This window comes from Brevibacillus sp. HB1.3 (genome assembly GCF_013186635.1).
Taxonomy (GTDB): Bacteria; Bacillota; Bacilli; order Brevibacillales; family Brevibacillaceae; genus Brevibacillus; species Brevibacillus brevis_D.
Genome location: NZ_JABMIT010000001.1, coordinates 1 through 115343 on the forward strand (window position 1 = coordinate 1; position 115343 = coordinate 115343).

Annotated in this window: 116 protein-coding genes, 7 tRNA genes and 1 other RNA gene (1 of these 124 running past the window's edge); 84 read left to right on the plus strand and 40 right to left on the minus strand. The window is 47.2% G+C overall.

The genetic code is table 11. From position 1 onward, the window contains the following. Positions 1 to 48 precede the first annotated feature (48 nt). The 8 genes from HPY31_RS00005 (at position 49) to mnmL (ending at position 3724) form a co-directional block, all read left to right on the plus strand. Positions 49 to 139: transfer RNA gene (locus HPY31_RS00005), tRNA-Ser, on the plus strand. A 10-nt stretch (positions 140 to 149) separates the two neighbouring features. After that, positions 150 to 226: transfer RNA gene (locus tag HPY31_RS00010), tRNA-Met, on the plus strand. A gap of 18 nt (positions 227 to 244) precedes the next feature. Then, positions 245 to 320, plus strand: a tRNA-His gene (locus HPY31_RS00015). Positions 321 to 329: 9 nt separating this feature from the next. After that, positions 330 to 403 (plus strand) — tRNA-Cys (locus HPY31_RS00020). Between the two features lie 5 nt (positions 404 to 408). After that, positions 409 to 485: transfer RNA gene (locus HPY31_RS00025), tRNA-Arg, on the plus strand. A gap of 472 nt (positions 486 to 957) precedes the next feature. Further along, positions 958 to 1042, plus strand: a tRNA-Leu gene (locus HPY31_RS00030). A 298-nt stretch (positions 1043 to 1340) separates the two neighbouring features. Next, on the plus strand, positions 1341 to 2579 hold the full coding sequence (locus tag HPY31_RS00035) for a glycosyltransferase family 2 protein (protein ID WP_012685793.1): 1239 nt from the start codon (positions 1341 to 1343) through the stop codon (positions 2577 to 2579). A 176-nt stretch (positions 2580 to 2755) separates the two neighbouring features. Further along, positions 2756 to 3724: a tRNA modification radical SAM protein MnmL/YtqA gene (gene mnmL / locus HPY31_RS00040; protein WP_172137481.1), complete on the plus strand. Its 969-nt coding sequence runs from the start codon at positions 2756 to 2758 to the stop codon at positions 3722 to 3724. Between the two features lie 48 nt (positions 3725 to 3772). On the opposite strand, the gene HPY31_RS00045 is transcribed toward mnmL, so the two are convergent. Together HPY31_RS00045 and HPY31_RS29105 are read right to left on the minus strand one after the other, a co-directional pair. Then, a complete protein-coding gene (locus HPY31_RS00045; protein ID WP_172137483.1) occupies positions 3773 to 4501 on the minus strand; it encodes a glycerophosphodiester phosphodiesterase in 729 nt (242 codons plus the stop codon). Positions 4502 to 4597: 96 nt separating this feature from the next. Continuing rightward, positions 4598 to 4777, minus strand: a complete 180-nt coding sequence (locus tag HPY31_RS29105) for a YjcZ family sporulation protein (protein WP_172137494.1) — start codon at positions 4775 to 4777, stop codon at positions 4598 to 4600. Positions 4778 to 4860: 83 nt separating this feature from the next. Here HPY31_RS29105 and ablB point away from each other — a divergent pair, with 83 nt between their 5' ends. Further along, on the plus strand, positions 4861 to 5715 hold the full coding sequence (gene ablB, locus HPY31_RS00055; protein ID WP_172137496.1) for a putative beta-lysine N-acetyltransferase: 855 nt from the start codon (positions 4861 to 4863) through the stop codon (positions 5713 to 5715). Between the two features lie 4 nt (positions 5716 to 5719). On the opposite strand, the gene HPY31_RS00060 is transcribed toward ablB, so the two are convergent. Further along, positions 5720 to 7264, minus strand: coding sequence for a PucR family transcriptional regulator (locus HPY31_RS00060; protein ID WP_172137498.1), 1545 nt, complete (start codon positions 7262 to 7264; stop codon positions 5720 to 5722). 157 nt (positions 7265 to 7421) lie between these two features. On the opposite strand from HPY31_RS00060, the gene HPY31_RS00065 reads away from it, so the two are divergent. From HPY31_RS00065 to HPY31_RS00095, 7 genes are all read left to right on the plus strand, one after another. Further along, positions 7422 to 8774 (plus strand): aspartate aminotransferase family protein, encoded by a 1353-nt coding sequence (locus tag HPY31_RS00065; RefSeq protein ID WP_172137501.1) that lies wholly within the window; start codon positions 7422 to 7424, stop codon positions 8772 to 8774. Between the two features lie 16 nt (positions 8775 to 8790). After that, positions 8791 to 9483, plus strand: coding sequence for a 3-oxoacid CoA-transferase subunit A (locus HPY31_RS00070; protein ID WP_087351516.1), 693 nt, complete (start codon positions 8791 to 8793; stop codon positions 9481 to 9483). Then, entirely contained in the window at positions 9465 to 10142 is a 678-nt protein-coding gene (locus tag HPY31_RS00075) for a 3-oxoacid CoA-transferase subunit B (protein ID WP_012685801.1), read from the plus strand. The genes HPY31_RS00070 and HPY31_RS00075 overlap by 19 nt, the downstream gene beginning before the upstream one ends. 32 nt (positions 10143 to 10174) lie before the next feature. Further along, on the plus strand, positions 10175 to 11455 hold the full coding sequence (locus tag HPY31_RS00080; RefSeq protein ID WP_172137503.1) for a peptidase: 1281 nt from the start codon (positions 10175 to 10177) through the stop codon (positions 11453 to 11455). Between the two features lie 97 nt (positions 11456 to 11552). Continuing rightward, complete coding sequence (locus tag HPY31_RS00085) at positions 11553 to 12971, plus strand: aldehyde dehydrogenase family protein (protein WP_172137505.1); 1419 nt, start codon at positions 11553 to 11555, stop codon at positions 12969 to 12971. 67 nt (positions 12972 to 13038) lie between these two features. After that, positions 13039 to 13127, plus strand: a tRNA-Ser gene (locus tag HPY31_RS00090). A gap of 157 nt (positions 13128 to 13284) precedes the next feature. Continuing rightward, positions 13285 to 14850 (plus strand): acyl-CoA synthetase, encoded by a 1566-nt coding sequence (locus HPY31_RS00095; RefSeq protein WP_172137507.1) that lies wholly within the window; start codon positions 13285 to 13287, stop codon positions 14848 to 14850. Positions 14851 to 14915: 65 nt separating this feature from the next. Here HPY31_RS00095 and HPY31_RS00100 read toward each other — a convergent pair whose 3' ends face one another. Next, on the minus strand, positions 14916 to 16979 hold the full coding sequence (locus tag HPY31_RS00100; RefSeq protein ID WP_172138833.1) for an exo-beta-N-acetylmuramidase NamZ domain-containing protein: 2064 nt from the start codon (positions 16977 to 16979) through the stop codon (positions 14916 to 14918). 223 nt (positions 16980 to 17202) lie between these two features. On the opposite strand from HPY31_RS00100, the gene HPY31_RS00105 reads away from it, so the two are divergent. The 7 genes from HPY31_RS00105 (at position 17203) to HPY31_RS00135 (ending at position 25826) form a co-directional block, all read left to right on the plus strand. After that, complete coding sequence (locus HPY31_RS00105) at positions 17203 to 18033, plus strand: copper amine oxidase N-terminal domain-containing protein (protein WP_172137509.1); 831 nt, start codon at positions 17203 to 17205, stop codon at positions 18031 to 18033. Between the two features lie 66 nt (positions 18034 to 18099). After that, positions 18100 to 18723, plus strand: coding sequence for a YhcN/YlaJ family sporulation lipoprotein (locus tag HPY31_RS00110; RefSeq protein ID WP_172137511.1), 624 nt, complete (start codon positions 18100 to 18102; stop codon positions 18721 to 18723). A gap of 197 nt (positions 18724 to 18920) precedes the next feature. After that, a complete protein-coding gene (locus tag HPY31_RS00115) occupies positions 18921 to 22055 on the plus strand; it encodes an AfsR/SARP family transcriptional regulator (protein ID WP_483297057.1) in 3135 nt (1044 codons plus the stop codon). Between the two features lie 127 nt (positions 22056 to 22182). After that, positions 22183 to 22764: a TetR/AcrR family transcriptional regulator gene (locus HPY31_RS00120; RefSeq protein WP_172137515.1), complete on the plus strand. Its 582-nt coding sequence runs from the start codon at positions 22183 to 22185 to the stop codon at positions 22762 to 22764. A 28-nt stretch (positions 22765 to 22792) separates the two neighbouring features. After that, a complete protein-coding gene (locus HPY31_RS00125; RefSeq protein ID WP_172137517.1) occupies positions 22793 to 23983 on the plus strand; it encodes an HlyD family secretion protein in 1191 nt (396 codons plus the stop codon). Continuing rightward, the gene (locus HPY31_RS00130; RefSeq protein ID WP_172137519.1) at positions 23973 to 25151 is read left to right on the plus strand and encodes an ABC transporter permease; all 1179 of its coding nucleotides are present in this window, start codon (positions 23973 to 23975) and stop codon (positions 25149 to 25151) included. The genes HPY31_RS00125 and HPY31_RS00130 overlap by 11 nt, the downstream gene beginning before the upstream one ends. A gap of 162 nt (positions 25152 to 25313) precedes the next feature. Continuing rightward, entirely contained in the window at positions 25314 to 25826 is a 513-nt protein-coding gene (locus HPY31_RS00135) for a YpuI family protein (RefSeq protein ID WP_172137521.1), read from the plus strand. Positions 25827 to 25904: 78 nt separating this feature from the next. Here the strand turns inward: HPY31_RS00135 and HPY31_RS00140 are convergent, their stop codons facing one another. The 5 genes from HPY31_RS00140 to HPY31_RS00160 all read right to left on the minus strand — a co-directional run bounded on the left by HPY31_RS00140 (position 25905) and on the right by HPY31_RS00160 (position 31449). Then, positions 25905 to 27305 carry a S8 family peptidase gene (locus HPY31_RS00140; protein ID WP_172137523.1) on the minus strand — a complete coding sequence of 467 codons (1401 nt, stop codon included), beginning with the start codon at positions 27303 to 27305 and terminating at the stop codon, positions 25905 to 25907. 85 nt (positions 27306 to 27390) lie between these two features. Beyond that, a complete protein-coding gene (locus HPY31_RS00145; RefSeq protein ID WP_172137525.1) occupies positions 27391 to 28161 on the minus strand; it encodes a Cof-type HAD-IIB family hydrolase in 771 nt (256 codons plus the stop codon). Positions 28162 to 28274: 113 nt separating this feature from the next. Next, positions 28275 to 29390 carry an ABC transporter ATP-binding protein gene (locus tag HPY31_RS00150; protein ID WP_172137527.1) on the minus strand — a complete coding sequence of 372 codons (1116 nt, stop codon included), beginning with the start codon at positions 29388 to 29390 and terminating at the stop codon, positions 28275 to 28277. A 112-nt stretch (positions 29391 to 29502) separates the two neighbouring features. Continuing rightward, entirely contained in the window at positions 29503 to 30510 is a 1008-nt protein-coding gene (locus HPY31_RS00155; RefSeq protein ID WP_172137529.1) for a PucR family transcriptional regulator, read from the minus strand. A gap of 42 nt (positions 30511 to 30552) precedes the next feature. Further along, entirely contained in the window at positions 30553 to 31449 is an 897-nt protein-coding gene (locus tag HPY31_RS00160) for a metallophosphoesterase (RefSeq protein ID WP_172137531.1), read from the minus strand. A gap of 162 nt (positions 31450 to 31611) precedes the next feature. Here HPY31_RS00160 and acsA point away from each other — a divergent pair, with 162 nt between their 5' ends. After that, positions 31612 to 33327, plus strand: coding sequence for an acetate--CoA ligase (gene acsA / locus HPY31_RS00165; RefSeq protein ID WP_172137533.1), 1716 nt, complete (start codon positions 31612 to 31614; stop codon positions 33325 to 33327). A 47-nt stretch (positions 33328 to 33374) separates the two neighbouring features. On the opposite strand, the gene HPY31_RS00170 is transcribed toward acsA, so the two are convergent. The 3 genes from HPY31_RS00170 to HPY31_RS00180 form a co-directional block, all read right to left on the minus strand. Continuing rightward, a complete protein-coding gene (locus HPY31_RS00170) occupies positions 33375 to 34388 on the minus strand; it encodes a cation diffusion facilitator family transporter (RefSeq protein WP_172137535.1) in 1014 nt (337 codons plus the stop codon). A gap of 27 nt (positions 34389 to 34415) precedes the next feature. Then, positions 34416 to 35456 carry a flavin-containing monooxygenase gene (locus HPY31_RS00175; protein ID WP_172137537.1) on the minus strand — a complete coding sequence of 347 codons (1041 nt, stop codon included), beginning with the start codon at positions 35454 to 35456 and terminating at the stop codon, positions 34416 to 34418. 143 nt (positions 35457 to 35599) lie between these two features. Beyond that, positions 35600 to 35989 carry an ArsR/SmtB family transcription factor gene (locus HPY31_RS00180; protein WP_371811643.1) on the minus strand — a complete coding sequence of 130 codons (390 nt, stop codon included), beginning with the start codon at positions 35987 to 35989 and terminating at the stop codon, positions 35600 to 35602. A gap of 252 nt (positions 35990 to 36241) precedes the next feature. Between HPY31_RS00180 and HPY31_RS00185 the strand changes: the two genes are divergently transcribed. From HPY31_RS00185 to HPY31_RS00200, 4 genes are read left to right on the plus strand one after another with little or no spacing between them, the layout of a single operon-like run. Beyond that, positions 36242 to 37168, plus strand: coding sequence for a permease (locus HPY31_RS00185; RefSeq protein WP_483297058.1), 927 nt, complete (start codon positions 36242 to 36244; stop codon positions 37166 to 37168). Between the two features lie 10 nt (positions 37169 to 37178). Then, entirely contained in the window at positions 37179 to 38171 is a 993-nt protein-coding gene (locus HPY31_RS00190) for a TIGR03943 family putative permease subunit (protein ID WP_172137541.1), read from the plus strand. Positions 38172 to 38187: 16 nt separating this feature from the next. After that, complete coding sequence (locus tag HPY31_RS00195) at positions 38188 to 38640, plus strand: GNAT family N-acetyltransferase (protein ID WP_172137543.1); 453 nt, start codon at positions 38188 to 38190, stop codon at positions 38638 to 38640. Positions 38641 to 38664: 24 nt separating this feature from the next. Then, complete coding sequence (locus HPY31_RS00200; protein WP_253901626.1) at positions 38665 to 40119, plus strand: M1 family metallopeptidase; 1455 nt, start codon at positions 38665 to 38667, stop codon at positions 40117 to 40119. An 82-nt stretch (positions 40120 to 40201) separates the two neighbouring features. Here HPY31_RS00200 and HPY31_RS00205 read toward each other — a convergent pair whose 3' ends face one another. From HPY31_RS00205 to HPY31_RS00215, 3 genes are all read right to left on the minus strand, one after another. Next, the gene (locus HPY31_RS00205) at positions 40202 to 40606 is read right to left on the minus strand and encodes an SET domain-containing protein (RefSeq protein ID WP_012685826.1); all 405 of its coding nucleotides are present in this window, start codon (positions 40604 to 40606) and stop codon (positions 40202 to 40204) included. A gap of 81 nt (positions 40607 to 40687) precedes the next feature. After that, positions 40688 to 41335, minus strand: a complete 648-nt coding sequence (locus HPY31_RS00210) for a response regulator (protein ID WP_012685827.1) — start codon at positions 41333 to 41335, stop codon at positions 40688 to 40690. Then, complete coding sequence (locus tag HPY31_RS00215; protein WP_026133950.1) at positions 41332 to 42138, minus strand: sensor histidine kinase; 807 nt, start codon at positions 42136 to 42138, stop codon at positions 41332 to 41334. The genes HPY31_RS00210 and HPY31_RS00215 overlap by 4 nt, the downstream gene beginning before the upstream one ends. 112 nt (positions 42139 to 42250) lie before the next feature. On the opposite strand from HPY31_RS00215, the gene thiD reads away from it, so the two are divergent. After that, positions 42251 to 43045 (plus strand): bifunctional hydroxymethylpyrimidine kinase/phosphomethylpyrimidine kinase, encoded by a 795-nt coding sequence (gene thiD / locus HPY31_RS00220; RefSeq protein ID WP_172137545.1) that lies wholly within the window; start codon positions 42251 to 42253, stop codon positions 43043 to 43045. A gap of 66 nt (positions 43046 to 43111) precedes the next feature. On the opposite strand, the gene HPY31_RS00225 is transcribed toward thiD, so the two are convergent. Together HPY31_RS00225 and HPY31_RS00230 are read right to left on the minus strand one after the other, a co-directional pair. Continuing rightward, positions 43112 to 44443 (minus strand): DUF4179 domain-containing protein, encoded by a 1332-nt coding sequence (locus HPY31_RS00225; protein ID WP_172137547.1) that lies wholly within the window; start codon positions 44441 to 44443, stop codon positions 43112 to 43114. A 5-nt stretch (positions 44444 to 44448) separates the two neighbouring features. Continuing rightward, complete coding sequence (locus tag HPY31_RS00230; RefSeq protein WP_172137549.1) at positions 44449 to 44973, minus strand: sigma-70 family RNA polymerase sigma factor; 525 nt, start codon at positions 44971 to 44973, stop codon at positions 44449 to 44451. A gap of 127 nt (positions 44974 to 45100) precedes the next feature. On the opposite strand from HPY31_RS00230, the gene HPY31_RS00235 reads away from it, so the two are divergent. From HPY31_RS00235 to HPY31_RS00250, 4 genes are all read left to right on the plus strand, one after another. Further along, entirely contained in the window at positions 45101 to 45328 is a 228-nt protein-coding gene (locus HPY31_RS00235; RefSeq protein WP_016739723.1) for a hypothetical protein, read from the plus strand. A gap of 72 nt (positions 45329 to 45400) precedes the next feature. After that, positions 45401 to 46474: a spore photoproduct lyase gene (gene splB / locus HPY31_RS00240; RefSeq protein WP_172137551.1), complete on the plus strand. Its 1074-nt coding sequence runs from the start codon at positions 45401 to 45403 to the stop codon at positions 46472 to 46474. Positions 46475 to 46628: 154 nt separating this feature from the next. After that, a complete protein-coding gene (locus HPY31_RS00245) occupies positions 46629 to 47270 on the plus strand; it encodes a deoxynucleoside kinase (RefSeq protein ID WP_064200038.1) in 642 nt (213 codons plus the stop codon). A 42-nt stretch (positions 47271 to 47312) separates the two neighbouring features. Next, positions 47313 to 48008: a deoxynucleoside kinase gene (locus HPY31_RS00250; protein ID WP_172137553.1), complete on the plus strand. Its 696-nt coding sequence runs from the start codon at positions 47313 to 47315 to the stop codon at positions 48006 to 48008. A 68-nt stretch (positions 48009 to 48076) separates the two neighbouring features. Here the strand turns inward: HPY31_RS00250 and HPY31_RS00255 are convergent, their stop codons facing one another. Continuing rightward, complete coding sequence (locus tag HPY31_RS00255) at positions 48077 to 48457, minus strand: hypothetical protein (protein ID WP_371811644.1); 381 nt, start codon at positions 48455 to 48457, stop codon at positions 48077 to 48079. Between the two features lie 70 nt (positions 48458 to 48527). On the opposite strand from HPY31_RS00255, the gene HPY31_RS00260 reads away from it, so the two are divergent. From HPY31_RS00260 to HPY31_RS00285, 6 genes are all read left to right on the plus strand, one after another. Then, positions 48528 to 49265 carry a class I SAM-dependent methyltransferase gene (locus HPY31_RS00260; protein ID WP_172137555.1) on the plus strand — a complete coding sequence of 246 codons (738 nt, stop codon included), beginning with the start codon at positions 48528 to 48530 and terminating at the stop codon, positions 49263 to 49265. Positions 49266 to 49341: 76 nt separating this feature from the next. Beyond that, entirely contained in the window at positions 49342 to 49626 is a 285-nt protein-coding gene (locus HPY31_RS00265) for a 4a-hydroxytetrahydrobiopterin dehydratase (RefSeq protein WP_007724250.1), read from the plus strand. A 111-nt stretch (positions 49627 to 49737) separates the two neighbouring features. Further along, entirely contained in the window at positions 49738 to 50058 is a 321-nt protein-coding gene (locus HPY31_RS00270; protein ID WP_016739729.1) for a hypothetical protein, read from the plus strand. Beyond that, positions 50055 to 50819: a DUF3109 family protein gene (locus tag HPY31_RS00275; protein WP_172137557.1), complete on the plus strand. Its 765-nt coding sequence runs from the start codon at positions 50055 to 50057 to the stop codon at positions 50817 to 50819. The genes HPY31_RS00270 and HPY31_RS00275 overlap by 4 nt, the downstream gene beginning before the upstream one ends. A 56-nt stretch (positions 50820 to 50875) precedes the next feature. Further along, on the plus strand, positions 50876 to 51385 hold the full coding sequence (locus HPY31_RS00280; protein WP_012685841.1) for an acyl-CoA thioesterase: 510 nt from the start codon (positions 50876 to 50878) through the stop codon (positions 51383 to 51385). Between the two features lie 76 nt (positions 51386 to 51461). Continuing rightward, entirely contained in the window at positions 51462 to 52382 is a 921-nt protein-coding gene (locus HPY31_RS00285) for an aldo/keto reductase (RefSeq protein ID WP_172137559.1), read from the plus strand. A 154-nt stretch (positions 52383 to 52536) separates the two neighbouring features. Here HPY31_RS00285 and HPY31_RS00290 read toward each other — a convergent pair whose 3' ends face one another. The 4 genes from HPY31_RS00290 to HPY31_RS00305 form a co-directional block, all read right to left on the minus strand. Next, positions 52537 to 52977, minus strand: coding sequence for a thiol-disulfide oxidoreductase DCC family protein (locus tag HPY31_RS00290; RefSeq protein ID WP_172137561.1), 441 nt, complete (start codon positions 52975 to 52977; stop codon positions 52537 to 52539). A gap of 79 nt (positions 52978 to 53056) precedes the next feature. Then, complete coding sequence (gene hutH / locus HPY31_RS00295) at positions 53057 to 54571, minus strand: histidine ammonia-lyase (protein WP_172137563.1); 1515 nt, start codon at positions 54569 to 54571, stop codon at positions 53057 to 53059. 329 nt (positions 54572 to 54900) lie between these two features. Continuing rightward, complete coding sequence (locus tag HPY31_RS00300) at positions 54901 to 55092, minus strand: hypothetical protein (protein ID WP_016739734.1); 192 nt, start codon at positions 55090 to 55092, stop codon at positions 54901 to 54903. 6 nt (positions 55093 to 55098) lie between these two features. Then, a complete protein-coding gene (locus tag HPY31_RS00305; protein WP_172137565.1) occupies positions 55099 to 55641 on the minus strand; it encodes a hypothetical protein in 543 nt (180 codons plus the stop codon). Positions 55642 to 55727: 86 nt separating this feature from the next. Here HPY31_RS00305 and HPY31_RS00310 point away from each other — a divergent pair, with 86 nt between their 5' ends. Continuing rightward, positions 55728 to 56048, plus strand: coding sequence for a hypothetical protein (locus HPY31_RS00310; protein ID WP_172137567.1), 321 nt, complete (start codon positions 55728 to 55730; stop codon positions 56046 to 56048). On the opposite strand, the gene uvsE is transcribed toward HPY31_RS00310, so the two are convergent. Then, on the minus strand, positions 56007 to 56933 hold the full coding sequence (gene uvsE, locus HPY31_RS00315; protein WP_172137569.1) for a UV DNA damage repair endonuclease UvsE: 927 nt from the start codon (positions 56931 to 56933) through the stop codon (positions 56007 to 56009). The genes HPY31_RS00310 and uvsE overlap by 42 nt on opposite strands. An 89-nt stretch (positions 56934 to 57022) precedes the next feature. On the opposite strand from uvsE, the gene HPY31_RS28690 reads away from it, so the two are divergent. From HPY31_RS28690 to HPY31_RS00360, 11 genes are all read left to right on the plus strand, one after another. Next, positions 57023 to 57388 carry a diguanylate cyclase domain-containing protein gene (locus HPY31_RS28690; protein WP_371811669.1) on the plus strand — a complete coding sequence of 122 codons (366 nt, stop codon included), beginning with the start codon at positions 57023 to 57025 and terminating at the stop codon, positions 57386 to 57388. Then, positions 57315 to 57521 carry an EAL domain-containing protein gene (locus HPY31_RS28695; protein WP_253901628.1) on the plus strand — a complete coding sequence of 69 codons (207 nt, stop codon included), beginning with the start codon at positions 57315 to 57317 and terminating at the stop codon, positions 57519 to 57521. The genes HPY31_RS28690 and HPY31_RS28695 overlap by 74 nt, the downstream gene beginning before the upstream one ends. Next, the gene (locus HPY31_RS28700) at positions 57506 to 57664 is read left to right on the plus strand and encodes an EAL domain-containing protein (protein WP_253901629.1); all 159 of its coding nucleotides are present in this window, start codon (positions 57506 to 57508) and stop codon (positions 57662 to 57664) included. The genes HPY31_RS28695 and HPY31_RS28700 overlap by 16 nt, the downstream gene beginning before the upstream one ends. Before the next feature lie 145 nt (positions 57665 to 57809). Then, on the plus strand, positions 57810 to 57953 hold the full coding sequence (locus HPY31_RS00325) for a hypothetical protein (RefSeq protein WP_012685849.1): 144 nt from the start codon (positions 57810 to 57812) through the stop codon (positions 57951 to 57953). A 4-nt stretch (positions 57954 to 57957) separates the two neighbouring features. Next, the gene (locus HPY31_RS00330) at positions 57958 to 59490 is read left to right on the plus strand and encodes an amino acid permease (RefSeq protein ID WP_172137571.1); all 1533 of its coding nucleotides are present in this window, start codon (positions 57958 to 57960) and stop codon (positions 59488 to 59490) included. A 157-nt stretch (positions 59491 to 59647) separates the two neighbouring features. Next, positions 59648 to 60106 (plus strand): hypothetical protein, encoded by a 459-nt coding sequence (locus HPY31_RS00335; protein WP_172137573.1) that lies wholly within the window; start codon positions 59648 to 59650, stop codon positions 60104 to 60106. A 276-nt stretch (positions 60107 to 60382) separates the two neighbouring features. Continuing rightward, positions 60383 to 61558, plus strand: coding sequence for an amidohydrolase (locus HPY31_RS00340; RefSeq protein WP_172137575.1), 1176 nt, complete (start codon positions 60383 to 60385; stop codon positions 61556 to 61558). A 27-nt stretch (positions 61559 to 61585) separates the two neighbouring features. Further along, positions 61586 to 62416 (plus strand): DUF3100 domain-containing protein, encoded by an 831-nt coding sequence (locus HPY31_RS00345; RefSeq protein WP_172137577.1) that lies wholly within the window; start codon positions 61586 to 61588, stop codon positions 62414 to 62416. Next, positions 62413 to 62850, plus strand: coding sequence for a hypothetical protein (locus tag HPY31_RS00350; RefSeq protein WP_012685856.1), 438 nt, complete (start codon positions 62413 to 62415; stop codon positions 62848 to 62850). The genes HPY31_RS00345 and HPY31_RS00350 overlap by 4 nt, the downstream gene beginning before the upstream one ends. Positions 62851 to 62936: 86 nt before the next feature. Next, on the plus strand, positions 62937 to 63725 hold the full coding sequence (locus tag HPY31_RS00355; RefSeq protein WP_172137579.1) for an ABC transporter ATP-binding protein: 789 nt from the start codon (positions 62937 to 62939) through the stop codon (positions 63723 to 63725). Between the two features lie 106 nt (positions 63726 to 63831). After that, positions 63832 to 64521, plus strand: a complete 690-nt coding sequence (locus HPY31_RS00360; RefSeq protein ID WP_016739744.1) for an MBL fold metallo-hydrolase — start codon at positions 63832 to 63834, stop codon at positions 64519 to 64521. A 52-nt stretch (positions 64522 to 64573) separates the two neighbouring features. Here HPY31_RS00360 and HPY31_RS00365 read toward each other — a convergent pair whose 3' ends face one another. From HPY31_RS00365 to HPY31_RS00375, 3 genes are all read right to left on the minus strand, one after another. Beyond that, on the minus strand, positions 64574 to 65224 hold the full coding sequence (locus HPY31_RS00365; protein WP_253901630.1) for a SurA N-terminal domain-containing protein: 651 nt from the start codon (positions 65222 to 65224) through the stop codon (positions 64574 to 64576). A gap of 108 nt (positions 65225 to 65332) precedes the next feature. Continuing rightward, entirely contained in the window at positions 65333 to 66019 is a 687-nt protein-coding gene (locus tag HPY31_RS00370; protein ID WP_012685860.1) for a tetratricopeptide repeat protein, read from the minus strand. Between the two features lie 80 nt (positions 66020 to 66099). Continuing rightward, entirely contained in the window at positions 66100 to 68061 is a 1962-nt protein-coding gene (locus HPY31_RS00375; protein ID WP_172137582.1) for a beta-propeller domain-containing protein, read from the minus strand. Positions 68062 to 68243: 182 nt separating this feature from the next. Between HPY31_RS00375 and HPY31_RS00380 the strand changes: the two genes are divergently transcribed. The 5 genes from HPY31_RS00380 to HPY31_RS00400 all read left to right on the plus strand — a co-directional run bounded on the left by HPY31_RS00380 (position 68244) and on the right by HPY31_RS00400 (position 73532). After that, the gene (locus HPY31_RS00380; protein WP_016739747.1) at positions 68244 to 69779 is read left to right on the plus strand and encodes a fumarate hydratase; all 1536 of its coding nucleotides are present in this window, start codon (positions 68244 to 68246) and stop codon (positions 69777 to 69779) included. A 167-nt stretch (positions 69780 to 69946) separates the two neighbouring features. Continuing rightward, positions 69947 to 71164, plus strand: coding sequence for a metal-dependent hydrolase family protein (locus HPY31_RS00385; RefSeq protein ID WP_172137584.1), 1218 nt, complete (start codon positions 69947 to 69949; stop codon positions 71162 to 71164). A gap of 150 nt (positions 71165 to 71314) precedes the next feature. Continuing rightward, positions 71315 to 71656, plus strand: a complete 342-nt coding sequence (locus tag HPY31_RS00390; protein WP_172137586.1) for a LysM peptidoglycan-binding domain-containing protein — start codon at positions 71315 to 71317, stop codon at positions 71654 to 71656. 99 nt (positions 71657 to 71755) lie between these two features. After that, positions 71756 to 71944, plus strand: a complete 189-nt coding sequence (locus HPY31_RS00395) for a hypothetical protein (RefSeq protein WP_007724315.1) — start codon at positions 71756 to 71758, stop codon at positions 71942 to 71944. A 178-nt stretch (positions 71945 to 72122) separates the two neighbouring features. Then, a complete protein-coding gene (locus HPY31_RS00400) occupies positions 72123 to 73532 on the plus strand; it encodes an MDR family MFS transporter (protein ID WP_172137587.1) in 1410 nt (469 codons plus the stop codon). 2 nt (positions 73533 to 73534) lie between these two features. On the opposite strand, the gene HPY31_RS00405 is transcribed toward HPY31_RS00400, so the two are convergent. Both HPY31_RS00405 and yfkAB read right to left on the minus strand, forming a co-directional pair. Further along, positions 73535 to 73789, minus strand: coding sequence for an alpha/beta-type small acid-soluble spore protein (locus HPY31_RS00405; RefSeq protein ID WP_012685866.1), 255 nt, complete (start codon positions 73787 to 73789; stop codon positions 73535 to 73537). 31 nt (positions 73790 to 73820) lie between these two features. Beyond that, positions 73821 to 74936: a radical SAM/CxCxxxxC motif protein YfkAB gene (gene yfkAB, locus HPY31_RS00410; protein ID WP_172137589.1), complete on the minus strand. Its 1116-nt coding sequence runs from the start codon at positions 74934 to 74936 to the stop codon at positions 73821 to 73823. A 77-nt stretch (positions 74937 to 75013) separates the two neighbouring features. Here yfkAB and HPY31_RS00415 point away from each other — a divergent pair, with 77 nt between their 5' ends. After that, a complete protein-coding gene (locus HPY31_RS00415; RefSeq protein WP_172137591.1) occupies positions 75014 to 75697 on the plus strand; it encodes a DUF1385 domain-containing protein in 684 nt (227 codons plus the stop codon). A gap of 94 nt (positions 75698 to 75791) precedes the next feature. Here HPY31_RS00415 and HPY31_RS00420 read toward each other — a convergent pair whose 3' ends face one another. The 4 genes from HPY31_RS00420 to HPY31_RS00435 all read right to left on the minus strand — a co-directional run bounded on the left by HPY31_RS00420 (position 75792) and on the right by HPY31_RS00435 (position 78504). Next, complete coding sequence (locus tag HPY31_RS00420) at positions 75792 to 76325, minus strand: gamma carbonic anhydrase (protein ID WP_007724325.1); 534 nt, start codon at positions 76323 to 76325, stop codon at positions 75792 to 75794. Positions 76326 to 76338: 13 nt separating this feature from the next. Next, positions 76339 to 76647: an iron-sulfur cluster biosynthesis family protein gene (locus HPY31_RS00425; RefSeq protein WP_172137593.1), complete on the minus strand. Its 309-nt coding sequence runs from the start codon at positions 76645 to 76647 to the stop codon at positions 76339 to 76341. 217 nt (positions 76648 to 76864) lie between these two features. Beyond that, positions 76865 to 78049 carry an MFS transporter gene (locus tag HPY31_RS00430; RefSeq protein ID WP_172137595.1) on the minus strand — a complete coding sequence of 395 codons (1185 nt, stop codon included), beginning with the start codon at positions 78047 to 78049 and terminating at the stop codon, positions 76865 to 76867. Positions 78050 to 78201: 152 nt separating this feature from the next. Beyond that, positions 78202 to 78504, minus strand: coding sequence for an ArsR/SmtB family transcription factor (locus tag HPY31_RS00435; protein ID WP_172137597.1), 303 nt, complete (start codon positions 78502 to 78504; stop codon positions 78202 to 78204). 147 nt (positions 78505 to 78651) lie between these two features. Between HPY31_RS00435 and rnpB the strand changes: the two genes are divergently transcribed. From rnpB to HPY31_RS00455, 4 genes are all read left to right on the plus strand, one after another. Continuing rightward, positions 78652 to 79041: RNase P RNA component class B (gene rnpB, locus HPY31_RS00440), an RNA gene on the plus strand. A gap of 263 nt (positions 79042 to 79304) precedes the next feature. Further along, positions 79305 to 81656 carry an S-layer homology domain-containing protein gene (locus HPY31_RS00445; protein ID WP_253901631.1) on the plus strand — a complete coding sequence of 784 codons (2352 nt, stop codon included), beginning with the start codon at positions 79305 to 79307 and terminating at the stop codon, positions 81654 to 81656. A 163-nt stretch (positions 81657 to 81819) separates the two neighbouring features. Next, complete coding sequence (locus HPY31_RS00450; protein ID WP_172137599.1) at positions 81820 to 83331, plus strand: monooxygenase; 1512 nt, start codon at positions 81820 to 81822, stop codon at positions 83329 to 83331. A gap of 102 nt (positions 83332 to 83433) precedes the next feature. Continuing rightward, positions 83434 to 83919 (plus strand): MarR family transcriptional regulator, encoded by a 486-nt coding sequence (locus tag HPY31_RS00455; protein ID WP_172137601.1) that lies wholly within the window; start codon positions 83434 to 83436, stop codon positions 83917 to 83919. 154 nt (positions 83920 to 84073) lie between these two features. Here HPY31_RS00455 and HPY31_RS00460 read toward each other — a convergent pair whose 3' ends face one another. Beyond that, positions 84074 to 84277 carry a helix-turn-helix domain-containing protein gene (locus HPY31_RS00460; RefSeq protein WP_142496321.1) on the minus strand — a complete coding sequence of 68 codons (204 nt, stop codon included), beginning with the start codon at positions 84275 to 84277 and terminating at the stop codon, positions 84074 to 84076. A gap of 454 nt (positions 84278 to 84731) precedes the next feature. Here HPY31_RS00460 and HPY31_RS00465 point away from each other — a divergent pair, with 454 nt between their 5' ends. From HPY31_RS00465 to HPY31_RS00490, 6 genes are all read left to right on the plus strand, one after another. Continuing rightward, on the plus strand, positions 84732 to 85118 hold the full coding sequence (locus tag HPY31_RS00465; protein ID WP_253901632.1) for a hypothetical protein: 387 nt from the start codon (positions 84732 to 84734) through the stop codon (positions 85116 to 85118). A 534-nt stretch (positions 85119 to 85652) separates the two neighbouring features. Then, positions 85653 to 86138 (plus strand): hypothetical protein, encoded by a 486-nt coding sequence (locus HPY31_RS00470; RefSeq protein ID WP_172137607.1) that lies wholly within the window; start codon positions 85653 to 85655, stop codon positions 86136 to 86138. 402 nt (positions 86139 to 86540) lie between these two features. Next, the gene (locus tag HPY31_RS00475; protein ID WP_172137609.1) at positions 86541 to 86828 is read left to right on the plus strand and encodes a barstar family protein; all 288 of its coding nucleotides are present in this window, start codon (positions 86541 to 86543) and stop codon (positions 86826 to 86828) included. Positions 86829 to 87015: 187 nt separating this feature from the next. Further along, on the plus strand, positions 87016 to 87528 hold the full coding sequence (locus HPY31_RS00480; protein ID WP_172137611.1) for a hypothetical protein: 513 nt from the start codon (positions 87016 to 87018) through the stop codon (positions 87526 to 87528). Positions 87529 to 87849: 321 nt separating this feature from the next. Next, positions 87850 to 89892 carry a molybdopterin-containing oxidoreductase family protein gene (locus HPY31_RS00485; RefSeq protein ID WP_172137613.1) on the plus strand — a complete coding sequence of 681 codons (2043 nt, stop codon included), beginning with the start codon at positions 87850 to 87852 and terminating at the stop codon, positions 89890 to 89892. An 83-nt stretch (positions 89893 to 89975) separates the two neighbouring features. Beyond that, positions 89976 to 90287, plus strand: coding sequence for a hypothetical protein (locus HPY31_RS00490; protein ID WP_172137615.1), 312 nt, complete (start codon positions 89976 to 89978; stop codon positions 90285 to 90287). Between the two features lie 450 nt (positions 90288 to 90737). Here the strand turns inward: HPY31_RS00490 and HPY31_RS00495 are convergent, their stop codons facing one another. After that, the gene (locus HPY31_RS00495) at positions 90738 to 91919 is read right to left on the minus strand and encodes a NupC/NupG family nucleoside CNT transporter (protein WP_172137617.1); all 1182 of its coding nucleotides are present in this window, start codon (positions 91917 to 91919) and stop codon (positions 90738 to 90740) included. Positions 91920 to 92126: 207 nt separating this feature from the next. Here HPY31_RS00495 and HPY31_RS00500 point away from each other — a divergent pair, with 207 nt between their 5' ends. Next, entirely contained in the window at positions 92127 to 92663 is a 537-nt protein-coding gene (locus tag HPY31_RS00500; protein WP_012685879.1) for a DL-endopeptidase inhibitor IseA family protein, read from the plus strand. Between the two features lie 56 nt (positions 92664 to 92719). Here the strand turns inward: HPY31_RS00500 and asnB are convergent, their stop codons facing one another. Then, the gene (gene asnB, locus HPY31_RS00505) at positions 92720 to 94567 is read right to left on the minus strand and encodes an asparagine synthase (glutamine-hydrolyzing) (protein WP_172137619.1); all 1848 of its coding nucleotides are present in this window, start codon (positions 94565 to 94567) and stop codon (positions 92720 to 92722) included. 131 nt (positions 94568 to 94698) lie between these two features. Between asnB and HPY31_RS00510 the strand changes: the two genes are divergently transcribed. The 8 genes from HPY31_RS00510 to HPY31_RS00545 all read left to right on the plus strand — a co-directional run bounded on the left by HPY31_RS00510 (position 94699) and on the right by HPY31_RS00545 (position 104038). Next, positions 94699 to 96450: a LytS/YhcK type 5TM receptor domain-containing protein gene (locus HPY31_RS00510; RefSeq protein WP_172137621.1), complete on the plus strand. Its 1752-nt coding sequence runs from the start codon at positions 94699 to 94701 to the stop codon at positions 96448 to 96450. Then, positions 96450 to 97178, plus strand: a complete 729-nt coding sequence (locus tag HPY31_RS00515; protein ID WP_012685882.1) for a LytR/AlgR family response regulator transcription factor — start codon at positions 96450 to 96452, stop codon at positions 97176 to 97178. The genes HPY31_RS00510 and HPY31_RS00515 overlap by 1 nt, the downstream gene beginning before the upstream one ends. Positions 97179 to 97327: 149 nt before the next feature. Beyond that, a complete protein-coding gene (locus HPY31_RS00520; protein ID WP_172137623.1) occupies positions 97328 to 97678 on the plus strand; it encodes a DUF485 domain-containing protein in 351 nt (116 codons plus the stop codon). After that, positions 97675 to 99201 carry a solute symporter family protein gene (locus HPY31_RS00525; RefSeq protein ID WP_172137625.1) on the plus strand — a complete coding sequence of 509 codons (1527 nt, stop codon included), beginning with the start codon at positions 97675 to 97677 and terminating at the stop codon, positions 99199 to 99201. The genes HPY31_RS00520 and HPY31_RS00525 overlap by 4 nt, the downstream gene beginning before the upstream one ends. A gap of 89 nt (positions 99202 to 99290) precedes the next feature. Next, entirely contained in the window at positions 99291 to 100835 is a 1545-nt protein-coding gene (locus HPY31_RS00530; RefSeq protein ID WP_371811645.1) for a solute symporter family protein, read from the plus strand. A gap of 130 nt (positions 100836 to 100965) precedes the next feature. Next, the gene (locus tag HPY31_RS00535) at positions 100966 to 101823 is read left to right on the plus strand and encodes a patatin-like phospholipase family protein (protein WP_172137629.1); all 858 of its coding nucleotides are present in this window, start codon (positions 100966 to 100968) and stop codon (positions 101821 to 101823) included. 120 nt (positions 101824 to 101943) lie between these two features. Beyond that, on the plus strand, positions 101944 to 103005 hold the full coding sequence (locus HPY31_RS00540) for an HD-GYP domain-containing protein (protein ID WP_172137631.1): 1062 nt from the start codon (positions 101944 to 101946) through the stop codon (positions 103003 to 103005). A 166-nt stretch (positions 103006 to 103171) separates the two neighbouring features. After that, positions 103172 to 104038 carry a universal stress protein gene (locus tag HPY31_RS00545; RefSeq protein WP_172137633.1) on the plus strand — a complete coding sequence of 289 codons (867 nt, stop codon included), beginning with the start codon at positions 103172 to 103174 and terminating at the stop codon, positions 104036 to 104038. A gap of 59 nt (positions 104039 to 104097) precedes the next feature. Here the strand turns inward: HPY31_RS00545 and HPY31_RS00550 are convergent, their stop codons facing one another. Continuing rightward, a complete protein-coding gene (locus tag HPY31_RS00550; RefSeq protein ID WP_172137635.1) occupies positions 104098 to 105345 on the minus strand; it encodes an MFS transporter in 1248 nt (415 codons plus the stop codon). A 62-nt stretch (positions 105346 to 105407) separates the two neighbouring features. After that, positions 105408 to 106001 (minus strand): TetR/AcrR family transcriptional regulator, encoded by a 594-nt coding sequence (locus HPY31_RS00555; RefSeq protein ID WP_016739781.1) that lies wholly within the window; start codon positions 105999 to 106001, stop codon positions 105408 to 105410. Between the two features lie 138 nt (positions 106002 to 106139). On the opposite strand from HPY31_RS00555, the gene HPY31_RS00560 reads away from it, so the two are divergent. Further along, positions 106140 to 106982 (plus strand): deoxyribonuclease IV, encoded by an 843-nt coding sequence (locus HPY31_RS00560; RefSeq protein WP_172137637.1) that lies wholly within the window; start codon positions 106140 to 106142, stop codon positions 106980 to 106982. A gap of 51 nt (positions 106983 to 107033) precedes the next feature. Further along, on the plus strand, positions 107034 to 107435 hold the full coding sequence (locus HPY31_RS00565; protein ID WP_172137639.1) for a hypothetical protein: 402 nt from the start codon (positions 107034 to 107036) through the stop codon (positions 107433 to 107435). Between the two features lie 468 nt (positions 107436 to 107903). Here the strand turns inward: HPY31_RS00565 and HPY31_RS00570 are convergent, their stop codons facing one another. Beyond that, on the minus strand, positions 107904 to 109325 hold the full coding sequence (locus tag HPY31_RS00570; RefSeq protein WP_172137641.1) for a sigma-54 interaction domain-containing protein: 1422 nt from the start codon (positions 109323 to 109325) through the stop codon (positions 107904 to 107906). Positions 109326 to 109606: 281 nt separating this feature from the next. On the opposite strand from HPY31_RS00570, the gene HPY31_RS00575 reads away from it, so the two are divergent. From HPY31_RS00575 to HPY31_RS00600, 6 genes are read left to right on the plus strand one after another with little or no spacing between them, the layout of a single operon-like run. Next, on the plus strand, positions 109607 to 110272 hold the full coding sequence (locus HPY31_RS00575) for a CoA transferase subunit A (protein ID WP_081603428.1): 666 nt from the start codon (positions 109607 to 109609) through the stop codon (positions 110270 to 110272). After that, positions 110272 to 110934 carry a 3-oxoacid CoA-transferase subunit B gene (locus HPY31_RS00580; RefSeq protein WP_012685895.1) on the plus strand — a complete coding sequence of 221 codons (663 nt, stop codon included), beginning with the start codon at positions 110272 to 110274 and terminating at the stop codon, positions 110932 to 110934. The genes HPY31_RS00575 and HPY31_RS00580 overlap by 1 nt, the downstream gene beginning before the upstream one ends. A gap of 44 nt (positions 110935 to 110978) precedes the next feature. Further along, entirely contained in the window at positions 110979 to 111797 is an 819-nt protein-coding gene (locus tag HPY31_RS00585; RefSeq protein ID WP_172137643.1) for an ABC transporter substrate-binding protein, read from the plus strand. 49 nt (positions 111798 to 111846) lie between these two features. Then, positions 111847 to 112512 carry an amino acid ABC transporter permease gene (locus HPY31_RS00590; protein ID WP_016739797.1) on the plus strand — a complete coding sequence of 222 codons (666 nt, stop codon included), beginning with the start codon at positions 111847 to 111849 and terminating at the stop codon, positions 112510 to 112512. 17 nt (positions 112513 to 112529) lie between these two features. Beyond that, entirely contained in the window at positions 112530 to 113270 is a 741-nt protein-coding gene (locus HPY31_RS00595; RefSeq protein WP_305793565.1) for an amino acid ABC transporter ATP-binding protein, read from the plus strand. A gap of 28 nt (positions 113271 to 113298) precedes the next feature. Further along, entirely contained in the window at positions 113299 to 114480 is a 1182-nt protein-coding gene (locus tag HPY31_RS00600) for a thiolase family protein (protein ID WP_172137645.1), read from the plus strand. Between the two features lie 74 nt (positions 114481 to 114554). Here the strand turns inward: HPY31_RS00600 and HPY31_RS00605 are convergent, their stop codons facing one another. After that, complete coding sequence (locus HPY31_RS00605) at positions 114555 to 114926, minus strand: hypothetical protein (RefSeq protein WP_172137647.1); 372 nt, start codon at positions 114924 to 114926, stop codon at positions 114555 to 114557. Between the two features lie 124 nt (positions 114927 to 115050). Beyond that, positions 115051 to 115343 carry the final stretch of an arginine--tRNA ligase gene (gene argS / locus HPY31_RS00610; RefSeq protein ID WP_172137649.1) on the minus strand. Its footprint extends 1423 nt past the window's final position, so the window shows 293 of its 1716 coding nt (coding positions 1424-1716); its start codon lies beyond the right edge, outside the window — the gene reads right to left on this strand; it ends in the stop codon at positions 115051 to 115053.

Genomic DNA, 115343 nt, shown 5'->3' on the forward strand with positions numbered 1-115343 from the left:
CACTCTTAGCAATCATGCATATCTAGTTTTGAAGGTGCATATAATCACGGAGAGTTACCCAAGAGGCCGAAGGGGACGGTTTGCTAAACCGTTAGTATGCGCAAGCGTAGCGAGGGTTCGAATCCCTCACTCTCCGCCATTTTTATTTTGGCGGCGTAGCTCAGCTGGTTAGAGCGTTCGGTTCATACCCGAAAGGTCGGGGGTTCGATTCCCTCCACCGCTACCAAACTTCATAAAAATTATGGCGGTCGTGGCGAAGGGGTTAACGCACCGGATTGTGGCTCCGGCATTCGTGGGTTCAAGTCCCATCGATCGCCCCATAATAGCACGGGAGTATAGCCAAGTGGTAAGGCACGGGTCTGCAAAACCCTTATCCCCGGTTCAAATCCGGGTACTCCCTCCATTTAAGTCCCAGTAGCTCAGCAGGATAGAGCAACGGCCTTCTAAGCCGTCGGTCGGGAGTTCGAATCTCTCCTGGGACGCCACGCGTTTACAAAAGATAGCCTCCTTAGGACGTTGTGGCGTCCCAGGAGGTTTTTTTCGTAGAAGATAGTGCGCCTTTCAGGAGGAAATCAGAAGCAAGTAGTCAGTCAAAGGACCTAGTTCAAAAAAATAGTAAAAAAACTTCCATCCACGATTGGAAATATTTTGTCTAATTTGTCATAAATTATGTAAGAAAATCACAGAATATGGCTCCCTCACTACTCGGAAAATGTGACGAAACAATGATATTTTTGTAGAGAGGCACTTGTATTCTTTTAAAATTTTTGCGACATGTAACTTTCTTTTTCGACAAACGTATCTACTAGAGGACAGAGCCAAAAAATGATAGCTTGATAGGAAAAATATGGGCTCCATCCAAGTCGAAACCGATATTGACTTGCGAAAACTGATTGTGTATACTCAAACACGTACTTCGTGGCAACAGAAAAACACGTGTAAAATTAGCGTTTATAGGCGGTCGTGGTGGAATTGGCAGACACACCATCTTGAGGGGGTGGCGGGGCGACCCGTGCGAGTTCGAGTCTCGCCGACCGCACCAATCCCGGAAACAACCAGGAAGAAATGGAAACGAGTGTTTGTGTTTTTCTAAATAAACGGAGCCTTTTTCGACAAGGGCTTTTTTTTCTGCCAACTGCGAAGCACTGTCGAATAGAAAGAGAAAAAGGTGGGAAAGGTGATAGCAGTGCCTTATTTTTTCCCACTTTTGGGTCATTGCTTATGAAACGTATTTGATGTAAACTGCCAATTGAGAGAAAAACAATAGAGAAATGTTGGAAAAACAACACTACCTAAATTCAGATCAGACCCAATCTGGTTTAGGTCGAGGAGAAGAACCCATGAGTGTAATTAGAGAGATCATTGAGGGATTATTCATCGGATTTACTTCTGCGGTGGGCGTAATCGGCACATACCAAACACTGGTTTCTTGTGCAGGCCTGTTCCGCAAAAAAGAGCAAGTAACATCTGAGCCGCAAAAGACGTTTGCTGTGCTCGTGGCTGCTCACAATGAGAGCGCCGTAGTTGCTCCGCTTATTGAAAACCTGAAGAAACTCGACTATCCACGTGAAATGTACGACATCTTCGTCATTTGCGACAACTGTACAGATAACACGGCAGAAATTAGTCGGGCGCATGGTGCAATTGCATGTGAGCGTTTTGACACATCCAAGCGTGGGAAAGGCTACGGCATCGAATGGATGCTGGAGAACCTCTGGGCAAGACCTAAGCAGTACGACGCTGTCGTCATGTTTGATGCTGACAACTTGGTTGAGAAAAACTTCCTGAAGGTAATGAATGACCGTCTTTGCAAAGGGGCGCGTGTAATTCAAGGTTACCTCGACTCCAAGAACCCGTTTGATTCCTGGATTACACTGTCCTATGCGGTTACCTACTGGTTTACAAACCGTATGTGGCAGCTGGCTCGTCACAATTTGGGACTGCCGAATACTTTGGGCGGAACTGGTTTGTGCATTGAGAGCAACCTGCTCAAAGAAATGGGCTGGGGAGCAACCAGTCTCACGGAAGACCTGGAATTTGCAACACGTTGTATTGAACGCGGTATTTACCCGACTTGGGCTCATGACACCAAGGTCTGGGATGAAAAACCGATTGACTTAAAATCGTCTATGCGCCAGCGTTTGCGTTGGATGCAAGGGCACTACGATGTTGCAGGACGCTACATTCGAGCTGTATTGTTTAATGGATTGAAGTCAAGAAAGCTGGGAATGCTTGACGCAGCCTTCTACCTCTTCCAACCGATGTATGTGCTGATGGTGACGATGATGTCGGTATTGTTCTTGGCAAGATTTTTTGATATCGGTACGCTGACAACAGTATCCACGATTTTGCCTACATGGCTGGTATACGGTTCTACTGCTGTGTTCTACCTGTTGCCGCTTCTGGCTCTCTACCTGGATAAAGTACCGTGGAAGGGGTATTTCGGGCTCCTCTTGCTACCGTTCTTTTTCCTTACCTGGCTTCCGATTATGTTTTACGCGTTCTTTACGAAGAAAAACCAAGAGTGGAGTCACACCTCTCACACACGCGCGATTCGTATCGAGGAGATCCAGCAATAGTGATGTAAACAAGCAAAAACCACAGGGGGAAAATTCACCTGTGGTTTTCCTATTATCTTAAAGTAGCGAGACCGTTGCCGAATTTGGTATAATGACGTGATCAAGCAAGTAGCGTTCGCCAACGGGATTAAGGCACCAGCGCCAGACGTAGCGGTGCCCATAGGAGGAAAACAGCAATGAAGCTCGCGACAGATATTCACAGCAACGACGTCCCATTGTTGTGGGGCGATAAACGATATCATACATGGAATTATCATTTAAGAGGGACTTTTCACGAAAAGATTTTCAAGGTTCCATTGGATGGCGGTTTTAGTTGCCCGAATCGGGATGGGAAAGTAGCGACAGGCGGCTGCACGTTTTGCAGCGCGAGAGGATCTGGAGACTTTGCCGGTGACCGCAGAATGGATCTGGAAAAACAGTTCCATGAGGTGAAAAATCGCATGCACGAGAAGTGGCCACAAGCCAAGTATTTGGGCTTCTTCCAAGCGTACACAAATACGTATGCGCCTGTGGAGGAGCTGCGGGAGATGTACGAAGTCATCCTCCAACAAGAAGGCGTAGTCGGACTCTCCATTGCCACACGCCCTGACTGCCTGCCAGACGATGTCGTGGAGTATTTGGCTGAATTGAATGAGCGCACCTATTTGTGGGTGGAGCTCGGTCTCCAAACTGTCCATGAGCACACAGCCCAGTTAATTAATCGAGCGCACGATTATCAATGCTACGTGGACGCTGTAGAGAGGCTGCGCAAGCACAACATTCGTGTATGCTCTCATATCATCTATGGATTGCCAGGAGAGAGCCACGAAGAGATGATGCAGACGGCAGATGCTGTGGCACATCTGGATGTGCAGGGAATCAAAATACACTTGTTGCATCTGCTGCGCAAAACGCCAATGGTGAAGCAATATGAAGCAGGTCTCTTGGAATTCCTATCGCAGGAAGAGTACACGAAGCTCGTTGTAGATACATTGGAAATTTTACCTCCAGAAATGATTGTCCATCGAATCACAGGGGACGGACCACCTGATCTTTTGATTGGACCGATGTGGAGTCGTAAAAAGTGGGAAGTTCTGAATGGCATTGACGCAGAACTGAAAGCGCGGAATAGCTGGCAAGGAAAGTTATTCGTACCACGCACGTAAAAGTCATAGCAACAAGCAGGGAGCCTTTTTAAGGGCTCCCTTTCTTTTTTAAAGATTGCGAATCAGATTTCTCGCACGCTTCGGGTAATTGGTGATCAGACCATCTACCTCACAGTCAATGGCTCGCTGGATTTGCCGTCCAGTATTTACCGTCCAGCTCAAAACTTCAAAATGATGCTGCTTTGCTTGTTTGACCAAGTCTTCCGTCAATTGATCATAGGGGACGTGCAGTTGATCAGCACGATATCTGCTGGCTACTTCCCAAGGCTTGACGAGTGGTCCCACGTATAAAAGTCCTGTTGTTTGCCTGGCATCCAATTGCTTGATTCGTAAAAGGCTGTCGAAGTTGAATGTTGAAATGATGGTTCGCTCTGTTAGCTGATAACGTCTGATTTGTTCGATGACGAGCTCCTCTAAGTGAGGTTGATCGAGGAAAAAATTTTTCATCTCGATGATGAAGCGCAGTGGTGAGTCGACAAACGACTGGAATACCTCCTGCAGGGTTGGAATGTGTGCTTTTGGTAGTCGCATAGTCGAGTCTTTATCTGCTCGTAGCTGACGCAGTTCACGCAATGTGTAATGGCGAACCAAACCGGAACCATTGGTCGTGCGCTCCAGGTTATGGTCATGAATGACAACCAGCTTATTGTCACTGCTGAGCTGAACGTCTAATTCGATCCCATTGGCTTTTCGTCGGACGGCTCCTTGAAACGATTCCATCGTATTTTCCGGAAACAGGCCGGAAGCGCCACGATGGGCATAGATAAGTGGGGGCACGAGGGCTTCCTCCCTTCTCGAGCGTGTCATTACCTTCTACTATGATATGTAAAGGGCCCCTCGATACGACCTGACATGAGAGGCATCTCCAGAAGTCTATCCGATTACGACGAGTACGATGACCAAAAGGACAAAAAGGACAAGGATCAGGGCAAAATTGTTATTGCAGCTCACAAAAAACACCCTCCTTCCCGCACATGAAGCACCTACTCTCATGGTATGAAGAACAGGTAAATATGACCCACAAGAATGCCCACCTTCTGTTTTTTTGTGCATGAGGAACGCTTTTTTATACAGATTGGCAGATGACGTCCTTACTCGTTTTGCTACAATGAGAGGAGGAGCATTTGTAGGGGAGGATGAAGACCGTGATAAATGTTGTAGGCGCACAGGAGGCTGGCGACCTGATCATTGATCGACAAAATCGCCGCGTAAAGCTGCACGTGTATGAACCAACACAAATCGAGCAGTGGGATCGGGTCATGAAGGAGCTGGCTGAAGAGTCAGAGGCAACAAAAGTGATTGTGTACGGGAAGAAACAAGATATTCAACGATGGCAATCTCTGGGGTATGAGCTGGAGGGAACCATTGATGGTTTTTTTCAAGGGGAAAACGCACAGATGCTCACCTGCTATCTGACAAAAGAGCGGGCTACCTCTGGTGCAGAAAAACTTGCCGAGGAAATTCTTGCGTTGAGCCTGTCAAAAGCGGGGAGTACGATAGAGAAATCATTACCCGAGGGATACAACCTGCGTGAAGCAACGGAGGCAGACACGAAGGAATTGGCGTGTTTGTATGGACTGGTATTCGCGACGTATCCTACACCGATGAACGACCCTTCCTACATTCGCAAAACCATGCAGGAAGGTACCATCTACTATGTCGTTGAATTTGAAGGCAAGATTGCATGTGCTGCGTCAGCAGAAGTATCCGAACGATTTGGTTCAGCGGAAATGACGGATTGCGCGACCCATCCAGATCATGCGGGGAAAGGCCTCCTCCAACCACTGTTTATCGCGCTGGAACAAAGGATGGAGGAGACGGGGATTTACTTTTTGTACACCTTGACCCGGGCACAATCAGCAGGAATGAATGTGACAGCTGCCAAAATGGGCTACGCATACCGCGGACGGCTGATTAACAATTGTACGATCTTTTCAGGCTATGAAGACATGAATATTTGGGTAAAGCCACTTCGCCCGACGAGGGATTAACAGGCTATCTGTTTGTAGGATACAACTGCTGTTGCAGACGACGGGCCATCAAGGCCAATTGAAGCTGCCAGCGTTGATGAGCATCCTCCAGGCGGTAGCCTGTTTTTTCTTCAATTTGGGTCAACCGGTACTTGAGCGTATGTCGATGAATATACAAGGCTTGCGAGGTCTGTAGCCCGTTTCCATTTTGGGCCAAATACACCTCAAGTGTTTCGAGAAGCTGTTGATTGTATTTCGTATCATAGCGGATTAATGGTTCAAGCAATGGGTTCCACAGACGGAGCAAGCTTTCTTTTTCACGATGGTACGGAAACAAAAACTGATAGCCCTGCATATCCCGGTATCGCAAAATTTGCGGGGATTGGGCCAATAGCGGGTACGCTTGTAGAGCAAACATCGCTTCTTCGGAGGAACTGACGACGTTTGGCAATTGCTCGCAGGGATTGCTCAAGGCGATCTGTAGGGCAAGTTCAGGGTGCAGCCCTCTCCAGCGGGAAGTGAGCTGTTCCAACAGGCGTAGGCTTGTCTGATCATCCGGCAAAATAAACAAGAGGCAATGCGGGCGTTCGCGCAGCAAATAAGAGCGCTGATGACGGTCGCTAAGCCTCCGCATCAACGTAATGACACTTTGATGCATGTCTCCGAGCATAGTCTGATCAGCTACCTCTACACGAACAGCGACACAGAGATGAGGTCCAGCAAGCGGGTACCCCAGCATGCGACAACGGCTCTCCAGCTCCGTATGGGTCATCTGCTGCCCATTCAGCAACTCCTCCACAAAATCCCCTTTTAACCGCCATTCCGTTGCGGCTACCGCCCTTTCCTTTACATATTCGAGTGCACATAAGGTAGAGGCATGCTGTAGAGCGACGTCATCGAGCTCTTTCCAGGCGTGCTCGGGCTTCGTTAAGGTCAACGTGCCAAAATGCTCGCGATTGGCGCGAATCGGTACACGATGCGCGATTTCCTGAGACTGATCAAGCGGCAGTGCTTCCGAACTGCCATGCTGTGTGACTTCAAAGCCTAATGCATCGACGAGCGACACGACGCCTCCGGTAAGTGCTGCGAGCTCGCCAGCGATGGCGGGAAGACCTCCCTTGGACAGGGCAGCATCAATCATTCGGTTATGAATCGCTGAGGAATAGGCAAGCGTTTCAAATTGGCGATTCATGATCGGCTGCAAAATGGCTTTGGTTATGGTTGAAAAGTTGATCTCCGTGGGAATTTCAATCAAGGGAAGCTGATAGTGATCCGCCAAGGTCAAAAACGTCTCGGGAATTTCCCGTAAATAAAAGCCCGTATGAATCGCAACGCCACTCAGCTTTTGCTTCGCTAACGAAGGAATAAAAGAAGCGAGCTTTTCTGTATGCTCAGCCAGCCCAAAGCCGGTTGTTATCAAAAATTCGCCTTCCTGCAAACGACTCGTATCCTCCAGTACCTCGACAATTGTCACCCAACGAATCGGATTGTCGAGTCCGCCTGCTCCTGCGATCAGCCTGGTGTGAACCATATCCGGCAGTTGTAGTGCTTCTCTTATCGTGATGGTCATCAGGCATCTCCTCCAAAAGCTCTCGGTAAAGGTTCTCTTATACAAAATGTACAAAAGATTTTGTCTCTTTTCCATGTTTTTTTGCCAGCACGTCGGATGGTTCTTGTGTGCTGGTCAGCTAGGATAGAGGTAGAGAATAAGCGAGGTGGCGACAAAAATGACGAAAAGCTATGTAATCAAGCCTGAATTAGGCAAAGAGTATCCAGTTATTTCTCATGGAAAAGGCATCTATCTTTACGATAAAGAGGGGAATCGTTACATCGACGGTTCCAGTGGAGCGGTGACGGCAAGCATTGGTCACGGTGTAGAAGAGGTGGCTGAGGCGATGTATGCGCAAGCCAAGGAAGTTTCCTTTGTGTACCGCTCGCATTTCAGCAGCGATGCTGTGGAGAAGCTGGCTACAAAGCTGGCAGAGTGGGCACCAGGCTCTCTGAACTGGACGTTTTTTGTCAGTAGCGGTTCGGAAGCAACGGAGACAGCACAAAAAATTGCGATTCAATACTGGCAGGAAAAAGGAAGACCAACGAAAAATCGGATTATCTCTCGCTGGATGAGCTATCACGGGATTACAATGGGTGCACTTTCGATGTCTGGACACGTCTTGCGCAGAAAGCGTTTCACCCCGTTATTGGCTGACTATCCGGCGATCACAGGACCATATCCGTATCGCAAACCGGAAGACATGTCCCTCGAATCGTATGCGCTTGCGTGTGCAAACGAGCTGGAGACCGCAATTTTGCGCGTAGGACCTGAGCAGGTAGCGGCATTCATCGCAGAGCCTGTCATCGGGGCTTCTGGGGGAGCGGTCGTGCCGCCAGACGGTTACTTCCAACGTATTCGCGAGATTTGTGATAAGTATGAGGTTTTGTTTATCGCAGACGAAGTAATGACAGGAGTAGGGCGTACGGGGAAAGCGTTTGGGATCGACCATTGGGGCGTTGTACCTGACTTGATGACATTGGGCAAAGGCATGAGTGCCGGTTACACGCCTATGGCTGCTACGATTGTCTCGGACGAAATCATTGAGACGATTACAAAAGGCAGCGGCTCGATTATGGCAGGACATACGTATAGTGCCAATCCACAATCCGCTGCTGTTTCTCTGGCTGTCCTCGACTATGTAGAGAAGCATCAGCTCGTCGAAAAAGCGGCAGAACAAGGTGCCTATTTGCTTACCCGCCTAAAAGAACTGGCCGACGAGCTCCCGTTGATCGGAGAGGCACGTGGACTTGGTATGCTGTGCGCGCTGGAATTTGTGAAAAACAAGCAGACAAAAGAACCGTTTGCGCTTTCGGGGGGAGTAGGCGGGAAGGTCATTCAAAAAGCATTTGAAAAAGGCCTGCTTATTTATCCGGCAATAGGCGGAATCGAAGGAGTGGCAGGAGACGCGGTCATCATCTCACCTCCACTGACCATTACTACGGAGCAAATCGATGAACTGATATCTCTGCTGAAAGAAGCGGTGATAGCTGTTCAGCAGGAGCTCCAAGACAAAGCACTGATCGGATAGAGAAGGAGGAACGAGGATGACAAACCGATTTGAAAAGGTCGTCTCCCTGTCCGAAGCGCTCACCCATTTTCGCGATGGGATGACGCTGTTGGCAGGGGGATTCGGTGGGGTAGGCAATCCGCCTACATTGATTCAGGGAATTTTGGATAAAGGCGTGCGTGATCTGACGCTGATCAGCAATGATACTGCTTTCCCGCATATCGGAATAGGTAAGCTGGTGACCGAAAAGCGCGTCAAAAAAGTGATTGCTTCTCACATTGGCTCAAATCCGAACGCAGGGGCCCAAATGACGGCTGGAGAGCTGGAGGTAGAGTTCTGCCCGCAGGGGATACTTGCAGAGCGTGTACGGGCAGGTGGAGTCGGTCTGGGAGGCATTCTCTCGGATGTCGGCATCGGGACGATCGCGGAAAAAGGAAAGCAGAAGGTCGTTCTGGATGGAAAGGAATACTTGCTGGAGACACCGCTCACTGCCGAAGTGGCTATCGTACATGCGAAAAAAGCGGATCGCTTTGGCAATTTGGTGTTTGATACGAGTGCACGTAATTTCAATCCGTTAGTGGCGATGGCGGGCGACATTACCATCGTGGAAGCGGATGAGATAGTAGAGGTAGGCATGATCGACCCGGAAGAAATCGTCACCCCGGGCGTTTTCGTAAACTTAATCGTCCAAAGTGAAGGGGTGAATTGGCAATGGGCATGGGAGAAGTAAAAGAAACCGAGAGCTATCGTGAACGTATTGCCCGCCGCGCAGCATTGGAAGTGGAAGACGGCATGATTATTAACTTGGGAATCGGTATTCCAACATTAGTAGCGGATTTTATCCCAGCTGAGAAACGAGTCATGTTTCACGCGGAGAATGGCATCCTCGGTACAGGACCAAGCCCTGCGAAAGGCGAGGAGAACGCTATGCTATGCAATGCGGGCGGTTTTCCTGTCACGCTTGCCACAGGGGCATCCTTTTTTGACAGTGCGACTGCTTTTGCCATCATCCGCCGTGGACTATTGGATATGACGATTTTAGGAGTCCTGGAAGTAAGCCAAAATGGTGACATTGCCAACTGGATCGTTCCAGGCAAGCGTGTCCCTGGCATGGGTGGAGCTATGGAGCTGGCACAAAAGGCCAAGAAGGTCATGGTTGTGACCACGCATCTGGATAAAAACGGGCGTTCGAAAATCGTTCGGGAATGCTCACTGCCGTTAACCGCGACAAAGGCTGCGGATTTGATCATCACGGACATGGCTGTAATGGAGGTCATGCCAGATGGTTTGTACCTGCGAGAAGTTATGTATCCATACAGTGTCGCTGACGTGATTGGAGCAACGGAAGCCGAACTCAAGATGGACGGAGAGGTTGGCGTTTTCCGCTAAGCAAAGACAAATCCATGGAACGGGGGAAAAACATGGCAAACTGGCAGGTGCTTATACGGGAGCAATTGGAAAAAGATCGTGAGGCCGCTGTTCAACTGCTACAGCAATGGGTAAAAAGCCCGAGTGTACAAGGAGAAGAGCAATCCATTCAACAAAGCATTGCTGAGCTTTTGGAGCAGATGGGGCTGGCCGTTGACTTATGGGTCATGGAAGGCGATGAGCTGGTGTCACATCCGTATTTTGTCTCCCCGCGTACGACGTTTGAAAGCAGCCCGAATGTTGTCGGTGTGTGGAAGGGACAAGGAGAGGGCCGGTCCATCATTCTAAACGGACACGTGGATGTAGTGCCCGCGGGTGATCTGGCACAGTGGAGTGATGATCCGTTTAGCGGGAAGGTTGAGGACGGCAAGCTTTACGGGCGCGGAGCAACCGACATGAAGGGTGGAAACTTATCTTCCCTGTTGGCGATCCAGGTTCTACAGAAGTTGGGTGTGCAACTGAAAGGTGACGTCATTTTTCAAAGCGTCGTAGAAGAAGAAAGCGGTGGTGCAGGCACATTGGCGACGATCATTCGTGGTTACAAGGCGGATGCTGCCCTGATTCCAGAGCCGACCAATATGAAAATTTTCCCGAAGCAGCAAGGCTCCATGTGGTTCAGATTGACCGTCAAAGGCCGTTCTGCTCACGGAGGGACCCGCTACGAGGGAGTCAGTGCCATCGAAAAGAGCATGCTCGTCGTTCAAGCAATTGGCCAATTGGAAAAAGAGCGTAACGATCGACTCGACGACCCGCTTTACGCCAAGCTGCCCATTCCAATCCCGATTAACCTGGGGGTGATTGAGGGTGGCAAGTGGCCTTCGTCTGTAGCTGACCTCGTCAAGCTGGAAGGAAGGATGGGGGTTGCCCCTGGAGAGCAGATGGATGATGCCAAAGCGGAAATGGCGGCAGCACTCAAAAAGCTGGCAGAGGTCGACCCGTGGTTTGCAGAACACCCTGTTGAGCTGGAGTGGTTCGGAGCTCGTTGGGTTCCGGGAGCAGTGGAGCTCGATCATTCGTTAATGGATATTTTGCAAGCGCAGTTTGAAGCAGTGACAGGAGAGCGTGCCATTGTGGAAGCATCGCCTTGGGGAACAGACGGCGGTTTGTTGACTGCTTTGGCCAATACGCCAGCGATTGTTGTTGGACCTGGAGTCACACAAGTTGCACATTACCCGAATGAATACATCGTGTTGGATGAGGTGTTCCGTTGTGCCGAAATCTTTGCGCTGACGTTACTAGAATGGTGCGGTGTAGCTGAAAGTGTGAAAGAGTAGAAATATCCAAATATTTCAAATTGAAAACAGGAAGGCACGAGTATGAGGGAGAATGATTGCAAGGTGAACGCCAATCAATGAGAGTGGGGATATGCCGATGAAAAAAACGTGCTTTATCGGGGGAGAATGGGTGCCAGCTACTGTTCATGCACCCCTACTCTCTCCATGTACGGGTCAAGAGATTGCACAAATTTCGCAAGCAGACTCATCATTGGTTGAAAACGCAATTGCTGCGGCCCACGAAGCGACTGCCGTCATGAGGCGCCTTTCTGCCTATCAACGTGCCTTCCTGCTTGAAAAAATCTCGATTTTGATGAATGAGCGTTTGGAGGAAGCGGCGCGGATCATTGCAATAGAAGCGGGGAAACCAATCAAAACAGCCCGTGGTGAAGTGATTCGAACCATACAGACGTATAAGTTTGCGGCAGAGGAAGCCAAACGCCTCCACGGAGAAACCGTACCACTTGATGCAGCGATCGGGGGAGAGGGACGCTTGGCTTATACCGTGCGTGAACCACTGGGAGTCATCGGGGCCATTACACCCTTTCCTTTTCCGATGAATCTCGTCGCCCATAAGGTCGGACCTGCTCTCGCTGCTGGCAATACGGTTGTTCTCAAGCCAGCATCGCAGACACCGCTTAGCGCATTGTTTCTGGCAGAGCTCGCAGAGCAAGCTGGTGTGCCTGCTGGTGCCCTTAATGTAATCACGGGTAGTGGGACGAGCGTTGGCGATCAAATCGTATCTGATCCGAGAGTCAGGGCGGTGACCTTTACAGGGAGTCCAAGTGTTGGGCTAGATATACGCAATCGAGCGGGTATGAAAAGAGTCACGCTCGAGCTGGGATCGAATTCGGCAGTCATCGTTGATCGCGATGTGCAGCTAAATGAAGTGATTCCTCGATGCGTTTTTGGGGCCTTCGCCTACTCTGGGCAGGTATGTATCTCTGTGCAAAAAATTTTTGTGGTCAAAGAAATCTATCAGGATTTCGTTCAACGTTTTGTTGAACAAACACGAGCACTACGCGGTGGTGATTCGCTTTCTGAGGACGCTGACTATTCGGCTATGATCAATCCCCGGGAAACAGAACGTGCGATGGAGTGGATTCATGAGGCACTCCTACAAGGGGCGCGTTTGGAATGTGGGGGACAGATCGTGGATCGGATGCTCCAGCCTACGGTGTTGACGGGTGTTCCGGCAGATGCAAAAGTATCTTGTCAGGAAGTACTCGGCCCTGTCGTTCTCATCAATCCAGTGGAGTCGGTCGGGCATGGCATTACGTTGGTAAACGATTCCCGCTTTGGATTACAGGCTGGTGTCTATACCAACAATCTGTCGTTGGCTTTGGAAGCGGCCGAAGAGCTGCGCGTGGGCGGGGTGATGGTAAATGATATTCCGACATTTCGCGTGGACCATATGCCCTACGGTGGCGTAAAGGAGAGCGGACTTGGTCGGGAAGGGGTCAAATACGCGATAGAAGAAATGACGGAATTGAAGCTCGTTGCCATTAAGCGATAAAAGAAATAAGGAAAGAGCTCTTGCAAAAAATAGTAGAGCTGTGATATAGTTTATATTGTTGAAATACGGAGGGATACCGAAGTGGTCATAACGGGGCGGTCTTGAAAACCGTTAGAGTGCAAGCTCACGCGGGTTCGAATCCTGCTCCCTCCGCCATAAATACAAATGAACCTACTCCAGTTGAGAAGCTGGGGTCTTTTTTATGGTCGAGAGCTTTGAGAGGGAGTTGTCGGTTCTTTTTTGTAAAAATATCAGAAAATAAAGAAAACTATTATATAATGGAGAGGAGACTATAAGTGATGGGGGAATTTGCATGCTCGAAGCGCAAAGGGTTCGTAGAAATGCACTTGGCGATATTTTGCGAAGAAGTCGTGGACGAAATCCTGATAAGCCTGCCCTGTACTTTGAGGAAGAAGTATTGACGTACAAGCAGCTTGATCAGCTTGCAAACAAGACGGCTCATTCGCTTCTTTCAAAAGGCTTGCAAAAAGGGGAGCGGGTAGCAGTATTGTCACGCAACTCGATGGATTTTGCGATTCTAAACTTTGGGATAGCAAAAGCAGGGGCCATCATGGTGCCGATCAACTTCATGTTGAATAAAGAAGATGTCGCCTATATTTTCGGTCATGCGGAAGTGAGTGCGTGCTTCGCAGCTCCCGAATTCTTGCAGCTCGCCCAAGACGGACTCCAATTAGCTGGAATTTCCCCCAAGCTGCTTTCCCTCATGTCCAAACCAGCAGAACAAGCAGGGGAATGGTTGCCTTTTCGCACGATGATTGAAGCGGCAGACGACCACGAGCCTGAAGTAGACATAGTGGACGAAGATGTTGTGCAGATTTTATATACCAGCGGAACGGAATCAAAGCCAAAGGGCGTTATGCTCACTCATAAAAGCATTATTTCCGAATATGTCAGCACGATTATCGAAGGCGGGATGACGCAGGGTGATGTGGCGGTTCACGCACTTCCCTTGTTCCATAGTGCACAGCTTCACTGCTTTTTGGGACCGTATGTGTACTTAGGTGGAAGTGGAATTATTTTGGAACAGGCAACCCCTGCGTTGATGCTACAGACAGTAGAGACGTATAAGGCCACTCAGTTGTTTTGCCCGCCAACCGTATGGATTGCTTTACTGCGGTCTCCTGATTTTGCCGCGCGTAATGTGAGTTCTTTGCAAAAGTGCTACTATGGTGCAGCAATCATGCCCGTAGAAGTGTTAAAAGAGCTCGGTAAACGCCTCCCAAATGCTCAGTTTTACAATTTTTACGGACAGACGGAAGTGGCACCATTAGCAACTGTTTTACAACCGAAGGATCAGATGAGAAAAGCAGGCTCTGCAGGCAAGCCAGCATTAAATGTGGAAACGAAAATCGTCGATGATGACGGGAATGAAGTCCCTCGGGGTAGTGTTGGTGAAATTGTTCACAGGACCAGCCATGCGATGCTGGGGTATTTCCGAGATGACGAAAAGACACAGGCTGCCTTCCAAGGAGGGTGGTTTCACAGCGGGGATTTAGGCATCATGGATGACGAAGGCTATATCACGGTCGTTGACCGGAAAAAAGATATGATTAAATCGGGGGGAGAGAACGTAGCTAGCAGAGAGGTTGAGGAGCTTATTTATCAACATCCAAAAGTGTCAGAGGTCGCTGTGATCGGAGTTCCTCATCCGTTCTGGATCGAAGCAGTGACGGCTGTTGTTGTACCAAAAGCGGGTGAGTTACTGACTGCTGACGAGATGCTTGCTTTTTGCAAAGACCGTCTCTCCTCCTTCAAAGCACCCAAATATGTAGTGATTGCTGACAATCTTCCTCGAAACCCCAGCGGCAAAATCTTGAAAAGAGAGTTGCGCCTCCGATACGAAACACTGACGACTTAGCCATTCACAAGGTCTAAAGCACAGAAAAACCCGCTCTGTTATGGAGCGGGCTTTTGCTGCTGTGATTATTTGACGTTGGAAACAGTCGGGCGATCGGCTTGAATGACTTCAAAACGATAGCCTTTTTCTTTCAAGTACGAAATGATTTGGGGGAGAGCTTCAGCCGTTGGCGACTTGGTGCTGGAATCATGCATCAAGACAACGATTTCTTTTTGTGACTTTACTTGCTGCTTTACATTTGCCAGTGCCTGCGCGGCTGTGTACTTGTTGCTCCTTGCATCGCCGTTTGTTACATTCCAGTCGATAAACGTATAGCCACGTTGTTTTGCTTCCTCTTTGATCGCATGCATGACGGTCTGCTGCTTGTTATAACGTGTGGGATCTTGATATTTCAAACTAACGGTATTCGTACTGCCACCTGGATAGCGGAACACGGTTGGTTTTACGCCAATTGCCTTTTCAATCATTTGACTACCTTTTTCCACGTCTGCAAAAAAGCCATCCATATTTTTGTAAAGAAGCTGATAATTATGGGAATACGAATGTCCTCCCACCGCATGTCCTTCAGCTACGATCCGTTTGAGAATGGCCTCATGACCAGCTACCTCACGGCCCACAATAAAGAAAGTGGCTTTGACTTGATGCGCTTTCAGCGTATCCAAAATACGTGGAGTGACAGGTGAAGGTCCATCGTCAAAGGTTAAATAAGCGATCTTCTCAGAAGACTTCGGAGTCTGAGTGTTCGGTTTTGTAGCTGGTTCAGGCTTCTTCGTTTGATTAGTCGTTCCTTTTGGTTTGTCTGGCTGCGGTTGAGTCGGTGTCTCTGGTTTTGCTGGCTTAGATGGTTTTGGTTGTTCTGGTTTCGGGTGCTCCGGTTTCTTTGGTTGTTCTGGCTGCTTTGGTTGCTTTTGTTGAAGCGGCTGCATCGGGATAAACGGTTCATCGCCATAGATCAAATATTTTTGCCGCAGCTCAACAAATTTCTTAAGCTCCGCTTCATAGGAAGAAACAATCTCCTGCGGGGATTTGCCTTGTTCGAGAAGCAGACCGATTTTGTTGGTACCCATCACCTTGTCGAACATGGAGATTTGCATACTCGTACTTTTTGGTATAGGGAATGATTGTAATTGCTTGGCATAAGCCAGCGCGTAAATACCTGTTTTTGCCGGGTTAAACTGATGTGGATCGTTGATCTGAAGGCGTACGCCCCCGGCAGTTCCTTTAGTCTCAGGAATAAAGATGACGCCAGGCAGAAGACTTCCATTTAACAGATCAGCGTACTTGTGCGAATCTATACCCTCTGCCCCAATCCACGTGAAATGGTCGCCTTGTCGAAGGGGGGTACCCTCACCCAAACCAGTTGCCATATACCCGAAAACCGAGGTCAAGTTAGGGAGATGCGGAGAACTCGGAATCCAGGCTAATCCTGTCTGTTGATAAATCAAGCTACGTGTATACCCTTGCATCGGAATAACGGTTAGATCTACACCGATGGTACGGTTGAAATACAAGGCCAGCTCTCCGATGGTCATGCCATGTGCAAGCGGAAGGGTATCCACGCCGATAAAGGAGCGGTAAGGCAGTTCAACTACTGGCCCCTCGACAATCGTTCCACCGAGAGGATTCGGTCGATCCAGTACCATTACTTCTTTTCCTTGTTCTTTTGCTGCTGTCATGGCGTATTGCAACGTAGATATGTATGTGTAGGTTCTCGATCCAATATCTTGCAAATCGACGAGAAGAATATCAATGTCTTTGAGCATTTCCGGTGTCGGCTTGCGAGTTGATCCAGACAAGCCGTAGACCGGAATAGCGTAGACGGGATGAACAAAGCTCGTTACCTGTTTTCCTGCTACCGTTTTTCCGTCGAGGCCGTGTTCAGGTGCATAGAGAGCGGTTAAATGGACGGAGCGATCTCGTCGTAACATGTCGATCGTGCTGACCATTTGACTGTTCTGACCTGTTTGATTCGTAATTAATCCGACTTTTTTGCCTTCAATGAGATAGTGGAACTGATTGAACAGTACATCACTTCCCAATTGGATGGCAGTCGTATTGGCTGAGCTTCCTACTGGAGGAATTAAAGTTAAGATAAGTGCCAGGATGAGGAAAGGGAGAAATTTGTTCATCATTCATTGCCTCTTTCAAGATAAAATACTGTCGCTTCTTGTCTATTGTAACGCTTTTGGAAAGCAAGATGGTTGCATTTTTGTAACAATTTGAAATTAGGTCAAAAGGAGCAGAAAAAAGGAACAGAAAAGAGGAGGGGGATTAGGAAAAAATGTTCTTTTGAAAGGGAGTCTACAGGAAAATCTTGAAACAGCCTTCATCCTATAGTAGATTAAGAATCGTGTGAACCTTTTTGGAAATGGAGTGAATGTTTTGCTGAAAAAAGTAGCCTCATTACTGCTCGCGATTGCCTTGGTACCGATGGCAGCGTTTTCTGCAGCGGCAGCAACTGCACCTGTAGTGCCTAAAGCCGTACAGAATGCTGTTAAGGTGGAGTACAATAAAAAACAAATTGCGTTTCCTGACCAAGCACCTATTATAAACCAAGGGCGGACATTGGTTCCGATTCGTCCGATTGCAGAGAGTCTTGGATTTGAAGTGAAATGGAATGATCAAACTCGTACCGTTACCATCAATAAAGGGAAAGATAACATCAGATTGGTGGTTACTCAAAAAATTGCCAACAAAAATGGACAAACCATCAAACTCGACGTGCCTGCACAGATTGTGAACAAGCGTACTGTAGTGCCTGTTCGTTTCATCGCGGAAGCTCTGAGCTACAAGGTTGAATGGGATCCGAAGACACAAACGGTATTGATTGCGGACAATGTGAACCCTAATCAAGTCGGCCAACAGGAAAAGCCGAAAGATCCGACGAAACCGGCAACAGATGAGAAAAAGCCTGAGCAGGTAGCTTTGATCGACAAGGAAAGTATTGAAGGGAAATCTACCAAAATAGCTGTGATCGGACTGTATCGAGTTACTGGTAAGGTTGATCCGAAAGCGGATCTAACCGTTGTAATTGACGATGATACACATGAAGTAGATGTTAATGCAGATGGAACTTTTAAGTTGCAAATTAATGGCGATGAAGGTATTCGCAGCTTTACCGTAAAAGCTGAAAAAGACGGTAAACAAGATACTTTTGAGGGCGAATTTATTTCCATTGATTAAGCCATCTGATTTCTGAGTAAGAACACCTCCTGCACATCACACTAAGTGCAAGGAGGTGTTTTTGTTGTGAGACGAATAAGTAGGGGTATCGTTGCTGTACTCCTGTTTGCCGGCTTGCTGACAGGGTGTTCGCCTAACAAAGAACAGGGCACCGAAGATCAGAACGGAAATAAGGCCAAATTTGAATCTCTGGGAATTAACTTCCAGAACGATAACGTCGGTAGAGATAAAGGACCGGCAGCCATGATTAGCCAAAAGAGGGTTCATCAGCGAGAACCACAGCTGATGACGTACTTGGAAGGGCGTGCGGAAAAGCTGCCCGGTGTAGCCGATATCAAGGTGTTAGCGTACAAGGATAACTTGATTGTAGGTGTGCTGCCAGTTGATACACCAAAACCTGACGAAGTCAATCCGCGGACGTCGATCCCATATACGCCTGGAAAAATTGTGCGAGTCGATAATGGACATCCAGATTCGCTGCACAGACGTGTTGTGAACCGGATGAGGTCAAGCTTACAGGCAGAAACACGCTTTAACATTTTGTACGTGTCTACCAATCGGGCTGTTTATGACCGAATCGCAGATTTGCATTCACGAATTACGAACGGAGAGCACATCAGTGACGAGGAATTTCAAGTCCTGTTAAATGATATTGGATATACGGTTATTGGATATAATTTAGTGGATTGAAAGAGCACCACCTGGACTCCCGGGTGGGCTTTTTGTCGAATAAGGGTCAAATGGCAGGAGAAAAGTTAGAAATGGGGAAATAGTCAAAGAAGAGCAGGAGAACGGCAAGGAGTGCACATTATATGATTCCAATCCACATCCCTATATCCAAAATAACTCCTCCAGGACAGAAGCCATATGTCTTACGGCGGCCTGCAGTGGCAAAAAAATTACGTCTGTTGAAATATACGCAGATTTGTCTCATTCATGCAGGGGCAGGCTATGGCAAAACGACTTCTTTGGCTACATTTCTACATGATGAAGCACTGGCTGCGTCCTGGTATACCATTCAGGATGGTGACGATGCTCTTCTTGCATTTGTCATTTGTCTTGTCGAAAGTGTTCGGCAGGTTCATTCTGGTTTTGGACAGGTATTGAAAGAACAACTACTTAAACAGATCTCTGAGCAAAGTCCGGTGCCGTCCCTAGACAGTAAAGTTTTGGTCGACTGGTTTGTCGGAGAATGCGTACAGCTCCAGGTTGACCACATACTTGTTTTGGACCATTTTCAACGAATTGAGAATGGGAGTGAAGTCGATCAATTTGTTCAACGATTAGCCGAGGTGCTTCCACAAAAGGTCAAGCTGGTTATCTTAACGCGTTCCCGACCGAAATGGTCCAATCTCGACTTGTTGTCCGCAAGAGGAGAGTGTCTGGAGCTTACAACCAACGACCTTTCTTTTACGCTGGAGGAGAGCGAGGCCTTTTATTCTGATCAATACGACATCACGCTGTCCGAAGAAGATTGGGGTCGAGTCGAAGGGGTGGCGCTAGGCTGGGTGATGGCACTGCGAACTTTTGGTGAAATGGTAACGAGGGGGCAGACGGTGTCCGATAGTCTGCGTGAGTTATCCCGATTGCTACATTTGCTGGAAGTAGAAGTCTGGACACAGCTGGATGCAGGTATGCAGCGATTCTTGATGGAGGCAGCGGTTCTCGAACAATTCGATTTGGAGGATTGCAAGCAAATACTCGGAGAGGGATGTATCGAGCACCTGTTGGAAGCACAGCGTTGTCATCTTTTTCTGCATGTCCAAGCAGATTCTCATTATTCCTTTCATCCGCTTTTTCAGCGTCTCCTGTCGAGCAAGCTGGCTGCGAATCAAGCGATGTACGTGCATGTAAATCAAAAGGCCGCAGGATGGTACAGACGTAAAGGGGACGAGGCAAAAGCTTTTGGGCGGTTGCGTCTCGTCGAACAGTGGGAGATGCTGGGTGAGTGGCTGTGCCAAGCATCGGAAAGGTTGCTGCAAGCAGGGAAGCTGGACTTTTTATACGAGTGGATAACGCTGTTACCAGAGCACATCAAGTGCGAACAGCATTGGCTGTTGTTTTATCAGGGCGAGGTAGAACGCTATCGCTGTCTCTATGCGAAGTCCTTTGCTTCTTATGAGCAATTTTTGAAACAATGTGAACAGAAGCAAGATCAAATTGGTTTGTGCCGAGGGTTGGAAGGGCAAGCACGCGTCCATCTCGACAGTGTACAAGGCGTCAGGGCCGAAGAGCTGCTCAAGAGGGCAATTCAACTTTTGCCCCCATTTGAACAAGAAAATGAGATGGCACCGAGGCTATACCGCTTGCTGGCAGAAATTTATACGAATCGCGGAGATGCCAAACAGGCGGCAGCTTGGTATGAACGGAGCCAGGAATTAGAGCAGCAGACCGAGGTTGAGCTAGAATCACGCCTGTTGTTTCGTACTGGCCGACTGCAGTCCTCCATCCAGCTGTTGGAAAGTAAGTGGCAGGTAGAACAAGGGAAGCATCCCCCGCTGACCAGATCGTATAGGGAAACCTCTTTACTGCTATCTTTTGTGTATGCATTGAATGGCGAATGGGAGCGAGGGTGGGAAGCTGCAGAGACTGCCATACAACTCGGACGTGCAGCACATTCCCCTTTTGTAGAGGCGAATGGCTATGTTCGAAAAGCGCATGCGGCCCTCATCAGTCAAACATTGCCTACGGACGAGATTCGCGAGCTTTATGAAAAAGGTTTGCAAATTATGGAGGAGCTCCAGTCCACACGCGGAAAGTCAGAAACGCTTCTGGGACTAACCTTGCTTCATGCAAGAGAAAAGGCACTCGACCAAGCGCTTCTGTATGGCAACAGGGGAATACAAGAGACAGAGGCAATGCGCGACGACTGGTTAGGCAGTCTGGTACGTATGGCCATTGGAATTGCCTATGCCAAATACGGGAAAGAAGAGGAAGCATGGGCTACCTTTATCGATTGTGCCGACCGACTTAGTCACTGCGGGGATAGCTATAATGTCGTCATTTGTCAATTGTGGCTGAGCTTCTTGGCTTATCGCAAAAAACAATGGGATTTGTTTGTACCTGCGGTGACGCAAGCTCTGTCCTTGATGAAGTCCGGTGAATATCAATTCCTTTTGCAGAGACCTACGCTGCTTACACCGCATGATGTACAGCAGCTGATGCCGATTCTGATTGAGGCGGAGCGCCGAAAGGTATCGCCGGATTACGTCTCTCAGCTGTTAAATGATTTGGGATTGCAAAACGTGACATTCCACCCCGGGTATACCCTTCGTATTCAGACGCTGGGCGCCTTTCGTGTATGGCTGGGAGAGCGGGAATTGAGCGAAAAGGCATGGCAGCGTGGGACGGCCAAGCTGTTGTTTCAGCTTTTATTGACAAAGAGACACCATTTGTTAGCCCGGGAAGAAATCATGAACCGACTTTGGCCAGACAGTATCGAAGAAGCGGCAATTCGCGATTTTAAGGTGTCGTTGAATGCATTGAACAAAGCCCTCGAGCCAGATCGTGCTGCCAGAACAGACACCTTCTTCATTCAACGCCATGGCAGCTCTTACGGTTTCAATCTGGCATCGGGCTACCATATGGACGTCGAAGAGTTCGAGAAGCTCGTTACACTGGGCTTGGCAGAGTCAGATCGGCGTCAGGGGGCCATCCTTTTGGAAAAAGGGCTTGCCTATTACTTGGGCGATTACATGCCGGAATGCCGTTATGAGGATTGGTGTGTAGAAGAGCGTGAGAGGGTGCAGACGCTGTTTCTACGCGGAGCAGAGAGGTTAGCTAAAATCATGCTAGAGGACGGGCAGTTGGAAAAAACGATCCGCTGGTGTGAAGCGATTCTGCGGGTGGATGATTGCTGGGAGGAGTCGTACCGCTTACTTATGACTGCGTATTATCAGCAAAATAATCGCACACAGGCAATCCGTTGGTATGAAAAATGTGTAGCTAAACTGAGGGAGAACCTCGGTGTCGCGCCGATGCCTGCAACCATGGAGACTTACCTTCAAATTATAGAGAAGTAAAAGATCGCCCGCAAAGCGATCTTTTTTTGTACATAGAGCAATGGCTGCTTGACAAAACTAGGAAGTATTCGTAATATAATCTTTGTACTGACCAGTCAGTTCAAAAGATCGAAAGGGGATAGGAGTGATGGCACCATCCAAAAAAGATCAAATTGCAAACGGAGCTTTAACCGCATTTGCCCAGTTGGGTTATAGCGAAACGACCATGGATGCAATCGCGGAAATGGCGCAGGTGGCAAAAGGAACCCTCTATTATCACTTTTCCACAAAGGAAGAGCTGTTTTTGTACGTGATAGAAAAAGGCGTGAAGATGCTGATTTACCATGTAGATCATGTAATGCAGAATGAAGAGCTTTCCTTGGAGGATCGTATTCTGAATGTGCTGGATGAGCATCTTCGCTTCTTTTCCGAGAATCAAGATTTGTGTTTCCTGTTGCTGAGTGCGTTCTCAGGAGATGGACAACGCGACAGGATGGTTGGCAATCTGCTAGGTGGCTATTTCAGCACGATGGAGTCACATATGCTAGAACTGCAGCAGCAGGGGTATATCCGGGCGGATATCGATATTCGCACACTTGCTTCCTCGTTGTTTGGCATGGTTGGTTTTACCGTACTTCGTAAGCAATTTCGCAAAGAGCCAGTGAACAGTGCCGCAGATAAACAGACACTCCGTTATTTGCTTTCAGGAATGTTTCAAAATAACGTCTAGAGAAATGGAAAACAAGAGGAGAAGACAGATGAACAAACGTGCATGGATCGGTGTAGGTAGCTTTGTAGTGAGCATTGCAGTACTTGGAACCGTATTGTTTGGTTCGAATGTGAGTAGCGTGGCTGGTCAGAATACAACGAAATTAGCAGGTGTAATCGAAGGAACAGAGGTCGACCTTTCTTTCAAAATGGGTGGTTCCATCGAACAGCTCTCCCTGAAAGAAGGAGACGAAGTAAAGGCAGGGCAAGTAGTTGCCACGTTAAGCAGCGCGGAAATCCTTGCGAAGAAAGAACAGGCTGAAGCTGCTTACAAGCTCTCACTCGTCAAGCTTGATCAGGCGAAAAAGGGAGTATCAGTGACGGATAGCTCCAGCAATGCCCAAGTCGACCAAGCAAAAGCAGTAGTCAACTCGGCGCAAGCGCAGCTTGACGCGAACAAAAATGGAGCGCGTTCAGAAGAAATTACGCAGATCAAAGCGAAATTACAAGCAGCACAAACTTCGAATCAAATTGCCGCGACGAATTTGGAACGAATGAAGAAATTAATGGCGGAAGGTGCCGTTCCACAAGTGAAAGTGGAAGAGGCGCAAATGCAAGCAGATAAAGCCCAAGCGGAGTTTAAAGCAGCAGAAGAGCAGTTGAAAATGGCTCAAACTGGATCGCGCAAAGAGCAGGTCGATGCCGCACAAGCACAACTGGATCAAGCAAAAGCTGCATACAACCAAGCGGTAGCGGGGAGAGGTCAAGTAGGCTTGAAGGAGCTGGATGTTAAATCAGCAGAAGCGAACGTCATGCAGGCAAAAGGTGCACTGGCTGAAATGGAAGCCTATGTGAACAACACCAAGCTGACAGCTCCAGTAGATGGTATTGTAAAAGCAGTAGCCGTTCAAAAGGGAGAGCTTGTTTCGCAAGGCTTCACTGTCTTGACGATCCAAACAAAATCAGATAACTATGTCAAATTTTATGTAAATGAATACATGCTTTCGAATGTGAAAACAGGCGATCAAGTGAAATTGTTTGTCCCAGCCCTGAACAGAGAAGTAGACGCCAAAGTGGTTACTGTAGCTCCTGCTGCTGACTTTGCCGTAAAAAAAGCGACACAAGAACTCGGTGATCGTGACATTCGTTCCTTCCAGGTGAAGCTACTGGTGTCCGATTCGGAATTGCGTCCAGGCCTGACGGTTGAGTGGCAACTTGAAGGAGCTGGTAATGGTGAATAGTTTCTCTCACCTGTTCTGGAGCGAATGGAAAAATCTTTTTGCAAACAAAACCATTCGGAATATTCTCTTCCTCGTTCCACTGATTTATTTGACGATGTTCGGTTTTCTGTACAGTGAGAAAAAAGTGATGGAGATCCCTACTGTGATGGTCGATGCCGATCAAACCGAATTGAGTCGTGAGCTCTACCGCGCCTTTGAGGTCGATCATACATTTCGAATCACGTCAATCGTAGGAACAGAAGAAGAAGCAAAGAAGTTGGTTGACAAGGGCGAAGCAAATATCGCCCTGATCATACCTGCTGGATTAGAAAAGGATGTAAAGGCTGGGAGAGAGGCAGAGGTACTGACTGTTATCGACGGCAGTAACATCATGATTTCGAATACGGCAGTTCGAGCAGCGAATACAGCAATTAAGTCTGTTTCAGCAGGAACCACGCTGAAGAAGATGGAAGCACTCGGCGGCTGGGGAGAAAAAGGGAAAAACATGTTTACGGGTATCGACTATCGATACAGAGTGTTGTACAACCCGACCTTCAGCTATCTGTCCTTCATGGTATTCGGTCTTGCAGGTACCGTGCTTCAGCAAGTACTGTTCCTTGGAATCGTATTGTCCGTGGCCCAGCAGAAAGAAGAGGGGACCTGGAAGGATACACTCTCTCGTCATAGCTTCTTCGCGATCACGGCGAGCAAATTGTTGCCGTACTTTCTGGCAGGAACCCTCAACATGTTCCTGGCGTTTACACTGATGTTAAAAGGTTTTCATATCCCTTATTACGGAAGTACGTTTGATCTAATGCTACTGGCTAGCATGTTCAACTTGGCGGTGTTGGCTATCGGGTATGCCATCTCCTTTGTGTCCAGCAGCCAGCTCCAAGCTACTCAGATCGGGATGATGATTGCAGTCCCTTCTTTCATGCTATCGGGTTATACTTGGCCAATCATGTCGATGCCAACAGGGATTGCTGCGATTGCAAAATCTTTGCCGCTGACCTATTTCTTGGGTGGTGTAAGGGAAATTTTGTCGAAGGGACATGGGCTGTCAGCTGTCATGAACGACTTCATGGTTCTCGGTTTCATGACACTCATCGGGTTGTTCGCAGCCTATGTCATTTATTTGTTGCAGATAAGGAAAAGTAAGGGGAAAGTTAGAGAACAAACGGCGGCATAAGTGGAAGGATTTGGCTGCGCCAGAGTGATGGCGTAGCCTTATTTTTGTTTACAAGGATCTTGTTTGGCAGTCAAGTTGTATAAAAATAAACCTTGTGTAATAAATAATCTCTCCTTTATACTTATTATAAAAAAGCAGATTCTTCAACACTAGGGGGACTTTATGTCAGCGACTCATCTAAAGCAATTGTGCGAGGAGACGTATACCAAGTTGAAAAAGGTCAGCATGGAAGTAGAACGTTTTTTGAATCAGGTTACCTTATCTGGTCTTGTATCCGCATCAGGTGATCCTGAAGAATTTGAAACGTATTACCGTAACTATCTTTCCGACTTGCGCCACCTTTTAGTCTACTGCGAAAATGCATACGAAAGGCTGGGAGTATCACTCCGACGCGCACGATTTCATGAGGAGTTTGCAGAGGAAGTATTGTATCAGGTATACCATACCTGTATAAATAACTTCTATTACCCCAAAGGTGAGGTTTATGAAGAAGATGGGCGGTTGGCCTATACGGGTCAGGACTGTATCGTTTTTCGCAAGCAGGTCGTCCCTGAGTTGCAGCAGTTGACCTTATCACTGTCCAGAGTGTTTGAACAATTACGTAATGATTTGCAGTATTACGAGACAGACTACATAGCGAAAAAACAAATGCAACAAGAAAAAGCACGAGCTTAAAAAGCCGTGCCTCTATATAAATGGAAAAAGGTGGAGTGGACCACCTTTTTTATTTTTGAGCTTTTTTGTTCACTAATCTTATTGCGCACCAAAACGCAGACGTTGAAAAAACTTAGTGAGCAAGCCACCGATTGTTTTGGGAGGTTGTTCCGTTTTGACTTCCTCGACCGGCTGGGCTTGACGAAGGGCCTGATTTACATTGATCATCCCGTACCCGTACAATTGATCGTGACCCGGGGCTCCAAGGTCAGTTGCGGAATGTCTTATGAGATTCATCACGTCTTTGGTGTTCATATCGGGATGAACGGAACGGATAAGCGAAGCGAGTGCAGCGACGTGAGGACAAGCCATCGAAGTACCAGATAGCGAGGCATAGTCGCTATAAATGTACGTGCTCGGAATATCGACCCCAGGAGCAGATACATCTACATAATCACCAAAGTTGGAAAAATCTGCGCGTTCTTTACGGTGGTCGACAGCGGCAACGGCGAGGACTTCATCATAGGCTGCAGGATAACTAGGCTGATCGCTCGCATCGTTTCCGGAAGCCGCGACTAACACGACATTATTATCAAAGGCATAGCGACAAGCTTCCCGTAGAGCAGCAGAGGAGGTGTAGTTGCCTACGCTCAAGTTGATGACATCTGCTCCGTTATCCGTTGCCCAATAAATCCCGTGTGCAATGTCTACAGCTGATCCCGAGCCGTCTGCGCCAATAGCTTTGACTGGCATGATCTTGCTATTCCAGGACATCCCGGCAATGCCATCTCTGTTATTCGTTTTCGCTGCTATGACACCAGATACGTGGGTTCCATGACCATTATCATCCTCAGGTTTGTTACTGCCATCCAAAACGTTATAGCCTTTGACCAGCTTTCCAGCAAATTCTGGATGCTTCATATCCACACCTGTATCGACGACTGCTACGATAACATCACTGCTACCTTCGCTGACATCCCAGCTTTTCTCCATGCCGATTAGAGGAAGATTCCATTGGTATTCCTTGTAATACGGATCGTTTGGCTTCACGTTCGGGAGTAAGAGGTAATTTGGCTCGGCAAATACGGAGTCAGGATGTTCAGCCAGTTTTTTCATGAGCTGCTTGGTAGTCATGCTCTTTGATTTGATGATGAGAAATTTGTCAAAGTCTCGCTTGATCTTGGCATCCAAAGAGGAAACAAGCTGATCAATTTTTTCTTGCTTGGGACGAGGGGAAAAGCGCACGACGACTTCATTCTCTACATAATGACTGCGGTCACGTTGGTTATGATGAAGCGTTTGGATATGGCTTTTTTTCTCCAGGTCACGACGAACGTCTTTTACCTGTTCAATGTAGTTAATCCGTGGAATTCTCGCCTGAACGGATGTCACGCGGGGATGAGGTTCTCGCATTTCCTGTTCTGCATGCTGATTCATCCGATACGGGACAGCTATGAGACCGACCAAGGCAATAGCGGCAACAAAAGGCCAGACGCGCAAAAAAACTCACTCCCTCCAGTGCTGTTATCTATATCGTGCACATGAAGGGAGTGTTTATGAAGGAAATAGCTTACAGTTAACGTGACTAGATTAAACCAAGCTTTGCTAAACCATGTTGGATGCCATTGTCGTTTACGTGGCGCGTAATCATATTGGCGAACGGCTTCAATTCTTCATGAGCATTCCCCATCGCTACTCCCATGCCAACATAGGAGAGCATCTCTTTATCATTCAATCCGTCTCCAAAGGCAACAGCATCCGCAGGAGTGAGTCCAAAATGTTTTAAGACGGCTTCAATTCCTTTTGCTTTGGAGCCGTTCGGGGGCAAAATATCCATGCAGTGTTCATGCCAACGAATATAAGAGACGTCATGGAATTCACCTGTGTATCTCGATTCATCTGCGCCACAGTAGAGAAATGCTTGATAAATCGGCGTTTCCTCCCAGTAGCGATGGCGATACGCTGGGTATTCCAGTCCCAACCAATCAAAAGACTCGATGATATGTGGGTGGTCCATCGCATTGGCATAGAAGTGGTCGGCACTCAAAAATACCATCGGATGGGAATGACCCTCAGCCATTTGTTCGAGCTTTGCCAATGTATCAGCCGCAATTGGCGTGTGATGGATGATCTTCCCTTCACTCTGCACATACGACCCGTTAAAGCCCACGAATGTCTCAATGCCCAGCTGCTTAGCGATTGGCATCAAATGATAAGGAGCTCGGCCGGTTGCGATCGCGACATGGACACCGTTTTGTTTTAATGTTTGTACGGCGTCCACCGTTGTTTGTGGAATAATGTGATCGGTGTTCAGTAAGGTTCCGTCAATGTCAAAAAAGACGATTTGATAAGCCACTTCTTATCCGCTCCTCTCCACGCTCTCTCTCGTTGTTTTCTCTCTATAAAAAGGTTTTGTACAAAAAAATAGGAAAAGGAATGTCGGCTGGGACACTCCTTTTCATTTCGCTATTAGAATACAGCTACTTCTGTCTCGCTGTCAAATACATGGCATTTGGCAAGATCCATCGCTAGTTTTACCTTCATCTTTGGTTTTAGCGCTTCACGAGAATCCACGCGCGCTACCATCTGGGTATTCCCGATATTGTGGAAATAGACGTACAATTCGGAGCCCATGTTTTCTACGACTTCAACTTCTGCTTCCAGTGTGCTCTCAAATGGATTTGCTTCCATAAAAGAAGCGTCGCTGTAAATATCCTCCGGGCGAATTCCAAAAATAACCTTCTTATTTACATAACCTTTTTCCCGTAAAGTCTTGGCTTTATCTTCTGGGAAGCGTACATGAATATTTTGGGCATCAAAATAGAGTGCTCCGTCTCTCTCGGAGAGATTCCCTTTCACGAAGTTCATCGCAGGGGAGCCGATGAAGCTCGCGACAAACAGATTGACTGGATGATTGTAGATTTCAGTCGGGGTTGCCACCTGTTGGATAAGACCGTCCTTCATGACGACGATGCGGTCTCCCATGGTCATGGCTTCCGTTTGATCGTGTGTCACATAAATGATCGTGGTATTCAAGCGCTGATGCAGTTTCAAAATTTCCGTGCGCATTTGTACACGCAGCTTTGCATCGAGGTTGGACAACGGTTCATCCATCAAAAATACTTGCGGTTCACGCACAATCGCACGGCCTAGTGCGACACGCTGTCTTTGCCCCCCAGATAGCGCTTTTGGCTTGCGGTCTAGCAAATGCGAAATATCGAGGATTCGCGCTGCATCTTGAATGCGCTTATCAATATCGGATTTGGAGAATTTGCGCAATTTCAGGCCGAAAGCCATATTTTCATATACATTCATATGCGGATAGAGTGCATAGCTTTGAAACACCATGGCGATGTCGCGATCTTTGGGAGCTACATCGTTGACGCGGCGATCGCCTATGTATAAATCCCCTTCCGAAATCTCTTCCAGACCTGCAATCATGCGCAGCGTGGTAGATTTTCCACAACCAGATGGTCCGACGAGAACGAGGAATTCGCGATCTTGAATTTCCAAGTGAAAATCGTCAACTGCCGTAACGTTGTTTCCATATCGTTTATAAATGTGGGAAAGACTTACCTTTGCCATGAAAAAGGCACCTCCTCGGGATTGTGAAGAGAGAAAATTCTTGGATGACTATAAAGGTAGGGTACCAATTCACTTGCAGGTTGGATATGGACAGTATATACGAAATGTTTTGTTAATTTTGACGAAAGAGAAGGTAGAGCTGTAGCAAGACGGCATCAGGAAACAATCGCGGGTCTAATCCGGTTTGTTCCGTCAGCTTGTCCAATCGATACAACAGTGTATTCCGGTGAAGGAAAAGCTGTCGTGCGGTATCGCTTACATTCAATTGTCTGGCGAACAACGTATCTAATGTTTCCAGTTGTTCTTCTGTCATGTACGGAACAGTTATGACAGCGGACAGCTCGTTTGCGAGAGCGACTGCTATTTCTTTGGGGAGAGAAGCTGCCCATCGTTCTAGCGGATAAGACCAATCTCCAGCGACCATCATTTGTGGCCGATAGGCTTGAAGGGCACGAGCTAGTGATACTTGCCGTAAAAGAGTGTCGCCCAATGCAAGTGGACTCGTGATTGGCGATCCGACAACAAAGCGAACGGGTTCCATCCATTCCATCGTAATCAGATCATGTAGGCCAGATGCCCACTCCAAAAGCTCTGAGGCCGTTTTTTGATGATCGAGCATGGAGACAGGAACGATGAGAAGCGCATGTGTTTGTGTTAACGGAATGAAATCGGGTACGCCTTCAAAAAAATCATGCAGCAAGGGCTGCAAAAAATCCCATTCGCCCTTTCGATCCGGTCTGCATCGCTCTAATAAAAAGGAGACGCGCGCTTCTTTCCACGGCCATTTTGCTTCCAGCTGAGCAGGGATTGCAACAGGGGGGCCAAAGACCATGCTTGAAAGCCAATTGGCTATCTGTTTTGGGAGGGGAAGCGTTGCTGAATCATCCACATGAGGAAAAATCAGATCCAACAACGCTCGGGCTGAAGCATGCCAAGATGCCGTTTCGATAAGGATGACTGTCATCACATCGTTGCTCGAATGGACGGCAACTTGCTCCCAGCCTTTTTGTACCCAATCCTGAAGGACCTGCGCTGCTTCTGTTTGTAAAACTTGTACATATTTGATAGGTAAATTTGTCGCTTGTCGGATGTGCTCGACATCTTTCTTCCAATTTTCCACAAGGTGACCCCCATCTCGACACGAAAGTAAGGCTATTATACCTTAGTCGAGGGCGAGCACGGCAGCGGTTTCTTGAAGAGCCGGAGCCGGAGCGGCTATCTCATGAAATGGATCACTGCCCAGTACATGCAAAGTGATCTCGGGACGGGAACGCAGACGGATGTTTACCCCTGTCTGCCCCAGGCCCTCGCTGATGTAAAAGGGTCGACCATCCATCTCGTGAAGACCTTTCACGATATTTAGCTTCGGCAGTTTCCCCATCTTTACGAGATGAAAGGGGCGAGGCCAATGGATCTGTCCTCCGTGAAAATGCCCTGACAACAAATAATCGTAAGCATACTCCTTCATGTGCAAAACTATATTAGGATCATGAGTCAAGACGAGCCTTGCTCCCGTCTCGGGAACACCGAAGAAAGACTTGGCCAGGTTGCTATGGCGCGTGCTGAAATCATCCACACCGATAAGGTGCAAGAGCTGCCCCTTGTGATAGATTGTTTCATTTTCGTTGACAAGAACACGACAGCCAATTCGTTCCAACTCTGATTTTAACTGTGCAAGCTTGAAAGGGGTAAGCACGTAGTCGTGATTGCCAAAAACGACATAAGTTCCGAGTGTAGGCTGTAATTGCTGGAGACATTGCACAAAAGCAACTGCCTTCGGAATATTTTTGTCGCGGTCGAGCAAGTCTCCGGTAATCGCAATCAGGTCTACCTGACGCTGTGAAAAGTCATCGACAATGCGCTGGGGCAATACAGATAAGTTTTCCATGTGCAAATCAGACAAATGCAAGATCGAAATCGGCTCAAAATCATGCGGTTGTTGAAGGTGCCGGGATTTTTGCAAGGGTATTGCTACTTCCTTTATTTGAACATCAAATGTATTGCGATAGGCCCGAAAAAGCAACAAAGCGATAGCGCCAAGTAAAACAAACCAGATCATCAAGGTCAGCCATCTCCTTTGCGGTAAGAATACTGTTCATTATACAAGAAAAAGTTCGCAATCGAATAAGTAGGTTCTGGCAGGAGGAATTACGCAAAAAATGTAGAAATATTATGAATGTTGCGTAGTGAGAAAAACGATGTAGAGTGGGAGAGTGAAGACATGAACGTTGAGAAAATTCCAGCAACGGAAGGCCCTTATAATCTGAAAAATTATGACGAGACATATGCGAATTTTGATTGGGCAGATGTGGAGAAGCAATTCTCTTGGTATGAAACCGGGAAAGTGAACATGGTGTATGAAGCCATTGATCGACATCTCGCTACTGATCGGAAAGATAAAATTGCTTTGATGTACAGCAATGCGACGAGAGACGAGACCTATACTTTCGCGCAATTAAGCGAATTATCCAATAAATTTGGGAATGTTTTGCGGAATTTGGGCATTGTAAAAGGGGATCGCGTTTTCGTCTTTATGCCGCGTTCGCCGGAGCTTTATGTAAGCGTTTTAGGCACGATCAAGGTTGGCGCAATTGTAGGACCGCTGTTCGAAGCATTCATGGAAGCGGCTGTGCGTGATCGCTTGGAAAATAGCGAAGCCGTTGCGATTGTTACGACACCTGCACTCTTGCCACGCATACCCGTAAACGACCTGCCTGCTTTAAAACACGTGATTGTTGTAGGTGCAGAAGAGGAGCTAAAAGAAGGTCACATCCGCTTTGAAAAAGCGATGGAAGAAGCCTCCACCGAACTGGAAATCGAATGGGTTGATCGTGAGGATGGAATGATCCTCCATTACACCTCAGGCTCAACGGGCAAGCCAAAGGGTGTTCTGCATGTTCACAATGCCATGATCCAGCACTACCAAACTGGGAAATGGATTCTCGACTTGCAAGAGGATGATATTTATTGGTGCACAGCCGATCCTGGCTGGGTAACGGGTACTTCTTATGGCATTTTTTCACCTTGGTTGAATGGAGCAACGATTGTCGTACGTGGAGGACGTTTCACTCCGGAAGACTGGTATAGAGTCATTGAGAAGAACAAAGTATCGATCTGGTTCAGTGCTCCGACTACGTTCCGTATGTTCATGGGGGCAGGGGATGAACTCGTCAAGCAATTTGACTTATCCAGTCTGCGTCACGTCCTGAGCGTTGGAGAACCGCTCAATCCGGAAGTCGTTCACTGGGGCATGCGCGTGTTTAATCAACGCATTCATGACAACTGGTGGATGACGGAAACAGGTGCTCAGCTGATTTCTAACTATCGCTGTATGCCGATCAAGCCTGGATCGATGGGTAAGCCGTTCCCAGGTATATATGCTGCGATTATTGACGACCGTGGAAATGAGCTGCCACCGAATCGAATGGGGAATCTGGCAATCCGTACAGGGTGGCCAGCTATGATGAGACAAATCTGGAACAACCCAGCGAAGTACGAAGAATACTTCAGCATCCCAGGCTGGTACGTATCCGGTGATTCCGCATACAAGGATGAAGAAGGCTACTTCTGGTTCCAAGGCCGTATTGATGATGTAATCAATACTTCCGGTGAGAGAGTCGGCCCGTTTGAAGTCGAGAGCAAGCTCGTGGAGCATCCAGCAGTAGCCGAAGCGGGCGTCATCGGCAAACCAGATCCGGTTCGTGGTGAAATTATCAAAGCATTCATCGCGCTGCGGGCTGGCTATGAGCCAAGTGAAGCGTTGATGGAAGAAATTCGCAAGTTTGTGAAAGAAGGACTGGCTGCACATGCTGCTCCTCGTGAAATCGAATTCCGCGACAAGTTGCCAAAAACGCGTTCCGGAAAGATCATGCGCCGCGTCTTGAAAGCGTGGGAATTAGGTCTACCAACTGGTGACCTGTCTACGATGGAAGATTAATCACCAGAAAAACCATCTCTCGAATGCCGGGAGATGGTTTTCTTTTTTTAGGAATGGCTATGTTGTTTATGGTCATGTGGATGGTCGTGGTCGTGGTCGTGCTCATGGTTGTGATCGTGATCGTGGGAATCGGATGTTGCCTGGCAATGTAAGTTACCATGTCGAGTAGAGGAGTTCTCAATCTGGATAGTAGCGTGTGTAATGCCGAATTCTTTTTCCAAAAGGACCAGCGCGTCATTTAACACAGGGTAGCTAGGCAAATCGTCCTCGACAACCAGATGGCATGTCAGGGAATCAAATCCAGAAGTAACCGTCCAAATGTGCAGGTCATGCACTTTGATAACTCCAGGCAGCTGACCGAGTGACTTTTCCACTTTTGTTGTATCCAGCCGAGATGGAGCTCCTTCCAGCAAAATATTGATGGATTCTTTCGTGACGCGCCATGCGCTCAGCATGATCAGGATAGAAACAATGATACTGATGATCGGGTCGGCAATATACCAACCAAATGCCCACATGAGAATGCCGCCTAGTATCGCGGCTACGGAACCGAGTAGATCGCCGAGTACATGAAGATATGCGCTGCGTAAATTGACGTTGTTCTTGGTGTCACCACGCATGAGTACCATGGCTGCAGCGATATTGGCGAGGAGCCCTACAGCAGCGATGATGATCATTGAGCCGCTGGCTACCTTAGGTGGATCCCACATACGTTCGATTCCTTCCCAGAAAATGAACAAGGAAATCACGACAAGAGTGACGCCATTCGTCAGTGCAGCCAAAATTTCAAAGCGCTTCATCCCGAAAGTTCTCTTGGCAGAAGGGGGACGTGATGCGAAATGGACAGCAATCAAGCTCAACAAAAGTGCTAATGCATCGCTTAGCATATGTCCAGCATCAGAAAGCAATGCCAAACTGTTAGTGATGAAGCCCCCGATGGTTTCTACAACCAGAAATACAGCAATGATGAGGAAAGAAATGAGAAGAGCTCGTTTACTGGCTCCTTTTCCATGGTGATGGTGATCGTGACCATCTCCATGATCGTGATGGTGAAAGCCCATGATAGAATCCTCCTTATAGAAAATAATTTATAAATGTTCCACTAGATAAAGGGCGTCTTTTCCTACGCCGCCCATAAGCGCTGACGCCCTCGTATGCTGCCATGGAAGTCCGAGAAAGGATAGGCCAGGCACTTTTGTGATACCCCGAAGATGAATGGGTCTGCCTTTCGAATCAAGCACATCAGGAATACTCAGCCAATCGTAATTTGGTCGAAAGCCAGTGGCCCACAATACGTTATTGACTGTTGCTTCTGTTCCATCTGCAAAATAAACGGTCTGCCCATTAACCTGAACGGTTCGAGAAACCAACCGCAATGCTCCTGAGCGAGAGAGCTCGCGCACCTGCTTTTTGTAGCCGAATATCGGATCGGGTGAGCTGCTCATTTTCTTGCCGATCCAGGTGGAGTGGGGAGCATCGAGTAATCCAAATGTCTTCATGTAATCAAATATAGGTTTTCCAAATATGAAGTTTGGCAAGTAAGAGCGTGATTCTCCCTGTGAAAAAATAACGGGTCGATGAGCGGCGAGCTCTACCGCAATCTGTGCCCCAGAGTTGCCACTGCCAACGACAAGGACCGGACCGTCGATAAGCTGGCTCTCATTCTTGTACTGCGAAGTGTGCAGTTGATGTACGGTGTGGTCCAAGCTGTTCGCAATACCTGGGATAAACGGCGTATGAAATGGCCCTGTTGCAATGACGACTTGCTTCGCGTAGAGCAGACGGTCTTGTGTCCGTACTTGGAAGCGGAAACCAATTTTGCTGAGCTCCATAACAGTCGTACCCAGCATGACAGGCAATTCGAAATGTTTGACGTACAATTCTAGGTAGTCTGCCGCTTCATCCTTGTTCGGGAGCGTATTCTGCTCTCCGGGAAACGTAAGTCCAGGTAGTTGATTATGTTTACGTGGTGTAAAAAGCACCAGCGAATCGTAGCGTTGCCGCCAACTGTCCCCGATCCGTTGGTTTTGCTCCACGATGACAAAACGGCGATTTTTACGCTTGAGTGCATATCCGAGAGCAAGTCCTGCCTGCCCTCCACCAATTACGATGACGTCATAATCGTTCATGATTAGTGCCTTCTTTCTGGTAGGGATTACCTAAATCATATCATATTCATTAAAACATTCAAGTAATTATTTGAATGTTATTTTGAGTATCAGCAAAAAAGGCCGCCACTATTAGTGACGGACCTGTATAAAAGCCAGATAATTTACGGTTTTGACTGCTTCAATTCGGTAGCATGCTCAATACCACACATGATTAAATGGCGGACATGATCATCATCAAGTGAGTAATAGACGAGTTTGCCACTTTTGCGGTACCGGGCAAGACCCATGTTTTTTAACAAGCGCAGATGGTGAGAGGTATTGGGGATCGAACTATTGATGGTTGCTGCGACATCACAAACGCATAGTTCTCCTTCGAGTGCCAGCGCGTAAATAATTTTCGCTCGCGTATCATCTGCGAGAGCCTTGAAGAGAGGGGCGACACCTTCTGTCTCCATCATTCTAGGCCGAAGCCTGTTTACTTTTTCTTCATCGATCGTCTGGACTTCACAAACCTCCAGATCAGTGGGAATGCGCTGAATGTCTTCGCTCACTTCATTCACCCCGAACCGTATGATTTTTTCCATTATAAGACGGATAGAGGGGGAAGGGAAGGCTGTACAACCTGTTCATTTTGTAAAAAAAGGTAAGGAGAAGAAGGAAAAATAGGTGTCTTTATATAAATAGGAATGATACCTATTTACAAATGGAGAGGAGAGAACTCCCGCTTGATTCTGAAGATTCGCCAATTTTTAGTTGAAATAATCGGGGCGCTTCTGCTTGGTCTAAGTGTCGTTTGGTTAACGATGGGAAGAGACAGCAGCTTGTTTTCCGGTTGGAGCATAAAGTGGTCCCCTTTATGGCTTGATGTGAAAACCTTTTTCCTTAGTATTTGGCTAGAAGCAATCCCGTTTGTCCTCTTGGGTGTATTCTTTTCGGCATTTATCCAGACGTTTGTGACAGAAGAGCAGGTGAGGCGTTGGACACCGAAGCATCCACTCGTGGCCCTGCCGTTTGCCGGGTTGCTTGGATTTTTGTTCCCTGTATGTGAATGTGCCATTATCCCTGTGGTTCGTCGCTTGATCCAAAAAGGGATGCCGCTGTCAGTCGGGATTGTTTTTTTATTGGCGGGACCGATTGTGAATCCCGTTGTTTTGTCATCGACCTATGTCGCTTTTGCCCGTCAGCCGGAAATGGCTCTCTACCGGGGCGTTGCGGGATTCGTTGTTGCGCTCATAGTAGGCATGCTTGTCTTCCTGTTTGTCAAAAAAAATCCGATACGGCTCGGGATGGAATCGCAAATCAGTCATGAAGCCGATCATGTAAAAGCGACGAGTGGAAAGCTGTCCTCGACATTTGCGCACGCAGTGGACGAATTTTTTGACATGGGGAAATATTTGTTGTTTGGTGCGTTTATCAGTGCACTTTTACAGGTGTTCATCAGCCGGGATACGCTCATGGACATCGGTCAAACGCCGCTCACCTCCCATTTTGTCATGATGGGGATGGCGTATTTGTTTTCGCTTTGTTCAGAGGCGGATGCGTTTATTGCTGCCTCCTTTGCCAATACGTTTTCAAGCAGCTCGTTGCTTGCGTTTCTGGTTTTCGGTCCCATGCTCGATTTAAAAACGACGTTGATGCTATTTGGAACGTTTCGCTTTGGTTTTGTTGTCAAGCTGGTCGTAGCTATTACGCTTTTGGTGATTGGCGTCACTATGCTTATGCCGATGTAAGGAGGAGAATATGGATCCGAATAAATTGAAGCGACATCACATCATGCGCAGTTTGATATTGGCGGGCATTACAGCGTTGTTGGCCTATTTGATCCTGTCGGAAGCACTCAGTCACTATCTCGCTCCCCGATTGCACATGTTCAGCTATGTCACGCTCGTCATTCTGGCTCTGTTGACAATGGTCAGCATACGGCAAATTTTTGTTGGCAGTAGCGTTTACGATTGCGATTGTGAGGAGCAGCACAAAGTACCGCGTACACCCATGGGTTCCTTTTTGGTTTATGGATTGTTTGTGCTACCCATCGTAATGGGATTTTTCATGCCGGATAAAATTCTTGGCAGTGATGTAGCACAGAAGCGGGGAATCACGCTACTTAGCAATGATGTACGAAAGCTGGCGGATGTAACGGCGAACGCGAATGTGAATGCAACAGAGAATGTGAAGCAGACAGCAGGAGTCAAAGAAGATGCCGAGCCGAGTGTAAAACCACAGCCAGAGGCTACCAATCAAGTAGCAATACCCCCGGTGCAAGCAACAGACGAAGAACAATTGCGGCAGCGGTTCTCGAACGGGGGATTTGGTGACTTTTACACGGATATCGCCGTCTTTTTACATAAACAGCCAGTAATTGAACTGAATGACAAAGTGTTCCTGGACGGACTCACTACGATGGAGCTATATGCAAAAGAATTTGCTGGAAAAGAGCTTGAGACAATGGGATTTGTATATCGACAGCCTGATTTTACCAAGCAGCAGTTTGTCGTAGCGCGGTTCTCCGTCACCTGCTGTACAGCAGACTCCAGTGTCTATGGCGTTCTGGTGGAAAAGGAGGGCGCGGACAAATGGAAAAAAGATAGCTGGGTAAAAGTACGTGGAAAGCTAGAGCTGCGTCAGGTAGACGGATATGACATGCTTGTTCTCAAAGCCTCTCAGGTTGAAGCCGTCTCCGCTCCCAAAGATCCTTATGTGTATTACAGCTTTGAATCAGCTCCAGAAAGTTAAAAGCGGGGGAATCAAAATGATCGTGCGACTAGATTTACGGGATGAACAAACGGTACAAAAACTTTGGAACATGCAGAAAAGAGCGTATCGTGTAGAGGCGGAGTTAATTGGAACAGAGGATATTCCACCTCTGCGAGAATCAGTAGAACAACTGAGGGCGTGTGGGGAAACGTTTTATGGCTACATAGAGGGAGACGAGCTGGCAGGGGCTGTTTCTTTCATGCTCGAGGGGGAAACGTTGGATATTCACCGAATGATTGTCGATCCTATTCATTTTCGTAAGGGAATCGCAAGTCAATTGCTCGCCTCTGTCCATGAGCATGGTTGCAGCAGGATCGTCGTAGCAACTGGCTCCTTGAATGAACCGGCTGTTCGATTGTATGAAAGACATGGATTTACTTTGACGGATAAAAAAGAAGTGAAGCCCGGTCTGTGGCTATCTTTTTTCGAGAAAACGATTCGACGATAAGGAGAAAGGTTGGGAGGGGTTACGTTGATATCGATTAGGAAGGAAATCAAGTGGCAGCAGCGTTTGCTCAAGGCCACGACAATGGCCTCCTTGTTGGCTTTGGTCCTCGGTGGATCTGGGAGTGGCTGGTGGATGCCAGAACGGGTAGGCGCGCAGTCTCCTGCGGTGGGGAAGATTGACGACTTCACAGCCAAGCCTATAGCAGATGGCAGTAAAGGCTCGTACGACCTGAAGTTTGAGATGTCGCCAGAAGGAAAGTTTACCGCTGAGGCCAAGATCATCGTTGAAAATCGTTCCAAGGACGAATGGGATCAGCTGATCTTTTATTTCCTGCCCAATGCATTTACAAAAGAGAACAAACCTCCATTCTTCGAGGACGCAGCCGAAGTGAAAATTCGTGACGTCAAACTGGATGGTGTGAAAGCGAAGTATCAACTAACGGGTGATATGCTCGCCATCCCACTTGCCGAAAAGCTTGCGCCAAATGAGAATCGAGAGGTAACCGTAAAATATACGTTTACCGTTCCGAGAAAAGGACTGCGCTTTGACCGTACGGAAAACGGCTTCCATTTGGCGCAAGCATATCCGATGCTAGCTACCTACCAGGGGAAAGACGGATGGAATAAGAAGCCGTACTCGCTTCGAGGCGAATCGTATCATACGAGCCATGCGGATTTTTCTATTTCGTATCGCTTGCCGAAAGGGTATACCATCATCAGCTCATCTGATCAGGATAAGGCGTCGAACAGTCAGAGCGGTGAAATAAAAGTGAAAAATACGAAGGAAGTATTCATTGCAATTGTAAAAGGAATGCGTAGTATAAGCAAAACGGTCAAAGGTGTGGAGCTTCGGGTATGGGGAAAGGAAGCAGACAAGGAAGCGATGACCGTCGCCCTGCAAGCTGCGGAAAAATCGTTTGAACAATTCACGGATAAATTGGGGCCGTATCCCCATAAACAACTCGATATCCTGTTGGATGAAACCGCAAGTATGGAATATCCTGGCGTGGTGACGGTCGGACACATGGGGAGTGTGGACCCGGATTTAAGTCACACCGTGGTGCACGAGATTGCCCATCAATGGTTCTATGGAGTGGTCTCGAGTGATCCGTTCCATCACGCCTGGTTGGACGAAGGAATAACAGAGCTTGCCACGACGCTCTATTTTTACGATGTAGAGAAAAAAGGGGATGCCAGCTTTTATTTTGCTGAACAAGCTAACGCGACCCAATCGGTTTCCAATCTGCCGCTGGATGAGTTTGGCAAGGGACCGATCGTGGGTCCGGTGTACGGTCAACCTGTAAAAGAGCTATGGAAGCTGATTACAGCATATGGCGATGCGACGGATGGCTGGGAGTTTTTGCAGGCGTATTATCAGACGTACGCCTACAAACAGGTGGATACGCCTGAGTTTGTTCGTTTTGCTACAGCGTATTTTCCAGTGAATGAACAGTACTTCGCGAAATGGCTGCGTTTATAGTACGTCCCTTTACACAGAACAACCCGGAGAACGGCACTTTTTTCAAGTGTCAGTTTCCGGGTTTTCTTTTTAAGGCGTACGCTTATTTGGTATCGTCTGTTTCTTTCTGTTGGTCTTCATAAAACCAGAGAGGATCATCGCAATCCTCGTCACCATTGTAATTGATTAAAATTTCTTCACCCGCTTGAATGTCCGTATACGCATAAAAGTCAAACGTGTGGTTGTCGAAGTTAATCTCATACGTGGCATTTGGCGTGTAGGAATGATTAAATAGCATGCCATACCCTAACAAGAAGGCTGTGTGATTAGCACCGTACTCAAATGCATAATCCGCGAGCAAGGTTTTCTCGATATGCTCATGCTCTTCGTTCAAATAGGGCAGCACGGGCGCTTCATGAATTAGGTCGCCTTTTCTGATATCTTGCGTTGCAAATACACCTCTATTTAATTCTCCATTGCTAAGTTTGGAGGTCTTGACTTCGATCATGCGGATCACCTGCATTTCTTATGTCTGTGGAAAACGTATCTTTCTAAGGATGACAGTTGATCGAGCAGAAAGCAATGTTTTTTATTTGATAACCAAATGATGGCGAACCGCATAAGCAGCGAGCTGGACGCGATTAGCCAATTGCAGCTTCTCGAGAATGTTTTTCAGGTGGTTTTTTACAGTGTTTTCAGCAATGATCAGCGCTTCGCTTATTTCCCGATTCGTTTTTCCGGCTCCCACATACATGACGATCTCTCGCTCTCGCGGGGTCAGAACAGCTGGTACCATTTCATCCGTCGCCTCTTCTTGACGGAAGCGGTACATGAGCCGGGTTGCCATTTCGCGGGTCAACTCACTGTCCTCGCCGAGCAAGGCATGCAAGTAGTTAATCCAGTCATCAGGCTCTAAATTTTTTAGCAAGTAACCTTGGGCACCGAATTGAATGGCCGTGATCAGGTCAGCAACGTCATCGGAGACGCTGAGAATGACGACCTTGATGTGCGGGTATGCTTTTTTGACTTCGCGAGTCGCTTCGAGTCCGCTCCATTTCGGCATGTTGATGTCCATGAGCACAAGGTCAGGTTGTATTTGTCCGCATAAGAGAAAGGCTTCCTCGCCATTTTGTGCTTCTCCGATGACTTCAAAAGAGGGATCGGGATCAAGCAGGCTGCGAATGGCCATACGAGCCATCGGGTGGTCGTCGGCGATCAATACACGGTAAGCGTTCATAGTGTTTTTCCTCCTGAATGAGAAGATAAGCGGATGATCGTACCGCCTGCCGGTCGTAGCTGAATGTCAATGGATGCGTTCAACTGGCGTGCTCGCTCGCGCATCATGGACAGACCGTATTTTTTCGTATCGGGAGAAGGGTTAGAAATCCCAATGCCATCGTCCTCAACGGAGAGAACCCAGCCAGTTGGTTCATCTGTCGTGAGGTGAATCCACGAATGCTTAGCCTGAGAATGCTTGCGAATGTTTGCAAAAGCTTCCTGGATGATCCCGAACAGCTGTACCTCTGCGGTGGGAGTAAAAAAGCCGTCTTTGACATGTAATTCGCTTGCAACGTCGATTCCAGATAAAGCGCTCCATTGCGCCAGCCATTTCTCAAGGCGCTGGTCCAGACTGCCTTCTTCTGGCAATGAGCGCAAGTTAAAAATGGCTTGCCGCACATGATTGTCGATGGCAGATACAGCGATCCGTGCATCGTCCAAGTGTCCCTGCTTCAGCTTTACGTTGAGGAAGAACAGAGACTGAGCAATCCCGTCGTGTAGTTCGCGGGCAAGGCGCTCCCGTTCTTCATAAACAGCGCGACGAGCTTGTTCCTCGATAATGCGTGCATTCATTTGTTTAAGGGTGTGAAACATCCAGGTAGCGAATAAAAAAGAGAGAAGGAGCGTCAAGAGGGTAATGTACACATTTCCTGCTTCCATAGACATATAGGGCAGCAGAAAGTCGTGACGGATGAATTCAAAACCCCCGATGATGATGGTTGGAATCAAAAAGGTCAACCAATAAAATATCCGATAGGACATGCAGATGCCTCCTTGCATGCATGACTGTTGGCAAACATTCCTTTAGTATACCGAATGGGACGAGCGGATGGTATACTCAGGTGAGAAAAGGTGGAAAGCAGGAGGGAATATCATGAGCACGATTGCGAAAGCATTGACGATAGCGGGTTCAGATAGCGGTGGGGGAGCTGGGATTCAGGCAGATCTGAAAACCTTTCATCAACACGGTGTGTACGGAATGAGTGCGATCACAGCAATCACTGCGCAAAATACATTGGGCGTAGCAGGTGTGTATCCATTGCCGACAGAGGCAGTTGCCCAGCAAATACATGAAGTGCTGCGTGATCTTGGCGCTGACGCGGCGAAAACGGGCATGCTATTCAACGCTGATATCATTCGTGCTGTTGCGGAGGAGCTCAAAGCATTTGGCCTGAAAAAGCTGGTGGTAGACCCGGTGATGATCGCCAAGGGAGGGTCAAAGCTACTGCTGGATGAGGCGATCGTTGCATTGAAAACAGAGTTGTTGCCGCTCTCGGAAGTCGTCACACCGAACCTGCCGGAAGCAGAATGCTTGACTGGCATGAGAATCGAGACGACAGACGAGATGCGCGAAGCGGCAAAAGCGATACATGCGTTAGGCGCCCGCAATGTCCTAATGAAGGGTGGACATATGCAAGGGGACGTTGTCGTTGATATTTTATTCGATGGTACCGCATTCCATGAAATATCTCATGAGCGTATTCATACACGCCATACGCATGGCACAGGTTGTACGTTCTCAGCGGCACTTACAGCAGAGTTAGCCAAAAATACACCGCTCATCACTGCGGTTGAAAAAGCAAATCGCTTTATCTTTGAAGCGATTAAGACTGCTCCGCAATTGGGTGGCGGGCATGGGCCGACCAATCACTGGGCGGTTGTAGATTGATTTGACGAATTAAAAAATGAATGCCCCACAGCGATGCCGTACAAACAATCGCTGAAGGGGCATTTTTTATTTGACTTCGACAGAAAAAGTACCTAGAAGTCGTTCAGGATAGCTGGACAGAGGAAAGGAATAGGAAGTAGGCGTACCTTTGTTTGTTTTTCGTTTATATAGCATGGAGTAGTTTTGAATGGATTCATCATCTGTCGAGTGGGTGCTTCCTTGCACATAGTCATATTCATTTCCCACGTCGTCAGTCAGGTCATACCCTAAGGAGATATGAGTGTCTTTATCTTGGGGTGGAACCTTCAAAGAAAAGTCCATACCCACCACATCATCAACTTGACGTAGTGCTCTTAATTTTAAGCGATCATTTGGAACTTTTGTTAATGTGCCTGCCTTCGCATCGATTACGATTTGCAATTTATCTTTGTCTATGGCACGAATACCATCGGCTTTGAGAATAAGCTTTTCGGGCTCAACGAAATAAATACTCTCCAGATGGTATACCCTCCCATTCTCACCGTTGTCCCGAACAGGAACGCCATTTCCCCAAAAAGCAAATGTTTCTCCTTTTTCATCTTCGAGCCTCAGTTTATCAAAATCAAATACGTGCTTTTGGTTAGCTGGATCAAAGCGAATGCTCACTTCAGTCTGAGTAGGAAAGACTGCAATTTGTTCAATCGTGAAGTGTTGACCGTCAATTTTGACATCCTTCATCACCGGATACACTTTTTTCTCAAAGGTCTTGAATTTGTTTTTATCTACAGCAAAGTCGATCAAGAGAGGAGTCTTTTGCTCGAGATTATCGATTTTTAGCGTGACTTTTGCAGTCATTGCATCGGGTATTTCAGTGGCTTCTTCGATGACAATATCAATTCGATTCTGAATCACAGGATCTTCCCTTTCCATGCTTGACCAAGACATACTGTAGTTCCATTCTTTTCCTGTTTGATCCAACAACTCGATCTTGTGCAAGCCCACTTTTTTATCGGTGAAGGAATGCTTTAGCGTATAGAAGAGGACCATCCGTTTTTCATCGGCCAAAACTTGATCGATGGTAAACGTCACATCTTCTACTGAATCACTGGCGCCAATCTTTTGGAAAAGGTTGTGTTCTGCTGCCTTTTGTAAGCCTTTGTCATCCCGAAGAAACTCAACGATCTTCTCCATCCCAGGAATCGAGCTGACATAAGCGGCAACAGCAGGTGAAAGTCGAACGGAAAAAATAAACACGAAAAGGAACAAACAAGCAACCAGACTAGACCCCACGCGTATCCACCGATTGCGGCTCCGATTTTGACGCAACTCTTTTGCTTGTTCCATTCCTCTGCGAATGTATTGATCAATCTCAGCGGGAACCATGAATGGACTCGCATTGGTTTTATCATTTTCACTCATAAAGCTCACCAGCCTTTCCCGAGATCTTTGCGAAGAGCACCTAGAGCCTTGTGCAGCCATGTTTTGATGGTGCCTTCCGGATGACCGAGTACCTCTGCAATATCGCGTATCGTCCGATCTTCAAAATATTTCAAAATAATGATGTGGCGATAATTTGGACGGAGACGAGCGAGAGCCTCTTCGATTTGTATACGTTCGACATTTTGGTCGTCCATAGGAATACTTGCACGACTCTCGATGTCATCTTCCATCGCACTCAAGATAATCCGTTTTCGGCGCTTTTGCTCATCCAGACAAATATGAATAAGGATGCGGGTCAGCCATGTACGAAAATACGCAGGTTGTTTCAATCGTACCAGCTTGAGATAGGAACGGCACGTCGCTTCCTGAATGGCCTCTAGTGCATCTGTCTCGTTACGAAGAAAGGCGTAGGCGATTTTATACAGTTGATCTTTATGAAGGCTGACGAGTTGAAAAAAAGCATCATCATCCCCATTTTTTGCGCGCGAAACGAGCTGTTCCAGATTCACTTTTTCCCCTCCTCTACCATTAGACGGTGCAGAGGCAAAAACGGTTTTCCTAAAATGTCAGCAACTTTCTTTTGTTTGAACCAATCACCCGTCCACTGCTTACTGTAAAAGAAAGAAGTGTGTAAGGATGGGGTGCAGGTGTATGTGGATCAAATGGGTTACGATTCATGAATCGTATGGCCTCCCACGGATTGCTCAGGAATGTCGACGTTATTTAGAAATGAAAGGAATTCGAGTCAGGCTTTTGTCCAAACAGACCAAAAAAGCAGGACATGTCTATACACTGCAAGTACCGCTAGCTCAACAGGAGCAAGCAAAGATGCTGCTACGCGATTTTAAAAACACCCTGAAATAACGGGTACAGCCATACTTCTCCTTACGTCCAGTCGAATGGCACGGGCATACTAGGTGAGGGGGGATGATGGATATGGGAACGACCCTTTTGGAAAGACCTGAAAAGACGGAGCAAAAAGGCAGCAAGCTGTTTGTTCCGGATTATATTTTCGTGGAGCCACATGCATTGAATTATCCACTGGGGAAAGAGCTGTATCAACGTTTTCAAGCGGAAGGGATTCCGATGCAGATGACGACCAGCCATAATCAGGTTCGTGGCATCCCTGGGGATACAGAAGTGGAGAAATATCGCAATGCGAAGCGGACGTTAGTCATTGGTGTACGCAAAACATTGAAGTTCGAGACTTCCAAGCCTTCCGCCGAATATGCCATTCCACTGGCTACTGGATGTGCTGCCCACTGTCATTATTGCTATTTGAACACCAATATCGGGACAAAGCCGTATGTTCGAGTGTACGTCAATACAGATGAAATTCTGGCGCAGGCTGAGAAGTATATCCAGGAACGCCCGGGTGAGATCACTCGTTTTGAGGCAGCCTGTACATCCGATCCGGTTAGCATTGAGCATCTAACGGGCAATTTGAAACGAGCGATTGAGTTTATGGGCCAGCAGGAGTTTGGGAGGTTGCGCTTCGTGACCAAGTTTCACCACGTGGATTCCTTGCTGGATGCCAAGCACAACAAGCATACCCGGTTTCGCTTCAGCATGAATGCCGACTATGTCATCAAAAATTTTGAGCCAGGTACCTCCAGCTTTCATCAGCGACTGGAGGCAGCAGGGAAGGTAGCCAAGGCCGGTTATCCGCTCGGCTTTATTTTAGCGCCTTTGTATTGGTTTGACGGGTGGGAAGCAGGGTATACCGATTTACTGGAAAGACTGCGTTCGCAGTTGGTTCCCGAAGCGATGGAGGATTTGACGTTTGAGCTGATCCAGCACCGTTTTACCAAGATTGCTAAAAGCTTGATTCTCCAGCGCTATCCGAAAACGAAGCTGGAGATGAAAGAAGAAGAGCGCAAGTACAAATGGGGGAAATACGGGAAAGGGAAGTACGTCTATCCCGACATCCAAGCAAAGGCTTTGCAGGCCCATTTGGAAAGTGAAATTGCCCGACTGTTTCCACAGGCTCGCGTTGAATATTTTACGTAAGAACCAGACTGCTCTCGATGAAGAGCAGTTTTTCTTTTAGAAAGAGGAGTACCAAATGATACCAAACGACACAATGCGAATGTTTTCGACAAACGCTTACATACGTGCTAGAATATGGAGTGCTCTCATTTTCTTGAAAAGGATCGAAGCATACATGAAGTCCATATTGATTACCGTTGAGGGACCTATTGGTATTGGGAAAACCTCTTTATCGCGGGAACTAAGCCGTGCCTGCAACTTGCAGCTACTGGAAGAGATCGTCTACGAAAACCCATTCCTGGGTAAATTTTATGAAAATATTGCCGAATGGAGCTTTCAACTTGAGATGTTTTTCCTCTGCAATCGTTACAAGCAGTTGCAGGATATCCATTCACAGTTCCTGAATCAAGGTATCTCCGTTGTTTCTGATTACAATATTTTCAAAAATACGATTTTTGCCAAACGGACGTTACAAGGAAATAACCTGCCAAAGTACCTTAAAATTTATGATATCCTAACAGAGGATTTGCCACAGGCCCATTTAGTGATCTACATGACAGCTTCGATTGAAACCGTGATGAAGCGGATTGCGATGCGCGATCGCGAAATGGAGCGCAGCATGGATGTCACCTATATGGAGAACCTGATTGCGGATTACAACGAGTTTATGGACGCGTTTGAAAAGCATCATCCGGATACGCCTGTCATCAAATTCGATTGTGACGATTTGGATTTCGTACATAGACCAGAAGATTTGAAGGTTGTACTGGACCGAATTGCACCACGGATTCAAGAGTTGATGGGACAAGAAGGATAGGGAACAAGGGAAAAGTAAGCATGGGGATAAGGAGTTGCGTACATGTCAAGGTTTCAAAACAGCACGCTTCGTGAAAAATACGGGATACCAAACAACGCAGTGATTACGATCGGCGGGACAGTAGGGGTAGGAAAATCCACCTTTACACATGCCTTGGCAGATCAGCTCGGATTTCGTGTATCTGTAGAGAAGGTTGACAATAACCCGTATTTGGGCCGTTACTATAATGATTTATCGCGTTGGGGTTTCCATTTGCAAATTTTCTTTTTGGCAGAACGCTTCAAGGAACAAAAAAGGATGTTTGATTATGGCGGCGGCGGTTTTGTCCAAGATCGCTCCATTTATGAGGATACCGGGATTTTTGCCCGAATGCTGTACGAGCAAGGCAACATGACCGAAGAAGATTACCGCACTTATACAGAGCTTTTTGAAGCGATGGTTATGACGCCTTACTTCCCGCATCCAGATATTTTGATCTATTTAGAGGGAAGCTTCGATGATATTATTGGTCGCGTAAAAGAGCGCGGGCGTCCGATGGAGCAACAAACGCCGGTGGATTACTGGCAAGATTTGTTTGGCCGCTATGATAGCTGGATCGCTTCCTTTACTTCCTGTCCGATTTTGCGGGTCAATATTAACGAATACGACGTTGTGGATGACCCATCTTCGGTAGAGAGCATTATTGAGCGGGCTGCTGAAAAAATTCGGCTTGGACGAGCTACCCGCTTTTCATCATAAAGATCCTGTGCCATAACAGAGCACCCCTGCATTTTGCCAGTAAGAGGCGGAGCAGGGGTGCTTTGCTTTTATTTGGTACGATATCCTTCCAAGAGAAGGGTCATCGCTGCTGAAATTTCCTCAAGGGATTTCTCATGATCAGGTGTCTCCGAAATCCAGAGTACGGCTTCGTTTATCGCACCAGACAGCAAATGCGTCAGATCATCGATGGAAACGGGACGTAGGTACCCTTGCTCCTGCATCGTTTGAAGCTGCTCTCTGAGATGCCGCATGGAGTTTGCCTCGTCCATTCGGCGCCACGTTTTCCACCCGATGACAGAAGGGCCATCGATAAGCAAAATCCGCTTGTTCCGATGTTCGACGGCCGAGGAGACAAAAGCCAAGCAACCCAAGATCGATTGTTGCCAAGGCTCGCTTTTTTCAACAAAGAGTTTCCTACACTTTGCCACACGCAAATCGGCTACGGATAAACCCCGCTGTGGTATAATAAGAACATCTTGGAATTAAAGGGGCTCAGACATGGCTGAAGAATGGTTTGAACGCAGCTTTCGCGAAGATTATGTGCTTGTGTATCGTCATAGGGACGATTCGGCCGCAGATGGAGAGATCGCTAATCTGTTGGAAAGATTGCCGGTAAAGGACACAGGACGCGTACTTGATCTTTGCTGCGGGAGCGGGCGTCATTCGCGTGCGCTGGCTCGCCGGGGGTATGAAGTAGTTGGTGTGGATTTGTCGCCTGTTCTTTTACAGTTGGCTGAGGAACAAAACACCTATCCACAGCTAAGTTTTGCCCGCTGTGATATGCGCGACATTCTGTTTCACGAGGAATTTGATATCGTGGTGAATTTGTTTACCAGCTTTGGATATTTCTCCACAGATGAAGAAAATGCTAACGTTATTCGCAACATGGCACAAGCACTCAAAACAAAAGGTGAAGTGGTCATCGACTTTTTAAATGCAGCGTACGTCATCGATAACCTCGTGCCGCACTCTACCAAGGAAGTCAGTGGGATGTTGATTAAAGAAGAACGCTGGGTCCAGGATGGATTTGTGAAAAAGCGGATACTGATTTCCGACGAGTCATCGAATGAACCGCGTGAGTATATGGAGCAGGTTCGCTTGTTTTCTGCCGAGCAAATGATTGCGATGCTAACAGAAGCGGGATTCGAAAAAATCCAAGTATTTGGAAACTATCTGTTTGAAGAATATGTAGCGCATGAATCACCTCGTATGATTTTTTATGCCGTGAAGCAATAGGGTGCGGATAACCTGTACGTCTCGTGAATATGATGGTGTAACAACCATTTATCGGGTAAAAGGGGGCATTGCTACAATGAGCAAGCTGTCTTTGGAACAGGTCAAATTGTATCTGAGCAAGGTACCTGGCTGGAAGCTGGTAGAAGACCGAATGGCGCTATCACGCACGTACCACTGTCGTGACTTTTCCACTGCAATCAGTTTCGTCAACCGTGTGGCAGAGATGCTTGAGCATGACAATCAGCACGTGGAAATTCATCTGGCAGGTGGGACAGTCACGTTTACGTTAGCCACCCGTGAGGCGAAAGGTTTAACCGGCAAAGATTTTGCATTAGCCCAGACGATTAGCAAAGTAAGCTGACAGGCAAAAGAGAAATAGCCGCTTCCCACAGCGAAGCGGTGTTTCTTTTTGGCTTTTTAAGAGCTACTTTGTTATGATGGGCAGTATGAACCATTTCGGAGGGATTACAAGATGGACATTCAACAACATGAGCAATTGATTCAACTATTGGCGGAGTATAAGAATCAAAAGGCTTCCGTGACTTTTACCCAATGGGATACCGATAGGGAAGAAGAGGAAGAGGTAACACAATTTCAAGCTCAGCTTCTGGAAACCAAGCTGACTGACAATGAGTTTGAAGAAAAAGATCTCCTGCTCGTGTTTACGACAGAAGAGGGCGAAGAAATGGAAATCCTGATGGAGATTCCGGGTGATGAAGTAGATTTGGCTAGCTATGAGGAAGGCCATTTGCGAATTTTTGGAACAGAAGCGGAGATTGTTTTGCAAAAATGAAAACGAAACGAGCTTTTCGTTATGTAGGCACGCCTGATCCCATGTCTGATAAAGAGGCGTACCACTGCGAAAAATATATAAAGAAACACAAGCATTCCTTGGTGAGAGCGGGACAATATTTGGTTGATATAACAGCCCTCCATGCTTTGTTTCACTTGGACTGTTGGAATTGCAGGACCGTTCATCGTGAGACCTGCTGTGAGGGGGGACAACCTTACGCTGTAGAAGAATGGCAGATTCCCATCATGGAGGGGGAAATCCCCTCTATCTCTGCTGGACTAAAGGATGAGGCTGAACGCAATCAGTGGCTTCTTCATGGGGTTTGGGATCACAATGAGCCTCGAGGAACCATTCGCATGCGACATGGCAATTGTCTTTTTTATCAAGAAAACAATGGGCGTTACGGCTGTGCGATCCATGCTTATGCGGAACAGGCTGGTCGTGAAGTTGAGCCTCTCAAGCCATATAGCTGTCAACTGTATCCAATCGACTTGATTGATACAGGGGAAGGGATCCTGCTAACGGCGGTTACCAACGAAACGTCATCCTTTTCCAGATGGGGGACGGATTATTTGGAGCAGTTTTACTGTGCCAGTCCGGCCCGCCGAAAGCTTGCTACGCATTTAGACGACAAGCTGTTTGCACTAGACGGCTATCGGCCAGCCTATGAGTGGAATCTGCCTTTGTTGCGTTATATTTTGCAAGAAGAGGCAGACAGAATAGAAGGCATACTTGGGAGTAGCTATCAATTGGAACGTTGAATGCCTTGTGATATGATGGTGTATGCATCAAGTAGATTGATAAAGGAGCAACAGCGATGAACGTCAAGACAACTCAAGAATCTCGTACAATTCAGGCATCACTGGTTCAGCCATCTGATACGAATTACCATGGTACTATTTTTGGTGGTACGATGATGGCTTATATAGATGAGGTAGCTGCAATCGCTGCGATGCGACATTCGCGTCGCCCTGTTGTGACAGCATCGATTGATTCGATTGATTTTCTTGCTCCCGTCAAAATGGGACATTCCATTTGCCTCGAAGCATTTGTTTCGTCAACGGGCAAAACGTCCATGGAGATTTTCGTAAAAGTCGTCTCGGAAAATCTCCAGACCGGCAAGCGTATTTTGACCGCGACATCTTTTCTCACCTTTGTTGCCTTAGATGAGGAAGGTAATCCGACTGAGGTGCCAGCCATTGTTCCTGAAACAGAGGAAGAAGAGCGATTGATGGCCACTGCGGACGAGCGCAAGAAAATGCGCAAAGAACGAAAAGGGAATCTGCAAGATTTTGTGAGCCAATTGAACATCGAGAAAAGCATATAATTTTTTTTAGTCTTCACCCTGAGCGAACATTCGTTCAGGGAATTCTCGTTTATTTATGAGGAGGAGGAATCGGGCAATGAAGTACCGCAGATTAGGAAAAACGGATCTGAACGTATCCGTAATCGGTGTAGGTACCTGGCAATTTGGCGGGGAGTGGGGACTGGATTTCTCCCAAGAAGCTGTTGACCAGATTCTCGACAAAGCAAAAGATCTCGGCATCAACTTGATTGATACAGCGGAATGCTACGGAGATCATCTGTCCGAACAGCTTATCGGGGGATATTTGAAAAAAAACCGCCGGAAAGACTGGATTGTGGCGACGAAATTCGGACATCATTTTCACGACAAATTTTCTCGAACCAATCATTATGGAGCGACTGAAGTTCAGCAGCAATTGGAAAAATCGCTGCAAGCCTTACAGACCGACTATATTGACTTGTACCAATTCCACTCGGGACCTGACGAAGCGTTTGACAATGATGACTTGTGGACCTACCTCGACAAGCAGGTGCAGGCAGGAACGATCCGCCATCTTGGCCTCTCGATTGCTAAAAATGATAACTTGCATCAAACGTCTGCTGCTACTTCGGTAAATGCAAAAGCCATCCAAGTAGTTTACAATCGTCTAGATCAAAAGCCGGAAGAAGGTGTATTTGCTTCTTGCCAGCAGCAAGACCTGGGTGTATTGGCTCGCGTTCCGTTGGCGAGTGGTTATTTGAGTGGAAAGTATAAGCCGGGTTTCGTTTTCAGTGGAAACGATGTGCGACATCGACACGATCAGGAGCATGTCAACAAGCTGCTCCTCCAAGTAGAAGAAATCAAGAAAAATGAAGTTCCAGAAGGAATGGATATGGCACAGTGGGCACTGGCGTGGTGCCTCAAGCATCCAGCTGTCACGACAGTGATCCCAGGTAGCAAGAGCCCAGCGCAAGTAGAGGCAAATGCCAAAGCGGCTGACTATGTGAGCGATGAGCATCCACAAGCGATGTCGAAATAAGAACGCCAAATGGACACTGGATTTTTTTCTTTGCTTTCGGCACCAGCGAGAAGAGCATTGGAACACAATGGGATCACGTCCTTGGAACAACTCGCAAGGCACAGTGAATAAAAAAAGGAGGAGCCGCGAGAGACAGCGACTTCTCCTTTTTCTTTTAATCCAAAAAGCGGGATCGGATCTGCGGGGTAGGAAGCATGCATTGCTCTGCTTTACCCATCCACCGATAGCGATTTCTCGCGACCCAATCATAAATCGGATTGCGGACAAGTCTAGGGATAAGCCGAGCTACATTTGATAGCAGAGGCCATCCACCTTGAAGCTTGCGACCAACGTGCAAGATCGCATCCGATTTTGTATATAGCTGTCCGTTGGCGATAAAGACCACCGATGACATGTCTTTTTCCTGATAGTTGTAATGAGACAAAATTTCCTGCGCTCTCTGTGACTGCAAGGAAGCAAAATGAATGTGTCCATGCGGATCACGCTTCAAAATAAACTGCACAGCACCGTGGCACAGATGACAAACCCCATCAAACAGTAACAGGTACGCAGGATGGTCCAGTTCTCTGCCTGTATTCATGAGACAGCCCTCCATACTTCAAGTGGTTTGGTCGAAATGCTTATCCTTAGCTCCATCATAACAGAGAAAAACAATGGTTCCTATACATGAACGATTATTCCGTCACAAACGCGAGTGTCCCTTGGTGGATCAGCTCTTCTGCCTTTACGAGGTCAGGGTGCATTTCGCGGTCTTCATGCAGGCGGGGAATCACCCGGCGCAACTCTTCATAGGCTCGTGCTGTCCCTGTTCCGAGATCTCCCGAACCAAAATCGATAGCTTGAGCTGCTGCCAAATATTCGATAGCAAGCACCTTGGTGACGTTTGATACGATCGTGCGAAGCTTGCGAGCAGAAGTCGTACCCATGCTGACATGGTCCTCCTGATTGGCAGATGACGGGATCGAATCGACTGATGCCGGATGGCAGAGCACTTTGTTTTCAGAAACAATGGAAGCGGCTACATATTGCGTAATCATAAATCCAGAATGGAGTCCGCCATTTTCGGTTAAGAATCCGGGAAGACCACTTAGCTGCGGATTGACGAGACGTTCTGTGCGTCTTTCAGAAATATTTGCTAGCTCAGCTATGGCAATGGCAAGAAAATCAGCTGCGAATGCCATTGGCTGACCATGAAAATTCCCGCCGGAGATGACATCGCCTGTTTCTGTGAAAAGAATAGGGTTATCGGTAACGCTATTGCATTCGCGTGTAACCGTAGTCCATACATACTCAAGCGTATCACGAGTTGCACCGTGCACTTGCGGGAGGCAACGAAGGCTGTATGGATCTTGGACGCGTAGCTCACCCTGTCCAGTAGTTCGTTTGCTGCCAGATAAGTGCTGGAGCAAACGCTTCGCTGATTCCTGCTGTCCTGGATGCGGGCGGACGAGATGGAGCTGTGGATCGAAGGCTTTTGGAATTCCACGCAGCGCTTCAATCGTCATCGCCGCAATCAATTCCGCGCTTTCCAGTAGAACTCGCGAATCATACAAGGCGAGGCAAAGCTGTGCGGTCATAGCCTGTGTACCGTTAATCAGAGCCAGACCTTCTTTTGCCTCGAGTCGAATAGGGGATAGGCCCACTTCGCTCAGTGCTTCTTTACCGGATAGCCGCTTGCCATTGACGAGAGCTTCACCTTTGCCGAGCATGACTAGTACCATATGAGCGAGAGGTGCCAGGTCGCCGCTTGCACCAAGGGAACCTTGTTGAGGAATGATCGGATGGACCCCGCGATTGCATAGTTCTACTAGCTGAAGCAATGTTTCTTCCCGAATTCCTGAATACCCCTTTGCCAACGCATTGATGCGCAATGCCATCATCGCACGGACAACTTCAACGGCATAAGGGTCGCCCATCCCGCAGGCATGACTCATAATTAAGTTTTCTTGCAGCTTGCTTACGTCCTCATCGTGGATCATGACATCGGAAAATTTTCCGAAGCCAGTAGTGATTCCGTATACGACTTCCTGCTGTGATACCATTCTCTCCACCATGGCACGTGAAGCACGAACCCGATGCAATGCTTCTTCCGTTAATTGGATGTGAGTGGCGCTTCTTGCAATGGAAACAACATCTTCGATACGCAATTGATCCCCATCTACTTTTACAACGTTTACTTGCTGATTCATCTGTAATTTCCTCCTTTAGCAGAGCAGAGAACGAAAAGAGCGAGGGGTTAGGATACTATCTCCTAACCCCTCGCTCGAGAGCATGTATGTGATTGGATAAAAACGTGTAAGCCTGCATTCGTCGCGGCATACGTTCTTCCTCACTTTCGTTCATGTGCAACTGTCTGATTATTTTAGCTATTGCTATCATTGTATCAAATGCCTACGTGCAGTCAAGATGATCTTGTCACGGCGGCTACCCTAAAGAGTAAAAAACGGGCTTAGTCCATTTTTTAAAACTGGGCGAGAGTCGTCTCTTGAGTTGGATAAATGTCATACCATGTACTGTGTTAGTTCATCCGAAAGGACGTGTAGAATTCCGTGGAAAAGCGACGTAAGATGCCGCCTATGCCTACCGCAATCCCAAGGCGTCCTAAAGAAATGCCAAAACCGCCTTCTTCAGCGATGCCATTACCGTCTCCATCGATGCCGTCACCTATGAAGCCTTCTCCTGAAAAGCCCAAGTCGGAAAGTCCAATCAATCCGAATCATTCTATTCCTGCGCGCCCAATGCCGCAAAAACCGATCATGCCTGCTCCCAATCTGGCTAACCCGAACGTGCCAAACGTGATGCCACCAAATCGGATGCCAGCGAATCCGATGCCACCTAATAAACCGTCCAATCCAATGCCACCAAATCTTAAGCCAAATCCAATGCCAATGCCACCGAACCGGATTCCGGCAAATCCGATGCCTAACGCTTCACCGAATGTAAGGCCTAATGAGAGCCCAAACCTGAGGCCAAATGTCAGACCCAATGTGAGACCAAATGAGAGTCCAAACATGAGGCCAAATGTGCGACCGAATGAGAGTCCAAACATGAGACCAAATGTGCGACCGAACGTAAGGCCAAACGAAAGTCCAAACATGAGACCAAATGTCGGACCAAATGTCAGACCAAATGTCAGACCGAATGTCAGACCAAATGTGCGGCCGAATGAAAGTCCAAATATGATGCCAAATCTAAGACCGAATATCAGACCAAATATCAGACCAAACATCAGGCCGAATGCTCGACCGAATGAAAACATAGGAAGGGAGCTGGAGCTGTACCTGTTCAAATTCCAGTTCCATATGGATCGGATGGAGTATTTCCGCCACAAATGCGAGGAGCATCGTGAAAATCGCCGCAAATACATGGAATACCGCAAACATTACAAGCATCATGAACGAAGAATGCATCATTATCATGATCGTTGCCAATTATGGAATGACGGTAGCAGTTCCTTTGGTCGAGGTTCATCATCTTCATCCTCGGGTGGCAGTAGCTCCTCCTCCGGATACCATTATCGACATAGACGAGATCATAGACGAGGGCGTGGGTGTGACTGCGGATGTTCATTTTGAAGCGCATGAGGAAGGACGCCAGCTAATTAAGCGGCGTCCTTTTCCATACTCAATTCGTAAATGCTTCAACAGCGACTCCTTTTTTCTTTAATTCGCGCCTTAAAGTAAGGAGGGCATCATCTTTGTTTTTACATTCCAAGATGATGTCCACATTGTAATCCGCTAGCGCACTGACAAATGTAAGGAACGCCTCTGGATCAATATCGTCAGCATGAGCGCGAAAGTCATTTGCTGACTTAGGCGAGGACATGTGCATCTTCGGTGTGCGTTCTCCCCAGGTTTGAATAATTCGTGGAAGGTATTCTGTCCAATCTTCGCCATCAGAATGGCAGTTGTGGTGGTGAATATCGAGCACCATCGGCACACCGATCCGTTCGCACAGCTCTAGTACCTCGCGCATGGTAAAAGAAGTGTCATCGTTTTCCACGACTAAACGACGTTTGACGTTTTCAGGAAGCTGCTCGAAGTTGGATGCAAAACGAGCAAGAGAAGAGGCTTTATCTTCGTATACCCCTCCCACATGTGTCACCAAGACAGAATTATCGTCGAGCCCCAGTAAATCAAACACTTTTGCATGGTAGGAAAAATCGGCAATGGTCGCTTCCAGCACAGAAGGCTTGTCACTGTTCAATATGCTGTAATGTCCGGGATGAGCTGTCAAACGAATGCCATGATTGCGGATATAATTCCCAGCTTTTTGGAAGTCCCATGCGAATTCCTTTGCCCAATCCCATTCAGCGGCTACTGGATGAGTAGCCAGTGGAACAAATTCAGAAGGAAGCCGATACAAAAAGATCTTATTTTCTACATTATAAGCAAGCAAATCCATTAAATTAAAAAAGTTTGCCTGCATAACTTGCCGCAGCTTTTTTAATCGAGCTGGGGGATCTAATTTATTTACTTGGGCAACTGTCGTTTTTTTGTTTGGATTGTTTTTCGTCTTTACACTGATGCAGGCATAGCCCATACGGATCAAGGAAATCTCCCTCCTTTGCAGCAGCATTCCTTTGTAGTATCTCCAAAACGGGGACGGCGTCGACTTCTTGCCAGAGAATTATAAAACGGATAAGATGGGAGAATGTCACAGGCACGCCTACAACCCGTAAAAATGCGGACGTTCCTCGTGAGCAGACTTCGGTAGAACACGAGCTGTACATAACGACAAGTATCGGGATTTCTCGATATCCAGAGGATGGGCAAGACAGAAGTGTCTTGATGCGGAACGCAGATGCGGCGATGTATGCAGCCAAAGACAAAGGAAAGAACAGTTTCCACCTGTACGTACCGAATCTGGAGCAAGCAGTGAACGCTACGGACGGCCTGCAAGCAGAACAAGCAATGGCAAGACCAGGGACTCATGCCGCTTCGGGTAGCCGTCAATCTATCTGCACGACAATTCCTCAAACAAGATTTTACCCTGATGATCGCTGAGATTCTGCACCAGACAGGGTTAGCACCGGAACACTTGGAGCTGGAAATCACAGAAAGCAGCATGATTGACGTCCAGCGCGCCACACAGGCACTTAAGGAACTGAAGCAATTCATCATTTGCAACTGCATGTAATTGCAGAAGGGGTCGAGACAAAGGAGGAGCTTGCGTTTTTGCAGGAGCATCTGTGTGAAGAAGTGCAAGGCTATTTATTCAGCAGACCGTTACCGAGTGAAGACGTAGCGCTTTATTTGCAAGCCCAAAAAGGCGTTAGTTAAACAAGAGGAGCAGCTCTCATGAGTTGCTCTTTTGTTTTGCTTCTGCCAGCCGAATGAGGTGGTATAGCTGTCAAAATGGCACGTAAAATGTACTATTCCTGCTAACTTGTCAAGGAATTGCATCTAGGACGAAAGGAGGGAGAGAATGCTAGCTCTAGGTGTCATCTTATTGCTGTTTACCATTGGAGTTGCAATTGCCATTGGGTATCGGGCAAACGAAAGCGTCCGGCACTTTGATGAAAGCGCGCATGAGAGTTTTATCGGTTCCCAAGCAGAGAGGGAGGGATAACGAAATGCAGCAGGAAAAAGAACAGCAATTGCTCGAGGACAAGAGAGACCTGAACAAGTTTGGTTATGCGCAGGAATTACTGAGGGATATGGGTGGCTTTTCGAACTTTGCGATCTCATTTTCGATTATCTCTATTTTGACAGGTGCAGTATCCTTGTATGGGCACGGATTACTGTATGGCGGTTCTGGCATGATGGGCTTCGGATGGACCTTGGTCGCGTTATTCGTCATCCTCATAGCAGCATCGATGTCTGAGCTCGCATCTGCGATCCCAACAGCCGGAGCGTTGTATCATTGGGCAGCTATTTTAGGCAGCAAACGGTGGGGCTGGTACACAGCGTGGATCAATCTCATCGGCCAAATCGGGATTGTCGCAGGTATTGACTATTCGTTCTCTTTGTTTGCGGACCCGCTGCTCGCGAGTGCGTTTGGCTATACCTCAACGGAAACGACTACGTTAATTCTGTTCGGGATTACACTCCTTTTGCACGGTACGTTTAACCATATTGGAATTCGACTCGTTGCCCGGTTAAACGATTTCTCTGCTTGGTACCATATTGGCGTCGTTGTCATACTCGTCGGAAGTCTCGTTTTTTTCTCCCGTCATGATTTGCAACCGCTTGATTACCTCTTCCAAGTCGGTCAAACCTTTTCAGACAAACCGTACGCGGTTGCTTTTTTGATTGGATTGTTACAGGCGCAGTGGACATTTACTGGCTATGATGCTTCGGCGCATACGATTGAAGAAACGATTAATCCACGGGTTCGTGCTGCTTGGGGGATTTATACGTCTGTGGCCTTTTCCTTTATTTTTGGATTTATCATGCTTGCTTTTGTCACTTTATCCATCAAAAACGCAGCGGCTGCAAGTGAAGCGGAAAATGCATTTATTTATGTGATTAGTGAAGCATTAGGTGGCACATTTGGTTCCGTTGTGCTGTGGCTCGTCACCTTTGCGATGTGGTTCTGTGGCTTGGCATCGATTACATCCTTTTCGCGAATGTTGTATGCGTTTTCGCGTGACAAAGGAATGCCGTGGAGCCATCAGTGGGCAGAAATCTCGACCAAATACAGAACGCCGGCAAAAGCAATTTGGCTGGTTATCATTCTTTCCTTTGCGCTTGCCTTGTTCGATTACATCGTGAAAAGCATCAATCCGAACACGTCGTATACGACCTTGGCATTTCTGACGGCGGTAAGTGTCGTTGGGTTATATGTCGCTTACGGGATTCCGTTGTACCTCAAGCTCCGGGCGGAATCGCGGGGACTTTTTCGGCGGAAGCATTACGGTCCTTGGCATCTAGGGAACTGGAGTAAACCCATTAATGTGTTGAGCCTGATTTGGATTGTCTTCATTTCGATTATGATGGTGATTCCCCCCAATCAAACAGCTGGGTATGCCTTGATCGCCATGTTTTTGGTGCTTCTGGTCATGGATTTGGCTTATTACCGGAAGCATTTCAAGGGCCCGCAGGCCGCGCTGGGCAATTCAGAGGAAGACATTAAACGTCGGGAAGCAAAATTTCGAGAATCCTAATGGAAAAGAAGCTCTGGCTCACGGAATGTGTAGGGCCACCCTTATGTCAGTATTGGCATAGGGGGTTTTTTTGTGAAGGACGGTTTTGCATAACGAATGGCAGAGGACGAAAAGCTATCAGTAGGAAGGAAATAGCAATACAGATGGGAGGTAGGCGATGAAAAAGATGAGATGGCTGCTACTAACAATGGGAATCGTGCTGATGGCACAAGAAACGAGCTTGGTTCCACTGGTGAGTGGGTATAACAAATATGTGCGTGAAGGAAATTCCTCGAATCGGTATGAAGTCGCGGGTATTACAAATGCAGGCGCATTCGAAGCCTTTTTTGAAAAACTTCAAGAAGCGGTCAAAAATAGTGACAAGATAGAAGTAGTCAAGCATGTCAGGTATCCACTGCGAGTGAACAAAGACGGAAAAAGTCAGTTTATCCGAGATGAACAGCAATTTTTGGAAGAGTACGATCAAATCATGACAGAGAAGGTAAGGGAAGCGTTTTTACAACAAAAGGTAACTGATACGTTTGTCAATGATCAAGGCGTGATGGTAGGGGATGGAGAAATGTGGCTGGGGCAGTTTTCGAATCGCTTTGTCGTTTTTGCAATAAATGTGGAATAGGACAAGAGCTTTTCTAAAGAAAAGCTCCCACTCAAGTAGTATAAATCTTTTTATTGTTACAAATAGTATATTTTACATGGACATTATCGGTGGAAAATTCTAAAATAACAAATAAATAGACAGCTACAAATGTGGATTCGACAGCCTTGTCCTTGTGGAATGGACATTTGTTATTTTTATTGTTCCGTGATAGAATTCACAAAACGATATTTTTTTTAGCTAAACTTAACTGACTCGGAAAATGTTGAGGGATAAAGCAAAAAGAGGAGTGATTGTGTGAGTTTGGAAACGAAGAAATGGGCGGATGAAGTAGCTGAGCAGGTCATCTCATGGCGACGATATCTCCATCAGCATCCAGAATTGTCGTTTGAAGAGGAAAAGACGTCTCAATTTATTTACGAAACGTTGGAATCTTTCGGGAATTTGGAGCTTTCGCGGCCAACCAAAACGAGCGTGGTCGCTCGACTAATCGGATCACAGCCAGGAAAAGTTCTTGGCATTCGCGCTGACATTGATGCTCTTCCGATCCATGAAGAAAATGATGTGCCATATGCATCAGGGAAAACTGGCGTGATGCACGCGTGCGGACATGACGGTCATACAGCGATGCTGTTGGGAGCCGCAAAAATTTTGTCCCAGTACAAGGATCAAATCAAAGGTGAGGTTCGTTTCTTCTTCCAGCATGCCGAGGAGCTGCCGCCGGGTGGGGCTGCTGAAATCGTAAAAGCTGGTGCAGCGGACGGACTGGATTCGATCATCGGTATTCATTTGGCATCGTACATGCCTGTAGGGAAATTTGGTGTACTTTACGGGGCACTTACTTCATCGACAGATCGCTTCGATATCAAGATTCAAGGAAAAGGCGGGCACTCCTCGCAACCAGAGGCATCTGTTGACCCGATCGTCATTGGGGCACAGGTTATTACTGGCCTACAACAAATTGTCTCTCGCAATGTGAGTGCGTTGGACAAGGTCGTTATTTCGGTGACGATGCTGAATGCAGGGACAGCTTATAACATCATTCCAGATTCGATGACGCTGACAGGCTCCACACGCTGCTTCGATGCACAGATTCGCCAAAATATTCCGATGTGGATTGAACGAATTGTCAAAGGAATTACCGAAGCGCATGGCGCAAGTTATGAATTCACGTTCTCGCATGGCTACACTTCGGTTGTCAACGATAAGCAGGTGACGAAGCTGATGGAGGATACGATCCGCGAGCGTTGGGGAGAAGAAGAGATTATTTACATTGATCCTTTGATGCCGGGTGAAGATTTCTCTGAGTATTTGAAAAAAGCTCCAGGCTGTTTTATTCAATTGGGTGCTGGCAATCCAGACAAAGGCTTCACGTATCCGCACCATCATCCTCGCTTTGATTTTGATGAGGATGCAATGGTACGCGGCGTGGAATTGTTTGTTCGGGCAGCTCAAAAAGTGGTCATGGCGTAGAGGCAGATAGAATGAGGGGGATGTTGTATGGCAGAGGCACGCGTCAATGAGTACAAGCTGCATTTTCTCGTACTTATTCTCGTCGCATTGACAGAATTTATCGGGACAAAAAAAATCAGTATTGGCATCGGGGTTATCGCTCTGTTTCCGATGCTTTACGCGCTCGTTTTAGGCGGGGCAATCAGTTGGCCTAAGTTTAAATTCTTGAGTGAAAAAGAAATGAACGTCGCAGCCAATATTTTGGGTGTTTCGTTTTTGATCTTTATTGCGAAGCTGGGAGCCAATATCGGTCCTGAGCTTCCTAAGCTTCTCGGCTCTGGTGTATCGTTGGTTGTACAAGAGATGGGACACATTGTAGGGACAATTGCACTTGGTCTGCCTATCGCATTGTGGCTGGGTCTGAAGCGTGAAGCAATTGGGGCGACTTATTCTCTCGACCGCGAGCCAAACTTGGCGATCATTGTAGACAAGTTTGGAGCAAACTCTGCCGAAGCTCGCGGCGCGCTGGGCGTATATATTTGCGGAACCTTGTTTGGTGCTATTTATATGTCGATACTTGCAAGTATTTTAGGTAGCAGCGGGTTGTTTCACCCGATTTCACTGGCGATGGGAGCCGCAGTTGGTTCTGGTAGTATGATGGCTGCAGCAACAGGCTCATTGGCTGTTATTTTCCCGGAAGCGCAAAAGGACATTGCCTTTTATTCCGGAGCGGCAAACTTGATGATGAGTATCGTCGGAACGTACGTATGTATCTTCTTCTCCTTGCCGGTTACACAAAAGCTGTACGCATGGCTTGAGCCTATCATTGGACGCAAAAGCGCTTCTTCTGGAGCAGAAGGGGGGAGAAAAAGCGCATGAATCAAATCTTGACGATTTTTATTATTGGCTTCATTGCTCTCATCGGTAACTGGATCGGTTATAAAGTTCCAATCATGGACTCTTTGCCAGGTATTTTGCTTTTGGCGGTCATTACGTTGATTGGAATGGGATTCACGCGCATCCTGCCTTTCAAATCTCCCGTCATTGTATGGATTTCTTTGTTTGCGATGCTTGCGACATCCCCGTTTTTCCCAGGGAATGAATATACGGCTGCTGCGATTGCCAAGATCAATCTGCTAGCATTGGCCACACCGATTCTCGCCTATGCAGGTCTGTCACTCGGAAAAGATGTACATCTATTCAAACAGCTTAGCTGGCGTATCGTAGTCGTGTCTCTCGTCGTCTTTACTGGCACGTTCCTCTTCGCTACGTTGTTTGCGGAGATTGTCTTCAAGATTCAAGGTAAATTTTAACGAAACTGTTTTTGGGTTAGGGCCTCCGTGTGCTTCCATATGCCATGGAGGTTCTTTGCACATACAACGGCAGGAGTGGAGAGAGTATGATCATTGATGTAAGAAAGGTTACCTGGCAAAGAGATGAAACAACCATTCTGCGAGACATTGCCTGGCAAGTGCAAGACAAGGAGCATTGGTGTTTAGTCGGGTTAAACGGCTCTGGTAAAACCAGTCTGTTGAAGATCATTTGTGGTTATGTGTGGCCGACAAAGGGGGAGGTCAGTGTATTAGGCAACCTTTACGGAACCGTGGACTTGCGCGAGGTGCGTAAATCAATCGGCTGGGTAAGCACGGCGTTGATGGCACAGCTTCATGAGCATGAAACCGCACTCCGTGTCGTCTTGAGTGGACGGGAGGCAACCATCGGCTTGTATTCCGTTCCTGAAGAGGCGGACGTAGAGAAAGCGTCGGATTTGCTCGATACATTTGGATGTCGTGCATTGAAAAACAGACCTTTTGCCGCTTTATCGCAAGGGGAGAGACAAAAAGTACTGATTGCTCGCGCATTGATGGCTTCCCCTCGCTTACTCATTCTAGACGAGCCTTGCACTGGACTGGACCTGCTATCAAGAGAACAGCTGTTGGCCATGATTGAACAAATCGCCAAGCAGCCTAACGGACCCACTCTCATTTATGTCACCCATCACATCGAAGAAATTTTGCCTTGCTTCACGCATACTTTGCTGCTAAAAGCGGGGGAAGTTGACCAGGCTGGAAAAACAGATGAGGTCCTAACGCCTGAACGTCTGACAAGCTTTTTCGGTGTACCTGTTCACATTCAACGCTCGCAAGGAAGATCTTGGGTCAGCTTAGGGGAAGAGGCCCCTGTGTGATTGTGTAGTGTGTTGGATAAGTTTGGGCACGAGTCAGCACGGTTGTGCATGATTGTGTATAATAACAATAAGAAATGGTATCTGGGAGGAGAGGAGAGATGGAGGCATGAACAATGTGATTGCACCAATCACAGACTCCACCTGGGCGATCATCACCTATGAGGAAGCGTGGAATAGCTACGTGAACAGCTATGTGATCAAACAAGGGAATGCCTTTGTATTGATTGATTCTCACCAGCGCAAGCAACGCTCATTTTTTCAACAGGCGTTGGAAGAGATCGGGGTCAAGCCAGATCGAACGGAATATGTCTACTTCACTCATCGACATGCTGATCATATTGGAAATGCCGATATGTTCCCTTCTCGTAACAATTGGATTCACCTCGACGATTATTACGAACTGGATGATTTTTCACAGACGCTATTCGGCCATACGTTTACAGGTAGTGGGGGAGATCTACCGTCCCTGCGTTTCCGACAGCTTTCTTTTCATACAGAAGGCTCAGTTGCCTTCTTTGATCCCCAGTCGAAAATATGCTTTGTTGGCGATCATTTGTGCTTTGAAAACACAGAACTCGGCCAAATCGTTGGCGGAGAAGTGGACTGCCGGGCAGCTTATCAAGAACAATTGAAGCAATGGGTAGCGCGTGAACCAGAGCGAGCGGCGGAGTTTACAGAGGGCTTGGAGATTTTGCAGGATTGGCCCATTGAGTATTTAGCTACTGGTCATGGCCCCATTCTTCATGGCGAAATTAAGGAGTTTTTGCAAGAGTTGATTGCGATTGCTCGTCCGTAACAAAAAAAGACTTGTGTGCCGCGCATTGACGGCTCGCACAAGTCTTTTTGCATTACTTGCTGGAGGGAGTTGTTTCTTCTTCTTCACCCACTTGTTTTTCACTTTCTAAATCTTTATCCATGATTTGGACGTTATGCTTTTTATACAATTCTTCGATCCATTTATCCATATTATTTCGTTTGTTTCTGGATTTTACTTTTTCGATTACTTTCGGGCGAGCTTCTTCAAATGTTCCCTCGAACTTATCTTTGTTTTTCTCATAGTATTCTTTGATTTGCTCTTCGGTGATCGGGTTATCCTTCTCGAACAGCTTGTCCCGCAACATAACAGCGCGCACGCCTTCACGGAGCTCTTGCTCAGTCATTTGCTTATCCTTCAAATACTGTTGGAATCTTTCAGGTGATCCCAATTTTTCTTTGACTGGGTTCACACGTGCATCGAGTTCTTGATCGGTTACAGTAATTCCTCGTGCATCGCCTTCCTGTTTGTACAGCTCCAAGGTGATGATATCAGCCATGACACGCTTACCAGCATCTTTTTTCAATTTGTCGTACATTTGCTCTTGCGTAATTGTCACATTACCGATTTTGGCAACAGGGTTATCCGCAGAGAATGCAGAATCTTTTCCAGGTGTACAGCCCGCTACAGCGAGACCGAGTACAAGTGCTGAGGCAGCAAGTATAGATACATTGAATTTTTTCATGAAAAATACCTCACTTTCTTGATAGTAATACGACTGTGCATAGAGCAGCGTTACGGGAAGCGGAAAATAAAAACCGCACACATAAAGCAATGTGCGGTCGTCAATCGATTAGCTGGCTTGTGTAGAGGCTTTTTTCCACTCTTCCAAGCGTTTTTCCAGTACGGAGTGATTCAGATGCACAAGACTAGCTGATTTGTCCATCAATTGTTTCAGATAGGAAAGGGCTCGCTCATAATTTCCTTTGGCAGCTTCAATCTCTGCCAAGCAGAAGAGCTTCCAGTCTTTTGCCGATCGTTTGCTTGCGATCAGCTGGTAAGCTTCTATCGCACTCTCCACTTCACCCAGACGTGCGTGCGAGCAGGCAATAAGCGCTAAGGAATCAGTCATTCCCTGATCACGCTGGTAAATACGAAACGCCACTTCCAATGATTCGTTGTATCGTTCGGAGGAATAGTAAACGATCGCCAGGTTGTAAAACAAGTAGTGTATCATCGCTTGATTGAATAACGTTGGTCGTTCCTTGCAGACGTTGATTCCTTGAACGATATATTTTTCGGCCATTTCATAATTGCCAAGCATGATCTCATGGGTTGATTTATCCAGCATAGCGACAGCACGGGAACGGTTCTTCCGATAGGAAGCCTCCAGCCAGCGCAATCGAATATTCAAACGACGTTTGAATAGATTGGCCATGTACTGAAAGCGGAAGGGCCAGTGCAGGCGAATAAACATAACCAACAGCACAGCCGCAATCCCTGCCAGCGTTGATGTCAAATTAAAACTCAAATACTCCACGTAGTGACACCCTCTCTATATACGCTGCTTCTATTAACCCATCTTAGCACAGAACCTGTCCGCATGACAGAGCATTACCGCTATTTCGCCAATGGCAAGATATTCTCTTTTTTGGATGCAGAGAGCTGCTGAGTTTTGACGTAATCGTCTGAAACGGTATAGAGTGTGTCGCCAATCGTGAGTATCCGCTTAATGTTACTGGAGCTGTCGTACCAGCCTTCGCCTGCTTTCGCAACATCTTCCTTCGACAGATGGGTGATCTGATCTCTCAGCTGAAACCCTTTTTGTAGATCAAGCTGATAGACGTAGGCACCTTGGAAAGTAAAGTGGCCATACTCGCGCATATCGTTTTTGGCTTTTTGTTCAGCCGTACGTTCGTGGACGGATACAGGAAAGGCGAGCAGATTTTTTTCTTTGGAAAACAGCAGAGCCTTGTGATTGCGCAATAGCTCGGAATCCGTTCCTCTGTCCCCGATCACAGTCTTGAACTTTTCCTTCGGTTTCGTTACATCACTGACGTCAAAGAGGGCAACTTTCATCCCTTGGTAGTACGCCCATTCTTTATCTGATTCTGCGTCTTTGCCAAAACCGATGATATGGTTTTCATCATACGGGTGTAAATAGTCGCTGTAACCTGGAATTTTCAGGGCACCTAGTACGCTTGGTGCAGAAGGCTTCTTCAGATCGAGAACGAACAGCGGGTCGACTTTTTTGAAGGTGACCATGTAGGCACGATCTCCCATGAAACGGACTGAATAAATGCGTTCTCCTGGAGCGATGCCTTCCAGCTTCCCAAATACTTCAAGTTTATTGTCCAGTACATACAAGTTGTTTTTGGACGTAAGCTCATCGTCCCTCCACATGTTCCCGCTCGTGGTGGCGATTCGGAAATAACCGTCGTTTTCATCCATGGAAAACTGGTTGAGAATGCGTCCAGGCACTGACCCTTTTCCTGTAAACCGAATGTCACCCTTATTCATGGCAAATCGATAAATGGTTGTGTCTGCCTCAATGGGAGGGGCAATCAAAGGAGCTGTCACTCCTTTTTGCTTAACGGCTACTGGCTGGGCATTGTTCTGGGTGACGGCTACATACAGATTTTTGGTGGATGCATAGATGTTCTCACCTGCGCCAAGGTACGTATTCAGTGACATCTTTTGTTTCGAGTCATCCAGATTCACGCCAGTGACGATCAGGTATTCTGGACGAAAATGATCCGGGAAGTAACGAATCTCGCTGTAGGGAATGGTTTGATATTGGTTATGATGGGCGCTGTCTTTATATGTTGGGCCTGGCACTTCTGCTTTCTCTTGCATAATACGATACACATCCATGTAATGGTTGGCTGTCACGTACAAGCTCGCGCCAATTTTGCGGGACGACATGTACTGGCCTTCCAGCTCCAGTTGACGAATGAGCCGAGGTTGTTTTTTGTCCGTAATATCGTAGATCATGGTTTTCACGGACTGCATGCTTTGGAAACGGGGGATGCCTCTTTTGGAAACGGGACCAGGAGGATAGGAGATGTTCTCATCCGCTTGCCCGATGACGATGAGTCTGCGATCGTCTACGTACATTTCTTGTGGTACGAATTTTCCATTGTCATAGCTGATACGGCTTGCGACCTTCATCTCGGTCGCTGGATACGCTTTAATGATGCGTACTTCATTTTGCGTGGATTGATAAAGATAAGTCCCGTCTGATTTGACGATATCTGCTTCATCGACGCCCTGCACTTGTGTGTTCGTTGTGGAAAAATCACCGCGAGCAGCGCCGCCGGAAGTGTCCGCTACTTTGTTGGCTGTGCTAGGTGCGGCTACTGGCATAGCGGCAGTCGTTTCCAAGGTGCCGTAATGATAGCTATCCAAGTCAGATGATTGGATGAGCTTTTTTAGCTCCGCATAGGAACCGACTACTGGCAACTCTTCTGTAGTTGCTGCGGCTTGAACGGTTGGCTCCGCAATTGTACCTGTCGTGAACAGGAAGGGTATAGCGGTCACCACCATCACAGAGGCGAGAAGCCCGGCAAATGTTCTTTTCATATTAATCCCCCTCATATCTGCTTCTTGCCAAAATTTGCTGTCGGTAATAAGACGACGCACGTTTACGGAATGTTTCACACACTCTTTGGGCAGCAATCTACGGACAGGTGGGGGAGCGTGTGCTATAATAATAGGCGGTTTATGCTACCATTTACACCACTACGTCAAAAGGGGCGTCATAGATGGAAAACTTGAAGCAAAGCATTCTGGAACTCATCACGGATACTTCTACGAATCTACCACCAGACGTGCGTCGTGCCGTCAATGCAGCTAAAGTGAAAGAGGATCTTGGCACACGTGCAGCGCTGTCTTTGTCTACGATTGCGCAAAACGTCGTCATGGCAGAAGAAAATGTTTCTCCGATCTGTCAAGATACGGGGATGCCTACATTCGAAGTGAAAACTCCGGTTGGGGTCAACCAGCTGATCATTAAGCAAGCAATCAAAGAAATGATTGCAGAAGCAACCAAAACAGGTAAGCTGCGTTCCAACTCCGTAGATTCCTTGACGGGTACAAACACAGGGGACAACCTCGGACCAGGTACTCCTGTCATTCACTTTGAGCAATGGGAAGAGAATGAAATTGAAATCAAGCTGATTCTCAAAGGCGGCGGCTGTGAGAACAAGAATATCCAGTACTCCCTGCCTTGTGAGCTTGAAGGTCTGGGCAAAGTGGGCCGCAACCTGGATGGTATTCGCAAGTGCATTCTGCATGCGGTATATCAAGCGCAAGGACAAGGCTGTAGTGCCGGCTTTATCGGCGTAGGAATCGGTGGCGATCGCACCTCCGGTTATGCACTGGCAAAGCATCAATTGTTCCGCAAAGTGGACGATGTGAATCCAATTGCTGATCTGGCTGCTTTGGAAGACTACATCATGGAAACAGCGAACCAACTCGGAATCGGGACCATGGGCTTTGGTGGTAATTCGACTCTCTTGGGCTGTAAAATCGGCGTGGAAAACCGCCTGCCAGCGAGCTTCTTCGTATCTGTTGCGTACAACTGCTGGGCATTCCGCCGTCAAGGTGTTCGCCTGAATCCGGAGACTGGCGAAATCCTCCGTTACCTCTATAAAGACGAAGAAGTGGCGATGGACCTGTCACCTGTAGCAGCTACGGACGATGCGGGCGAAAAGCGCAGAGAGGTTGTTCTGCAAGCGCCAATCTCCGAAGAACAAATCCGCAGCCTACGAGTGGGCGATGTGGTCATTATCAATGGTGAAATGCACACAGGACGCGATGCCCTGCATAGCTACCTGATGGATCATGACTGTCCAGTGGACCTGAACGGTGGCATCATCTACCACTGCGGTCCAGTCATGCTGAAGGACGAAGCAGGCGAGTGGCATGTAAAAGCGGCTGGTCCGACTACCTCCATTCGCGAGGAGCCGTACCAAGGCGAAATCATCAAGAAATTTGGAATCCGTGCTGTTATCGGAAAAGGCGGAATGGGTGCGAAAACCCTGAAAGCATTGAACGAGCATGGCGCTGTGTACTTAAATGCGATTGGTGGAGCTGCTCAGTATTATGCAGAATGCTTGGAAAAAGTTGAAGGTGTCGACTTCATGGAATTCGGTATTCCAGAAGCGATGTGGCATCTGCGCGTAAAAGGCTTCGCAGCAATCGTCACCATGGATTCTCATGGCAACAGCTTGCATGCGGATGTGGAAAAGTCTTCCGCAGAAAAATTGGCTCAGTTTGCAGCACCTGTATTTAAATAAGGAATGTAACACGAAAGCCTCTGGCGCACTTCACGTGCTGCCGGAGGCTTTTTTTTTTCAAACTAGGTGGGAGAGGAGAAGGAAATAGTCGGATAGATGATGAACTTTCGAGGAACTAACCACGATTGCGGACAGATGGATTTTCATTTTTGATAGGGGGGACAGAAATGAAATGGTTGATTGCTGATCGCGTCATTATTGGAGATGGAGAGCATGTCATCGAACAAGGCGCTGTCGGGATTGATGAGCGAGGAAAGATTGTAGCAGTGGGAACAGAAGCGGAGCTTACGGATTCCATATCGGAAGGAGAGGTAAAGCGGTACAGCGGATGCTCCATTTTGCCAGGCTTGATCGATTTACATGTTCACATCGGGTATTGGTGGAGCAAACCAGACTCCGCTGAGTATCGCAACAACAACGGACTTGTGGCTTTACTGGCGACAGCGAATTTGAAAGAGGCACTTTCCTTGGGGGTTACGACGATCCGTGATGTGGCAGCACCGGATGGATTGTGTAGTACGTTGAAGCTGGCAGCCAAGAACGGCTTCATTGTTTCCCCTCGTCTTTTTCAGGTAAACCGAGGGATTATTATGACCGGGGGGCACGGCTGGCAATTAGAGGGTGCCCTGCGAGAGGCAAATGGTCCGTGGGACGTGCGGACAGCCGTACGTGAACAAGTGAGAGCAGGGGCAGACTGGATCAAGCTCATGACGAGCCATCGTACACCAACGCCGGAGTTCACACAAGAGGAGCTGGATGCGGCGGTTGATGAATCTCATCGCTTGGGACGAAAATGCTGTGTACATGCCTCGCTCCAACCGGCGATCCAGATGGCGATTGATGCGGGATTTGATACGATCGAGCACGCGACGTTTATGACCGTTGAACAAGCAGAGCAGATGAAAGAAAAAGGACTGGTATGGGTACCGACTATGGTTACCTTCTTCCAGATTGCTGATTATTACAAGCATATTTGGAATGAGCAGCAACAGGCGAATCAAGGCATCTTGAGTGAAGAGATTATCGAGCAGGGAGCCTTTTTCATCGAATCGGAAAAGGCGTATCGCGAGAACTTCGTACAATTGATGAATACAGGCGTAAAAATCGCTACGGGTACGGATATCGTATTGGAAGGCTATCCAATTACGCCTGTGGCAGAGGAAATCAAGCTGATGGTGGAGCTGGGGATGGAGCCAATTCGTGCGATCCAGGCTGCTACCCAAAACGCTGCTGAGGTGCTGGACCAAGGAAGTAAGATTGGGACGTTAGCGCCAGGTTATTTTGCAGATTTGCTTGTGGTAAAAGGTGATCCATTACAAGAGATAGAGGGATTGAAGCAAGTTGAAGAAGTGTTTCTTGAGGGTGTGTCTGTCTATTCAAAGTGATGGGGCTGAGCCTTGCTCTTTCAGGATTGTAACGGCGTTTGTACTGGGTGTTTGACTATTTTTAGCCAAAATGGGTATTGGTTTATTGCGCGTGTACCAGGGCGGGCATAGGTTAATAGCGAATGATCACAGAAAAAAGGAGTGAGATTCGTGAACTATGTAGTCCGTTCGGGAGATACGCTAAACAGCATTGCGGCTCGTTTTGGTGTATCTGTTCAGGAATTGATCCGTGTGAATAATGTCCCCTATCCCTACTACATTTACGTTGGTCAAAATTTGTACATCCCAATTACGCCGACACCAGCTCCTGGTGGGGATGTCGAGCGTCGTCTGAATCGACTGGAGAATCGAGTAGATGCGCTGCGCGAAGACTATCGCAGGCTGGATAATCGAGTAGATCGGTTGGAGAACCGTGTCACTCGTCTGGAGCGGGCCACTACGCCGACACAACCTCCGCGCCCACGTCCGACCGCCACGCCTCGTCCACGTTAAGCAGCTGGATGGAGGGCAAATAATTTTCCGCATTTGGCAATTTCCTCTTCGCTTGATCCTGCATAAAGTGATACGAGAGGATTAAGAGGAGGTGCACCCATGCTAGGGTTAAATGGAAAAAACGTCCGACACCATTTCATGGGCGTCTATGGAAAAGTAGTGCAGATTCGGGAACTGGTGGATGTGATCGACCAAGTTTTTGACTCTGTAAACAAAGTGGGCGACATAGGTAAGGCGATGCTTGGACCTCGTAAGGCAAGTGCCAAAAAGCTCGACAAGCTGAGATGAATGGCAAAACAAAAAAACCGCGTCCGTAATGGAGGCGGTTTTTATTTATAGTTCATTCGTAATTCCTAGGGGCAGACTCTATCATCAGAATAACTCATCAGAAAGAAAAAGTCTACTCTTTTTCCGGAAATTCCCTTATATTTTTGGAGCTGTTAACTACTTCAAAAAGGGGAGTGCGATGGAGATGGAAAAGGAAAAGCGTCGCGTAGGCTTAGTCACGGGTGGAGTGCTAATGGGGTTAGTCTTGTCAGCGTTGGATCAGACAATTGTCTCAACAGCCATGCCGACAATTACGAAAGAGCTGGGGGGTTTATCTCTTTATAGCTGGGTGTTCGCGATTTATATGCTCACATCGACCACGAGCATGCCCATTTATGGGAAAATGGCGGACTTGTTTGGAGCGAGAAAAATGTATGTGATCGGGTTGTTTGTGTTTCTTGTAGGATCTCTCCTGTGCGGCATGGCGAATTCCATGACGGGTCTTATTGCAGCGAGAGGAGTTCAAGGTTTGGGAGCTGGGGCATTAATGCCGGTTGCATTCATCATTGTGGGTGAACTGTATCCACCCGAAAAGAGAGGTAAATTTCAAGGACTTTTCGGAGCTGTCTTTGCCATGACGAGTATATTTGGTCCCTCGTTGGGAGGAATGATCGTGGAGCATCTGCCGTGGGGATGGATTTTCTTTATCAACCTTCCTATCGGTATCGTTGCCTTTTTGATCATTGCCCTAGCCTTTCGTGATCAGCGGCACTACGATAAGAAGCCTGTGATTGATTGGTTGGGGACGACTAGCTTGAGTGCAGCCATCATTCTCATCCTGCTGTCCCTTTTCATGGAAGGGAGGGAATACAAGATCGGATTAGGGGGAGCAGGTACGTTATTACTTGGCTTGTTCATCTGGATTGAAACCAAAGCAAAGGAGCCTCTGCTTCCGCTTTCCCTATTTCGCATTCCGGCCATTGGATATGGAAATGTCGCAGGATTCTTTGTGAGTGCCGCTTTGTTCGGTGCAATCGCATATGTCCCTCTGTTCGTCCAAGGGGTACGCGGTGCGAGTCCCTCAGAGGCTGGATTTCTTTTAGTCCCACTCATGCTGTCCGCAGCGATTTCTTCGACGATTGGGGGAAGATGGATGGCAAAAGCTTCATTTCGGGCGATTCTGATTCCCAGCTTACTCATCATGTCGATAGGCTTCTTCCTTCTAAGCACGATGGATGGAGAGACAACCAACGTACAGCTCGTTATTTACATGATTGTCACAGGTCTAGGCATGGGGGCAATCTATCCGGCACTGGGTACAGCAGCACACAGCGCTGTCAAACTGCAAGATCGGGGTGTTGCTATGTCGACATCGCAATTATTTCGTTCCATTGGGGGGACGATTGGAGTGAGTGTGTTTGGGAGCATCGTAGAATGGCGGATGCGGGCAGGACTGGTGTTTAGTGAAGCTTTGCACGACGTCTTTATCACTGGTTTGATTCTGATTGGAATCAGTTTGATAGCCAGTGTCCGACTTGGCCATACTCGATTACTCGACAAAGAACCCCGCCATTCGCGTTCAACAAATAGCGGGGTTCCCAAACAATAGGATTACGGTTTTTTATTCATACCTTCCATTGCCATCCGAACCATCTCTTTGACCATACTGCCGCCCAAGCGTCCTCCGATTCGACCCGCATCGTGAGAGGTTAACTGTCCATTGTAGCCGGGCTGCAATGGGACATGAATTTCTTCTGCGACCTCGAATTTGGCCTGCGCAGGATCAGCAACGTGTGCAACCTGCGCTTTCAGGGCGTCCAGTCCTTTTCTTGCCTCGGGGACAAGAGGGCGTTTGCGTCTGCTCATGGTAGATCACCTCACGCCCTAGTGTGCCCCATTAGACGAGTGCTTTTCTCAGAGTAAAATCAGTCTCCTGATAGTAAGTATTAGCAACGAGCAGGTTCGGTCCTGCACATCCAGCAGCAGGGCAGAAGCAATTGATCTTCTGATTCAGCGTGTGTCCTTGCCATTTTTCAAACATCGACTGGAGCTGATTGGTTTGAATATTGCCCAATGGCTCCACATCCCCGAAATCGGTCACGATGACATCACCGGTGAAAATGTTGATGTTTAGACGATTGCGACCATCTGGATCATTGCGAGTCGTCACATTTTTCGCAGTGCGCAGTCTGCTGATCAATTCCCTGTCTGCTGCTTCAGAACTACAAGCGAAAAACGGAAGCGTCCCGAAAAGCATCCACAAATCTTCATTACGTACATCGAGCATCCGATGAATGGCTTGACGGAGCTCATCGAGCGAAAGGACATCCAGATCGCGGGCAAAATCACTCGCATACATCGGGTGTACCTCATGTCGCTTGCTGCCCATCTCCTGAATTTGACGGTGGAGAGTATCGAGCTTTGTCCATGTGCGATGATTCAGCATCGTTTCGGCTGAGACAAATACACCTGCCTCCGAGAGCTTGCGTGCATTTTCCATCATCTCATGAAATTGTGTTTCCGCTCTTTTAATTGAAACCGGCTGCCCTGCTTTTGCGTAAACAATATCATGGAATTCTTCGGGAGTAGACCAGTTCCATGAAATATGCATGACATCGATGTAAGGCAGGATCAACTCATACCGAGAAAATGGCATGGACATGTTGGAGTTGATTTGCGTCCGCAGCCCACGATCTGCTGCATATTGGAGAATAGGTGCGATCACAGTTTTCACGGTGCGCTCGCTGTACATCGGTTCGCCGCCTGTTATACTGAGAGTAAGCAGATCTTTTGCTTCATCGAGACGACGAAGTATGAGATCAACAGGGAGTGCGGGATCGTCTTTGTATCGCAATGTATCACCAACCGCGCAATGCTCACAGCGGAGATTGCACAGATTCGTTACAGTAAACTCGACGCTGGTAAGTTTATAGGCGGGGGGTGTCGCATTGAACAACGGCTCCCATGGATCGTGTAAAGGTGTTAATGGTGTAGTTGGAACCATGCGGATCAATTGTGAAACCTCCTTCATTCTGCGTACAACTCAACCTATTATAACGACATTAGGGCGGAAGGAGAATAGCTAACGAGATGATTATGGGGATGTCTTTTGGACGCGGTGTGCTTTTTCATGATCGAAATGTGCTGGCTTGCGCGGAAGTAAAAGACGGCGTGATTCATATGTGGGCGGAAAAAATCACAGTGAAAACGATAGGGAAGCTCTGGTATCGAATATTTTTCTCCTTCCCGTGGTACTATCAATTGTTTCATCTCCTGCTTGCTGGTTATGTACTGGCAGCGATCGTGAAGGCTGACTGGGCCATCCTCGATCCGATGTGGGTAGCTGTATACATTGCAGGCTTTCACTTCGTCTTTCCGAAAAAGATGAAAAAATTTCACGGTGCAGAACATAAAGTGTTTAGCTATGGAGGGAAGAAGTCGCTAGCAGCACTGAATGAGATTCAACGGGCAAATATCGTGAATGACGGTTGCTCGACGAATCTGGTCGTGTGGTTTTTTACAGGATTCATTTTGTCTGTATTCTTTTTACCTTTAGAATGGAGCGTCGCATGCGGAGTAGCAGGAATGCTTGTTGGCATGCTCGGGGATCGTCACGTGCGTAAATATTTCGGTTTTCTTTATAAGCTGTCGGCTTTCTTTCAAAAATACAGCACGACCAAAGAACCGGACCAGCTTCATTTAGAGACAGCAATCCGCTCGTATATGCTATTTGAGCACATTCGTGAGGTAGATCGATTGCAGAATGCTTCGTAAGGAAAAATCTGTGTTAATCGGCTTGGATCGCCAATCATAAAAAACAGGGAGGATAGAAGGTGCTTATGCGCCCTCGACCTCCCTTTTCTTTTTCCTACTCCCGTTCGAGCGGGCTTTCTTCCAGTTGGCGATACATCTTTCCTTTATCCACATACGATTGGCGAATGCGCACGAATTCTTTCAAGTCTGCCTCGTTGAGTTCACGTTTTACTTTTGCTGGGTTGCCAACAACAAGCGAGCGAGGTGGCACCTTCATGCCTGGAGGAACGAGTGCACCTGCAGCAACCATCGCTTCTTCTCCGATTTCCGCACGATCCAGCACGATCGCACCCATTCCAATCAATGCGCCGCGACGTACCACGCAACTATGTAAAACGGCGTTATGTCCAACGGTCACCTCATCTTCGAGGATCAGCGGGTTGTTCGGGCTTTGGTGCAGGGTGCTGTTGTCTTGGACACTGACACGTTTTCCAATGACGGTCGGAGCGATGTCCCCGCGGATCACGGTGTTGTACCAAATAGAAGAATCCTCGCCGATCTCGACATCGCCAGAAACGACAGAGCCTTTTGCCAGGAAAACGGTAGGGTGAATCTTCGGTTTGATGTTTTCAAATGATAAGAGCAGCATAGTTACCTCCTAATCAATGAGTAAGCGAGCAATCTGTTTGCATCGGGCGCGGATGGAAAATAGAGAAGCGGCCAGTTGCAGGGTCGCAGTCGATGACTGTCCCGGAGAGCTGGTCTATCTCATGTGTTTGATAAAAGAAACGAATTCCACTTATTTCTCGGGCGTGATCCTGTTTGTCCGCTTCCGTAATGGCGATGCTATATGTATAGCTGCCACAACCCGTCGTAGTCGGGACGAGTCTGATTCCGAGCTGTTCAGCATCCGATTCTTCCGCGATCATTTGTGCAAGACGTACTGCCGCAGTTGGAGTAATGGTTATCATTTCCTACCTCCTTATCGCCTATCTATTGTACTACAAATGAAACCTTTGTGACTTAAACCATATCGTTGCCTCATCGGCAAGGTATTGCTTTATTCGAGCTTAAAGCCCGTACCACTAAGGTACAGGCCACCACATTGTAAACCCAATCAATTCTATGTCCATTATAAATGTTACCGCACAATTTCCCCATGATAAGCTCGTTTTACGAGGGGTAATTTCATATGTTTGAGTTCTGTTGTGCAACCTTTTCTTTTAACATAACGATTAAAAGTAGGGAAGCAAGGATGGAGATAGCTACGCCAATCGTACCCAACCATGTAATCGACGACAGGGAGACTTGCTCAATCGCGATGCCTCCGATACCTGCCCCTGCAGCCATCGAGAGCTGCATCATGGATTGATTAAGACTAAGCATGATCCCTGAATGATTCGGTGCAATCCGTACCAAATTAAACTGTTGCGTAGGCCCAGAAGACCATGCAGCGAAAGACCATAGTACCAAAAGGGCGATAACTGTAAACGGTTGAGGCGAGATAGTAACAGTAACGGAAAGCAAAATGAGAGCTACAACGTGCAGGATCATTCCGCCAAGTAAAGTGGGGGATACTCCCCATTTGTCAGTGCTGAAGCCACCCAATTTGGAACCAATCAAACTAGCTACGCCAAACGCCAATAAGGCGCCGCTCAACAAATTCTCATTTATGCCTGCGACTTCGAGAAGATAGGGTGAAATGTAGGTATATGCGAGGGAATACCCACCCAGCCAAAAGAACGTAATCGATAAGCCAAGTGCAACCTTCGGGTTTTTCAATAATGCTAACTGCTTAGACAGAGGTACTGGCTCATCCCCTTGCACTTGCGGGATCGTCCGGGACAGGACAAACATCGCCAGAAGTCCTGCCAGCGCAATGATACCGAAAACGGATTGCCATCCAAATGCAGCCGCCGCTGTGCGTCCGAGGGGAACACCAATGATTAATGATGCGGTAAATCCCATAATGACGGTTGCAATCGAGCTTGCCTGTTTACCTGCAGGAGCGATCTTGGACGCGATATCTAACGCAGTTACCACAACCATTCCTGCTCCTAAAGCCATGATCACACGGGCTAGAACAAACAATTCAAAATTCGGCATAGCGAATGACAATATATTGGCTAACACGAAAATACCTAGTGCACTAATGAGAAGCCTCTTTCTATCCATTTTCGCAGTTAGTGCCATCAGGATCGGGGTGAAAATTGCATATACAAATGAAAAAATAGTAACAAGCTGACCCGCAGCCGTAATTGAGATGCCCATGGTACTGGAGAGTTTATCAAGGATCCCTGAAATCACGTACTCGGATGTCCCAACTAAAAAACTAACCAATGCCAAAAAGTAAACCTTCCATGTATTCGACATGTATTTCACTCCTGTTAAAATATTTGCATCTATTATCAGATATGGTCCAATAGCGCTGATCTAAAATAAGAAGCATTAACATATCGAGATATGTCGAAATGTACGTTTGAAATAAAACTGAATACTCTATGAAGCATTCAGCTTTATTTCGATCATATTTGACTACTAAAAAAGGAGCCGATTTCACGTATTTTTTCTTCGTCCCTGGTATAATAGGTGTATTTGCCAATACGCTCCGTCTTGATAAGGCCGGCTCGTTGGAGAATGGACAAATATTGGGATGCGGTTGATTGCGTCATATTCAATTTTTCAGTTATCTGGCTGACGCATACCCCGATTTTCCTCATATCAACTCCTTCATGGGGCGTAAAATGTTTTTCAGGCTCTTTTAACCAATACAAAATTTGAAGCCTAGATTCGTTGGACAGCGCTTTAAAAATTTCAATTGGATCCATACGTATAATTATATCGAGAATTATCGATATGTAAAGACCTCCGATCCAAAATAACGAATAACCATACTCACTACCCTTCCAAATCCTGCTTGTTGACCATGTAGCAGGCATGTGATAGAGTAAATGTTACTGATTCTGATGTGCAGGAAATGTGGGTAGTCGCTGCCGCAATCGTTTCGACGATTGGCGGTAGAGGAAAGTCCAGGCTCGCCCAGGCTGAGATGCCTGGAGTGTTCGTACCTGGTGCAAGCCAGGGCAGTGAGGTGTTGAGCCTTGCTGACGGCGTGGAAAGGGCTCTCTCTGAGGCCCGAGTACGCTGAAAGTGCCACAGAAACGTAGCTTTTCTGGCGACAGAAAAGATGGAACGCGGTAAACCCTGCGAGCGAGAAACCCAAATTAGGTAGGGGAACCGTCCTGAAGGAATCAAACGGAAAGGACGGATGGTATCTTCGGATGCCATAGATAGATGGCTACCGCTCTTGGTGCGAGGGATTGCCCCGCTTGAAGCACGGGAGAGACAGAACCTGGCTTATAGCATTTCCTGCTGGAATGAAAATGTAAAACCACCTGAGACCTCAGGTGGTTTTTTTACGTTCTGCGAAATATCGTGAACCCGCTCCCTATCCATGTTTGAGGAACAGTGGAATGATTTACCCGAACAAGCTTTGAAACTTTTTCGGAAATCGTGTCGTCTAAAAAGAGCGTTCAGCCGAAGAAAACAGTTCTACTGTGGACTATTCCATCATTTCTTCAAATGGGAGAGTCTGCTGGAGAGAAAGAACTGATAAACGGTTACATTGATGGAGGGGTTTATTTTGCAAAAAGAAAAGAATCGAGCAACCAAGGATTTAAAAAAATTAGTAGCGACTGCGGTTCTGGCAGGCTCGCTTGCGTTGCCGGGTACCGGATGGGCTGCTACGGCACTGCCATTCTCCGACATCGGAGGAAACGTGAACAAAGACGCGATTCTGAAATTGAACTATGCGGGTGTTCTGAAGGGTTATACAGATGGCACTTTCAGACCGTATAAAGAAGTGACAAGAGCAGAGTTCGCCAAAGTTGCGGTGCTGGCACTGGGGTACACAGATGCGCAAGCAAAGCTGCTGCAAGGAAAGACCGCATTTAAAGATCTGCCAGCAGATCACTGGGCAACTGGGTACATTAATCTTGCGGTATCCCAAGGCATCATTAAGGGATATCCAGATGGAACCTTCAAACCGAATAACAATGTAAAAATTGCGGAAGCATTGACTGTTTACGTACAAGGCTTGAAGATTGACGTTCGTCCATCAGCCTCAAGCGAGTGGTACATCCCATACTTACTGGAAGCGGACAGAGCAGGTATTTACGATGCAAAGGAAACACCGACAGCAGCAGCTCCGCGTGATATCGTCGCGAAGTACACGGATCGCTTTATGGAAACGCCTGTCTATGCAAACGGCGCATACTACGATAAAGATGGCAACGCAAAAGGAACCAATCAGAAGCTGCAAGTAGTGAAGGGCGCAGTTGCTTCTTATGACAAGTCTGGCAAAAAGCTGAAGCTAGTCGGACAAAACAAAGAAATCGAATTGGCTGATTCCGCGCAAGTATACGGCAATCTGATCGTAGGTGCGCAAGTCGAATACATTACGAAAAATGGCCGAGTGACTTTCCTCACCGTTGTTACTTCTGACTCCGAAATCGTGGAAGGAATCGTGAAGACTGGCCTTAATTTTACAACGGCTGTAGGCGATGAAAAGAAATTCAAGGCAATCGTCAATGGAAGAGAAGTTGTTTTGGAAGTAGAAGATGGCGTAAATGTAAGCCGTTCTCACATCGGCCAAAAGTTTGTGGCAGTGGTTGGCGACAATGGCAAAATTAAGTCCATCACGATCAGCGACAATACGACAAAAGGAATTGTGGAAAAAGTATCTTCCGTGAGCGGTTCCAACTCGAAGAAAGAGCTGAGAGTAGACGGCACGACCTACACGCTGGATTCCAAAGCGACGGTCAAAGGTAAGGCGCATCCAGAGGCAAAAGCAACAAGTGCTTCGTTCTCTGACATCGAAAAAGATGACTTGGTCGAGCTGACACTCAATGTGGACGGCAAAGTATCTGAGCTTGTTTACACGAAGCTGAGCTTCACAGATACGATCACCGTTGATACAGACAAAAACCTGATTCGCGTTGGCGGCGTCAATTACGAGGTGCATGAAGATACAGAGTTGTTCGTAGACGAAGACGAAGTAGATGAGCTGGATGAGTTGACGAGCGGCAAAATTGCAGTGCTTACGTTTGACAAAAATGGAAATCTGGTGAAAGTAGAGCAGGGTGTAGGGGCAGCTACGAACAAGCAGATCTCAGACACAACTGCGTATGCACCAGGAAAACTGGCAACTGTGAAAATCGACGGGAAAACCTACGATATCTTGACCAACGCGAAGCTGACTGTCGATGGCAACTCCGTATCTCCAACGACGATTAAAAACGATCAATTTAATGACCACCGCATCCTTACGTGGAAATACAACGTCGGCACGAATGACATTGTGGAGCTGACTTTGGAAAAGCAAACGGTAAAAGGATACGTGACGAAAAAATCCGGTTCCAAAATTACCGTGAATGGGAAAGTGTATGAGCTCTTGTCCGGGGTTACGATTGACAGCGATGCAGCCTCCAACGACAACGAGTACACGCTGACACTCAACAACGCCGGCAAAGTAAAAGCCATTACAGGTGCGCCTAAGAAAGTAAGCGGCGTGGTTGACTCAGTTGAGGTCCGTAACGATAACGGCAAGGTAACTTCCGCGAAAGTAGAGGTTAACGGCAAGACGTACGATGTAACGGATGAGGACGCGATTGAAGATGTCGATCAATTTGAGTACGTAACATTGACTCTGGATCGTGACGGTGATGTCATTGCTGCTTCCGTCAGTGGAAAGCTGGCGAAAGAAAACGTGCGTTTCGTCGGAATTGAATCCCGCGTGAACAAAGACAAATACGTATTTTTCGATGACGTATCGACGAGCTTGAAGCTGACAGAAGACGCGAAGATCAAATACTACAACGGTAAGGACATGAAAGAAAGCGAGCTTTCCTCCAAGGACAAAGTGGATTTGTGGACAAATGATCAAGGTCTTGTCTATGCCATTGTCGTAGCAAAACGATAAGAACATAGAAAAAGGCGATCTCTTCCTCCATTCGAGGAGAAGGGGTCGCTTTTTCTTTTGTTGGCATAGGCTTTAAAAGTATTTAATTGAAAATAGTTTTCAATTAAAGGGAGATGTGATATATTCTTTTTGTTTCGCACAAAACAAAAAAGGAGTGATTTCAATGCAGGTCGATTATGAAGTGATTATTGTTGGTGGTGGACCAGTTGGCATGATGGTGGCTGGAGAGCTGGCATTGGCGAAAGTGAAGGTATGCGTACTTGAACGCTTAAAGGAAACGACCCCGTATTCACGGGCGCTCACGGTACATCCACGCACACTGGAAATCCTGGATATGCGCGGGTTGAAGGCGAAACTACTTGAGAGAGGAAAGCCGATTTCGACGACGCATTTTGCTGCGCTTGATACACGCTTGGATTTTTCAGCCTTGGATTCTTCCTCCAACTACACCCTGATTATTCCCCAACATGACACGGAGAAGGTACTAGAGGAGTGGGCGAAAAGTCTAGGGGTAGAAATACGAAGGGAAGAGGAGGTAGTGGCCATACACCAAGATCAGCATGGGGTTGAGATTGAGGCTTTCGGGCCGAATGGAAAGGCTGTGCTGACAGCAAGCTATGTGGTCGGTGCAGATGGCGCTGCCAGCATTGTACGCAAGCAGGCAGGAATTCCGTTTGTCGGTAAGAATGCGACCTTTACGGCTATGCAAGGGGATGTTGTCTTGAAAAATCCGCCGGAATCGGGAGCTCCTTCCTACTTTAATGAACAAGGCTTGGTCATGGTTGTACCCTTACCAAACGGGATGCATCGGGTGGTGCTGATCGATACGGAGCGAATGGCTGTACCAAAGGAAGAACCAGTTACTTTGGAGGAACTGCGCGCTAGTTTGCTGCGTATTCTTGGAGACGATTTTGGAATTTCCGATCCGTTTTGGATGACTCGTTTTGGCAATGCGACCCTGCAAGCTCAGCGTTATCGAGAAGGGCGGATTTTCCTGGCGGGAGATGCGGCGCATATTCATTTTCCAGCCGGAGGACAGGGGATGAACGTTGGCTTGCAAGAGGCAATCAACCTGGGGTGGAAGCTGGCGGCCCATTTAAAAGGCTGGGCACCGGATTGGCTGTTGGACAGCTATCATACGGAGCGTTTCCCCATCAACACCGCATTACTTACGAATACACAGATGCAATCACTGCTGTTCGGTAGTTCGGAATTCTCCCCATCCGTTATCGCTTTGAGGAATATGGTGTCCGACCTGCTGCAAATACCCGAGGCAAATTATCGGTTGGCTACCCAAATCTCTGCGTTCAATGTCCAGTATGAACCGATTGGGGAGATGCCGTCGCATGTATTGAGCGGTCGACGTTTTACAGAGTTGAATCTGCGTCTGGAGAACGGTGAGTGCCAGAATGCATACGAGCTTTTTCATTCTGGTTCATTCCTCTTGCTACATTTGGGCTCGGATGAACGATTGGATGAAGCACTCGATTGGTCGAAATATAAGCATGTCCATGTAGTTCGTGCTTCGCTTGCAAAGGGAGCTGCTGATTGGCATGATGTGCATACAGCGTTGATTCGACCGGATGGATATGTCGCGTGGGCTGTTTCCCAAGAGCAGCGTAATCCGCTGGAAGCTATTCGGAAAGGAATCTCCCACTGGTGCGGACATAATTGATTGAGACGAAATTGTTTTGTGCGAAACAAAATGAAATTGTTTTTCTCGAAACAATCAGTATATAATGGAGGGGAGATGAGATGGTAATCTAGGAGACATGATATGCAAAGTACAGATCTTTCCAAGCAGCGGATCATACAGCTTTACATACAGCTAGTCACGCAGCAGGAGCTGCGAGAAAGCAAATTGACTGCGCGAATGGCAGAAGAGATGCAGAAGCTGGAATCCGAGATGGGGATGAAGCTAAACCTTACCCTATCCGAAATTCATTTCATTGCCTGTATTGGGGATCATGGTCCCATCAATGTCACCACGATTTCGGAAAAAGTCAATTTAACGAAAGGGTCCATAACACGGATCAGCAAAAAGCTATGGAAGCTTGATTTAATTAAAAGGCAGCAGCTGGTTGATAATAAGAAGGAAGTGTACTATCGGCTAACCGCAAAGGGACAAAAGCTGTATAAGATTCATCACCAGTTGCATCAGGACATTGAACAGCGTTTTAAGAGCTTTCTGGATAAATACACACCGGAGCAATTAGCATTTTCCCGCGAACTGCTGGAGGACTTGCTGGATTGGGATTTCTGAAATCGTAGGCAAAGGGCGCCATCACACTGATGGTGTCCTTTGTCTGTGAACAGAACTCTCGATAAGTAAAAAGCCGAATTACCCCACGGTAATCCGGCTTTTTTGCTTATTTAACCTTATGATTGGATTTTGTATTTCTCATAGGAAATCGCTCTTAGTTAGGTATACGTCTGTCTTTCCACTCGTCAACTTCTCTTGGATCGATGTCGAGAACTTCGCAAATATGTAGCGCAATCGTAACAGTGGGATTGGTAATCCCGTATTCAATGTTCTGATAATGTTTCAAGGATACGTTTATGATCCTGCTTACTTTTTCCTGGGATAATTTCTTTTCTATTCGGGCATCTTTTAGTTTCAATTCTTGGAAGCTCTCCTTGAATCGTTTACTCATATGTTAACCTGTTAGCGAATTTTTGATGACCTATGATACTTAGCGTATTAAAATGAACGTAGTATACGTAATGCTATTCCTAAGTTTTTACATTTAGATTACTTGATCTGATTGTTTCTAAAAAACTAAAATAAAAGTGGAATCAAATTTCATAGAAGGAAGTGAACTACATGCATGAGCAATTGACAACCGTAGTCGAATATTTTCAAGGCAGAGTAGTGGATTCTAACTACGTAAACGTCAAATACTCGTACAAAGAGTATTCTAGTAAAAAATCAAAAGAACTATGATCCGACCTCTCCATATACTTCTCCTTCTGTTCATAGTCCTTCTTAGTGGCTGTAGCGAGGCAGTAACAGTCCCTAAAGAGAAGTCATATGTAAGCGTCTACGATTATTTCGAAGAAATTCATGGGGAGAATTTGAAAACATCCGTGCTCCAAATAACAAAAAATGGTAATTCGGCAGAACTCACGTTACGAATCTTAATTTCGGATGATTTGAGAGAAAAAATGATGCATACGGAAAAGCCCATTTACTTTTCGTTTGCAGATATGCCGGGTGACGAGACCATTAAAAATTTGCTTGCTGAGACTCCTTCACACGTTCAAATTGAGTTCAACAGTAAAGAGAATCGGTATACGATTTCGCAACAGCTAAAGCTAAAAGAAAATTTGTCAGAAGCTGATAACCAGGCGCTATTGTCTCCTGCTAATTACCGACTTCAGGTCATAAACGAAGAAAAGCTCGGTGTGGCTAGTTTTATGGGACTAGAATACTCGCTACTTCCTGAAGATAATCAGAAGTAGCAAATCGCTTGTTACGAATTGTACCTCTTGTGGTAAACGTGTCCACACCCTACATGGTTTTTTTAGGGGGGTACCGCCAACAAAATATGACTTGGATGTAATAAAAAACTCGTATTCCTGTACGCTAAGGAACACGAGTTTTTTCATATTGCCGGTACCCTTTATTTTTCGAGTCTAATACATTATTTTCAGTGAACACCTAGGCTTACTAGCAACTTCTTGTTGTATCCCTCAACGTGTTATAACGTAAAGAGTGCGCCTACAAAGAGGTTTAAATGATTCTCATTTGAAAGATTCGGACCATTTTAAGCTTAACTGAAATGCTGATGTGGAATAGTTTACCTAATCATGTGATCATAAGTTGAAACGGAGTTTACAGTTTAGCGTGGTTATTTATTTGCTTGGGCGCTTGGACTATAGTGCTACAAAGTATGACAGAATCTAAAGTGGTATCAAAGTCATCTAAAAAAATAATCATCATCAACAGAAAACGATTGTCGTTAATAACCATTACTACTAATGGAGGGGTGACAAATGATATACTTTAAGGAATCTAGACCGTATTTTCTAATTGAAGATTCTATTTTACCTTTTCGAGCAGAATTATATTTCGAAATATTTAATTGCTTTCTAGATAAAGACGAATTTTTCTTATTTGCTGGGCCAGTAAAAACAACAGATCGAGAGTATATGAAATTTATAGAAGAGCGCAAGGTATTAATTGGTTCAATTGATACATGGTTTTGGTGGCCAAAGTTAACTAGGGAAATTCTTTGGTTTAAGCCAAAAAATAATTTGGAAATCTTGAACGAGATAAAGGTTTTTTGTGCATGTATTGTCACTGAATCTGGAAATGAAAATATTAACAATTATAGTTTTGCTATGAGGCTAGAAGAGACCGATGAAGGTATATGCTTATACATCTCTGAAAAGGCGAGAGGTAGCTTTTTATCTAAAGTGTTCCCGAAAATGGAAAAGGTTATGAAAGATAATAAGGTTACATATGAATCATTAATTTAACATCGCAGGTAACGAATCTTTTCTTTGGTTTGTTTCGGAAATAACAAATTCAAAACTCCTTTTACTGTCATTAGGATCTATTAACTTAGCGCCACTCTGCGCCTTAACCGGCGTAGGGTGGTTCTTTTTGAGAAAAATGAACACTACCCAGTGCCGAATAAATTGGGCGGAACGTACTGAATGAACTTAACCCTAATCATCCCCGTATGATGTTCCTTTAATATGCCTGTACGCACGTAAATGTTTGAATTTTAGGACGCGAATTCAAAGACGATGCACGTTTGGCGAAATCTAAAATTTTGAAAGAACCGTACTTTCCGAATTATATTTGGCAGCCATATTTGACGCTGATGGCATAACAGCCAACTGCCATTAAATGAGTTTTGGAGGTAGAATGCCAATATGAAGATCATAAAAATTAACGGTGAGGAATTTACTTCTAGGGATAATTTACACAGCATTCTGAGAAGCGAACTAGTAGAACCTGAACATTATGACCATACGTATTGGGGAAATAATTTCGATTCGTTATGGGAATGTTTAACTGCGTGGATTGAATTACCTCTTACGATTGAATGGTTGAATTATGAAAAAAGTGTTGAATATCTAGGTGATTATGCAGAGAAATTACTCCAAGTCTTTACTGATGCAGAGAAAAATGAAAGAGGATTTAAAGTGATAGTAAAATGAAAACTGGTTTGAGTGATTTTAAGTTTATAGAAAGCACCAGAACAGCTCTTCCAATGAAATCTTAAAGAAAGCTATTCATTCTTTCCAAAAAGATGTAATCGTCCCACCTCACTTTCAATATATTGATCTAATCGCAGGGAGAACTAGATCAGACCAACATCTCTATTTCAATGATTAGGAGGATAGCATGGAACTGAACTTTATAAAATCAATTGGAATGTTAAAACATAATGTGTCAACTGAGGAAGTTGCTCAAATTCTTAGTTTTCTAATAGAAAACGATTCTATGCTGTTATTCTCTTTCTATGAGAGAAATCTTCATTTATTCGAGTCGGAGATTCAAGAATTCATCAATGAAAGACGTCTATTTACTAATTCTGAATGGGTATTGCCGTGGGAAGAGACAATTCCTCACTGGGACAAACCAAATAATACACCACCAAATATTATTTGGTACTCAGTAAAGACACAGGATGAGATTATAAAAGCGATAGATATCGACAGTTTGTTTCGGTGTGTTGTAGTGAAGGAGGGCGAAGACTTTTCGAAATACTCGAATGTGATATTCCAACAAGAATATTATGCAACTTTTGACGAAGAAAATTTTGAGCATTATATTGGGTTTACGAACAAGGTTGAATTTCTTAACGCCACATGGTTAGAATTAAAGAACCGATTTCATGTAAACTTAGTTGAATAGACTTTATTGGATAAAGTCTAACAAGTCCTCGGGTTTGTAAGGGTTTTGTGTAAACTGAATCAATCGATATTAAAAAGGTTTCATCCCCTAATTGGGACATCTTTCATGGAACCAACAAGGTGAAGGGCGTAAGGCGAAGCGAACCCTTGACACGTTGGTGCAGAGAAAGACAATCCCTTCGGGCGTGAAGCCTTTCTCTGTCATTGGCCGCGATTTAAAACTCATGAACTTATCATTCGCGCAGGGGTAGTGCCTTCTTTTTTCAATCGATTATAATAGCGTATAAAGGCTAGTTACTGTAATGAGAAAGAGGGAACCTCCATGACTTATACGACCCAGGAAAACGGCGTTTTTCCAGCAGTCTGTTCACTTGATTGCCCAGACCAATGTGGATTGCTCCTTCATAAAAAAGAGGGGAAAATCGTCAAAATCGAAGGAGACCCGAACCATCCGGTGACGAAGGGGAATATTTGCAACAAAGTCCGCAACATGACAGAGCGCATTTACGATCCCAAGCGACTCACGCATCCGTTGAAGCGTATTGGCAAAAAAGGCAGCGGGGAGTTTGTTCAAATCAGTTGGGAGGAAGCCATCACAACCATAACCGAACGCTGGCGTGCCTTGATCGACTCAGACGGTCCCGAGAGCATTTTGCCTTACAGCTTTTACGGGAACATGGGGCGGATTAGTGTTGAGGGAATGGATCGCCGCTTTTTCCATCGGATGGGGGCTAGTCAACTTGACCGTACGATCTGCAACAGTGCAGGGGCTGTAGGGTACAGCTACACGATGGGCGGAGCCTTTGGCACAGATCCGGAAGACACTGTACATTCCAAGCTGTTCATCATGTGGGGGATCAATACGGTTAGCACCAACATGCATCAAGTGGTGTTTGCGGAACAGGCTCGAAAAAATGGGGCGAAGATCGTCGTGATTGATGTCCATAAAAATCAGACGGGTCGATGGGCTGATTGGTTTATCCCGATTTTACCCGGAACAGATACGGCTTTGGCTTTGGGCATCATGCATGTGCTTTTTGCAGAAAACTTGGTGGATTCAGCCTTTATGGAAAAGTATACAGTAGGACATGAAGAGCTCAAGGAGCATGTACACACCTACGATCCAGCTACCGTATCAGTCATAACGGGTGTCCCTGTCGACGATATTTATAAATTGGCGAGAATGTATGGCACCACTTCTCCGTCCTTTATTCGCATTGGAAACGGCATTCAGCATCACGACAATGGTGGAATGTGTGTAAGGACGATTGCTTGTCTTCCGGCCCTGACAGGGCAGTGGCTTGTCAAAGGCGGTGGGGCGAATAAAGGGAATAAAGGTTTCTTGGAGCACAACAAGCTTGCCGTGCAGCGGCCAGATTTGCTGGTTAATAAACAGACGAGAGTCATCAATATGAATGAGCTTGGAAAAGCGTTGCTCGATACAGAGCCGCCGGTCAAATCGCTCTTCGTCTATACGAGCAATCCAGCCATTGTTGCACCGAATGGAAACAAAGTGCGGCAAGGCTTGGCGAGAGAGGACTTGTTCACCGTTGTGCATGATTTGTTTTTGACGGAGACGGCTCTTTATGCCGATATCGTTTTGCCAGCGACGTCGTCCTATGAAAATACGGATTTTTACACGTCGTATTGGCATCATTACATTCAACTTCAGCAACCAGTGATCGCACCATTTGGAGAAAGCAAGTCCAACACGGATGTTTTCCGCTTGCTTGCTGCTGCTATGGGATATGACGAACCTGCTTTTCAAGACAGTGATGCAGAGATGGTCAGACAGGCGTTGGAGGGGCACGGCAATCCTCATCTGGAAGGAATCACGTATGAAACTTTGGTCGAAAAACAATATGCCAAAGCAAATTTGGAACCTTTCTTTTTGGAACACCTCCCCACCCCAAGTGGCAAAATTGAGCTTTACTCACAAGCAATGGCAAAACGAGGGCTGCCCCCATTACCGACGTACACGCCATTGGTGAATGATAGGGATTTCCCGTATTTATTTGTGCCGGGGCCGAATCACAATTATTTGAACTCCACGTTCTCGAATAATGAAAAACATCAGAAGATGGAAAAAATACCTCGTTTACACATGAATGTGGCAGATGCGTCTGAATCAGGCATAAGTGACGGAGATACGGTCCGCATATGGAATGAGCGGGGAGAATGCGAGCTGGTTGTATCGATAGGAGAAAATGTTTTACCGGGAGTGGTGGTCAGTCAAGGCTTGTGGGCTGATGCTCCTCACTCAAAGCATTATGTAAATGCGCTGACCCCGGATCGCATCGCGGACATGGGAGGAGGAGCTACCTTTTTTTCTGGACGTGTTGATGTGGAAAAGATCGCCCGATAACATACAGCGAGTGCCCCTACTGCAAAGGCACTCGCTGTTCCATTTTTTCGTGAATGTACCGCCAAAAGGGGAGGAAGCGTCTTATGCTTGATTCCAATCTAATAAAGCAACTCATAAAAGAACGGTCAGAACTTCACCTGAATGATCCAAAGGTATATGATTTCTGGGAAAGGCTAACGGAGCTGTTGAGTGCCAACACTCTAGAAACCATCAAGTTCTTCGAGGCTTGCACAGAGCAAGAAGCTTATTGGCTTAGTGAAATTTTTGAGGATATCTCAGCAAGGGTGAATAGTCGGGATTTTATCGAATGTTTAAAGCGAGTGGACAGAAAATATCCAGAATTACTACTTTCAAAAGATATTAGGGTAGCGGAGGAGTTTATGAACCGAACATGATGAGTGAGTATACTTCTTGAAGAGCAAGGATTGTAACGAAAGAAAGGGGGATGCAACGATTAATCCTACATTGTTGAGTTTGGTAGAGGTCATATAGGAGACGGTTCCCCATGTCCCCAGGATGAATTGTCAAAATTGTACGAGTGAAAGCGTCAGTTATGAATACATTGGAGATCCAGAGAAGAGAGTGGGATATTCAGGAGAAGAACAAATGGCCCATATCCAAATTTCAAGAAGGTTTCCCTATAATACAGGAGGATAAGGGTGAAACCATTCATTTATTAAGAAGGAATGGTGTGTTGTATATAAACGAGGTATGCTGAATTTTGGAAAAACGAAACGTTTCTTCGCTTCTTGAACCAGTTCGACTATGAAATTTTAAAAGCGCTAAACCAACCATAAAAAAAGTGTCCCTCCTGCACATCGCAGAGGGACACTTCTTCTTTTCGATTACAAAACAAAGCTGACGACGATACCAGACAAAAGACTAACCAGCGTGGCACCGAACAACAGCTTCAACCCAAAGCGAGCAACCACATTGGATTGTTTCTCATTCAGACCTTTCACCGCACCAGCGATAATGCCGATAGAGGAGAAGTTCGCGAACGAAACGAGGAAGACGGAAAGAATTCCTACTGTACGTGGGGAGAGTTCAGATACGACTTTGCCCAGCTCGATCATCGCTACAAACTCGTTCGTTACGAGCTTCGTCGCCATGATACTACCAGCCTTCATCGCTTCCCCAAAAGGAATGCCCATCAGGACGGCAAAAGGAGCGAAGACGAAGCCAAGCATTTCTTGGAACGTCCAGCCAAAAATCATGCCGAACAAGCTATTCACAGCTGCGATCAAAGCAACAAAACCGAGCAGCATTGCGCCAACGACTACGGCTACCTTGAAGCCGTCCATAATGTACTCGACGAGCATTTCGAAAAAGGACTGCTTTTCATTGCTTTGAATCTCCAGTAAATCGTCTTCTTCTTTCACCGTATAAGGGTTGATGATCGAAGCGATAATAAAGCCGCCAAACAGATTCAAGAACAGGGCCGTGACAACGTATTTCGGCTCAATCATCGTCATGTAGGCACCGACAATTGACATCGAAACAGTGGACATGGCTGACGCGCACAGCGTATACAGACGGTGCTCCGGCAAGGAACCGAGCTGTTTTTTCACGGTGATGAATACTTCATTTTGTCCGACGATAGCAGAAGCAACAGCGTTGTAAGACTCTAGCTTACCCATGCCGTTAATTTTGCTTAGAACAAAGCCAATTGCCTTCATGATAATCGGTAAAATCTTGAAGTGACGCAAAATACCGATGAGAACGGAAATGAAGACGATTGGGAGCAATACACCAAGGAAAAAGGACATTTGTCCTTCGTTTGCCAGATTACCAAATACGAAATTGATTCCTTCCCCAGCAAAAGCAAGAAGCTTTTCAAACGATTTGGAAATGGCTGAAACGAATATAACCCCAAACTTGGTTTGCAGAAGTAGAAAGGCGAGCAAAAATTGCAGAGCAATCATGACGATGATCGGTCTGTATTTGACCTGTTTACGTCCATTGCTTCCTAACAATGCTAACCCGATCACGATGAGTATGCCAGCGATGGGAATGATAAAATTCATTACAACCTCCAAGAAATTAAATAGTGCTAAACCTAAAAGGCAAAAAAACGCACTTCCCGACAAGAGAAGTGAAAGCGGTTTATATTCTATCATCTCGATAATATGATTGCAATTTATATGTATGTTCAGAATTGTTGTCCGTTACGTGTGGAACGCTGAAATCGGGCGTACTAGCATAAGCCTACCGCCATACGGTTTATGGAGGAGGTGAAATCCTTGGATGAGTTGCAGAGGCTCAAGCAGTTTATTACTTCAGCAGAGCATGTCTGGACTCAGATCGCGAATTCGCCGAGAGGAAAGCCTGTATATACCGTAAACGGTGTGGATTACACGCCATTGCCCGAAAAATACAACACCAAACGAAAAATCTCCCGTATTTTCCGCCGGTATTGGGGGAAGCAATTGACGGAAGTGATGATTCGGAATCTCCACTTGCGGATGCTGAAAGGAAAGCTCTGTATTCCTTATCGTGACATCCCCACTTTTCCAGCAACCGTGCTGTCGTTGCAAATAAAAGTGAATCTGCCGGATCATCGGACCGTGGCTGCGATACTGAGCGGGGGAGGGAAAAAAACAAGAGTGGACTACCGTTTGATCCGAGTCGGCGCAACCAAAACGTTTACGATTATGAAACGCTCAGGCGAGCAGTTTGATCTGAGATATCAATCTCTTGCTACCATACCCCTCAACCCGAAGGCACAACCCGTACGTAGAAGCAAGCAACGGGGAAAACCTAAAAAGTAACGAAAAGCTCCTCAATTCCCCCGAAACATAAGGGGCGAGGAGCTTTTGTTATACCGTTACGTACGAATGGAAACGCGGTACTCCCGCAGCCAATAATCTAGCTGGCCGAGATAGGCAAATAATTGTGGGGTGCTCATGAGCTGACCGAAAAAAGGAATGCTCGAAGCCTGGGCATCTGACTCGGCAATTTTTCGAATCGTCGGAGCATCTACCAGTTGAAGCAGTGGAGAGGAAGAGTCGTTTATGATATCCAGCAGCCAAGCGCGAACGGCTTCCGTATAGGCGGGATTGTGTGTTTTCGGATACGGGCTTTTCTTGCGATATAAAACCTCTTCAGGCAAGATTCCTTCCATGGCTTTTCGCAAAATTCCTTTTTCCCGATTCCCGTGCGTCTTCATATCCCATGGGATGTTCCAGACATATTCCACGATGCGGTGGTCGCAAAAAGGGACGCGCGCTTCCAGGCTGGCTGCCATACTCATTCGGTCTTTGCGATCCAACAGCGTGTTCATGAACCACGTAATATTCAAATAAAACATTTCCCGACGTCGCGCTTCAATCGGGTCTTCGCCTGGAAGATGCGGGACTTCATCGAGAGATTCCTCATAGCGCATGGCAACGTATTCCTCGGGTTTGACCCAATCACGAAGTTCAGGTGATAGCCAGGAGGCACGTTCTTTCGTCACTCTCGACCAAGGAAACGTTCCGGCATGCAGCAGTTCCTCACGATGAAACCACGGATACCCGCCAAATACTTCATCTGCGCATTCTCCAGAGAGGACGACGGTCGTCTCTTTTTTGATTTCGCGGCAAAATAGGTAAAGGGACGCATCCACATCAGCCATCCCCGGCAAGTCGCGGGCAAGTGTCGCAGTTTTCAAGGAGTCGATCAAATCGTCAGTGTCGAACTTAATCGTGTGGTGCTCGGTTCCGAGAAACTTTGTAACGAGTTGCACATAAGGTTCATCCTCATTCGGTTGAAAAGCACTCGCCTTGAAATGTTTTCGGTTGTCGACGTAATCGATGGAATAGCTGTGTAAAGTTCCGCGGCCTGTTTTTTGAAAATGATCTGCCGCAACAGCTGTAATAATGCTCGAATCCAACCCGCCTGACAAGAGAGTCGAAACGGGCACATCCGCAACCAATTGGCGTTCAATCGAGTCCGTGACTAGCTCCCTGACACGTTCAGCAGTTGTCTCCAAGCCATCCGTATGTGGGTGGCTTTTGAGCTGCCAGTAACGTTTTTGCTTGACGCCATCACGAGTCACCAGCAGATAAGCACCGGGCCGAACCTCGTGTACGTTGTGAAAAACTCCATGACCAGGCGTACGGGCGGGACTGATTCCGAAAACCTCTGCCAAGCCTTCACGAGAGAGCTCTGGCTTGACTTCGGGGTGAGCGAGCAAGGCTTTTAGCTCGGAAGCAAGCAGAAATGAACTGCCTCTTTGCGCATAAAACAGTGGCTTAACCCCCATACGGTCACGGCCGACAAACAATCTTTGTTCCCGTTCGTCCCAGATCGCAAAAGCGAAGATGCCGTTAAGCTTTGACAGACAATCTGGGCCCCACTCTAAATACGTGTGCAAAAGCACCTCCGTATCCGAGTGAGATTGAAAAGTATGTCCGCAAGCAAGCAGTTCTGCTCGCAAATCCTCGGTATTGTACAATTCACCATTGTAAATCATGGTGCAGGCATGTTCGTTTTTGAGTGCTGACATAGGCTGCTGTCCGCCAGCAGGATCAACGACCACAAGGCGACGATGACCGAGAGCTGCGCGAGGAGTCAGCCAAAAGCCTTCTGCATCAGGGCCTCGATCCTTGAGGCATTGGGTCATTTTTTGCAGCATATCACGTTCACCAGATAAGTCCTTTTCCCAATCAATCCATCCTACAATTCCACACATGGTATGATCACCCTTCTCCTGAAGCATTGCACACACAGCGTATGCAATCAGCCTAGCGAGGTTGTCTGTCCAGCAGGGAATTGAGGGTAAAATGCGGAATTTATAGAAGATTTAAACTAAGGGAGGCTGCGGTGGACAATCTCACGTTATTGCTCATTGAAAGAATGGGCATTCTTTTGACGCTGGCATTTATTTTGACAAGGACACCGTTGTTTCGCCAGCTTTTAGACCGCGAATTGCACGTAGGGACGTCAATCGCATTTTCCGTCATGTTCGGGTTGTTTGGGATTGCGGGTACATATGCAGGAGTGGTTGTACAAGGAGAGAGCTATCTCCCTGCGTTTTGGATTTTTCGTTTGTCGCATGACGAAATAATCGCCACTTCTACGTTGGTAGGGGTGGTCATCGGAGGTTTGCTAGGAGGGCCTCTCGTTGGCTTGGGGGCAGGTGTCATTGCTGGGCTTCATGTCTTTCAATTGGGAGGATTCGCCGCAGCACCGATGGGCTTGTCGATCCCGATCACGGGATTGCTGGCAGGATACGTAGCGCGTTTTTTCTCGCAGGAACGGGTTATTTCTCCGTCCAAAGCCATGTTCATCGGCATGTTCGCCCCCATTATTCAGATGTCGCTTTTATTGATCATGGCCGCTCCGCCCGAGCTGGCGCGAACCATGGTCAACGTGATCGGGATCCCGATGGTGCTCACAAACAGTGTTTCGATTGCGATTTTTACGACGATGATACGGGTTGCCTTGCAAGAGGCAGAGCGTTCCGCTGCCATTGAAGCGGAGCGTTCCTTTACGATAGCGGAAAGAATTTTGCCACACTTAAAAAGGGGGCTTACACCGCAGACAGCCCAGTCAGCAGCCCTCGTCTTACAAAAAGAAACGAAAGCAGCCGCCGTTGCAGTAACAAATCGGGAACGGCTTCTAGCGCACGTTGGAGTGGGGGCTGATCATCATCACCCGGGAGAAACACTCCAGAGTGAGCTCGATAAGCGGGCTCTGTATAGCGGTGGAATCGAAAAGGGATTGACGCGAGAGAGCGTCGGGTGCAAGCGTGAAAATTGTACCCTGCATGCAGCGATTCTCGTGCCGATTAAAGAGGGGGACAGCGTCGTTGGTCTGATCAAACTCTACTATCGGAGGCCGCAACAAATAGGAAAAGTTCAGGAAGCATTAGCAAAAGGGCTTGGCAACCTGATCTCCAATCAATTGACCCTATCTCTCACGGAGCAAATGAAAGGCTTGATGAAGGATGCGGAGTTGCGAATGCTGCAGGCACAGATTCAACCACACTTTTTATTCAATACGCTGAATTCGATTGTGACCTTGATACGAATTGATCCGCAGCTAGCCCGGCATATGACCATTCAGCTTGGCGTGTTCATGCGTTTTAACCTGAAGCTCACAGCGAGTCCGCTTGTCACCGTGAGACAGGAGTTGGATCACCTGCATGCCTATTTGGAAATTATCAAGATAAGATTTTCCGAGCAATTCGCCGTTCGCACCATCATTGAGGCGGGGGTAGAGGAAGCGCTTATTCCCCCTGGCACGTTGCAGCCGTTATTTGAAAACTGCATTCAGCATGGTGTTCGTGACATCACGAACGGCGGTGAGATCATTCTCCATGTGAAACGGCAGGATGTGCACGTTGTTTTTCAAATCGAAGATAATGGCCACGGCTTTCCCGACAGCTTGCTGCCAGTTCTCGGAAAGGTGCCAATGGAGAGTAAGGAGGGCAATGGAATTGGCATTCATAATGTCAACCAACGCCTGATCAGCTTGTGCGGACAAGAGGCCCAACTTCATTTTGCCAATAAACAAGAAGGCGGTAGTTTGATTACCTTTACGATTCCAATTACAAAAGAGGTGAGTGCCTGATGCCAATACGCGTCATGATTGCAGAAGACGAGCGACTAGCACGCGAAGAACTGAGCTATTTACTGCTTCAAGAAGGAGACGTAGAGCTGCTGCCCTATGCTACCAATGGACGAGAGCTGTTGGAAATGGTCGATGTGCACGAACCGGATGTCGTCTTCCTCGATATGAAAATGCCTGAGCTGGAAGGAGCGCAGGCAGCGAGAATGCTCGCTTCGCGTAAGCAGCACCCCCTCATCGTTTTTTGTACCGCGTATGAGGAATTTGCCATCGATGCGTTTAAGCTGTACGCCGTCGATTATTTGTTGAAGCCTACGGAGCCCAAACGGCTGGTCGAAACGATGCAACGAATCCGAGAGCGTCTAGTCAAGCCAAAAGTAGAGCCTGTCCAGACAAAACGAACGAAGCTGTTGGTAGAAGACAATAGCAGATTAGTGGTCATTGATCCAACGACGATTGTCTATGCGGTGCGGGAAGAGCGATATGTACAAATCGTCACCCAAACAGCTACTTATTCGACGCGGATGACCCTGACCCAGTTGGCGGAGAAGCTTTTCGCATACGACTTTTTCCGTACCCACAAAAGCTATCTGGTCAATCTTCAATTCGTGAGCGAGCTCGAACCATGGTTCAACGGTGCCTACAACCTGATTTTGAAGGGAGAAGGAAGACCGCGTATTCCCGTATCCCGGACCTCCGCCAAGGATTTGCTCAAACGTCTCGAGGAGTAGCCTTATGATCCATGGTTTGCAGATCGTGGTTGAAAATCTGCCACTGACACACTCTCCCCGACATCTTACGCAGAAAAATACACGGATAAAAAAGGATTCTCTACAATGTAGGAAGCGCTTACATTTCTGTTGATAAGGGGGAGGTTCCTATGGGTAAATCCGCTTCGGCAAAAAAAGCCGAGGATCAGAAGAAGGATGCTATCGATTATGCCGCAGTGATCCAGTCAGCCACTTTCAAAGAGCTGTTGAGAAGAAAAAAAGCGTTTATTTTGCCATCTTCTATTTTTTTCTTTGTGTTTTACTTTACTCTTCCGATTTTAACCTCCTACTTCACCGTACTGAATCAACCAGCGATTGGAGCCATTTCGTGGGCGTGGGTATTTGCCTTTGCTCAGTTCGTCATGACATGGGGTCTCTGTATCCTGTATACCAAGCGGGCAGAGCAGTTTGATCAACTCGTGGAGAAAATCAAACGAGAGGCAGGTGGGAGGGGCCAATGAACGTTACTGCATTTTTACTCTTTCTCGGCATTGTTCTTTTGACGCTTGTCATCACCTTTTATGCGTCGAAAAAGACGAATACGACTAGTGAGTTTTACACCGCTGGAGGAGGCTTGACGGGTTGGCAAAACGGCCTTGCGATTGCGGGAGATTACATGTCCGCTGCTTCCTTTCTTGGAATTGCCGGGATGATTGCGTTGAGCGGGTTTGATGGTTTCTTTTACAGTATCGGTTTTCTTGTCGCGTATCTCGTGGTGCTCTACTTGGTAGCAGAGCCTTTGCGAAATTTAGGAAAATACACGATGGCTGATATGATAGCCGCGCGTTTTGACAATAAAAAGGTTCGTGGTGTCGCTGCTCTCAATTCAATTGCCATTTCGATTTTTTACATGATCGCGCAATTGGTCGGAGCAGGCGCCTTGATCAAGCTGCTCCTGGGACTGGATTACACGACCTCCGTATTGATCGTAGGGGCATTGATGACCATCTACGTTGTCTTCGGCGGGATGACGGCAACCTCGTGGGTGCAGATCGTCAAAGCCGTTTTGTTAATGGTTGGGACATTCATTATCTCTATGATGGTTTTCGCCAAATTCGATTTTAATCTTTTGAAAATGTTCGAGCAAATGAAGATGGCGACACCATTGGGAGAGCAATTCCTCAATCCTGGCAACAAGTTTAAAGTGGGGCTTGATACTATCTCATTGAATCTCGCGCTTGTGCTCGGAACAGCTGGATTGCCGCATATTTTGATTCGTTTCTTTACCGTAAAGGATGCCACGACAGCTCGCAAATCGGTTGTGTATGCAACGTGGATCATTGGTATCTTCTATGTCATGACGATCTTCCTCGGCTTCGGAGCGGCAGCGTTTGTCGGAGCGGGCAATATGGACCCAGCAGGTAACATGGGCGCTCCATTGCTAGCGCAAGCACTCGGTGGTAACTTCTTGTTCGCCTTTGTATCTGCGGTTGCTTTCGCTACCATTCTCGCAGTAGTGGCTGGGCTGGTGCTGACTGCGGCTTCTGCCTTTGCGCACGACTTTTACGGACACGTATTACGCCAAGGAAAAGCAACAGAAAAGGAACAAATGAAGATGGCCAAATGGGCGTCAGTCGGCGTCTCGATTGTCTCTATCCTGCTCGCCTTGTTTGCGCAAAATCTGAACGTGGCTTTCCTTGTTGCTCTGGCTTTCGCAGTAGCGGCGAGTGCAAATCTACCAGTGATTTTGTTCACGATCTTCTGGAAAAGATTTAATACGGCGGGAGCTATCAGCGGGATGCTCGTCGGACTGTTCAGTGCTCTCATTCTGGTTGCCTTGAGTCCGAACGTTTGGAATCCTGTGGCTGGAAAAGCCATTTTGGTCGGCGAAGCGCTGTTCCCATTACCGAATCCGGGTATTGTCTCGATCCCGTTAGGGTTTTTGGCAGCATGGATCGGAACCTTGTTGTCCAGCTCCCGTGATGATAAGAAGTACGATGAAATTTTGGTGAAAGCGAATACAGGAATGAAAGATTCAGCGTAGAAACAGTAAACATAGGAAGCTCATGCCACGAAGAGAAGGCTGGGGTTAACCCCTGGTCTTTTTTTCATTTTTGCAAGAAGGGAGAGGTATTGTCCGTGACGACGATCATCTTTTTCCTTGCCGTCATTATTGGAACGATGGCTATCACTTATTCGGCTGCCAAACAGACAGGAACGACAAGGGACTTCTATGCAGCAGGAAATCGCTTGAACGGGTTACAAAATGGCATTGCCATTGCGGGCGATTATATGAGTGCTGCCTCGTTTTTGGGGATTGCGGGAACGATTGCGATGTACGGCTTTGACGGGTTCGTGTATGCGATAGGCTTTTTTGTTTCTTATCTGATTATTTTGTTTTTAGTTGCAGAGCCGTTGCATAATTTGGGGCGCTATACGCTGGCAGACGCGATTGCCGTCAGGTTTGACAGTCTTTGGCTGCGTGGCGTTGTTGCCTGTACGACACTCTTAATTACGATTTTTTACATGTTGGCGCAATTAGTTGGGGCAGGTGCCCTCATTCATTATTTATTGGGAATTCGTTACGATACGGCGGTCCTGATCGTCGGGAGCCTGATGACATTTTACGTCGTGTTCGGCGGGATGGTGGCGACCTCGTGGGTTCAGATAATTAAAGCAATTTTGCTCCTGACAGGGACGTTGATCTTAAGTCTGATCGTGTTTGCCCGTTTTGATTGGAGCTTATCCGAAATGTTTTCTCATGTGAGTACGATTACACCGCTTCAGGAACAGTTCTTACAGCCAGGCAATCAACTTCATAATCCGTTGGAAACGATCTCCCTGCATTTGGCTTTGATTCTCGGTACCGCCGGGCTCCCCCATATTATCTCCCGGTTGTTCACAGTCAAAGACGCAAAGACGACACGTAATTCAATTTACACCGCAACTTGGGTCATCGGCGCCTTTTATTTGATGACGATCTTCCTCGGCTTCGGAGCGAGCACGTTTGTAGGCTACGAGGCATTGAAAAATGTGGGCTTCGGGGGGAATCTGACGGTCACGCTCTTGGCGGATGCTCTCGGTGGAGAGTTTTTGATGGCGTATATCGCTGCTGTTGCCTTTGCGACGATATTGGCTGTCGTGACAGGACTCGTGCTCTCCGCTTCTTCTGCGTTCGCGCATGACGTCTACAGTCATCTGATCAGACGAGGGATGGCATCGGAAAAAGAACAGGTCACCATGGCAAAGCTTTCGTCAGTTGCGGTAGGAGTGATCTCCATTTCGCTAGCGATCGGTGCAGAAAAAATGAACGTGGCGATTCTCGTTGCGCTGACGTTTGCAGTAGCAGCATCATCCAATTTGCCACTGCTACTGTTTACGTTATATTGGAAGCGGTTTACCGTGCGAGGAGCGATTTGTGGCGTCCTGACAGGGTTAACGGCATCCGTAGTCCTTGTCATTCTGGGACCGACTGTTATGCATCCCTCAGCTGGACTTATTCGTGCGGAGCCATTATTTCCACTGACGAATCCTGGATTGGTTTCGATACCACTCGGCTTTTTAGGGGCGGTGATCGGAACACTACTGGATGAGCCTGATCCGGATGCCGAGAGGAAGTATGAGCGCGTACTGTTTCAGGCGTTGACGGGAATCCGAGTTCCATCTGGGAAAGCGTAACGATGAAAAAGACGATTGAATGGCGACCCTGTTTGAGGGTCGTTTTTTGATTGGCACGATCCGGCCCTGCATGTTTCATTGGGCAATCATTCATACTACGGATAAAACGACATCAAAATGGGTGATAGGTATGGAAAAGGTCGGGCTCGTTTTGCAGGGAGGAGGTAGCCGTGGGATTTATACTGCTGGCGTTTTGGATTACTTCATGGAGCAGGAGCTATACATCCCGTACGTGATTGCCGTATCAGCAGGTGCGTGCAATGGGGCGGCATACTTGGCGAGACAGCACGGATTGGGCAAGATTTATCATACGAAATACATTCGCGATCCCCGATACTTTCACTATAAAAATTTGATCAAGAAACGCTCGCTGTTTGGCATGGATTTTATATTCAGTGAGATGCCTAACAAGCTTGAGCCATTCGCCTTTGATCGGTTTCGCGAAGCGAAGGAACAGTTTGTCGTCGTCACGACGGATTGCGAGACAGGGGAAGCTGTTTACTTTACAAAAGACGACTGTGAGGATATTTTTCATGTGATTCGGGCTTCGTGCAGTCTCCCGTTTCTATCCCCAAAAGTTGCCTTCAACGGACGTAAGTTATGGGATGGAGGCATCGTGCATCCGGTACCACTCATGAAGTCCATGCTTGATGGCAATCAAAAGCATATTATTGTGCTTACTTCTTCTTCTCCGCCAAAGGAGTGGATGCGCAAGCTTTCGCGTGTCGAGCGTCTTTTTTCCAGAAGTACGCGCTTGTGTCAAGCATTCATTCGTCATTTTCGCATCTATTACGAGGCAATAGAGCAGATCAAAGAAATGCAAAAGGAAGGCGAGGCGTTTGTTATCGCACCTCCAGAGGGTACCTTTCTACGAGGATTTGAACGTCAAGAGGAGAAGCTGGAGCATTATTACAGACAAGGCTATCAGGATGCTCGTACTCAATTTTCTGGGCTTTGTACATGGCTTGGTCTTGGCGGGAACAGGTAAAAAATGAGGAAGCATCTATCCCGCGGATGTTTTTTCGGCAAAATCATGTGAAACAGGTTTTTCAAAAGCAAAGTTAGGGAAGAAGCATCAGGGGAGGATGGAATCAGGAGGAAAGACCCCATGAAATATGTGAATGTAGACCTAGTAGAGCCAGGAGACGTTTTGGCTCGAAGCATTTATACAAGCGAGGGCTTGACGCTCTTGCATGCAGGTGTCCAGCTGACTGTCGGAATGATAAATAAATTGCGTCGGTTTGGTGTCACGATGTTAAGCATCAAAGACCCGCTGCTCGATGAAGTAAAAGAGCAGGAGGTCGTCACGGAGACCACTCGGAAGGACGCAATCCGCAATTTATCTCAAGCGATTTCGTGTGTGCAGACTGGAAAAAATTTTGATGTCCGGGGCATTCAAAAATCAGTGGGAAGTATCATCGACGAGACCTTGAGAAATCGCCGCGTGCTCTTGAACCTGGGAGAAATTCGCACGACCGACAACGCGATGTACATTCATTCCTTGAATGTGTGCATGATGGCGACAGTAATGGGCGTAGGATTAGGTTATAATACGGCTCAATTAAAAGAGCTCGCCATCGGAGCCCTCTTGCATGACATTGGAAAGCTGTCAGTCGACAAGGAAGCACCAGCCTACAAAAAGAACAGCAAAACCAATCATCATACCTGGCTGGGCTTTGATCTATTGCGAAAAAAACATGAGATGAGCATTGTGTCCGCACATGTTCCTTTGCAGCATCATGAATGGGTGGATGGTAGTGGGCAGCCACGAGGACTGACTGGCGATGAGATTCATGATTTCGCCAAGATTGTGGCGATTTGTAACTACTATGATAATCTCATCTCGCCTTTTTCAGCGGAAGAGGAGACGTTGCCTGCGTATGAGGCTTGCGAAAAAGTCATGGGGCTCGCGGAGAAGCGCTTTGATCATAAAATGGTCATTCACTTTTTGCGCTCGATTGCCATGTACCCGACAGGAACCTCGCTGAAGCTGTCGACAGGAGAGATCGGTGTGATCATTGACCAAAATAGAGGCTTGCCTTCGCGCCCAGTCGTTCGGGTCATTCGAAGAGACCAACAGGCGAATCGGCGGATCGTGGATGATCATGAGATTACGGACATTGATTTGAGTGAAAAGCCTACTATTTTTATCTCAGCTGTCATGGACTAGGCCATAGAAAGAATAGGACTCCCTATCAGGGAATATCCCTATCAAGATCAGGGAATACCCCTACATACACGTAGGGTCCACAGGGCTACAATGAACTCAAGGCAGATGGATACAAAGAGCTACACCAACACATTTGCCAGATGAAAAAGAGGAAGGACGTGTCATTATGTCCCGTATTCTAGTTCCTGTTGATTTCTCAGCGCAGTCCATTCAGGCGGTCCGCTTCGCGCTGGCCTACGCCAAAAATAAGCATGATATCACATTGCTTCATGCCATCTCGCCGTTCCCTTCACGCAATGTTGTCAGAAGGTTGGGACGAGAAGTTGTAGAAGATTATCAATTGGATGAGGCAAGAGATGATCTGAAAAAATTCCTGTCGATCATAGAAGAAGCAGGTATCACGTATGAATTGGAGATTGAGTTCGGAGAGCCGCATGAAGTCATTGCGAAGCACGCTGCGAATGACTATGCTGCTATCGTAATGGGAACACATGGCTACGGTCGAATCACAGGCTTCCTGTTGCAGAGCGTCAGCTATCCAACACTCCACGATGTCAAAGTTCCAGTCTTCCTCATTGCAGAGGAGACAGATGAGAAACGCTTCCCTTGGAATAAAGTGCTCATTGCAGTAGATGGTTCCGATCATTCGATGGAAGCTGCGAAGAAAGCCATCGAGATGGGTCAGCACCTCCCGAATGTATCGTATACACTTCTGTCCGTTGTCATACCGCCAGTCACATACGCAGGTGTATATGGCGTAGGCTGGGATAACATGAATACACTCGAAGGTTGGGGACGTGAATCGTTAAAACCTTGCGAGGAGATGCTTGAAGCTGCATCGTTTCCTTTTGAAAGCATGGTCGTAGTTGGAGATCCAGCTACTGTGATTCGCCAGACCGCTGAAGAAATCGACGCTGGACTGGTTGTGCTCGGTCATCATGGCCAAGGTGCGGTTGCAGGGACATTGCTTGGAAGTGTTACATTTAAGACGATTCATCGTACGAAAACACCACTCCTCATTGTGAAAACATAGCATTTCGCTAGAAAAAGCTGTCCGATTCGTGGACAGCTTTTTTGCTTGGGCGCATTCTCTTACGATAGCGTTTGCGCTTGTTTGTGTTCGAGAAGATGGTTAGCTCCATCTTGTGTAACTTCTGCCGAATCCCACTTGATTCGTGTACATCCCCATGCAGCGATAAGAAGGATGACAGATGCGATCAGAAATACGGTAATCAACGAGGTCATCTGCATGAGCGGACCTGCAACAAAGGAACCGACCATCATGAGTCCGACCATGAGGGGGGAAATCGTTCCACTCACCCGTCCGATATACGCCTCATCCACGAGCTTGATCATAAACATACTGATCGCAATCTGTAAAAATGCCATCCCAATTCCGGTGAAAAAGCGCATCGCTGCGGTTACGTATACCCAGACTGAGAGAACTTCTACGGCGACGGAGAGAGCGAAGAATATCAATCCACCTGTAATGACCATGCGACTATTCATGCGCTCCAGATAAACAGAAGCCAAAATGCCGCCCAACAACATACCCAATCCGTCTAACGCGGTAAACCATTGGATGGCTTCCTTAGAGAGTAAAAGACGATCCGTAACGACGAATACCTCCAGCGAATTAATAAAACCCGAGGATAGCCCCAGACACGAAAAGGTAATGGCAATCCCGAGCAAAGCTGGTCGCTTTTTTACATAGGCAAAGCCTGCTTTAATCTCAGAAAGGAGAGTACCGTCTTCCTCTGTTGCAGTGGCAGATGAGGTAGGGAGCGTCAAGAGAATCAATGCCGCGACGAGGAAGAGGCCGGCCATCGTCAACAGGGAAGGGTAGATGCCCCAATGTTCAAAGAAGAAGGTACCGACAATCGGTCCAACCAGTAGAAAAATAGAACCCATACTTTGTGAAATAGACACAGCTGCTGCCATTTGCTCATCAGGAATATGACGCTTCAACATCTTGGTAGAAGAAGGCTGGGAGAATTGTGACACGACAGCTGAGATAAATGTCGCAAAGAATACAGCGATCCACATCCCTTGCCAGAGCAAATACACGATGACGAAAACAGAGAGGGCGCTTAACAGGTTCCCGGCTATCATCGTCCTCTTTGGATTCCAGCGATCAGCCAATGCCCCGCCAATAATCGAAAAAACCAAGATCGGCGCGAGTTCGATAGCGGTCAAAAGCGATACCGCGGTCGGATTGTTGCCGCTCGTTTCCATTACGTAGTAGAGTAAGGCCATGTTACGGATCCATATCCCGATATTTTCTAATGTATCCGTGATAAACACGGTAAGAAAAACTTTGTTTCCCCAAAGACCTTTCATAGGTCATATCACTCCTATAAAGTTATACCGAACGTCCGGTCTAATTAAAGTTGAAAAAAATGCTACTTGGCAACAATGCCATGCAGCAAAACGTCAATGCTCCTCTTCAGCAGAGCATGAAGACGCTCGTCATCCATCTGATAACCTACATTAATGATTCCGTTCATAAGCCCTTCTAGTATCATCGCCATTTCTTCAGGATCGCATGGGGCAAAATCGCCTCGATCGATTCCTTCTTGGAAGATTGAGGTATAGAGGGTATAAGAGGAGCTGAGCATTTCCAGCACTTGTTCCAAAATGGCTGGATCAGCAAGCTGGCTACCTGAGAACTCTTCGCCTGCTTTTTTTAGAGGGTGGGACAAAAAGTCGTCCAAGAAAAAAGCAGCTAAGCCGTACAGTTTATCGATGGAAGTCTCGAATTCTTTTTCTTTTTCCTGCCATAGATCTACCCATTCGTTGTACTGCTTTTCAAGCAAATGCAGGAACAACTGCTCCTTGTTTTTGAAGTGGTAATAGAGGCTGCCCTTACTCGCTCCAGTTGCTTGGCAAATGTCCTCAATGGAAGTGGCTGAATAGCCTTTCTGAGAAAATAACTCGGTGGCTTTCTCTATGATATGTTGTTTGGTTTTCTCCCCATCGAGACGGCGCTTTGACATGATTGAAATGCTCCTTAATCTAGACTGAACGTTCGGTTTAGTTTTAGTTTATTCGATTTGAAAGGGAAGCGCAAGTGCTCGATTGAGAAAAAGGACAGAGGGAAAAATGAGAAGAAGTGAGTAAGAGGAGGGATTATTTTGCAAATCGGTTGTCATGTCAGTATTCGTCATGGGTACGAGGAGGCGGCGAGAACAGCATACAAAGAAGGCGCGTTATCCTTTCAATTTTTCCCGAAAAACCCGCGTAGCTTAGGCGTCAAGCCATTCGATGCCCGGGATGCAGAGCGGTGTCGTGCTTTTTGTCAGCAAAACGGCATGCTGTCGATTGCTCATACGCCATACCCGGTGAATCTTTGTGTCGAGGAGCAAGAACTATTCGCCGTCACAGTAGGCTCTGTGCGAAATGACCTTGAAATTGCCGAAGCTTGTGGAGCGTTGGGCGTGGTTGTTCACTTTGGCCAGTATAAAGGCGCTGATGTCCTTACCGGTTACAAAATCATGATCCAGATGGTCAATCAAATACTGGATGGCTGGAATGGAAAAGCCCAGCTGTTAATCGAAAACAATGCCGGACAAGGCAACCGCATGGGCACGACACTCGAAGAGCTTACGCAGGTTCGACAATTGTTTGCTGAGCCACAGAAGGTAGGCTTTTGTTTGGATACATGTCATGCATTTGCCAGCGGATTGTGGAAAGGGAATGATTGGGGAGAAGTAGCCGATCGGATGCGAGAGCTCGATTATTTTACGAGCTTGCGTGCCGTTCATCTCAACGATTCTGTTTATCCGAGTGGTTCCTTTCGAGACCGGCATGCCTCCATCGGAAAAGGGATGATCGGTGATGCAGCCATTGCCGCTTTTTTGCAAACACCCGAATTGAAAGGACTTCCCATTGTTTTGGAAACAGCGAGAGGCTCAGAAGGGGGCCATGGTGAAGAAATCAAATATGTTCGTCTGCTCATAGACAATTGGCAGGGCTGACCATGTTATGGTAGAGTGTGAAATGATGTGTTCAACACGGGAGGGGTACCAATGAAAAAGCGTATTAAGGTGACGATTGCGGATTTTACTCATCTGACAGAAAACTTGAATAACCCAGAGGAGCTCGCTCTGTACAAAGCGGCGAACGGAAATACATACGATGCTGAAATCGAGCATGATGGATATGCGATTGTGGATGTGACAGACGAGGATTACATCGAGCTGGCTCCAGGGGAATATCAGCTCATGATCGAGGAGTGGACAAACGCCGGACAAATCGGCGAATGGACACTGCAAACCATGTCTGACCCAGCAGATGACAAAGCTTTGCTGTACCGCACAGTGGACAAGGCTGGATCAGAAATACAAGCACCACAATCATTGCCGAAGCAAGTAGTCGAGCTGGTTGCCAATACGTGGTTTGGCAAAAAAGCAAAGAAGATTGAGGAATAATTCATGAAAGAAAAGGAGCGCTGCGAGTTAGCGCTCCTTTTTTATGTCAATAAGAGTGTAAAGCACTAGCTCCACGCCAAAGCTTTGCTGTAGTCAAGTTATCGAATAAGTAGCATTTACATCTTGAACGGACGATCAACTATAGCATTGTGCATTGCGAAGATTATATCTCAGTTTATACTTACGAGGATCTTTCGTTTAAAAGGAACCGATGAACAAACAAAGCTAGTGAGAAGAAAAAGCACAGGGCTCGCAGACCTTGACAACGCCTACCCAGTTGGAACTTCAAAAAGGGGACCTGATTGTCGAACACTTCTTCTCTGAGAAACGTCCGCCCGTAGGGTGGCTTTGGCTCGACGGTCCCCTTTTTGAAGTGGAGACGGGCAGTCAATCACCCTTGCGGGCGTGTCAGAGTCGAAGAGACTTGTGCTTTTTCTTCTCCTCCACAATGTTGACTCCGCTTCCCAATCATTCCTCCTCAGAATCCATCTGAATCCCATACTTTTTAATCCGCCGCATAAGTAACGACTGGGTAATACCTAGTGCCGCTGCTGTTTTGCGAGTCGTTTTGTGTGTACGCAATGCTTGCAGAATAAATTCCAGCTCAATTTTCTCCATCCGCTCTGTAAGAGAAAGAGAACCAAGTGAAAGAATCCCATCCTCCAGCTCACGAATACTCCGTAGTTCTTCCGGCAAATCACTGACTTGGATTTCATCCAGCTTGGACGTAATAACGATCCGCTCTACCAAATTTTCCAGCTCCCGCACATTTCCAGGCCATTCGTATTGATGCAAAACATCCAACACTTCCGGGGAAAAACGCCTTTTCTGGTTATGCTTGCTATTGAATCGCTGTAAGTTGTGATGGAGTAACGGGAAAATATCGTCCTTTCTCTCCCGTAATGGCGGAACATTGATTGGCAAAATATTAAGACGATAGTACAGATCGTGTCTGAATTTGCCCAACCGCACAAGCTCCTGAAGGTTCGCATTGGTTGCTGTTATGATGCGGATGTCAGCCGTGTATGTTTTCGTGCCGCCGATCGGCATAAATGTTTTGTTTTGCAAAAGCAGCAATAATTTCGATTGCAAGTGGTAGGGGAGCTCACTGATTTCATCCAAAAAAAGCGTCCCTTTGTCCGCCATTTTGACTAATCCGATTTTCCCCGAATGACTCGCCCCAGTGAATGCCCCTTTGTGGTAGCCGAACAGCTCTGATTCGATCAAGGTTTCGGGAATGGCGCTACAGTTAACGTGGACAAACGGCCCACTTCTTCGTTCACTCAACTGATGGATTTGTTCCGCTAGATAGCTTTTTCCTACACCTGTTTCTCCTGTAATAAACACGGTCGTGTCGACAGGGGCTGCTTTTTTCATTAATTCCAGCAGAGCGAGATAGGAACGGCTGTTGCCTATCAAGGTTTGGGAGGAGCTCTGGCTCGCTTCCCACTTCATGTGCTGAATCTCTTCGCTGTACCGCTTAAGCAAAGCGACCGTCTCTTCCAGCTGTGAACTGGCACGGGCTGCCTCAGTGATATCGCGAGAGTGGGAAACGATCAGCTCTGGTCTCCCTTCCTCATCCGGGATGATGTGTCCAGTTACCAGGAATTTTCCCTTATTATTGACGAGCTGAATGGTTGTGGTCGGTTTTCCCGTTTCCAAAACCAAGCGGGTGACAGAAGGGCTGAAAATCCCCATTTCTTCGAGATCAGATACGTTTTGCCCGATGAGTTCGGCTTTTGGTAGACCACACAGGTTTTCACTCGCGTTGTTTAACCATAAAGTAGTTCCCTGTGCATCAGCGATGAATATGCCATCTGCCAGTGTGTTCAGGATGTCAATCAAACGATCAACAGAAGACAGTGCTAGTATCTCCGCAGCTTTTTCCATGTTGAATAGCTCCCCGGTTTTTCAACTGATTGTACAAGATGATATTGATCGTTGTATAGTGAGTCGGATTTAAAAATAGTTGAGTCGAAATCGATTCGAGCGAAAAGTTAGACTTTTCCTGCCTTTTCGATTCAAAAGTGAGTCTATTTCGACTCAGCAATAGGAATTGCTTTTAGCTTGATCGCGTTTTCTTACCGTTTTGAGGCTTGGCACAAGAGTTGCTATTACATAGTGGGACGTAAGCGATTTACCCAAGAATAAGAGATAAGGAAATGCATGCGATGTTATCAAAACTGGTGACGCACGAACAGGCAGTGGAGCATGTTCAGGATGGCACCCGGCTGATGTATGGCGGATTCGGCACGATAGGCTCCCCGGCACACATGATTGATGCGATCTTGCACAAAGGCGTGCAAAGCTTGACACTCATCGGAATTGATGCGGGGTATCCGGAAATCGGAATCGGAAAGCTGATCAGTCATGGACGGGTGAGGCGGCTAATAACCACACATATTGGCTCCAATCCCGAGGCAGGTCAACAAATGATGGACGGGATGCTGGAGGTGACATTTTGTCCACAAGGAATTTTCGCAGAAAAGATTCGGGCAGGAGGTGTTGGCATTCCGGGAATCGTTGTGGATGCGCATGTGAGAGGAGAGCGAATGGAAGGAGCAGAGCCGTTTGCTTTTGCCGGAAGAACTTGTCAGATTGAAGCTGCCCTGACAGCGGAGGTAGGAATCGTCTATGCCAAACAGGCAGATACTTACGGAAATCTTATTTATGACAAGGCGGCAAGAAATCTGAATCCGCTAGTAGCGATGGCCGCAGATATCACGATTGCTGAGGTGGAGGAGATCGTTCCGGCAGGAGAGCTGGACCCGGATAAAATCGTGACGCCTGGCATTTTTGTGGATTATATCGTGGTTCGTGGTGGAGGGAACAGCTAATGGGGTTGGAAATGGATCAGCGAAATATGGTTGCGTGGCGCGCGGCCAAAGAGGTTGCTCCCGGAATGGCTGTGAACTTGGGGATCGGGATACCTGAGCTCGTCGCTGATTTTATCCCGCATGAATGGCAAGTCATGTTTCACTCGGTGAATGGAATCTTGGGTGTCGGACCTACGCCGTTAAAGGGAGAAGAGGACCAGCATATTTCCAACGCTGGTGGAGCACCTGTTACCGTTGTACCAGGGGCATCGTATTTCGACAGTACCATAGCGTATGGCATGATCCGAAGAAGGAAGCTGGATGCCGCGTTTATCGGGGCTCTGCAGGTGAATCGCCGAGGAGATTTGGCAAACTGGATTGTTCCGGGCTCACGTGTTCATGGCATTGGTGGGGGAGCGGAGCTGGCCTATTACGCAAAGAAAGTGATCGTGCTCATGAGCCATGTGAATCAGGCAGGAGAGCCTAAAATTCGCAGGGAGTGCACATTGCCGCTGACGGCGAAGGGCTGCGTCGATCTTATTATCACGGAGCGGGCCGTAATCGAGATCACGCAAAGAGGCTTGCTTTTGACAGAGGTAATGTACCCGTTCACCTTGGAAAATGTCATCACGAATACCGGAGCACCTTTAATGATTTCAGAAAATTTACAAATGGTAGAGTAATGAAAAATGTAAGCGTGAACATAAAGAATTGGGGGATGGAATAGATGAAAAAAACATGGAAAGCAATCGCAGGGGTCGTATTTTCGTTGTCACTACTCGTAAGCGGATGTAGCCAAGGCTCTTCCACTAACAGTGCGGGAGGTCAAGCGGGTGGGGCTACTGCTGGAAATGCATCATCGATGACAAAAGAGGCAGGCGTATTTGTATACGCGGCTTCCGGTGAATATCAGCCATTCAGCTACTTCAAGGATGGTCAATTGACCGGATTTGATGTCGAGATCGGCAATGAGATCGCCAAGCGCTTGGGGCTTGAGCCAAAGCCAGTCACGTCGCCTTTTTCCGGTATTATCGCAGGGGTAAAGGAAGGACGCTACGATGTTGCGATTGCCAGTCATGCGATTACAGAAGAGCGGAAGCAGCAGGTTGATTTCGTAGACCCGTACTACTTGTCCGGTGGTCAACTATTCGTTCGCCCGGATGGGACGATTAGCACGCTAGAAGGCTTAAAAGGCAAAGAAGTGGCAGTCGCACTAGGCACCACACATGAAAAGATGGCGCGGCAGTATACGGATAACATCAAAACGTATGACAGCGATGTAACGGCTCTGCGTGCCTTGGAGCAAGGAAAACACGATGTCGTGATTACAGATAGCGTCGTAGGGGAAATTGCCATTGCCCAAGGCTTGAAGCTCAAGAAAAGCGGGTCGCCACTCTCGGAAGTCAAGCATGGTATCGCAGTGCGCAAAGGAAATACGGAATTGCTGAACAAGATCAACGAAGTGCTCAAGCAAATGATGGAGGATGGTACCTACGTCAAATTGAGCGAAAAGTACTTTAACCGCGACATCAGCAAAGCCGAATAGTGAGCTGGTATAAAAAGTAAATTCCATTACGAGTGAGGGGTGGCATCAAGTGCCTAGTTTTGCCCATCTGACAGAAGAGTTTTTCCGGACATTGCCGTTTTTTTGGAAGCCGTTGCTGCTGACATTTCAGCTGACGATCGCTTCTGTTATCGTAGGCTCGATTATCGGATTGTTTGTCGCCTTGCTAAAAGTATCCAAGCTTCCAGTTGCACGCTTCATAGCCAATGCGTACATCATGATCATTCGCGGTACACCGTTGGTCGTGCAAATTTTCGTCTTGTATTTCGGCTTTTACAAAATCATTGACCTCGGTCAATTTTGGTCGGCAGCGCTCGCTTTGGCGATTCACAGCGGAGCCTATATCGCAGAGATTTTCCGGGGCTCTATTCAGTCGATTGATAAAGGACAAATGGAGGCAGGGCTGTCTTTGGGCATGTCTGCTCGTCAGACGATGCGTCGGATCATTTTGCCGCAAGCGTTGAAACGATCGATCCCACCGCTTGGTAACCAGTTTATTTTGTCTTTGAAGGAATCGTCCCTGGCCGCTTTCATTGCCATGGATGAGTTGTTCTCACTGGCCCGCCGCTTGTCTGCGGAAACCTTTGATGAAATGACGTACTTTTTGATTGTGGCGCTCTATTACTTGGTTATTGTCATGGCGTTTACGTATGTGGTCCACATCATGGAGAAGCGTCTGGCAAAAGGAGAGGCGTAAAGCGGAGGGGAAAAACGATGGAAAAGCAAAAAGAAATGATACGCGTGCAAAATTTGAAGAAAAGCTTCGGAAAAGTGGAAGTTCTCAAGGATGTTACCCTGCAAGTCGGAAAGGGCGAGGTCGTCGTCTTGATCGGTGCGAGTGGATCGGGGAAAAGCACATTGATTCGCTGCATTAATTTTCTGGAGATCAAGGACGGCGGAGAGATTTATATCGAAGGGAACAGTATCGACCCAAAGAAGGATGACTTGACCAAAGTACGGCAAAAGGTAGGCATGGTGTTCCAGCACTTCAATCTGTTCCCGCATAAAACGGTTCTAGAAAACATCATGGAGGCACCGCTGATTGCGAAGAAAGCAGACAAGGAAAAAACGAAGCAGGAAGCGCTCCGGCTGCTGCAAAAGGTAGGTCTTTCTGAAAAAGCGGACGCCTACCCATCCAGCCTCTCCGGTGGACAAAAGCAACGCGTCGCCATTGCTCGTTCACTGGCGATGAAACCTGAGATCATGCTCTTCGACGAGCCAACCTCAGCGCTTGACCCAGAGCTGGTAGGGGAAGTGCTGGAGACAATGAAACAGCTCGCGCAAGAAGGAATGACGATGATTATTGTGACGCACGAGATGGGGTTTGCCAAGGAAGTGGCCGATTGGGTGGCGTTTATGAATCAAGGAAAGATCATCGAGATGGCTAGACCCCAAGAAATTTTCAACAACCCGAAAGAAGAGCGCACGAGAGAATTTCTGAATCGTGTACTGTAATGGCGTAAAAACGAAAGGGAGCTGGGGTATGAGAGACGTGGTCATTGTCGCAGGTGTGCGGAGTGCTGTGGGTGCATTTGGAAAAAGCCTGCGTGACGTTCCGGCAACAGAGCTGGGGCGGCAAGTATTGGAAGGCTTGATGAATAAGGTTGATTTGCCGAAGGAACAAGTCAATGAAGTGATTTTTGGCAATGGGTACGTACATGGGGGAGGACTCAATGCTGCACGGATTAGCTCGCAGCTGGCGGGATTTCCCCGCAATGTCTATGGTCACATCGTGATCAAAGCCTGTGGTTCAGGTTTGAAAGCAATTGGCAACGGTGCGCTTGCCATTGCAGCAGGTCAAGAGGATGTGGTGATTGCGGGCGGAGTGGAGTCTATGAGTAGTGTTCCCTACCTCGTGAAGAATCGCTGGGGCAGCAAATTCGGCAATTTGTCCATGGAGGATGCTCTTTTGTCCGATGGTTTGATCTGCTCGCTGACCGGCGAGCAGATGGGTATGACCGCAGAACGGCTGGCTGTACAATACGGTATTTCCCGTGAGGAGCAGGATCGTTTTGCCTATGAGAGCCATGTAAAAGCAGCGGCAGCAATCGAAGCGGGCACGTTCGCGAATGAGATCGTACCGATTGAAATCAAGGATCGCAAAGGCACCCGTGTTTTTGCGCAGGATGAATCGGTGCGCCATGATATCAAGCTAGAAGAGCTCGCCAAGCTGAAAAGTGTTTTTCAAAAAGAGGGAACGATCACTGCCGGAAATGCGTGTCCGATGAATGACGGCGGAGCCGCTGTATTGATGATGTCTCGTGAAAAGGCGGAGGAAGCGGGTTTGACTCCACTCGTGAAAATAAAGGCTTTTGCCAGCGCAGGAGTCGAACCTGACGTGATGGGGATCGGGCCAGTTCCTGCTACGCAAAAAGTACTGGAGAAAGCGGGATTGAACCTCGAAGACATTGGGCTCATCGAATTGAATGAGGCATTTGCCGCCCAGGCTTTGTCTGTGATCAAATGCTTGGAGCTGGACACCAGTAAGGTGAATGTCAATGGAGGCGCGATTGCCTTGGGTCACCCTGTGGGGGCAACTGGAGCCAAACTGACAGTGACGTTGATGAACGAAATGATGCGCAGACGTGAGAAGTATGGCATGGTGACACTGTGTATGGCTGGTGGCATGGGAATGTCGATGATCTATGAAAATTTGACAATGTAAACTTCTCATGTCAAATGAAAAAGCCCCGAACGTTGAGATGTCGGGGCTTTTTGCCATGGAAGCTTGAGCACTTATTAGGGGGCTTTTTGTTCGCGTAAGTATTTTCGCAAGGTAGCCGCCACTTCTGTTGAGTTTTCCAGCTGTACAATGACGTGCTGATATTTGGCATGACCCTCTACTTCTAGGATCAACAACGAATCCGTCTGGGCAAAAGAAAGGAAGTACCATTCATTTTGATACTGAAAGCTTCCTTCATAAATGTTCAAAGGTCCAATCGACGTCCCTGGCATGCGCAACATCCATTTTGGTGGAACAAAAGTACCGACCTCGACATGCTTGATCGATTGATAAGGGAGTGTGATCGTGTTCTTCAAGGATAAGAGCGTATGCAAGCCAGTGAGACGCAAGGTAAAATCCGTTTTGCCGAAATGTACACTTCTTCCCATCGTTGCTCACCTCTTTCATCTGCCATCGTCCCATTATCTCACAGAAGAATGATGATGACACGGGACAATCAAAAAAGCCGGTGCACCCCCACAAGAGGAAGCAACCGGCTTTTCGTATGCTTTCTTACATTTCTTCAGGAGCCGCCAGACCGAGCAGACGCAGACCTTCCTTCAGCACAGCAACGACTGCTGCTACGAGCTGGAGACGGGATGCTGTCACATCTTCTTCCTCAGCCAGGATGCGTACATTCGCATAGAATTTGTTGAATGTTTGCGCCAGGTCGATCACATACTTGCCGATTTGCGACGGATCGAAGTTATCGGCAGCACGTTCGATTACCTCTGGGAACGCGTTCAGGAGGGTAATCACTGCCCAAGCTTCTTTGCTGTCGAGTGCACCGGAAGCCAGGTTTACCT

Bases quoted from the DNA above. Each gene is read 5' to 3' on its own strand.
- HPY31_RS00395 (WP_007724315.1), top strand. From the start codon at position 71,756: ATGCTAGGGTTAAATGGAAAAAACGTCCGACACCATTTCATGGGCGTC.
- HPY31_RS00150 (WP_172137527.1), bottom strand. From the start codon at position 29,390: ATGGCAAAGGTAAGTCTTTCCCACATTTATAAACGATATGGAAACAAC.
- HPY31_RS00425 (WP_172137593.1), bottom strand. From the start codon at position 76,647: ATGATAACCATTACTCCAACTGCGGCAGTACGTCTTGCACAAATGATC.
- HPY31_RS00280 (WP_012685841.1), top strand. From the start codon at position 50,876: ATGAACGTCAAGACAACTCAAGAATCTCGTACAATTCAGGCATCACTG.
- HPY31_RS00130 (WP_172137519.1), top strand. From the start codon at position 23,973: ATGGTGAATAGTTTCTCTCACCTGTTCTGGAGCGAATGGAAAAATCTT.
- HPY31_RS00415 (WP_172137591.1), top strand. From the start codon at position 75,014: ATGATTATGGGGATGTCTTTTGGACGCGGTGTGCTTTTTCATGATCGA.
- HPY31_RS00525 (WP_172137625.1), top strand. From the start codon at position 97,675: ATGAACGTTACTGCATTTTTACTCTTTCTCGGCATTGTTCTTTTGACG.
- HPY31_RS00245 (WP_064200038.1), top strand. From the start codon at position 46,629: ATGAAGTCCATATTGATTACCGTTGAGGGACCTATTGGTATTGGGAAA.
- HPY31_RS00450 (WP_172137599.1), top strand. From the start codon at position 81,820: ATGCAGGTCGATTATGAAGTGATTATTGTTGGTGGTGGACCAGTTGGC.
- HPY31_RS00435 (WP_172137597.1), bottom strand. From the start codon at position 78,504: ATGGATCCAATTGAAATTTTTAAAGCGCTGTCCAACGAATCTAGGCTT.
- HPY31_RS00085 (WP_172137505.1), top strand. From the start codon at position 11,553: ATGAAAAAAACGTGCTTTATCGGGGGAGAATGGGTGCCAGCTACTGTT.
- HPY31_RS00095 (WP_172137507.1), top strand. From the start codon at position 13,285: ATGCTCGAAGCGCAAAGGGTTCGTAGAAATGCACTTGGCGATATTTTG.
- HPY31_RS00325 (WP_012685849.1), top strand. From the start codon at position 57,810: ATGCTAGCTCTAGGTGTCATCTTATTGCTGTTTACCATTGGAGTTGCA.
- HPY31_RS00490 (WP_172137615.1), top strand. From the start codon at position 89,976: ATGCTTGATTCCAATCTAATAAAGCAACTCATAAAAGAACGGTCAGAA.
- HPY31_RS28695 (WP_253901628.1), top strand. From the start codon at position 57,315: ATGCCGCTTCGGGTAGCCGTCAATCTATCTGCACGACAATTCCTCAAA.
- HPY31_RS00385 (WP_172137584.1), top strand. From the start codon at position 69,947: ATGAAATGGTTGATTGCTGATCGCGTCATTATTGGAGATGGAGAGCAT.
- HPY31_RS00570 (WP_172137641.1), bottom strand. From the start codon at position 109,325: ATGGAAAAAGCTGCGGAGATACTAGCACTGTCTTCTGTTGATCGTTTG.
- HPY31_RS00225 (WP_172137547.1), bottom strand. From the start codon at position 44,443: ATGAGTGAAAATGATAAAACCAATGCGAGTCCATTCATGGTTCCCGCT.
- HPY31_RS00205 (WP_012685826.1), bottom strand. From the start codon at position 40,606: ATGATCGAAGTCAAGACCTCCAAACTTAGCAATGGAGAATTAAATAGA.
- HPY31_RS00585 (WP_172137643.1), top strand. From the start codon at position 110,979: ATGAAAAAAACATGGAAAGCAATCGCAGGGGTCGTATTTTCGTTGTCA.
- HPY31_RS00195 (WP_172137543.1), top strand. From the start codon at position 38,188: ATGATCGTGCGACTAGATTTACGGGATGAACAAACGGTACAAAAACTT.
- HPY31_RS00455 (WP_172137601.1), top strand. From the start codon at position 83,434: ATGCAAAGTACAGATCTTTCCAAGCAGCGGATCATACAGCTTTACATA.
- HPY31_RS00605 (WP_172137647.1), bottom strand. From the start codon at position 114,926: ATGGGAAGAAGTGTACATTTCGGCAAAACGGATTTTACCTTGCGTCTC.
- HPY31_RS00215 (WP_026133950.1), bottom strand. From the start codon at position 42,138: ATGTCCTATCGGATATTTTATTGGTTGACCTTTTTGATTCCAACCATC.
- HPY31_RS00430 (WP_172137595.1), bottom strand. From the start codon at position 78,049: ATGTCGAATACATGGAAGGTTTACTTTTTGGCATTGGTTAGTTTTTTA.
- HPY31_RS00555 (WP_016739781.1), bottom strand. From the start codon at position 106,001: ATGTCAAAGCGCCGTCTCGATGGGGAGAAAACCAAACAACATATCATA.
- HPY31_RS00400 (WP_172137587.1), top strand. From the start codon at position 72,123: ATGGAGATGGAAAAGGAAAAGCGTCGCGTAGGCTTAGTCACGGGTGGA.
- HPY31_RS00475 (WP_172137609.1), top strand. From the start codon at position 86,541: ATGAAGATCATAAAAATTAACGGTGAGGAATTTACTTCTAGGGATAAT.
- HPY31_RS00575 (WP_081603428.1), top strand. From the start codon at position 109,607: ATGTTATCAAAACTGGTGACGCACGAACAGGCAGTGGAGCATGTTCAG.
- HPY31_RS00480 (WP_172137611.1), top strand. From the start codon at position 87,016: ATGGAACTGAACTTTATAAAATCAATTGGAATGTTAAAACATAATGTG.
- HPY31_RS00355 (WP_172137579.1), top strand. From the start codon at position 62,937: ATGATCATTGATGTAAGAAAGGTTACCTGGCAAAGAGATGAAACAACC.
- HPY31_RS00540 (WP_172137631.1), top strand. From the start codon at position 101,944: ATGAAATATGTGAATGTAGACCTAGTAGAGCCAGGAGACGTTTTGGCT.
- HPY31_RS00070 (WP_087351516.1), top strand. From the start codon at position 8,791: ATGACAAACCGATTTGAAAAGGTCGTCTCCCTGTCCGAAGCGCTCACC.
- hutH (WP_172137563.1), bottom strand. From the start codon at position 54,571: ATGAATCAGCAAGTAAACGTTGTAAAAGTAGATGGGGATCAATTGCGT.
- HPY31_RS00170 (WP_172137535.1), bottom strand. From the start codon at position 34,388: ATGGGCTTTCACCATCACGATCATGGAGATGGTCACGATCACCATCAC.
- mnmL (WP_172137481.1), top strand. From the start codon at position 2,756: ATGAAGCTCGCGACAGATATTCACAGCAACGACGTCCCATTGTTGTGG.
- HPY31_RS00305 (WP_172137565.1), bottom strand. From the start codon at position 55,641: ATGTTTTCATTCGGTCGAGCATTCGGCCTGATGTTTGGTCTGATATTT.
- HPY31_RS00330 (WP_172137571.1), top strand. From the start codon at position 57,958: ATGCAGCAGGAAAAAGAACAGCAATTGCTCGAGGACAAGAGAGACCTG.
- HPY31_RS00035 (WP_012685793.1), top strand. From the start codon at position 1,341: ATGAGTGTAATTAGAGAGATCATTGAGGGATTATTCATCGGATTTACT.
- HPY31_RS00520 (WP_172137623.1), top strand. From the start codon at position 97,328: ATGGGTAAATCCGCTTCGGCAAAAAAAGCCGAGGATCAGAAGAAGGAT.
- HPY31_RS00125 (WP_172137517.1), top strand. From the start codon at position 22,793: ATGAACAAACGTGCATGGATCGGTGTAGGTAGCTTTGTAGTGAGCATT.
- HPY31_RS00350 (WP_012685856.1), top strand. From the start codon at position 62,413: ATGAATCAAATCTTGACGATTTTTATTATTGGCTTCATTGCTCTCATC.
- asnB (WP_172137619.1), bottom strand. From the start codon at position 94,567: ATGTGTGGAATTGTAGGATGGATTGATTGGGAAAAGGACTTATCTGGT.
- HPY31_RS00185 (WP_483297058.1), top strand. From the start codon at position 36,242: ATGGGAAGAGACAGCAGCTTGTTTTCCGGTTGGAGCATAAAGTGGTCC.
- HPY31_RS00495 (WP_172137617.1), bottom strand. From the start codon at position 91,919: ATGAATTTTATCATTCCCATCGCTGGCATACTCATCGTGATCGGGTTA.
- HPY31_RS00600 (WP_172137645.1), top strand. From the start codon at position 113,299: ATGAGAGACGTGGTCATTGTCGCAGGTGTGCGGAGTGCTGTGGGTGCA.
- HPY31_RS00290 (WP_172137561.1), bottom strand. From the start codon at position 52,977: ATGGAGGGCTGTCTCATGAATACAGGCAGAGAACTGGACCATCCTGCG.
- HPY31_RS00515 (WP_012685882.1), top strand. From the start codon at position 96,450: ATGCCAATACGCGTCATGATTGCAGAAGACGAGCGACTAGCACGCGAA.
- HPY31_RS00120 (WP_172137515.1), top strand. From the start codon at position 22,183: ATGGCACCATCCAAAAAAGATCAAATTGCAAACGGAGCTTTAACCGCA.
- HPY31_RS00360 (WP_016739744.1), top strand. From the start codon at position 63,832: ATGAACAATGTGATTGCACCAATCACAGACTCCACCTGGGCGATCATC.
- HPY31_RS00405 (WP_012685866.1), bottom strand. From the start codon at position 73,789: ATGAGCAGACGCAAACGCCCTCTTGTCCCCGAGGCAAGAAAAGGACTG.
- HPY31_RS00270 (WP_016739729.1), top strand. From the start codon at position 49,738: ATGGACATTCAACAACATGAGCAATTGATTCAACTATTGGCGGAGTAT.
- HPY31_RS00160 (WP_172137531.1), bottom strand. From the start codon at position 31,449: ATGATCTGGTTTGTTTTACTTGGCGCTATCGCTTTGTTGCTTTTTCGG.
- HPY31_RS00065 (WP_172137501.1), top strand. From the start codon at position 7,422: ATGACGAAAAGCTATGTAATCAAGCCTGAATTAGGCAAAGAGTATCCA.
- HPY31_RS00335 (WP_172137573.1), top strand. From the start codon at position 59,648: ATGAAAAAGATGAGATGGCTGCTACTAACAATGGGAATCGTGCTGATG.
- HPY31_RS00275 (WP_172137557.1), top strand. From the start codon at position 50,055: ATGAAAACGAAACGAGCTTTTCGTTATGTAGGCACGCCTGATCCCATG.
- HPY31_RS00250 (WP_172137553.1), top strand. From the start codon at position 47,313: ATGTCAAGGTTTCAAAACAGCACGCTTCGTGAAAAATACGGGATACCA.
- acsA (WP_172137533.1), top strand. From the start codon at position 31,612: ATGAACGTTGAGAAAATTCCAGCAACGGAAGGCCCTTATAATCTGAAA.
- HPY31_RS00190 (WP_172137541.1), top strand. From the start codon at position 37,179: ATGGATCCGAATAAATTGAAGCGACATCACATCATGCGCAGTTTGATA.
- thiD (WP_172137545.1), top strand. From the start codon at position 42,251: ATGAGCACGATTGCGAAAGCATTGACGATAGCGGGTTCAGATAGCGGT.
- HPY31_RS00210 (WP_012685827.1), bottom strand. From the start codon at position 41,335: ATGAACGCTTACCGTGTATTGATCGCCGACGACCACCCGATGGCTCGT.
- HPY31_RS00135 (WP_172137521.1), top strand. From the start codon at position 25,314: ATGTCAGCGACTCATCTAAAGCAATTGTGCGAGGAGACGTATACCAAG.
- HPY31_RS00580 (WP_012685895.1), top strand. From the start codon at position 110,272: ATGGGGTTGGAAATGGATCAGCGAAATATGGTTGCGTGGCGCGCGGCC.
- HPY31_RS00535 (WP_172137629.1), top strand. From the start codon at position 100,966: ATGGAAAAGGTCGGGCTCGTTTTGCAGGGAGGAGGTAGCCGTGGGATT.
- HPY31_RS00470 (WP_172137607.1), top strand. From the start codon at position 85,653: ATGATATACTTTAAGGAATCTAGACCGTATTTTCTAATTGAAGATTCT.
- HPY31_RS00375 (WP_172137582.1), bottom strand. From the start codon at position 68,061: ATGAAAAGAACATTTGCCGGGCTTCTCGCCTCTGTGATGGTGGTGACC.
- HPY31_RS00265 (WP_007724250.1), top strand. From the start codon at position 49,342: ATGAGCAAGCTGTCTTTGGAACAGGTCAAATTGTATCTGAGCAAGGTA.
- HPY31_RS00060 (WP_172137498.1), bottom strand. From the start codon at position 7,264: ATGACCATCACGATAAGAGAAGCACTACAACTGCCGGATATGGTTCAC.
- HPY31_RS00345 (WP_172137577.1), top strand. From the start codon at position 61,586: ATGGCAGAGGCACGCGTCAATGAGTACAAGCTGCATTTTCTCGTACTT.
- HPY31_RS00365 (WP_253901630.1), bottom strand. From the start codon at position 65,224: ATGAAAAAATTCAATGTATCTATACTTGCTGCCTCAGCACTTGTACTC.
- HPY31_RS00485 (WP_172137613.1), top strand. From the start codon at position 87,850: ATGACTTATACGACCCAGGAAAACGGCGTTTTTCCAGCAGTCTGTTCA.
- HPY31_RS00175 (WP_172137537.1), bottom strand. From the start codon at position 35,456: ATGAACGATTATGACGTCATCGTAATTGGTGGAGGGCAGGCAGGACTT.
- HPY31_RS00595 (WP_305793565.1), top strand. From the start codon at position 112,530: ATGGAAAAGCAAAAAGAAATGATACGCGTGCAAAATTTGAAGAAAAGC.
- HPY31_RS00565 (WP_172137639.1), top strand. From the start codon at position 107,034: ATGAAAAAGCGTATTAAGGTGACGATTGCGGATTTTACTCATCTGACA.
- HPY31_RS00080 (WP_172137503.1), top strand. From the start codon at position 10,175: ATGGCAAACTGGCAGGTGCTTATACGGGAGCAATTGGAAAAAGATCGT.
- HPY31_RS00420 (WP_007724325.1), bottom strand. From the start codon at position 76,325: ATGCTGCTCTTATCATTTGAAAACATCAAACCGAAGATTCACCCTACC.
- HPY31_RS00075 (WP_012685801.1), top strand. From the start codon at position 9,465: ATGGGCATGGGAGAAGTAAAAGAAACCGAGAGCTATCGTGAACGTATT.
- HPY31_RS29105 (WP_172137494.1), bottom strand. From the start codon at position 4,777: ATGCACAAAAAAACAGAAGGTGGGCATTCTTGTGGGTCATATTTACCT.
- HPY31_RS00550 (WP_172137635.1), bottom strand. From the start codon at position 105,345: ATGAAAGGTCTTTGGGGAAACAAAGTTTTTCTTACCGTGTTTATCACG.
- HPY31_RS00545 (WP_172137633.1), top strand. From the start codon at position 103,172: ATGTCCCGTATTCTAGTTCCTGTTGATTTCTCAGCGCAGTCCATTCAG.
- HPY31_RS00260 (WP_172137555.1), top strand. From the start codon at position 48,528: ATGGCTGAAGAATGGTTTGAACGCAGCTTTCGCGAAGATTATGTGCTT.
- HPY31_RS00285 (WP_172137559.1), top strand. From the start codon at position 51,462: ATGAAGTACCGCAGATTAGGAAAAACGGATCTGAACGTATCCGTAATC.
- HPY31_RS00235 (WP_016739723.1), top strand. From the start codon at position 45,101: ATGGGGTGCAGGTGTATGTGGATCAAATGGGTTACGATTCATGAATCG.
- splB (WP_172137551.1), top strand. From the start codon at position 45,401: ATGGGAACGACCCTTTTGGAAAGACCTGAAAAGACGGAGCAAAAAGGC.
- HPY31_RS00380 (WP_016739747.1), top strand. From the start codon at position 68,244: ATGGAAAACTTGAAGCAAAGCATTCTGGAACTCATCACGGATACTTCT.
- HPY31_RS00445 (WP_253901631.1), top strand. From the start codon at position 79,305: ATGGAGGGGTTTATTTTGCAAAAAGAAAAGAATCGAGCAACCAAGGAT.
- ablB (WP_172137496.1), top strand. From the start codon at position 4,861: ATGAAGACCGTGATAAATGTTGTAGGCGCACAGGAGGCTGGCGACCTG.
- HPY31_RS00100 (WP_172138833.1), bottom strand. From the start codon at position 16,979: ATGAACAAATTTCTCCCTTTCCTCATCCTGGCACTTATCTTAACTTTA.